110 protein-coding genes and 2 pseudogenes (2 of these 112 cut by a window edge) are annotated in these 109,466 nt (G+C 69.1%); 32 read left to right on the forward strand and 80 right to left on the reverse strand.

Annotation, left to right across the window (positions count from 1 at the left end; genetic code table 11):
* The 8 genes from ACAM58_RS27025 to ACAM58_RS27060 all read right to left on the reverse strand — a co-directional run.
* Positions 1-1,390 carry the 5' portion of an NAD-dependent succinate-semialdehyde dehydrogenase gene (locus ACAM58_RS27025; protein WP_369664945.1) on the reverse strand. 89 nt of this gene lie to the left of the window's left edge, so the window shows 1,390 of its 1,479 coding nt (coding positions 1-1,390); the start codon lies at positions 1,388-1,390; its stop codon lies beyond the left edge, outside the window.
* Between the two features lie 31 nt (positions 1,391-1,421).
* Positions 1,422-2,510: a tartrate dehydrogenase gene (locus ACAM58_RS27030; protein WP_369664946.1), complete on the reverse strand. Its 1,089-nt coding sequence runs from the start codon at positions 2,508-2,510 to the stop codon at positions 1,422-1,424.
* Complete coding sequence (locus tag ACAM58_RS27035; RefSeq protein ID WP_369664947.1) at positions 2,507-4,162, reverse strand: ABC transporter ATP-binding protein; 1,656 nt, start codon at positions 4,160-4,162, stop codon at positions 2,507-2,509. Before ACAM58_RS27035 ends, ACAM58_RS27030 begins: the two co-directional genes overlap by 4 nt.
* On the reverse strand, positions 4,162-5,067 hold the full coding sequence (locus tag ACAM58_RS27040; RefSeq protein ID WP_018904704.1) for an ABC transporter permease: 906 nt from the start codon (positions 5,065-5,067) through the stop codon (positions 4,162-4,164). The genes ACAM58_RS27035 and ACAM58_RS27040 overlap by 1 nt, the downstream gene beginning before the upstream one ends.
* A 10-nt stretch (positions 5,068-5,077) precedes the next feature.
* Positions 5,078-6,034, reverse strand: coding sequence for an ABC transporter permease (locus ACAM58_RS27045; RefSeq protein WP_369664948.1), 957 nt, complete (start codon positions 6,032-6,034; stop codon positions 5,078-5,080).
* 22 nt (positions 6,035-6,056) lie between these two features.
* Entirely contained in the window at positions 6,057-7,679 is a 1,623-nt protein-coding gene (locus ACAM58_RS27050) for an ABC transporter substrate-binding protein (RefSeq protein ID WP_369664949.1), read from the reverse strand.
* An 85-nt stretch (positions 7,680-7,764) separates the two neighbouring features.
* Entirely contained in the window at positions 7,765-9,057 is a 1,293-nt protein-coding gene (locus ACAM58_RS27055) for an NAD(P)/FAD-dependent oxidoreductase (protein ID WP_369664950.1), read from the reverse strand.
* A gap of 31 nt (positions 9,058-9,088) precedes the next feature.
* The gene (locus ACAM58_RS27060; RefSeq protein ID WP_015865685.1) at positions 9,089-9,754 is read right to left on the reverse strand and encodes a haloacid dehalogenase type II; all 666 of its coding nucleotides are present in this window, start codon (positions 9,752-9,754) and stop codon (positions 9,089-9,091) included.
* Between the two features lie 501 nt (positions 9,755-10,255).
* On the opposite strand from ACAM58_RS27060, the gene ACAM58_RS27065 reads away from it, so the two are divergent.
* Both ACAM58_RS27065 and ACAM58_RS27070 read left to right on the forward strand, forming a co-directional pair.
* Positions 10,256-11,134 (forward strand): GNAT family N-acetyltransferase, encoded by an 879-nt coding sequence (locus tag ACAM58_RS27065; RefSeq protein ID WP_015865684.1) that lies wholly within the window; start codon positions 10,256-10,258, stop codon positions 11,132-11,134.
* Positions 11,135-11,445: 311 nt separating this feature from the next.
* On the forward strand, positions 11,446-12,378 hold the full coding sequence (locus tag ACAM58_RS27070; RefSeq protein WP_369664951.1) for a 2-hydroxyacid dehydrogenase: 933 nt from the start codon (positions 11,446-11,448) through the stop codon (positions 12,376-12,378).
* Between the two features lie 6 nt (positions 12,379-12,384).
* Here ACAM58_RS27070 and ACAM58_RS27075 read toward each other — a convergent pair whose 3' ends face one another.
* Positions 12,385-13,611, reverse strand: coding sequence for an IS110 family transposase (locus ACAM58_RS27075; protein WP_015866363.1), 1,227 nt, complete (start codon positions 13,609-13,611; stop codon positions 12,385-12,387).
* A 430-nt stretch (positions 13,612-14,041) separates the two neighbouring features.
* Here ACAM58_RS27075 and ACAM58_RS27080 point away from each other — a divergent pair, with 430 nt between their 5' ends.
* Positions 14,042-15,445, forward strand: a complete 1,404-nt coding sequence (locus tag ACAM58_RS27080) for an aspartate aminotransferase family protein (protein WP_369664952.1) — start codon at positions 14,042-14,044, stop codon at positions 15,443-15,445.
* A gap of 71 nt (positions 15,446-15,516) precedes the next feature.
* Positions 15,517-16,011, forward strand: a complete 495-nt coding sequence (locus ACAM58_RS27085) for an Lrp/AsnC family transcriptional regulator (protein WP_015865681.1) — start codon at positions 15,517-15,519, stop codon at positions 16,009-16,011.
* A gap of 24 nt (positions 16,012-16,035) precedes the next feature.
* On the opposite strand, the gene ACAM58_RS27090 is transcribed toward ACAM58_RS27085, so the two are convergent.
* Positions 16,036-16,806, reverse strand: coding sequence for a helix-turn-helix domain-containing protein (locus tag ACAM58_RS27090; protein ID WP_369664953.1), 771 nt, complete (start codon positions 16,804-16,806; stop codon positions 16,036-16,038).
* A 106-nt stretch (positions 16,807-16,912) separates the two neighbouring features.
* Between ACAM58_RS27090 and ACAM58_RS27095 the strand changes: the two genes are divergently transcribed.
* A complete protein-coding gene (locus tag ACAM58_RS27095; protein WP_307594546.1) occupies positions 16,913-17,356 on the forward strand; it encodes an ester cyclase in 444 nt (147 codons plus the stop codon).
* An 18-nt stretch (positions 17,357-17,374) separates the two neighbouring features.
* On the opposite strand, the gene ACAM58_RS27100 is transcribed toward ACAM58_RS27095, so the two are convergent.
* From ACAM58_RS27100 to ACAM58_RS27110, 3 genes are read right to left on the reverse strand one after another with little or no spacing between them, the layout of a single operon-like run.
* Positions 17,375-18,823: an MFS transporter gene (locus ACAM58_RS27100; protein ID WP_369664954.1), complete on the reverse strand. Its 1,449-nt coding sequence runs from the start codon at positions 18,821-18,823 to the stop codon at positions 17,375-17,377.
* An 11-nt stretch (positions 18,824-18,834) separates the two neighbouring features.
* Entirely contained in the window at positions 18,835-19,800 is a 966-nt protein-coding gene (locus ACAM58_RS27105; protein WP_369664955.1) for a tripartite tricarboxylate transporter substrate-binding protein, read from the reverse strand.
* A gap of 39 nt (positions 19,801-19,839) precedes the next feature.
* Positions 19,840-21,291: an amidase gene (locus tag ACAM58_RS27110; RefSeq protein WP_369664956.1), complete on the reverse strand. Its 1,452-nt coding sequence runs from the start codon at positions 21,289-21,291 to the stop codon at positions 19,840-19,842.
* A gap of 69 nt (positions 21,292-21,360) precedes the next feature.
* Here ACAM58_RS27110 and ACAM58_RS27115 point away from each other — a divergent pair, with 69 nt between their 5' ends.
* Positions 21,361-22,260 carry a LysR family transcriptional regulator gene (locus ACAM58_RS27115; RefSeq protein WP_369665099.1) on the forward strand — a complete coding sequence of 300 codons (900 nt, stop codon included), beginning with the start codon at positions 21,361-21,363 and terminating at the stop codon, positions 22,258-22,260.
* Between the two features lie 69 nt (positions 22,261-22,329).
* Here the strand turns inward: ACAM58_RS27115 and ACAM58_RS27120 are convergent, their stop codons facing one another.
* The 5 genes from ACAM58_RS27120 to ACAM58_RS27140 form a co-directional block, all read right to left on the reverse strand.
* Positions 22,330-22,962, reverse strand: a complete 633-nt coding sequence (locus ACAM58_RS27120) for a DUF4337 domain-containing protein (protein ID WP_015865674.1) — start codon at positions 22,960-22,962, stop codon at positions 22,330-22,332.
* Positions 22,963-23,058: 96 nt separating this feature from the next.
* Positions 23,059-23,757: an HAD-IA family hydrolase gene (locus tag ACAM58_RS27125; RefSeq protein ID WP_062364943.1), complete on the reverse strand. Its 699-nt coding sequence runs from the start codon at positions 23,755-23,757 to the stop codon at positions 23,059-23,061.
* Between the two features lie 219 nt (positions 23,758-23,976).
* Positions 23,977-24,711, reverse strand: a complete 735-nt coding sequence (locus tag ACAM58_RS27130) for an amino acid ABC transporter ATP-binding protein (protein ID WP_369664957.1) — start codon at positions 24,709-24,711, stop codon at positions 23,977-23,979.
* Positions 24,708-25,976 (reverse strand): M20/M25/M40 family metallo-hydrolase, encoded by a 1,269-nt coding sequence (locus tag ACAM58_RS27135; protein WP_369664958.1) that lies wholly within the window; start codon positions 25,974-25,976, stop codon positions 24,708-24,710. Before ACAM58_RS27135 ends, ACAM58_RS27130 begins: the two co-directional genes overlap by 4 nt.
* 9 nt (positions 25,977-25,985) lie before the next feature.
* The gene (locus tag ACAM58_RS27140; protein WP_369664959.1) at positions 25,986-28,940 is read right to left on the reverse strand and encodes an FAD-dependent oxidoreductase; all 2,955 of its coding nucleotides are present in this window, start codon (positions 28,938-28,940) and stop codon (positions 25,986-25,988) included.
* 100 nt (positions 28,941-29,040) lie between these two features.
* Between ACAM58_RS27140 and ACAM58_RS27145 the strand changes: the two genes are divergently transcribed.
* The 5 genes from ACAM58_RS27145 to ACAM58_RS27165 all read left to right on the forward strand — a co-directional run bounded on the left by ACAM58_RS27145 (position 29,041) and on the right by ACAM58_RS27165 (position 33,820).
* Positions 29,041-29,937 (forward strand): dihydrodipicolinate synthase family protein, encoded by an 897-nt coding sequence (locus ACAM58_RS27145; RefSeq protein WP_062364939.1) that lies wholly within the window; start codon positions 29,041-29,043, stop codon positions 29,935-29,937.
* 52 nt (positions 29,938-29,989) lie between these two features.
* Entirely contained in the window at positions 29,990-30,820 is an 831-nt protein-coding gene (locus ACAM58_RS27150) for an ABC transporter substrate-binding protein (RefSeq protein WP_278875321.1), read from the forward strand.
* Positions 30,821-30,865: 45 nt separating this feature from the next.
* Complete coding sequence (locus tag ACAM58_RS27155; RefSeq protein WP_369664960.1) at positions 30,866-31,591, forward strand: amino acid ABC transporter permease; 726 nt, start codon at positions 30,866-30,868, stop codon at positions 31,589-31,591.
* 13 nt (positions 31,592-31,604) lie between these two features.
* Complete coding sequence (gene hydA / locus ACAM58_RS27160; RefSeq protein WP_369664961.1) at positions 31,605-33,059, forward strand: dihydropyrimidinase; 1,455 nt, start codon at positions 31,605-31,607, stop codon at positions 33,057-33,059.
* A 74-nt stretch (positions 33,060-33,133) separates the two neighbouring features.
* Entirely contained in the window at positions 33,134-33,820 is a 687-nt protein-coding gene (locus tag ACAM58_RS27165) for a GntR family transcriptional regulator (protein ID WP_015865653.1), read from the forward strand.
* 35 nt (positions 33,821-33,855) lie between these two features.
* Here the strand turns inward: ACAM58_RS27165 and ACAM58_RS27170 are convergent, their stop codons facing one another.
* Positions 33,856-34,542: an RraA family protein gene (locus ACAM58_RS27170; RefSeq protein ID WP_018905955.1), complete on the reverse strand. Its 687-nt coding sequence runs from the start codon at positions 34,540-34,542 to the stop codon at positions 33,856-33,858.
* Between the two features lie 91 nt (positions 34,543-34,633).
* On the opposite strand from ACAM58_RS27170, the gene ACAM58_RS27175 reads away from it, so the two are divergent.
* Positions 34,634-35,404, forward strand: a complete 771-nt coding sequence (locus ACAM58_RS27175; RefSeq protein WP_307594563.1) for a FadR/GntR family transcriptional regulator — start codon at positions 34,634-34,636, stop codon at positions 35,402-35,404.
* On the opposite strand, the gene ACAM58_RS27180 is transcribed toward ACAM58_RS27175, so the two are convergent.
* Positions 35,361-35,768, reverse strand: coding sequence for a RidA family protein (locus tag ACAM58_RS27180; RefSeq protein ID WP_018905960.1), 408 nt, complete (start codon positions 35,766-35,768; stop codon positions 35,361-35,363). The genes ACAM58_RS27175 and ACAM58_RS27180 overlap by 44 nt on opposite strands.
* 140 nt (positions 35,769-35,908) lie before the next feature.
* Between ACAM58_RS27180 and ACAM58_RS27185 the strand changes: the two genes are divergently transcribed.
* Positions 35,909-36,835: a LysR substrate-binding domain-containing protein gene (locus tag ACAM58_RS27185; RefSeq protein ID WP_369664962.1), complete on the forward strand. Its 927-nt coding sequence runs from the start codon at positions 35,909-35,911 to the stop codon at positions 36,833-36,835.
* Position 36,836: 1 nt separating this feature from the next.
* Here ACAM58_RS27185 and ACAM58_RS27190 read toward each other — a convergent pair whose 3' ends face one another.
* From ACAM58_RS27190 to ACAM58_RS27280, 19 genes are all read right to left on the reverse strand, one after another.
* Positions 36,837-37,514, reverse strand: coding sequence for an aspartate/glutamate racemase family protein (locus ACAM58_RS27190; RefSeq protein ID WP_369664963.1), 678 nt, complete (start codon positions 37,512-37,514; stop codon positions 36,837-36,839).
* Positions 37,515-37,527: 13 nt separating this feature from the next.
* Entirely contained in the window at positions 37,528-37,989 is a 462-nt protein-coding gene (locus tag ACAM58_RS27195) for an Lrp/AsnC family transcriptional regulator (protein WP_015865647.1), read from the reverse strand.
* A gap of 38 nt (positions 37,990-38,027) precedes the next feature.
* Entirely contained in the window at positions 38,028-38,414 is a 387-nt protein-coding gene (locus ACAM58_RS27200; protein WP_369664964.1) for a GFA family protein, read from the reverse strand.
* Positions 38,414-39,214, reverse strand: coding sequence for an amino acid ABC transporter ATP-binding protein (locus tag ACAM58_RS27205; protein ID WP_018905964.1), 801 nt, complete (start codon positions 39,212-39,214; stop codon positions 38,414-38,416). The genes ACAM58_RS27200 and ACAM58_RS27205 overlap by 1 nt, the downstream gene beginning before the upstream one ends.
* A 1-nt stretch (position 39,215) precedes the next feature.
* Positions 39,216-40,010 (reverse strand): amino acid ABC transporter permease, encoded by a 795-nt coding sequence (locus tag ACAM58_RS27210; protein WP_015865644.1) that lies wholly within the window; start codon positions 40,008-40,010, stop codon positions 39,216-39,218.
* Positions 40,011-40,019: 9 nt separating this feature from the next.
* Positions 40,020-40,760 (reverse strand): transporter substrate-binding domain-containing protein, encoded by a 741-nt coding sequence (locus ACAM58_RS27215; protein ID WP_369664965.1) that lies wholly within the window; start codon positions 40,758-40,760, stop codon positions 40,020-40,022.
* Positions 40,761-41,090: 330 nt separating this feature from the next.
* The gene (locus tag ACAM58_RS27220; RefSeq protein ID WP_369664966.1) at positions 41,091-42,347 is read right to left on the reverse strand and encodes an NAD(P)/FAD-dependent oxidoreductase; all 1,257 of its coding nucleotides are present in this window, start codon (positions 42,345-42,347) and stop codon (positions 41,091-41,093) included.
* Between the two features lie 61 nt (positions 42,348-42,408).
* Positions 42,409-44,160, reverse strand: coding sequence for a thiamine pyrophosphate-binding protein (locus ACAM58_RS27225; RefSeq protein WP_369664967.1), 1,752 nt, complete (start codon positions 44,158-44,160; stop codon positions 42,409-42,411).
* A gap of 97 nt (positions 44,161-44,257) precedes the next feature.
* The gene (locus ACAM58_RS27230; protein ID WP_018905968.1) at positions 44,258-45,388 is read right to left on the reverse strand and encodes a saccharopine dehydrogenase family protein; all 1,131 of its coding nucleotides are present in this window, start codon (positions 45,386-45,388) and stop codon (positions 44,258-44,260) included.
* A gap of 135 nt (positions 45,389-45,523) precedes the next feature.
* Entirely contained in the window at positions 45,524-46,450 is a 927-nt protein-coding gene (locus ACAM58_RS27235; protein ID WP_027730812.1) for an SMP-30/gluconolactonase/LRE family protein, read from the reverse strand.
* Between the two features lie 64 nt (positions 46,451-46,514).
* On the reverse strand, positions 46,515-47,402 hold the full coding sequence (locus tag ACAM58_RS27240) for an amidohydrolase family protein (RefSeq protein WP_027730813.1): 888 nt from the start codon (positions 47,400-47,402) through the stop codon (positions 46,515-46,517).
* Positions 47,403-47,409: 7 nt separating this feature from the next.
* Positions 47,410-48,366, reverse strand: a complete 957-nt coding sequence (locus ACAM58_RS27245) for a tripartite tricarboxylate transporter substrate-binding protein (RefSeq protein WP_027730814.1) — start codon at positions 48,364-48,366, stop codon at positions 47,410-47,412.
* Between the two features lie 54 nt (positions 48,367-48,420).
* Positions 48,421-49,398, reverse strand: a complete 978-nt coding sequence (locus ACAM58_RS27250) for a tripartite tricarboxylate transporter substrate-binding protein (protein ID WP_369664968.1) — start codon at positions 49,396-49,398, stop codon at positions 48,421-48,423.
* A gap of 29 nt (positions 49,399-49,427) precedes the next feature.
* Positions 49,428-50,354, reverse strand: a complete 927-nt coding sequence (locus ACAM58_RS27255; RefSeq protein WP_027730816.1) for an NAD(P)-dependent oxidoreductase — start codon at positions 50,352-50,354, stop codon at positions 49,428-49,430.
* Positions 50,351-51,040 carry a diguanylate cyclase gene (locus ACAM58_RS27260; protein WP_027730817.1) on the reverse strand — a complete coding sequence of 230 codons (690 nt, stop codon included), beginning with the start codon at positions 51,038-51,040 and terminating at the stop codon, positions 50,351-50,353. Before ACAM58_RS27260 ends, ACAM58_RS27255 begins: the two co-directional genes overlap by 4 nt.
* A gap of 48 nt (positions 51,041-51,088) precedes the next feature.
* On the reverse strand, positions 51,089-52,102 hold the full coding sequence (locus ACAM58_RS27265) for a Bug family tripartite tricarboxylate transporter substrate binding protein (protein ID WP_369664969.1): 1,014 nt from the start codon (positions 52,100-52,102) through the stop codon (positions 51,089-51,091).
* 135 nt (positions 52,103-52,237) lie between these two features.
* Positions 52,238-53,137: a LysR family transcriptional regulator gene (locus ACAM58_RS27270; RefSeq protein WP_015865636.1), complete on the reverse strand. Its 900-nt coding sequence runs from the start codon at positions 53,135-53,137 to the stop codon at positions 52,238-52,240.
* A 364-nt stretch (positions 53,138-53,501) separates the two neighbouring features.
* Positions 53,502-54,149, reverse strand: a complete 648-nt coding sequence (locus tag ACAM58_RS27275) for an AAA family ATPase (RefSeq protein ID WP_027730819.1) — start codon at positions 54,147-54,149, stop codon at positions 53,502-53,504.
* Positions 54,149-54,496: a type II toxin-antitoxin system prevent-host-death family antitoxin gene (locus ACAM58_RS27280; protein ID WP_015865634.1), complete on the reverse strand. Its 348-nt coding sequence runs from the start codon at positions 54,494-54,496 to the stop codon at positions 54,149-54,151. Before ACAM58_RS27280 ends, ACAM58_RS27275 begins: the two co-directional genes overlap by 1 nt.
* Before the next feature lie 191 nt (positions 54,497-54,687).
* Between ACAM58_RS27280 and ACAM58_RS27285 the strand changes: the two genes are divergently transcribed.
* Positions 54,688-55,512, forward strand: a complete 825-nt coding sequence (locus ACAM58_RS27285) for a universal stress protein (protein ID WP_027730820.1) — start codon at positions 54,688-54,690, stop codon at positions 55,510-55,512.
* A 41-nt stretch (positions 55,513-55,553) separates the two neighbouring features.
* Complete coding sequence (locus tag ACAM58_RS27290) at positions 55,554-56,906, forward strand: MBL fold metallo-hydrolase (RefSeq protein ID WP_018905974.1); 1,353 nt, start codon at positions 55,554-55,556, stop codon at positions 56,904-56,906.
* Positions 56,907-56,924: 18 nt separating this feature from the next.
* On the opposite strand, the gene ACAM58_RS27295 is transcribed toward ACAM58_RS27290, so the two are convergent.
* The 10 genes from ACAM58_RS27295 to ACAM58_RS27340 all read right to left on the reverse strand — a co-directional run bounded on the left by ACAM58_RS27295 (position 56,925) and on the right by ACAM58_RS27340 (position 65,295).
* A complete protein-coding gene (locus ACAM58_RS27295; protein ID WP_018905975.1) occupies positions 56,925-59,024 on the reverse strand; it encodes a PAS domain S-box protein in 2,100 nt (699 codons plus the stop codon).
* A gap of 4 nt (positions 59,025-59,028) precedes the next feature.
* Positions 59,029-59,775 carry a response regulator gene (locus ACAM58_RS27300; protein WP_018905976.1) on the reverse strand — a complete coding sequence of 249 codons (747 nt, stop codon included), beginning with the start codon at positions 59,773-59,775 and terminating at the stop codon, positions 59,029-59,031.
* 143 nt (positions 59,776-59,918) lie between these two features.
* Entirely contained in the window at positions 59,919-60,176 is a 258-nt protein-coding gene (locus tag ACAM58_RS27305) for a BON domain-containing protein (protein ID WP_018905977.1), read from the reverse strand.
* Positions 60,177-60,204: 28 nt separating this feature from the next.
* Positions 60,205-61,236, reverse strand: a complete 1,032-nt coding sequence (adhP, locus tag ACAM58_RS27310; protein ID WP_027730821.1) for an alcohol dehydrogenase AdhP — start codon at positions 61,234-61,236, stop codon at positions 60,205-60,207.
* Positions 61,237-61,247: 11 nt separating this feature from the next.
* Positions 61,248-61,901 carry a BON domain-containing protein gene (locus tag ACAM58_RS27315; RefSeq protein WP_018905979.1) on the reverse strand — a complete coding sequence of 218 codons (654 nt, stop codon included), beginning with the start codon at positions 61,899-61,901 and terminating at the stop codon, positions 61,248-61,250.
* Positions 61,902-61,942: 41 nt separating this feature from the next.
* Positions 61,943-62,395 carry a universal stress protein gene (locus ACAM58_RS27320; RefSeq protein ID WP_018905980.1) on the reverse strand — a complete coding sequence of 151 codons (453 nt, stop codon included), beginning with the start codon at positions 62,393-62,395 and terminating at the stop codon, positions 61,943-61,945.
* A gap of 152 nt (positions 62,396-62,547) precedes the next feature.
* Positions 62,548-62,733, reverse strand: a complete 186-nt coding sequence (locus ACAM58_RS27325; protein ID WP_018905981.1) for a CoA-binding protein — start codon at positions 62,731-62,733, stop codon at positions 62,548-62,550.
* Between the two features lie 158 nt (positions 62,734-62,891).
* Complete coding sequence (locus ACAM58_RS27330; RefSeq protein ID WP_018905982.1) at positions 62,892-63,266, reverse strand: TraR/DksA C4-type zinc finger protein; 375 nt, start codon at positions 63,264-63,266, stop codon at positions 62,892-62,894.
* Positions 63,263-64,771 carry a trypsin-like peptidase domain-containing protein gene (locus tag ACAM58_RS27335; protein WP_369664970.1) on the reverse strand — a complete coding sequence of 503 codons (1,509 nt, stop codon included), beginning with the start codon at positions 64,769-64,771 and terminating at the stop codon, positions 63,263-63,265. The genes ACAM58_RS27330 and ACAM58_RS27335 overlap by 4 nt, the downstream gene beginning before the upstream one ends.
* Entirely contained in the window at positions 64,768-65,295 is a 528-nt protein-coding gene (locus ACAM58_RS27340; protein ID WP_027730823.1) for a flavodoxin, read from the reverse strand. Before ACAM58_RS27340 ends, ACAM58_RS27335 begins: the two co-directional genes overlap by 4 nt.
* Before the next feature lie 137 nt (positions 65,296-65,432).
* Here ACAM58_RS27340 and ACAM58_RS27345 point away from each other — a divergent pair, with 137 nt between their 5' ends.
* Positions 65,433-65,855 (forward strand): universal stress protein, encoded by a 423-nt coding sequence (locus ACAM58_RS27345; protein WP_018905985.1) that lies wholly within the window; start codon positions 65,433-65,435, stop codon positions 65,853-65,855.
* A 16-nt stretch (positions 65,856-65,871) separates the two neighbouring features.
* Entirely contained in the window at positions 65,872-66,273 is a 402-nt protein-coding gene (locus ACAM58_RS27350; protein WP_049809368.1) for a hypothetical protein, read from the forward strand.
* 510 nt (positions 66,274-66,783) lie between these two features.
* Here ACAM58_RS27350 and ACAM58_RS27355 read toward each other — a convergent pair.
* The 4 genes from ACAM58_RS27355 to ACAM58_RS27370 form a co-directional block, all read right to left on the reverse strand.
* A complete protein-coding gene (locus ACAM58_RS27355; protein ID WP_026284166.1) occupies positions 66,784-67,773 on the reverse strand; it encodes a zinc-dependent alcohol dehydrogenase family protein in 990 nt (329 codons plus the stop codon).
* Between the two features lie 3 nt (positions 67,774-67,776).
* A complete protein-coding gene (gene phbB, locus ACAM58_RS27360) occupies positions 67,777-68,499 on the reverse strand; it encodes an acetoacetyl-CoA reductase (protein WP_018905989.1) in 723 nt (240 codons plus the stop codon).
* Positions 68,496-69,149: a BON domain-containing protein gene (locus ACAM58_RS27365; RefSeq protein ID WP_369664971.1), complete on the reverse strand. Its 654-nt coding sequence runs from the start codon at positions 69,147-69,149 to the stop codon at positions 68,496-68,498. Before ACAM58_RS27365 ends, phbB begins: the two co-directional genes overlap by 4 nt.
* Before the next feature lie 136 nt (positions 69,150-69,285).
* Positions 69,286-69,795 (reverse strand): ornithine carbamoyltransferase, encoded by a 510-nt coding sequence (locus ACAM58_RS27370; RefSeq protein WP_018905991.1) that lies wholly within the window; start codon positions 69,793-69,795, stop codon positions 69,286-69,288.
* 212 nt (positions 69,796-70,007) lie between these two features.
* On the opposite strand from ACAM58_RS27370, the gene ACAM58_RS27375 reads away from it, so the two are divergent.
* Positions 70,008-70,799, forward strand: a complete 792-nt coding sequence (locus ACAM58_RS27375; protein WP_018905992.1) for a Crp/Fnr family transcriptional regulator — start codon at positions 70,008-70,010, stop codon at positions 70,797-70,799.
* Between the two features lie 48 nt (positions 70,800-70,847).
* Here ACAM58_RS27375 and ACAM58_RS27380 read toward each other — a convergent pair whose 3' ends face one another.
* The 5 genes from ACAM58_RS27380 to ACAM58_RS27400 form a co-directional block, all read right to left on the reverse strand.
* Positions 70,848-71,729 carry a ChbG/HpnK family deacetylase gene (locus tag ACAM58_RS27380; protein WP_027730826.1) on the reverse strand — a complete coding sequence of 294 codons (882 nt, stop codon included), beginning with the start codon at positions 71,727-71,729 and terminating at the stop codon, positions 70,848-70,850.
* Complete coding sequence (locus tag ACAM58_RS27385; protein WP_018905994.1) at positions 71,722-73,335, reverse strand: glycosyltransferase family 39 protein; 1,614 nt, start codon at positions 73,333-73,335, stop codon at positions 71,722-71,724. Before ACAM58_RS27385 ends, ACAM58_RS27380 begins: the two co-directional genes overlap by 8 nt.
* Positions 73,332-74,354: a glycosyltransferase family 2 protein gene (locus ACAM58_RS27390; RefSeq protein WP_038107758.1), complete on the reverse strand. Its 1,023-nt coding sequence runs from the start codon at positions 74,352-74,354 to the stop codon at positions 73,332-73,334. The genes ACAM58_RS27385 and ACAM58_RS27390 overlap by 4 nt, the downstream gene beginning before the upstream one ends.
* Positions 74,351-74,935 (reverse strand): phosphatase PAP2 family protein, encoded by a 585-nt coding sequence (locus ACAM58_RS27395; RefSeq protein ID WP_018905996.1) that lies wholly within the window; start codon positions 74,933-74,935, stop codon positions 74,351-74,353. Before ACAM58_RS27395 ends, ACAM58_RS27390 begins: the two co-directional genes overlap by 4 nt.
* A gap of 128 nt (positions 74,936-75,063) precedes the next feature.
* Positions 75,064-75,513 carry a hypothetical protein gene (locus tag ACAM58_RS27400; RefSeq protein ID WP_018905997.1) on the reverse strand — a complete coding sequence of 150 codons (450 nt, stop codon included), beginning with the start codon at positions 75,511-75,513 and terminating at the stop codon, positions 75,064-75,066.
* A gap of 271 nt (positions 75,514-75,784) precedes the next feature.
* Here ACAM58_RS27400 and ACAM58_RS27405 point away from each other — a divergent pair, with 271 nt between their 5' ends.
* The 3 genes from ACAM58_RS27405 to ACAM58_RS27415 all read left to right on the forward strand — a co-directional run bounded on the left by ACAM58_RS27405 (position 75,785) and on the right by ACAM58_RS27415 (position 77,741).
* Positions 75,785-76,246, forward strand: coding sequence for a hypothetical protein (locus tag ACAM58_RS27405; protein ID WP_049809369.1), 462 nt, complete (start codon positions 75,785-75,787; stop codon positions 76,244-76,246).
* A gap of 209 nt (positions 76,247-76,455) precedes the next feature.
* Entirely contained in the window at positions 76,456-77,037 is a 582-nt protein-coding gene (locus tag ACAM58_RS27410) for a cytochrome b (RefSeq protein ID WP_018905999.1), read from the forward strand.
* Positions 77,034-77,741, forward strand: coding sequence for a VIT family protein (locus tag ACAM58_RS27415; protein ID WP_018906000.1), 708 nt, complete (start codon positions 77,034-77,036; stop codon positions 77,739-77,741). Before ACAM58_RS27410 ends, ACAM58_RS27415 begins: the two co-directional genes overlap by 4 nt.
* Positions 77,742-77,947: 206 nt before the next feature.
* Here the strand turns inward: ACAM58_RS27415 and ACAM58_RS27420 are convergent, their stop codons facing one another.
* From ACAM58_RS27420 to ACAM58_RS27435, 4 genes are read right to left on the reverse strand one after another with little or no spacing between them, the layout of a single operon-like run.
* Positions 77,948-78,583, reverse strand: a complete 636-nt coding sequence (locus tag ACAM58_RS27420; RefSeq protein WP_026284167.1) for a DUF599 domain-containing protein — start codon at positions 78,581-78,583, stop codon at positions 77,948-77,950.
* Positions 78,580-79,038, reverse strand: a complete 459-nt coding sequence (locus ACAM58_RS27425; RefSeq protein ID WP_018906002.1) for a DUF6691 family protein — start codon at positions 79,036-79,038, stop codon at positions 78,580-78,582. Before ACAM58_RS27425 ends, ACAM58_RS27420 begins: the two co-directional genes overlap by 4 nt.
* Positions 79,039-79,049: 11 nt before the next feature.
* Positions 79,050-79,484, reverse strand: coding sequence for a YeeE/YedE family protein (locus tag ACAM58_RS27430; protein ID WP_020610600.1), 435 nt, complete (start codon positions 79,482-79,484; stop codon positions 79,050-79,052).
* Between the two features lie 2 nt (positions 79,485-79,486).
* Positions 79,487-79,813 (reverse strand): helix-turn-helix transcriptional regulator, encoded by a 327-nt coding sequence (locus tag ACAM58_RS27435; protein WP_018906004.1) that lies wholly within the window; start codon positions 79,811-79,813, stop codon positions 79,487-79,489.
* A gap of 69 nt (positions 79,814-79,882) precedes the next feature.
* Between ACAM58_RS27435 and ACAM58_RS27440 the strand changes: the two genes are divergently transcribed.
* Both ACAM58_RS27440 and ACAM58_RS27445 read left to right on the forward strand, forming a co-directional pair.
* Positions 79,883-80,776 (forward strand): MBL fold metallo-hydrolase, encoded by an 894-nt coding sequence (locus tag ACAM58_RS27440; protein WP_018906005.1) that lies wholly within the window; start codon positions 79,883-79,885, stop codon positions 80,774-80,776.
* Positions 80,777-80,856: 80 nt separating this feature from the next.
* Positions 80,857-82,365 carry a thymidine phosphorylase family protein gene (locus tag ACAM58_RS27445; RefSeq protein WP_018906006.1) on the forward strand — a complete coding sequence of 503 codons (1,509 nt, stop codon included), beginning with the start codon at positions 80,857-80,859 and terminating at the stop codon, positions 82,363-82,365.
* A 109-nt stretch (positions 82,366-82,474) separates the two neighbouring features.
* On the opposite strand, the gene ACAM58_RS27450 is transcribed toward ACAM58_RS27445, so the two are convergent.
* From ACAM58_RS27450 to ACAM58_RS27475, 6 genes are all read right to left on the reverse strand, one after another.
* Complete coding sequence (locus tag ACAM58_RS27450; RefSeq protein ID WP_018906007.1) at positions 82,475-84,055, reverse strand: alpha/beta hydrolase; 1,581 nt, start codon at positions 84,053-84,055, stop codon at positions 82,475-82,477.
* Between the two features lie 227 nt (positions 84,056-84,282).
* The gene (locus ACAM58_RS27455) at positions 84,283-84,555 is read right to left on the reverse strand and encodes a hypothetical protein (protein WP_018906008.1); all 273 of its coding nucleotides are present in this window, start codon (positions 84,553-84,555) and stop codon (positions 84,283-84,285) included.
* Positions 84,556-84,617: 62 nt separating this feature from the next.
* Positions 84,618-84,968, reverse strand: a complete 351-nt coding sequence (locus tag ACAM58_RS27460; RefSeq protein WP_018906009.1) for a hypothetical protein — start codon at positions 84,966-84,968, stop codon at positions 84,618-84,620.
* A 148-nt stretch (positions 84,969-85,116) separates the two neighbouring features.
* The gene (locus tag ACAM58_RS27465) at positions 85,117-85,320 is read right to left on the reverse strand and encodes a DUF2892 domain-containing protein (RefSeq protein WP_018906011.1); all 204 of its coding nucleotides are present in this window, start codon (positions 85,318-85,320) and stop codon (positions 85,117-85,119) included.
* A 108-nt stretch (positions 85,321-85,428) separates the two neighbouring features.
* A complete protein-coding gene (locus ACAM58_RS27470; protein ID WP_018906012.1) occupies positions 85,429-86,325 on the reverse strand; it encodes a ribose-phosphate diphosphokinase in 897 nt (298 codons plus the stop codon).
* Positions 86,322-86,837 (reverse strand): universal stress protein, encoded by a 516-nt coding sequence (locus tag ACAM58_RS27475; protein WP_018906013.1) that lies wholly within the window; start codon positions 86,835-86,837, stop codon positions 86,322-86,324. The genes ACAM58_RS27470 and ACAM58_RS27475 overlap by 4 nt, the downstream gene beginning before the upstream one ends.
* A 140-nt stretch (positions 86,838-86,977) precedes the next feature.
* Between ACAM58_RS27475 and ACAM58_RS27480 the strand changes: the two are divergent.
* Positions 86,978-87,085: pseudogene (locus ACAM58_RS27480) on the forward strand (universal stress protein); the annotation flags it as partial.
* 47 nt (positions 87,086-87,132) lie between these two features.
* Here the strand turns inward: ACAM58_RS27480 and ACAM58_RS27485 are convergent.
* Together ACAM58_RS27485 and mgtA are read right to left on the reverse strand one after the other, a co-directional pair.
* Positions 87,133-87,213: pseudogene (locus ACAM58_RS27485) on the reverse strand (universal stress protein); the annotation flags it as partial.
* A 103-nt stretch (positions 87,214-87,316) separates the two neighbouring features.
* Entirely contained in the window at positions 87,317-89,812 is a 2,496-nt protein-coding gene (gene mgtA / locus ACAM58_RS27490) for a magnesium-translocating P-type ATPase (protein WP_369665100.1), read from the reverse strand.
* A gap of 318 nt (positions 89,813-90,130) precedes the next feature.
* Here mgtA and ACAM58_RS27495 point away from each other — a divergent pair, with 318 nt between their 5' ends.
* The 7 genes from ACAM58_RS27495 (at position 90,131) to ACAM58_RS27525 (ending at position 98,246) form a co-directional block, all read left to right on the forward strand.
* A complete protein-coding gene (locus ACAM58_RS27495; protein ID WP_018906016.1) occupies positions 90,131-90,955 on the forward strand; it encodes a universal stress protein in 825 nt (274 codons plus the stop codon).
* Positions 90,956-90,970: 15 nt separating this feature from the next.
* Positions 90,971-91,369, forward strand: coding sequence for a hypothetical protein (locus ACAM58_RS27500; RefSeq protein ID WP_018906017.1), 399 nt, complete (start codon positions 90,971-90,973; stop codon positions 91,367-91,369).
* Positions 91,366-92,202 (forward strand): universal stress protein, encoded by an 837-nt coding sequence (locus ACAM58_RS27505; RefSeq protein WP_018906018.1) that lies wholly within the window; start codon positions 91,366-91,368, stop codon positions 92,200-92,202. Before ACAM58_RS27500 ends, ACAM58_RS27505 begins: the two co-directional genes overlap by 4 nt.
* Before the next feature lie 79 nt (positions 92,203-92,281).
* Complete coding sequence (locus tag ACAM58_RS27510; protein ID WP_230537901.1) at positions 92,282-93,199, forward strand: ABC transporter permease; 918 nt, start codon at positions 92,282-92,284, stop codon at positions 93,197-93,199.
* A 118-nt stretch (positions 93,200-93,317) separates the two neighbouring features.
* Positions 93,318-94,163: a universal stress protein gene (locus ACAM58_RS27515; RefSeq protein ID WP_018906021.1), complete on the forward strand. Its 846-nt coding sequence runs from the start codon at positions 93,318-93,320 to the stop codon at positions 94,161-94,163.
* Positions 94,164-94,225: 62 nt separating this feature from the next.
* Positions 94,226-96,718, forward strand: a complete 2,493-nt coding sequence (locus tag ACAM58_RS27520) for a cation-translocating P-type ATPase (RefSeq protein ID WP_018906022.1) — start codon at positions 94,226-94,228, stop codon at positions 96,716-96,718.
* 16 nt (positions 96,719-96,734) lie between these two features.
* Positions 96,735-98,246 (forward strand): bifunctional aminoglycoside phosphotransferase/ATP-binding protein, encoded by a 1,512-nt coding sequence (locus tag ACAM58_RS27525; protein ID WP_018906023.1) that lies wholly within the window; start codon positions 96,735-96,737, stop codon positions 98,244-98,246.
* 43 nt (positions 98,247-98,289) lie between these two features.
* Here ACAM58_RS27525 and ACAM58_RS27530 read toward each other — a convergent pair whose 3' ends face one another.
* The 6 genes from ACAM58_RS27530 to ACAM58_RS27555 are packed head-to-tail and all read right to left on the reverse strand — an operon-like array spanning position 98,290 to position 104,102.
* The gene (locus ACAM58_RS27530; protein ID WP_018906024.1) at positions 98,290-99,486 is read right to left on the reverse strand and encodes an NnrS family protein; all 1,197 of its coding nucleotides are present in this window, start codon (positions 99,484-99,486) and stop codon (positions 98,290-98,292) included.
* 2 nt (positions 99,487-99,488) lie between these two features.
* Complete coding sequence (locus tag ACAM58_RS27535) at positions 99,489-100,592, reverse strand: hypothetical protein (protein ID WP_369664972.1); 1,104 nt, start codon at positions 100,590-100,592, stop codon at positions 99,489-99,491.
* 50 nt (positions 100,593-100,642) lie between these two features.
* Entirely contained in the window at positions 100,643-100,987 is a 345-nt protein-coding gene (locus tag ACAM58_RS27540; RefSeq protein ID WP_018906026.1) for a metal-sulfur cluster assembly factor, read from the reverse strand.
* Positions 100,984-101,451, reverse strand: a complete 468-nt coding sequence (locus ACAM58_RS27545) for an Rrf2 family transcriptional regulator (protein WP_018906027.1) — start codon at positions 101,449-101,451, stop codon at positions 100,984-100,986. The genes ACAM58_RS27540 and ACAM58_RS27545 overlap by 4 nt, the downstream gene beginning before the upstream one ends.
* A gap of 18 nt (positions 101,452-101,469) precedes the next feature.
* Complete coding sequence (locus ACAM58_RS27550) at positions 101,470-103,773, reverse strand: nitric-oxide reductase large subunit (protein WP_020610603.1); 2,304 nt, start codon at positions 103,771-103,773, stop codon at positions 101,470-101,472.
* A gap of 38 nt (positions 103,774-103,811) precedes the next feature.
* Complete coding sequence (locus tag ACAM58_RS27555; RefSeq protein WP_018906029.1) at positions 103,812-104,102, reverse strand: DUF2249 domain-containing protein; 291 nt, start codon at positions 104,100-104,102, stop codon at positions 103,812-103,814.
* A gap of 129 nt (positions 104,103-104,231) precedes the next feature.
* Here ACAM58_RS27555 and ACAM58_RS27560 point away from each other — a divergent pair, with 129 nt between their 5' ends.
* On the forward strand, positions 104,232-104,654 hold the full coding sequence (locus tag ACAM58_RS27560; RefSeq protein WP_026284170.1) for a hypothetical protein: 423 nt from the start codon (positions 104,232-104,234) through the stop codon (positions 104,652-104,654).
* Positions 104,655-104,666: 12 nt separating this feature from the next.
* Here the strand turns inward: ACAM58_RS27560 and ACAM58_RS27565 are convergent, their stop codons facing one another.
* The 4 genes in view from ACAM58_RS27565 to ACAM58_RS27580 are tightly spaced (each overlapping or abutting the next) and all read right to left on the reverse strand, a layout consistent with a single transcriptional unit that may run on beyond the window.
* Entirely contained in the window at positions 104,667-105,548 is an 882-nt protein-coding gene (locus ACAM58_RS27565; protein WP_369664973.1) for an acyltransferase, read from the reverse strand.
* Positions 105,539-106,177 carry a nitroreductase gene (locus tag ACAM58_RS27570; protein WP_018906032.1) on the reverse strand — a complete coding sequence of 213 codons (639 nt, stop codon included), beginning with the start codon at positions 106,175-106,177 and terminating at the stop codon, positions 105,539-105,541. The genes ACAM58_RS27565 and ACAM58_RS27570 overlap by 10 nt, the downstream gene beginning before the upstream one ends.
* A complete protein-coding gene (locus ACAM58_RS27575; protein ID WP_018906033.1) occupies positions 106,174-108,579 on the reverse strand; it encodes an adenosylcobalamin-dependent ribonucleoside-diphosphate reductase in 2,406 nt (801 codons plus the stop codon). Before ACAM58_RS27575 ends, ACAM58_RS27570 begins: the two co-directional genes overlap by 4 nt.
* A protein-coding gene (locus ACAM58_RS27580; protein ID WP_049809398.1) for a nitronate monooxygenase family protein crosses the window boundary here: on the reverse strand, positions 108,576-109,466 show its 3' portion. It continues 342 nt past the right edge of the window; only the last 891 of its 1,233 coding nucleotides appear in the window; the start codon falls outside the window, past its right edge; its stop codon occupies positions 108,576-108,578. The genes ACAM58_RS27575 and ACAM58_RS27580 overlap by 4 nt, the downstream gene beginning before the upstream one ends.

Consider the following 109,466-nt stretch of genomic DNA (forward strand, 5'->3'; position numbering starts at 1 on the left):
CGCCGCCGAAGGGCGCGGCCTCGGCGGCCAGCGCGCCTTCGTTGATGCCGACGATGCCGGATTCGAGCGCCTCGGCCACGCGCCAGATGCGGCGCACGTCGGTCGAGTAGAAGTAGGCGGCCAGGCCGAAGGGCGTGTCGTTGGCGGCGGCGATCACCTCGGCCTCGGTCTCGAAGCGCGTGACCGGCACCACGGGTCCGAAAGTCTCTTCGCAGCTGCAATCCATGCCCGCATCGGCGTTCACGAGCACGGTCGGCGCGTAGTAGTTGGGGCCGTCGCAGCGCGCGGAGCGCAGCCGTTCGCCGCCCACCACGATGCGTGCGCCGCGGGCCACGGCGTCGCGCACGTGGCGTTCGATCTTGTCGACTGCGCGTGCGTTGATCATCGGGCCGATCTGCGAGTCGGGCTCCGTCGCCGGGCCGACCTTGAGCGCACCGACCCGCGCGGCCAGCTTGTCGACGAAGGCATCGTGCACCCTGGCCTGCACGAACACGCGGTTCGGACACACGCAGGTCTGGCCGCCGTTGCGGAACTTGGCGGCCATCAAACCCTCGACCGCGGCATCGACGTCGGCATCCTCGAACACGATGAACGGCGCATTGCCGCCGAGTTCGAGCGACAGCTTCTTGAGCGTGTCGGCCGAGGCGCGCGCGAGGTGCTTGCCGACCGGCGTGGAGCCGGTGAAGCTGATCTTGCGCACCCGCGCATCGGCCAGCCACACGTCGACCACCTCGGGCGTGCGCTCGCGCGAAGCCGTCACGATGTTGAGCACGCCTGCGGGCACGCCGGCCTCCTGCGCGAGCCTGACGAGCGCGAGCGAGGTCAGCGGCGTGTCCTCGGCCGGCTTGCACACCACGGTGCAGCCCGCGGCCAGCGCGGGCGCGATCTTGCGCGCGATCATCGCGGCCGGAAAGTTCCACGGCGTGATCGCGGCGACCACGCCCACGGGTTCCTTCAGCGCGAGCATGCGGCGGCCCGTGACGGGTGCGGGAATCACGTCGCCGTTGGCGCGCGTGGCTTCCTCGCCGAACCACTCGACGTAGCTCGCCGCATAGGCCACTTCACCGCGGCCTTCGGCCAGCGGCTTGCCCTGTTCGCGCGAGATGAGGCGGCCCAGGTCTTCCTGGTGCGCGAGCATGAGGTCGTTCCAGCGCTTGAGGATCTGCGCACGCTGCTTGGCCGGCACGGCGCGCCAGGCGGGGAAGGCGGCATGCGCCGCGTTCACTGCGGCGCGCGCATCGGCGGCGGTGCCGTCGGGCACGCTCGCGAAGACGCCGTCGGTGGCGGGGTCGGTCACGTCGAGGCGGCGGCCGTCGCTGGCTTCGCGCCAGTCGGCGCCGATGAGCTGTTGGCCGGGCAGCAGGTCCTGGCGTTCAAGTGTCAGTGTCATGGTCGAAAAACGTCTTGAGTGAATTGGGAACTCAGGCAGCCGCGACATGCGCTGCGATTGCCATCCCCACTTCGGTGGTGGAGGCTGTGCCGCCCAGGTCGCGCGTGCGCGGCCCGTCGCGCAGCACCGCTTCGATGGCGCCGAGGATCGCATCGTGCGCAGCGCGGCCCGCGCCCTGGCCCTGCGTGAGAAAGTCCAGCATCAGCGCGCCCGACCAGATCATCGCGATCGGGTTGGCGATGTTCTGGCCGTAGATGTCGGGCGCCGAGCCGTGCACCGGCTCGAACAGCGACGGAAACTTGCGCTCGGGGTTGAGGTTGGCCGAAGGCGCGAGGCCGATGGTGCCGGTGGTGGCCGGGCCCAGGTCGGAAAGGATGTCGCCGAACAGGTTGCTCGCCACCACCACGTCGAAGCGCGTGGGCTGCAGCACGAAGCGCGCCGACAGGATGTCGATGTGCTGCTTGTCGATGGTCACGTCCGGAAAGTGGCGGCCGATGGCGTCGGCGCGGCCGTCCCACCACGGCATGCTGATCGCGATGCCGTTGCTCTTGGTGGCCACCGTGAGGTGCTTGCGCTTGCGCGATTGGGCGAGTTCGTAGGCGTACTTGAGCACGCGGTCGGTGCCGTGGCGCGAGAACACCGATTCCTGGATCACGATCTCGCGCTCGGTGCCCTCGTACATCACGCCGCCGAGCGAGGTGTATTCGCCTTCGGTGTTCTCGCGCACCACCAGGTAGTCGATGTCGCCGGGCTTGCGGCCGGCCAGCGGGCAGGGCACGCCTTCGAACAGGCGCACCGGGCGCAGGTTGATGTACTGGTCGAACTCGCGGCGGAACTTCAGCAGCGATCCCCAGAGCGAGACATGGTCGGGCACCGTATCGGGCCAGCCGACGGCGCCGAAGTAGAGCGCGTCCACGCCGCGCAGCTGTTCCTTCCAGTCGTCCGGCATCATCTGGCCGTGCTGTGCGTAGTAGTCGCAGCTGGCCCATTCGATGGTGCGGCTGTCGAGCTCGAAGCCGAAGCGCTCGGCCGCGGCCAGCACCACGCGCAGGCCCTCGGGCATCACTTCCTTGCCGATGCCGTCGCCGGCGATCAGCGCAATGCGGAATGTGGGGGTCATGCGAGTGCTTCCCTGGTTGATGGCGTGGCTGCCGCTGCTGCTGCTGCGTGGTCCATGTCGTCGAGCCAGCCCTGGCGCAGCTCGGGCACGGAACGCGCGAGCAGTTCGTAGTAGGGATGGTGCGGCCCGCGTTCATAGTCGGCACGCGCCACCTGCGAGAGCTTGCGGCCGTGCTGCATCACCACGATCTCGTCGCACACCGAGCGCACCGTGTGCAGGTCGTGGCTGATGAAGAGATAGGACACGCCGAGCTCGCGCCGCAGCTCGGCCATGAGGTCGAGCACCGCCGCGGCCACCACGGTGTCCAGCGCCGAGGTCACTTCGTCGCACAGGATGAGGTCGGGTTCGGCCGCCAGTGCACGCGCCAGGTTCACGCGCTGCTTCTGCCCGCCCGAGAGCCCGCCCGGCAGGCGGTCGGCCACCGTGCGCGGCAGCTTCACGAGGTCGAGCAGCTCGAAGATGCGCTGCTTGAGCGGCTCGCCGCGCAGGCCCTTGTAGAACTGCAGCGGACGCGCGAGGATGCGCCAGATGGTCTGCGAAGGGTTGAGCGCCGTGTCGGCCATCTGGAACACGATCTGGATGCGGCGCAGCTGCTCGCGATCGCGCTGCTGCAGCGTGGGCGCGAGCGCGTGGCCGTCGAAGGTGACGCTGCCATGGCAGGGCTTGAGCAGGCCGGCAACCGCGCGTGCCAGCGTGGTCTTGCCCGAGCCCGATTCGCCGATCACGCCGATGGCCTGGCCGCGGTAGAGCTTCAGGTTGATGTCCTCCAGGATGATCTTGGCCGGCTGGCCCTTGGCGTCCACCGCGCCGTAGCCGCATGAAAGCTGGTCCACGTGAAGCAGAAGCGCGGAATCGCCCGAGGCCTGTCCGGAGGCGCGCACCGCGGGCCGCGCGGCCGCCAGCAGGCACTTGGTGTAGTCGTCGGCCGGGGCGGCAAGGATCTGCCCGGTGGCGTTGAGCTCGCTCATCCGGCCGTTGCGCAGCACCAGGATGTGGTCGGCCATTTGCGCGACCACGGCCAGGTCGTGGCTCACGTACACGGCGGTGGCGCGGCGCTCGCGCACCACGCGGCGGAAGGCGCGCAGCACCTCGATCTGCGTGGTCACGTCGAGCGCGGTGGTCGGCTCGTCGAGGATCACGAGCTCGGGATCGCCGATCAGCGCCATGGCCGCCATGAGCCGCTGCAGCTGGCCGCCAGAGACCTGGTGCGGATAGCGCGCGCCGATGTTCTCCGGGTCGGGCAGCGCCAGCTCGCGGAACAGCTGCACCGCCTTGGCCTCGGCCTCGGCCCGCTTGCACAGGCCGTGGATGACGGTGGGCTCGACCACCTGGTCCATGATCGTGCGCGAAGGATTGAAGGAGGCGGCCGCGCTCTGCGCAATGTAGGAAACCGTGCGGCCGCGTAGCCCGCGCTGCCGCGCCGCATCGAGTGCCAGCACGTCGGTGTCGCCGATCTGCACCCGGCCGGCCGAGATGCGGCAGCCGCTGCGTGCATAGCCCATCAGCGCGAGCGCGGTGGTGGTCTTGCCCGAGCCCGATTCACCGATCAGTGCCAGCACTTCGCCGGGCTGCACCGAGAAGCTCAGGTTGTCGACCAGCGTGTTCGCGCCGGCCACGATGCTGAGGCCCTGGACAGTGAGTGGTGCGCCCATCAGCGTGCTCCTCGTTCCCGGGCCGCGCGGCCGGGCAGGTTGTCGATGACGAGATTGACCGCGATGGTCAGGCTCGCAATGGCCAGCGCCGGCACGATCACCGAGGCGCCGCCCATGGCGAGCGCCCCGATGTTCTCGCGCACCAGCGAGCCCCAGTCGGCCGCCGGCGGCTGGATGCCCAGGCCCAGGAAGCTCAGGCTCGCCAGCAGCAGCACGACATAGACGAAGCGCAGGCCCAGGTCGGCCAGCATCGGGCCCAGGATGTTGGGCAGGATCTCGCGCAGCATGATGTAGAGCGTGCCTTCGCCGCGCGTGCGCGCCACGGTCACGTAGTCGAGCGCGTTGATGTTGACGGCCAGCGAGCGCGCCATGCGGTAGGCGCCCGGCACGTAGATGATGGCCGCCGTGACCACCAGCATCGGCACCGAGGAGCCGAAGCCCGCCACCATGATGAGGGCGAACATCTTGCTCGGGATGGCCGTGAGCGTGTCCAGGCCGCGGCTCAGCACCGCGTCGATCCAGCGGCCGCTGGCGGCGGCCAGCAGCGCCAGCACGGTGCCGGTGCCGCTGGCCAGCAGCGTGGCCAGCAGCGCAACGCCGATCGTGTAGCGCGCGCCTTCGATGATCAGCGCCAGCATGTCGCGGCCGAGGTAGTCGGTGCCCAGCCAGTGCGCCGCGCTGATCGGCTCGAAGACGTTCGAGGTGCCCATGGCCGCCGCGCTGTGCGACAGCAGCCAGGGTCCGAGCAGCGCCGCGAGCAGCCAGAACAGCAGCACCGCGAGGCCCAGCAGGCCGGAGGCGCCGAAGCCGGCGAGCCAGCGCAGCGGACCGGCCCGGCGCTCTTGCGGCACCGGCGCCAGCAAGGCCGTGGTGCTCGCGACCGTTGAAGTGGTGGACGTTTCCATGGCGCTTCCTTCAGCGGTGCCGCAGCCGCGGGTTGGCAAGAATGCCGAAGATGTCGGCCGTCGTCACCAGGATCAGGTAGGCGCAGCAGAAGATCATGGCGCAGGTCTGCACCAGCGGCATGTCGCGCTGCGACACGCCGTCGACCATCAGCTTGGCGATGCCCGGATAGTTGAAGATGGTCTCGACGATGATCACGCCGCCCAGCAGGTACGACAGGCTCAGCGCCACGGCATTGGCGATCGGCCCCACCGCATTGGGCAGCGCATGCGCCAGCACCATGCGCATCGGCGAGGCGCCCTTGAGGCGCACCATCTCGATGTAGGGCGCCTCGAGCTGGTCGATCACCGCGGCGCGCGTCATGCGCATCATCTGCGCGACGATCACGCAGCACAGCACCAGCACCGGCATGGCGAAGGCGCGCAGCAGCTGGCCCAGCGACTCGATGTCGTTGACGAAGGACAGAGCCGGGAGCCAGTGCAGCTGCACCGCGAACACCAGCACCGCCAGCGTCGCCACCAGGAACTCCGGCACCGACACCACGCCCACCGCCGCCGTCGAGGCCGCGCGGTCGAACCACGAGCCGCGCCACACGGCCGAGGCGATGCCCAGCGCCAGCGCGATCGGCACCGAGAACAGGGCCGTGACCGCGGCCAGCAGCAGCGAGTTGGGCAGGCGGCTCGCCACCAGCTCGGACACCGGCATCTGCGTGGTCGCAGAGCGGCCGAGGTCGCCCTTCGCCATGCCGAGCAGCCACTTGGCATAGCGCGCGGGCGCCGGCACGTCCAGGCCCATCTGCGCGCGCAGCGCGGCCACCGCCTCGGGCGTGGCGTCCTGGCCGAGCTGCTCCTGCGCGGCGTCGCCCGGCAGCACCGCAGTGATCGAGAACACGACCACCGAGACCGCCAGCAGCGACACGAGCGCCAGCGCGATGCGCTGGGCCAGAAGCTTCAGGATGACATGGTTCATGAAGGATCTTCCGATGCGCGGATCAGGCCTCGAGCCAGACGTTCTCGGCGAAGTTGTAGCCCATGAGGCCACCCAGCGGAATGGGCGACAGGCCCTTGAGCTTGGAGGTGTGGCCGTCGAGGCTCGAGAGGAACAGCGGAATGCCGATGCCGGCGTCCTGGTGGATCATCGTCTGCATGTCGGCATACATCTGCTTGCGCTTGGCCAGGTCGGTCTCGGCGCGCGAGGCCACGAGCAGCTGGTCGAACTTCTCGCTCTTCCAGCGCGACTCGTTCCATGCCGCACCCGACTGGAAGAACTGCGTCAGCAGCACGTCGGCGCTCGGGCGCGGATTGACGTTGCCGAAGCCGACGTGGCTGTTGAGCCAGTGGTTCGACCAGTAGCCGTCGGCCGGCATGCGCTTGATGTCCAGCTCCAGCCCCGCGCGCTGCGCCGTCTGCTGCAGCAGCAGGGACATCTCCACCGAATAGAGCGCCGCGGGCGAGGCCACCATCGGCACCTTGCCCGTGATGCCGGACTTCTGCAGGTGGAACTTCGCCTTGTCCAGGTCGAAGGGGCGCTGCGGCAGGCCGGCAAAGTAGAAGCGGTTGGTCGGGTCGACGGGCTGGTCGTTGGCCACCACCGCGTAATCGAGCGCAATGGTCTTCTTCATCTGCTCGCGGTCGAACAGGTGCTTCATGGCGAGCACGAAGTCGGGGTTGGCGCCGGGGCCCACGTCCTTGCGCATGATGAGGTCGGAGTACTGGCCCGACTGCGTCACGAAGATGCCGAAGCCGGGCGTTCCCTTCACGCGTTCCACCGAGCGCGGATTGACCGAGCCGACCAGGTCCATGCCGCCCGAGAGCAGCGCGTTGACGCGCGCGCTCTCGTCGCCGATGCCCACGAACTCGATCTCGTCGAGGTAGGGCTTGCCGGGCTTCCAGTAGGCCTCGTTGCGCACCATCAGCGAGCGCACGCCGGGCTTGAACTCCTTGAGCTTGTAGGGGCCGGTGCCGATGCCGGCGGTGAAGTCGGTGGTGCCTTCCTTGACGATGTGGAAGTGGAAGGTGCCCAGGATCACCGGCAGGTCGGCGTTCGGTGCGCTGAGCACGAAGGTCACTTCGTTCGGGCCGGTGGCCTTGGCGCTCTCGATCTGGTCGGCCAGGATCTTGGCCTTGGAGGCGGTGGCCGGGTCCTTGTGGCGCATCACCGAGAACACCACGTCGGCGGGCGCAAGCGCCTTGCCGTCGTGGAAGGCCACGCCCTTGCGCAAGGTGAAGACCCAGGTCTTGGCGTCCCTGGTGGTGAAGGATTCGGCCAGCGCGGGCTGCGGCGTGAGGCTGCCGTCCAGCGTGGTCAGGCCGTTGTAGACCATGTTGCAGCGCGAGTAGTCGGTCTGGTTCGACTGCTTGGCCGGATCGAGCGTGTCGGTGGCGGCGGCCGTGGCGCCTGCCACGCGCAGCCGGCCGCCCTTGCGCGGCGTCTGCGCATGGGCGCTCATCGCCACGCTTGCAAGGCTGCCCGCCAGGGTGGCCTGCATGCCGCCGGCCATCAGCATCGCGAGGATGTCGCGCCGCGATGCGCCGCGCTTGAGCGAATCCATCACGCGAAGGCTTTCGCCGGGACCGACGAGGTTTTCGAACCTCTTGTTGCTGCTGTCGCTCATGGTGGGGTACTCCTGTGGGGCCGGTGACTGATGAGGGTTGAAGAACAAACAAACACGGAACGAAAACGGTGCACTCGCGGGGCGCTCAGGCCAGCTTGTCCTTGAGCGAGTAGTAGAGGCCCATGGCAGGCAGGAACCAGGGCGGGCCGAAGTGGCCGGGAATGGCGGGCCAGCCGCGGTCCTGCCAGGGGTTGGCGGCGGCGTTGCCGTCCATCACGGCGGCCATGCGCTCGCCCATGTGGACCGACATCTGCGTGCCGTGGCCGCTGTAGCCCATGGCGTAGTAGAGGCCGTCGCGCTCGCCGGCGTGGGGGAGGCGGTCCTGCGTCATGTCGACCAGTCCGCCCCAGCAATAGTCGAGCCGCACGGCGCCGAGCTGCGGAAAGGTTTCGGCGAGCCCGGCGCGCAGGATCTCGCCGCTCGCGGCATCGGCCTGCGGGCTGGAGACCGAGAAGCGTGCGCGGCCGCCGAACACCAGCCGGTGGTCGGCCGTGAGGCGGAAGTAATGGTGGATGTTGGCCACCGTCGTGTAGGTGCGCCGCGCCGCGAGCAGCGCCTGCGCGCGCTCGGCGCCGAGCGGCTCGGTCACGACGATGAAGCTGCCGATCGGCACGATGCGCCGGCGCAGCCAGCCGAAGCTGCCGTAGCCGCCATGCCGCGTGGCACCGGTGGCCAGCAGCACCTGCTGCGCAGTGACGATGCCGCCGGCGGTGTGCAGCCGGTGCGCGTGGCCCTGGCCCAGGCGCTCGATGCGATTCACGGCCGTGCCGGTGTGGATCTGCGCGCCATGGCGCTGCGCGGCCTCGGCCAGGCCGTGGGCGAAGCGGCCCATGTGCATCTGGCCGCTGCGCTTGTAGAGCAGGCCGCCGTGGAAGCGCTCGCTCTGCACCTCGCTGCGCACCTGGGCCGCATCGAGGATCTCGACGTCGGTGTCCACGCCGTCGCCGACCAGGCGCTCGGCACTGCGTTCGAGCGCGGCCATCTGGTTGGCGCGCGTGGCGAGCTTGAGCTTGCCGTGGCGCATGAAGTCGCAGTCGATCGCCTCGTCGCGCACCAGCCGCGCCACGGTGTCGACCGCGTCGTCGTAGGCGCGGTACCAGGCGCGGGCCTTGTCGATGCCGACCTTGGCGGCCACATCGGCATAGTCCACTGCGAGCCCGTTGTTCACGTGCCCGCCGTTGCGCCCCGACGCCTCGGCCGCCACGCGGCTGCCGGCCTCCAGCACCGCGACGCGGGCACCGCGCCTGGCCAGCGCCAGCGCCGCCGACAGGCCGGTGAAGCCGCCGCCGACGATCGCCACGTCGACCCGCGCGGGCAGTTCCTGCACTCGCGGCACGAACGCAGGCGCCGAATCGGTCCAGTAGGAGTCGAGCTTCATGGCGTGGGGCCTGTGCTGGATGAAAAAAAGATCAGAGGCCGACGACGCCTGGCAGGCCGCCGATGTCCTGGATCTCGGTGTAGCGGTAGGCCGGGTTGCCCGGGCCGTGGCCGCGGTTCACGAACACCTTGTTGACGATGCCGATGTCGTCGGCCGACATCAGGTCGTAGCGCAGGCTGGACGACACGTGCAGCACGTCTTCCGGATTGCAGCCGAGCGAATCGAGCATGTATTCGAAGGCCTGCAGCCGCGGCTTGTAGGCCTGTGCCTGCTGCGCGGTGTAGACGCGGTGGAAGGGCGCGCCGAGCATGGCCACGTTCTTCTGGATCTGGTCGTCCGAGGCGTTGGAGAGGATGACCAGCGGGATTTCCTTGGCCACCTTGGCCAGGCCCGCGGCCACGTCGTCATGCGGGCCCCAGGTGGGCACGGCGTCGTAGTAGGCCTGGCCGTCGCTGTCGAAGTACTGGATCTTCCATTTCTTGCACAGGCGCCGCACCGCATTCTTCAGCACCACCTCGTAGGGCTGCCAGGCGCCCAGCACTTCGTCGAAGCGGTAGGCGGTGAAATCGGTGACGAACTGCGCCATCTGCTCGGGCCGGATGCGGTCGGCGAAGAGGTCGGTGGTCAGCTCCTTCATGCGGAACCGGGTGAGGGTGCCGTAGCAGTCGAAGGTCACGTACTTGGGGCGGAAGGTCATGGTCTCGAATCCTCTGTGAAGGGTGGCAAATGCGACAAACTCATTACGAAGCGATTGCAGCACGCCATCGCTCGGTGCATGTAGGGAAAAACGGCGCCTGGCGAAACGAAGCTGCGGTTTGCGGGGGCGCCGACGGCATGCCGTGCGGCGTGCCCTGCGTGCGTGCAGCCATGCACCTTGGTGCGCCGCGGCAGGGCAGAAGAGCACGCTTTTGAAGCGCAGCCTGGCGTCGGCCAACTGGCGTTTCAGGTCCTTGCCGACGGGTGTTTCGCGGATCGAAGGCTTGCATGGCGGGGATCGTGGAAAGTGGCGGTCGATCCTAGGCAGGTTGGCACAGCATTTGTGTGCGTATGCGGCCGCACCGCCGCAGCGAATTGCGAAACCGGGGTGTGCTGCAACCGAAGCTTGCAAGTTGCGAAAGAGGCCTTTTTCGCGCTGGTGCGGCGCCGCAATGTCGTCCAAGATGGATGCGCCATTCCGCCGCAACAGAGAGTTTTCCCTATGCCTGAACCCACTTCGAACGCACCCGCCATGGATGGCGTGGTGCTCAGGCCGATGACGGCTGCCGACCTTCCACAGGCGCATGCGCTCTCGGCCGAACTGCGCTGGCCGCACCGTCCCGCGGACTGGGAGCAGGTGTTCCCGCATGCCGATGGCATCGCGGTGGAGCGCGACGGCGAGATCATCGCGACCGGCCTGCGCTGGCGCTGGGGCCAGCGCCACGCCACCATCGGCCTGGTGATCGTCACGCCCGCCTGCCAGGGCCGCCGCATCGGCCATCGCCTGATGAGCGCGCTGCTCGATGGACTCGAGGACCGCACGGTGCTTTTGCACGCCACCGCGGAAGGCCGCGGGCTTTATGAGCGGCTCGGTTTTGTGCGCGCGGGCGAGGTGCGGCAGCACCAGGGCATTGCGCAGCCCGCGCCTCTGGTTGCGCTGCAGCCCGGCTGGCGGCTGCGGCCCGCGGGTCTCAACGAGCTGCCGGCGCTGCAGGCGCTCGACGCGGCCGCGCGAGGCATGCCGCGCGATGCGCTGGTCGCCGAGCTGCTGCAAAGCGCCGATGCCTGCGTGGTGCTCGACCACGACAACGAGCCGAAGGGTTTTGCGATGCTGCGGCGCTTTGGGCGCGGCCATTCGATCGGCCCGGTGGTCGCGCCCGATGCCGAGGGTGCGAAGGCATTGATCGCGCATCTTGCAGGCTTGAACGCCGGCCATTTCACGCGCATCGACATCGACTTCGACAGCGGCCTGGCCGAATGGCTCGAGAGCATCGGCCTGCTGCGCGTGGATGCGCCGACGACGATGGTGCGGGGGGAGCCGCTTGCTGTTGCGTCGCAGGGGCCGTCGCTGTTTGCTCTCGTTACTCAGGCTGTTGGATAGGTTGTTTTCTTCGGGGTGCGCTCCCGCCGACGGGGTACCTTGCTCCGCGAATGTCCTCCGGCCTTCGGCCTCCTCCTTTATTTCGCTGCGCAAGGCACCCCATCGGCGGGAGCGTGTTCAGAGCACTGGTTGATCAGCGGTGCACAACGAGCGTGCCCCGGTGCACAGGGCATCGGGTGCTCCCCGCAGCGAAATCAAGGAGGAGGGCGAAGCCCGGGGGACATTCGCGGAGGGGAGTACCCGGTGGCCTGTGCACGCGCCCCCGAACAGAAGACCCCTGAACACAACAAGCACACCCAATACACCTCACCATGAAGACCACCTTCCTCTACAAGTCCGACCCCGTACGCGGCCGCCAATGGGCCGAAGTGTTCGGGCAGCGACGCCCCGACATCGACTTCCGCATCTGGCCCGACATCGGCGATCCGGCGCAGGTGCGCTTTCTCGCAGCCTGGGTGCCGCCGGAAGACATTGCAGAACGCTTTCCGAATCTGCAGGTGCTGTTCTCTTCGGGCGCAGGTGTGGACCAGTTCGACTTCGCGGCGCTGCCCGCCGCATTGCCGGTGGTGCGCATGGTCGAGCCCGGCATCGTGCAGGGCATGGTCGAGTATGTGACACATGCCGTGCTCGGCCTGCACCGCGACATGCCGCAGTACCGGCGTCAGCAGCTGGAAGGCCAGTGGCAGCCGCTGCCGGTGCGGCCCGCGAGCGAGCGGCGCGTGGGCGTGCTGGGGCTCGGCTCGCTCGGCCAGGCCGTGCTCGCGCAGCTGGTCTCATTGGGCTTCGACTGCGCGGGCTGGAGCCGCTCGCGGCATGAGGTCGAGCGGGTGCAATGCCACGCGGGCGCCGACGAGCTGCCCGCCTTTCTGGCGCGCAGCGACATCCTCGTGTGCCTGCTGCCGCTCACCGATTCGACGCGCGGCTTTCTCGATGCCAGGCTCTTCTCGATGCTGCCGATGGGCGCCGGCCTGGTGCACGTGGGCCGCGGGCCGCACCTGGTCGAACATGACTTCCTCGAAGCGCTCGCCAGCGGCCGCATCGGCGATGCGGTGCTCGACGTGACCGACCCCGAGCCGCTGCCGCCCGCGCACGCGTTCTGGCGCCATCCACGCATCCAGCTCACGCCGCACATCGCGAGCATGACGCAGCCGCTGAGTGCCGCCGAGGCCGTGCTCGAGAACCTGCGCCGCTTCGAGGCCGGCGAGCCGATGGTCGGCCTCGTGGACCGCGCCAGGGGCTACTAAGAAGCGCTACCCCGTATGAGCCAGTACAGGGACCTCGCAGCCGAGATCTTGAAGTCGTTTCATGAGGCGACGGATGGTTTTGGTGCGATCCTGGCGGTCGAAGTGCTCGCAGCCGAGGTCGTTGTACTCGGTGCCGTCACGAAGCATGTGGTACGCGGCGGTGAGCATCGAGGCGGCCACCGCGAGGATGGCCTTCTTGGCTCCGCGACGTGCCTTGATACGCAGGAACTGCGCTCGCAGGTAGCTGGACTTGACGCGCACCGCGGCCCAGGCGGCGGTCACCAGGGTGGTCTTGATCCAGGTGCCACTCTTGCGAACGCGGGTGGATCGGCGCTTGCCGGCGCTCTCGTCGCTGCGCGGGCACAGGCCTGCCCAGGAGATCAGATGCCCGGCAGTGGGGAAGCGCGACATGTCCACGCCGATCTCCGCCACCACGACACTGGCCGTCAGGTCACTGACCCCGGGCATCGTCGTGAGCAGGCGGGCGCGCTGCCGGATCGGCGCCAGCGCTTTTCCCACGGCCGCATCCAGTTCGGCCAACGTGTGGTGCAAGGCGTCGATCACCTGCAGGTGCAGCCGCAGCATGGTCCGGTGGTGCTCGGTGATGCGCCCGCGCAGTGCCTCGCGCAATTCGGCGCTCTTGTTGCGCGCCGTGCCCTGAGCCAGCGCAGCCAGTTGCGCCGGATCGCTCTGGCCGGCCACGATGGCATCGAGCATCGCGCGGCCGCTCTTGCCCAGCACGTCCGACAACACACTGCCCAGCTTGAGGTTAGCGTCCTCCAGCACCTTCTGGATGCGCAGCGAGTGCTGGGAGAGCTCCCGAACGAGTTGCTTGCGGGTGCGCGTGAGGTCGCGCAGCTGCTGGATCGCCTGCGGCGGCACGAAGCTGGAGCGGATCAGGCCGTGCGCCAAGAGATCGGCAATCCACATCGCGTCGTTGACGTCGCTCTTGCGGCCGGGCACGTTGCGGATGTGCGCGGCGTTGGCCAGCACCAACTCGAACTCAGCCTCCAGCACGTGCCACACCGGCTTCCAGTACACGCCGGTGGCCTCCATCGCCACATGGGTGCAGTCGTGCTCGGCCAGCCAATCGCCCAGCGCGAGCAATTCGGTGGTGGTGGTGCCGAAGCTGCGCACCTCCTGATGCATGGGCGGGGAGACGCATCGCACGCAGGCCACGATGGTGTCCTTGTGCACGTCCAGGCCCGCACAGCGCGGATAAAGCACTTGCATGAGAACCTCCTGACGGTTGAGGGGCACCGCAGGCAGTCCTCGTCGTCGAACTCTACTAAGCGTGCTTCGGGGCGTCGCCGCCCTCTGCCACATTCCGGGGTGCTCGCAGGACTGCGGGTCCAACTACTGAACGGGTTCGCAACACCAAGCAAACGCCGACCTCGTCAGCAGTGCCGAGCTCCATCCTATGACCATGCGTCATCGATCGCCAGCCACGACCCACGCTTCATGCCCCGGGGTCGGGCCTGCCCGATGACAAACTACTGACGAGAAGCAAGAGAAATGGCCCGCCGCATGATGTGCCGTGGCGGGGCGCATAACCGCAGCCTGCTTCGCGCAGCACCCCCAAAGCAGCACCATGCCATGCGGCACGCGGCCTAAGCTCGAGGCATCGAAAGCTTCCTTCGCTCTCGCTTCACTCGACACCGCCATGACGCACCCCACCGCATTGCCTCGCCACGCCACGCTCGACGCCATCGACCGTGCCCACCTCATCCACCCCGTCTCGCCCTGGCGCACGCACGAGCAGCGCGGCCCCACCGTGCTGGCCTCGGCCCGCGGCGCATGGCTGACCGATGCCAACGGGCATGAACTGCTCGACGCCTTTGCGGGCCTGTGGTGCGTGAACGTGGGCTATGGCCAGGAGAGCGTGGTGCAGGCCGCGGCCGAGCAGATGCGGCGCCTGCCGTACGCCACCGGCTACTTCCACTTCAGCAGCGAGCCGGCCATCCGCCTCGCGGAAAAGCTGGTGCAGATCGCGCCCCCATCGCTGACGCGCGTGTACCTGACGCTCGGCGGTTCGGAGGCGGTCGATGCCGCCGTGCGCTTCATCGTGCAGTACTACAACGCCATCGGCAAACCGTCGAAAAAACAGTTCATCGCACTGGAGCGCGGCTACCACGGCTCCTCGTCGACCGGCGCGGGCCTCACGGCCTTGCCCGCCTTTCATCGCGGCTTCGACCTGCCGCTGCCCACGCAGCACTACATCCCGTCGCCCAACCCGTACCGCCATGCCCATGGTGCCGATCCGCAGGCGCTGATCGCCGCGTCGGTGGCCTCGCTGCGCGCCAAGGTGGCCGAGCTCGGCGCGGACAACGTCGCCGCCTTCTTCTGCGAGCCGATCCAGGGTTCGGGCGGCGTCATCGTGCCGCCCAAGGGCTGGTTGAAAGCCATGCGCGACGCCGCGCGCGAGCTCGACATCCTGTTCGTCGTCGACGAGGTCATCACCGGATTCGGCCGCACCGGCCCCATGTTCGCCTGCGAGGCCGAAGGCGTGGAGCCCGACCTGATGACCATGGCCAAGGGCCTGACCTCGGGCTATGTGCCGATGGGCGCGACCATGATGTCCGAGAAGGTCTATGCCGGCATTGCCGACGGCGCGCCGGCGGGGGTGCCGGTCGGCCATGGCGCGACGTACTCTGCCCACCCCGTGAGCGCCGCGGTCGCACTCGAGGTGCTGCGGCTGTACGAAGAGGGCGGGGTGCTCGCCAACGGCCAGCGCGGCGCGGCGCACTTCGCGGCCGGCCTCGATGCGCTGCGCGCGCATCCGCTGGTGGGCGATGCGCGCCACCGCGGCCTGCTCGGTGCGCTGGAGCTGGTGAGCGACAAGCAAGGCAAGCGCGGCTTCGATCCGGCGCTGGGCCTCGCGGACCGCATCTTCGCCGCGGGCTACCGCAACGGCCTGGTGTTCCGCTCCTTCGGCGACCACATCCTGGGCTTTGCGCCGGCGCTCACCTTCACCGAGGACGAGTTCGCCCAGATGTTCGCGCGCCTGAAGAAAACGCTCGACGAGGTGCTGGACGCCGCCGACGTGCGCGCCGCGCTGGCGGCCTGAGCGGGAAAGCACTGCCCCGCGGCTGCGCCGGCAAAGCAGAATCGGATCCTCCTTCGTTTTTCAGGACCGCCATGTCTGAAGCTTTCAAGATCGACCGACTCGACCTGCGCATCCTGGCTCAGCTGCAGCAGAACGGGCGCATGACCAACGTCGACCTCGCGGATGCGGTTGGCCTGTCGCCCAGCCCCTGCCTGATCCGCGTCAAGCGCCTGGAGCAGGCCGGCTACATCGCCGGCTACGGCGCGCACCTGCGGCTCGAGAAGCTCGGCGACACGCTCACCGTGTTCACCGAGGTCACGCTGCAGGACCACCACCGCGAGGACTTCGTGCGCTTCGAGGCCGCGATCCGAGAGGTCGACGAGGTGCTCGAATGCCATCTGGTGAGCGGCGGCTACGACTACCTGCTGCGCTTTTTGACGCGCGGCGTCAACCACTACCAGGAAGTGATCGAGGAACTGCTCGAGCGCAACATCGGCATCTCCAAGTACTTCAGCTACATCGTCATCAAGTCGCCGTTCATCAAGACGCATTGCCCGATCGAGCGGCTGTTTCCGCATCCGCGCTGACTGGCGAATGGCTGCGAGGCCAGATCAGCAGTACTCGCCGCCTTTCAGCAGGCGCCGAGGCGCCTGGCCGGTCACGGAACGGAACTCGCGGATAAAGTGCGACTGGTCGGCATAGCCAGCCTGGACAGACAGCTGTGTGAGGCTGGATGCCTCGCCGTACAGCGACAACGCATGGCGCATGCGGATGATGGAGGCGAGTTGCTTTGGTGTCGCTCCGACAGTACGGCGGAATCGTTTTGCCAGCCAGTCGACGCTGACGCCCAGATCCGACGCAAGCGCTGCGATGCGGATCGTACCGACGCTCTTCTCGATGGCTCGCAGGGCCTCGCTCACCAACGTATCGGCGGGCCGCCTTCGTCGGGCGAGAAGAAAGCGCTCCAGGCAATTCACGCGCTGCAGATCGTCCCCGGCCGCAGTCATGGCCGAGCAAAGACCTGCCAGGTCGGCATCCGCCACCAGGGAGGCAAGATCGATCGTGGTGCCGAACAGGCCTTCTGCGGGCAGGTCGAAGAACTGCGCAGCGCCCGCAGGACGGAAAGCAGCAAGCACGATGCAACCGCCGGCCGAGGTGTGCATCGAACGTGCGGTGTCGCGCAGTCCCGTCAGCGTGGTCTGGGGCAGGCGGCGTGTCTTCGGCCCATCCAGTTGCTCGGCATAGCCGCCGTAACGAATGCCAAGCAGGATGCTTGGCTCCGGCATGAGCAGGCGAGTGGCGGCCTCGGCGGTTTCGACGATCACGAAATTCCGCACCTGGTCTGCGAGGGCGGGGGTGGTTGGCAGCAAGCGCATGCGCATTGGCCGATGGTAACGGGGCGCCTTTTTTTGTGTGACTCACTGATTTTGTTCAATTGCCGAGCCCGCGTGCTTCCTAGCATGGAGCCCCATCCATTCAGGAGAAACCATGCAAGACGATGTGAAGGCCCGAAACAGCCAACTGATCCGGGCACTCTATGAAGACTGGTTGTCGCACGGGCGCTTCGAGGAGCTGCAGGACTCGATCGCGGATGACTACGTGGGGCCCAACGGCGAAAGAGGCGCCGCAGGCTTTGCGACGACCATGAACGGCTTGCGCAGCGCCTTTCCGGACATCTGCTTCCAGGTCGAGGACCTGATCGCCGAGCCGGACAAGGTCGCAGTGCGCTGGCGCTGGCAGGCCATTCACGCAGGCGAGTTCCGCGGCCTGGAAGCGTCGCACCGCCGAGTGGAGAACACAGGCATTGCCATCTACCACTTGCGCCACGGCAAGATCGTGCGCTCCTGGCTGGAAACCGACCGGCTGGGTGCGCTGCAGCAGATTGGCGCACTTCCTGCCGGCGTGGGTGCTTCGCCTCCGCGCAGCAACTAGGGCCTGCTGCCGTGTCCTTCACGCTGATCGCAGCCGGCCGGCTTGACGCCGGGTATTCGCGATCAGGGCCGCGCCGGCAAAGCAAAGGACCGCAAGCAGCACCAGCGCAGAACTGGCCCCTTGGGTAAAGGCCGCCACATCCAGGTTCGAAAGCCCCGGGCCGCCATTTCCCAGAATCATGCGTTGCGAACCGGAAGGAAGCTGCGCCATCGCCACGCTCAGCGTCAGCGCGGTGCCGATCATGATGCCGGTGTTCTGCAGCGTCGACCGGACGCCGTTGGCGATGCCCCGGCGCCGGGGCGCCACGCTCTGGAGGATCGATGTGTTGTTCGGTGTCACGAAGCTCCCGATGCCCAGGCCGAGCAGCCAGAGGCACAGCGACAGCTGCACGGTGCCAATCGCCGGCTGCAGCAGCGCGGCCAGCAGCGCCAGGGCGCATCCTGCGAGCAGCATGCCGGCCACGCAGATGGATTCGGGCCTGAAGCGCCGCGTCAGGGCGCCTGCCAGCGGCGCAGCCATCAGCATGCCGAACGCCACCGGTGCAATGCGCAGGCCCGCCTGCGATGGCTGCAGGCCCGCGCAAGCCTGCAGGTACAGGGCCACCAGCAGCAGGGGCGCCGCCTGCGTCATCGACAGCAGCAGGATGCCCGCGTAGGCGGTCCGGCGTCCCGGGTCGCTGAACAGCGAGGGGTCGACCAGCGGGCTGGCCACGCGCATCTGAACGCCGGAGAAGAGCGCGATGGCGCACAGCCCCGCGAGCATGAGGGCCCACACCGGCGTGCTGGTCCAGCCGTGGGTGCCGGCCATCGAGAGCGCATAGGTCACGCATCCGATGCCGACGAGGGACAGCGCCGCGCCTGCGAGGTCGAAGCGTTCGGCCCCGGCGGCCGCACTGTGGGGCAGCACCTTCCAGGACCACGCCAGCACGCCAAGCCCGATCGGCACATTGAGCATGAAGAGAACGCGCCATCCCCACCACGACACGACGAAACCGCCCGCCAGCGGGCCGACGACCTGGGCCAGCGCCGCAACCATCGCGAGCACGCCCAGTGCCAGCCCCATCCTGCGGCGGCCGAAGGCATCGCCCACCAAGGCGCTGGCGTTGGCCATGACGCCGGCCGCGCCGACGGCCTGGGCGATGCGGCTCGCCAGCATCAGCTCGGCGCTGGGTGCGAGGGCGCATGCCGCGCAGGCGGCCACGAAGAGCCACAGCCCCGCGAGGAAGAGCCGGCGCCGTCCCCAGAGATCGGCCAGGCGTCCGAAGCTCAGGATGCAGACGGTGCTGACCAGCATGTAGGACAGCAGGATCCAGCTCGCCTGCGCCGGCGAAGCATGCAGGCTGCGCGCCACGGCCGGCAGCGCGACATTGAGCGCGCTGAGATTGAGAAAGCACAGCAGCGCGCCCGAACTCGCGGCAACGAGCACCGCCCAATCGGCCCTGCCGGCGTCGTGGTCCTCGTCGGCCATCGTCGGTCGATTCAGTCTTCGCTCCTGAACCCCGAGGCCTTCACGATGGGGCGCCAGTACGCGCGGTCCTCGTTCATGATCCGCGTCACTTCCGCGCCGGGGAGCCCCGTCGGCTCCAGGCCCATGCGATCGACCTGCGCGCGCACCTGCGGATTGCGCATGGCGGCGAGCAGCGCCGCCTCCAGCCTGGCGGCCACGTCCTTCGGCGTTCCTGCCGGCACGAAGGCGGCATAGGCGGCGTTGGCGCGGTCGAAGGCGTCGTAGCCCGACTCCTTGATCGTCGGAACGTCGGGCAGCCAGCTCAGCCGCCGGGTGCCCGCAACGCCCAGGATCCGCAGCTTGCCCGCGCGGTGGAGCTCGAGCTGGCTGGCGAGTGCGTCGGCGGCGAGCGGTACGTGGCCGCCGACGATGTCGGTCGCGAGCGGCGCGCCGCCCTTGTAGGTGACCGGCGCGAGCGGCACGCCGATGGCCTTGGACAGCTGCAGCACGCTGAAGTGCAGTCCGCCGCCGAGGTTGGTCAGCCCCACGCTGGCGCCGGCGGGGTTCTTCTTGATCCATGCGACGTATTCGGGAACCGTCCTGAACGGCTGGCCTGCGCCGGCGGAAAGGACGCTGGGCACGATCGCCAGGTGCGCAAGCGGGATGAAGTCCTTGTCGACGTCGTAGTTCAGCCGTGCATAGGTCATCGGAAAGAGAACGAAGGGCGGCGTCGAGCCCAGCAGGATGGTGCGGCCGTCGGGCCGCGCGGCCTTGACGGCCTCGATGGAAATGCGCGTCGAGGCGCCGGGCCGGTTCTCCACCAGCACGGGTTCCTTGAGCGTGGCGCGCAAGTCCTCGGCCAGCGAACGCGCCAGGCTGTCGAGCGCGCCACCGGGCGGAAAGCCGATGACCAGCCGGATGGGCGCATCGGCATGCGCGGCGGCACCGGCGAGGGAGATCGACGCAGCGAGAAGAAGTGTCTTGAGGAAAGAGGCCATGGTGGGTACCTGCTGGGTTGAGAACGAAACGGGGCGGACTCAGAAAGCGAGGGTCGGCAGCGCGTTCGCCGGCCGGTGCGCGGCTTCGAAGAACGACGCGGCCTGCAGCAGCTGCAGGTCCCCGCGGAACCGGCCGACAAGCTGCATGCCGATGGGCAGGCCGTCGCGGCCCGCACCGCACGGCAGGCTGATGGCGGGGTGGCCCGTGAGGTTGAAGGGCATCGTCCATGGAAACCAGTTCGCCCTGACCTCGGCATACGCCTCGCCGTCGATCTCGATGCTGCCGAACAGGTCCTGGTCGATCGGCAGCGCCGTGCGCGAGAGCGTCGGCGTGAAGATGAAGTCGTGGGTCTCCAGCTGGGCCTGGACCTTGCGAAAAAGCGCGGTCCTGGCAAACATGGCTTGCTGGAAGGCGACCCCGTCGACGTGCTCTGCGAGCGCGAGCTGCTGCAGCAGGGACGGGCTCAGCTGGTCGGCATGCGCCGCGGCCAGCGGCGCGAAGCGGCCGCGCCAGCTGGTGTGGTTGATCACCCGCCACACCGGCTCGACGTCATAGCCGTCGCCGGGCATCTCTTCGAGCTGCGCGCCCATCGAACGCAAGGTGGCCAGCGCGGCTTCGAAGGCGGCGGCGACGTCGGCGGAGATCGGGCGTCCCGCCGGTGCTGCGCAGTAAAGAATCCGCTTGCCGCGCAGATCGCCGCCGGGCTGCAGCGCGTCGAAGTAAGGCTGCGCCGGCACACCCAACGACCAGGGGTCGGACCCATGGGCGCCGGTCATGGCCTGCAGCATGAGCGCGGTGTCGGCCACGTTGCGCGTGGTGGGCGTCACATAGGTGTAGTTGCCGAAGGCATCCTGCACCTGGCTGTGGGGCACCACGCCCAGGCTCTGCTTCAGGCCGACCACGCCGTTGCAGGCGGCGGGAATGCGCGTCGAGCCGCCGCCGTCGGTGGCAATGGCCAGCGGCGCGATGCCGGCCGCAATCGATGCGGCCGCCCCGCCGCTCGAGCCGCCGCTCGTGCGCGTCGCATCCCATGCGTTGCGGGTGCTTCCGAACAGGGGCGCGTCGGTCAGGCACTTGGCGCCGAACTCGGAGGTGGTCGTCTTGCCGATGAGGATGGCGCCGGCCTGGCGCATGCGCGCCACGGCCACGGCGTCCTGCGTGGGGACGTGGTCGCGATGCAGCAGGGAACCGTAGGTCGTCCTGACGTTCGCGGTGTCGACGATGTCCTTCACCGTGAAGGGCAGGCCGTGCAGCAGGCCCAGCGGCTCGCCCCTCATCACGGCGCTTTCCGCCTCGCGGGCCTGCGCCATCGCCTGCTCGTGGCACAGCGTGATGAAGCAGTTCAGCTGCGGCTGGACGGCGTCGGCGCGGCGCAGGACTTCCTGGGTGATCTCCACCGGCGAGAGCTTTCGCTGCGCGACCAGCGTGCGCAGCGCCACGGCGGACAGCTCGCAGATTTCAGACTTCGGAAGACGCGGAAACGTTTTCATGCGCAAATGATTGATGCGCGGCAACATCGAGTCCAATACTGTTTTCTTGAAAAGGCATACGACCAGCGTATGGCAGCACCGGATTTCAGAACGCTCCGCTACTTCGTGGCCGTGGCCGAGGAACGCAGCGTGGGCAAGGCGGCACGCCGGCTCAACATGGCCCAGCCGCCGCTGTCGGTCCACATCAAGAACCTGGAGGCGGCGGTGGGCACGCCGCTGTTCCGCAGGGCGGCGCGCGGCATGGAGATCACCGATGCCGGCCATGCGCTCTTCCAGCGTGCCAAGGAGGCGCTGCTGCTTGCCAACGAAGGCTTCGATGCGGCACGGGCGATCGGCTCGGGCAGCAGGGGCCGGCTCACCGTCGGCACCATGGTCGTGCTGTCCTACCTGGTGCTTCCTCGCCTGGAAAACACGCTTCGGGCGAAGCTGCCGGACGTGGAGATCCAGTATGTGGAGCTGAACGCTGCCAACAACGTCTCGGCCCTCACTGATTCGGAGGTGTCGGTGGCGATCTGCATCCCGCCCATCGCCCACGCGGGCATTGCGACCGAACGCATCGGAACCCAGCCGCTGATGCTCGCCGTGCGCGCGGATTCGCCGCTGGCCCGCATGTCCAGCATTCCGATGGAGCGGCTGTCAGGCATGCCCCTCATCGGGCTGCCCGTGCCCGATGGCGACGTCGACAAATCGCTCATTGCCTCGATGCTTCGGCGGCACGATGTCAGCATGCCGATCGCGCAGCGAGTCGAGACCATGGTGTCGGCGTTGGCGCTCGTCCTTGCGGGCAGGGGCGTGGCCATCCTGCCCGCCTGCGCCCGGATCGGCCGGCCTCCGGGCGTGGTGTTCCGCCCCTTGCGGAACGTCGATGCAAGGATGGACATCGCTGCCTGCTGGCGCAGCGATTGGCAGAGTCCGCTCATCGAACCCTTCCTGGCCTGCGCGCGCGCCTCGCTGCGGCAAGCTGCGTAGCGAAGCGGAGGGCCGGGAAGCCGGGGCGGCAGCTGCATGCCTCGCCTCCGGCTCGCGCCGGCCTGGCTGCTAGATGTGAAACGCAGCCAGCACCCCCACCACAAGCCCCCCGGCCGCCACGCCGAACATCGCGCGCTCCAGCCATTTCTTCTTCGTCAGCAAGGCAATCGCGGCCAGCGCGATCGACACCTGCAGCACGGTCGTCGCCTGGGCCCAGCGATGGTGCTGGTGCATTTGCTCTTCCGACTGGGCGTCCCATTGGCTCGCCTCGGCTTCCAGCTTCTTCGCGGCGGCCTGGATGTCGGTCTTCTCCTGGTCGTAGCGCGCCACCTTGAGCTGCCAGTCCTGCCTGCGAGCGTCGTCGGCCGCGGTGTCGCGCGCGAACTCGGCGAGCGCCTGCTTGGTGCTTTTCGACTGGAAGTAATTCCACTGGTTCGACGCCTCGGTCTTCTTGATCGCGGCGTTGTTCTTGTAGAGGCCGGCGTTCGCCTGCGTGGCCCCGCCCATGTACGAGAAGATCGCGCCGACGGTGGCGATCACGGCGGTACACACCGCGATCTTGCTCGTCATGCTCATCCCACCGGAAGGCGAGGCCGCCCCGCCGTCCGCATGGCCATGGCTGTCGCCATGGCCGCTGCCGGATGCCGCGTGTTCAAGTTCGTGGTCGTGCGGGCCGTGCACGTGAAAGCCGTGTCCTGACATGGGATCCTTGCTGATATAGGGTTTCTCGGAGCGCGTGCGAGTATGCCTTGCCAGCAGACGAAAGCATTCATTCGCTGCGCGCGGAGACCCAAATGGTCAGCGGCCCGCCTCGACCGCATCCGCCAGTTCGGCCAGCGTGTGGAAGTGGTAGTCGGGCTCGGTGCGTTTCGACTCGATGGTGCCGCCCGACCCCTTCTGCGCATGGCGGCGCTCGATCCAGCAGGTGGTGATGCCCAACTCTTTGGAGATGCCGATGTCGTGGTATTGGCTTTGCGCCACGTGCAGGTTGTCGGCCTGCCTGAAGCCCCAGGCGCCCTCGAAGCGGCCGCGCGCGTAGGCGAAGTAGCGGGCGTCGGGCTTCTCGCACAGCGCATCGTCGCAGCTGAGCAGCATGTCGAAGGGCGAGCCCAGCGTCTTGTCGAAGTGGGCCAGCGCCCATTGCTGGGCATTGGTCATCGTCACCAGCTTGAAGCGCTTGCGCAGCCGCTTCAGTGCCTCCACCGAATCCGGGAAGGCCGGCCATTGCGCCACCGAATCGCGCAGGCCGCGGGCCAGCGCATCGCTGTCGGGCAGGCCCAGCGCGGGGGCGATGGCGTGCCAGCAGCGCTCCAGGTCGTCGGGGTACCAGCCGGCGTGGCCGTCGGCGCGGGCCTGGCGGTAGGCGCCCAGGAATTCGTCGTCGCTCACGCGCGCATCCGGCACGGCCGAGCGCAGGTAGGCGAGCATGCCGCCCTCGAAGTCGATCAACGTGCCGACCACGTCGAAGGTGAGGACCTTGAAATCTTGCAGGGACATACGAGAGAAGCTCCAGTGGGAGGGGCAGGAAATCGCCGCAGCGGCAACGGGCGAGGGGGCTGCCGGGCGTCTGTACGTCACGAGCATAGGAGCTTCGGCGGGGCGGGACAGGCCGAACTCGGCGTGCGATCCAGCACAGGATGTCGCAGTCTTGCCGAAGACGGCATCTTCTTTGGCACGGCCGCGTGTGCGGAGCGGAAGCCGGGTGCCGGACGCTGCTCAGTGCTGCAGGATCTTCGAGAGGAACTGCTGCGCGCGGTCGGAGCGCGCAGCCGCGTTGCCAAAGAACTCCTCCTTCGGGCAATCTTCGACGATGCTGCCGCGGTCCATGAAGATCACCCGGCTGGCCACCTTGCGCGCAAAGCCCATCTCGTGGGTCACGCACATCATGGTCATGCCTTCGCACGCCAGCTGAACCATCACGTCCAGCACCTCGTTGACCATCTCCGGGTCGAGCGCGGAGGTGGGCTCGTCGAACAGCATGGCGATCGGGTCCATCGCCAGCGCGCGTGCGATGGCCACGCGCTGTTGCTGGCCGCCCGAAAGCTGCGACGGAAACTTGTGCGAATGGGCTTTCATGCCGACGCGCTCGAGCAGTGCCATGGAGCGGGTGCGCGCCTCGCTCGACGAGCGCTTGAGCACCTTGACCTGCGCGATCGAGAGGTTCTGCTCGATCGAGAGATGAGGAAACAGCTCGAAGTGCTGGAACACCATGCCCACGCGCGAGCGCAGCCGGTTGAGGTCGATCTTCGGATCGCCCACCGAGGCCCCGTCGACCGTGATGCTGCCCAGCTGGAAGGGCTCCAGCGCGTTCACGCACTTGATCAAGGTGGACTTGCCGGAACCCGAGGGCCCGCAGACCACGACAACCTCGCCTTTGCGGATGCGCGTCGTGCAATCGGTCAGCACCTGGAACGTGCCGTACCACTTGCTCACCTGGTTGATGTCGATCATCGGGTTTCCTTTGGCAGGACCATGAGATGCAACAGCGTGTTCGCAACGACGAGGGTCGCCTTGCGCAGCTCGTCGAGGGGAACCCGTTCGTCGGCGCGGTGGCCGTTGGCTTCGAGCAGCGACTCGGGGCCCGCGCCATACATCACGGTCGGGATGCCAGCTTCGCTGTAGAGGCGCGCGTCCGTGTACAGCGGCACGCCGATGGGCGTCACCGGTTTGCCCATGACCGCGCTCGCCTCGCGGCACATCAAGGCGGCAAACTCAGCCGCACCGGGCGCGGGCGCGAACGGGCGGGCCAGCAGGATCTGCCGGATCTCGACGGCGATGCCCGGCAGCGTGGCGCAGGCGTCTTCGATGACCTGTCGCAGTTCCGCCTCGACCGCTTCGGGTGCTTCTTCCGGCACGATGCGGCGGTCGATGCGCAGGCTCAGCGTGTCGGCGACCACGTTGGTGTTGATGCCGCCCTGGATCAGGCCGACCACCATCGTCGGATGCGTGATGCCGCGGGTTTGCGAGGGCCGTGCGGCCAACTGGTCACGGTAGCGGTAGAGCGCGGGCAGCAATGCCGCAGCAGCCTCGATCGCGTCGGTGCCCGTGTCGGGCCGCGCGGCGTGCGCGGACTTGCCGCGCAGGATCACTTCCAGGTGCAGGCAGCCGTTGTGCGCCACGACCACGTGGTGAGAGAAGGCCGCCGAGATCACGTAGTCGGGGCGGCTCAGGCCCTGCGAAAGAATCCAGCCGGGCCCGGTCATGCCGCCGGTCTCTTCGTCATAGGTCAGGTGCAGCTCGACCGTGCCGGCCAGCGGTGTGCCGCTGGCGCGCAGCTGCTTCAGCGCACGCAGCGCGAAGGCGTAGGTGGTGAAGTCCGACTTGGAAACCGCCGCGCCGCGCCCGTACAGCCATCCGCCGCGCACCTCGCCGCTGTAGGGCGAGCCGGTCCAGCCCGAGCCCGGCGGCACCACGTCGCCGTGCGCGTTCAGGGCAATCACCGGCCCGTCGCCGAAACGCTCGCGCACGATCAGGTTGGTCACGCTGCGCATGCCGTGCTGCTGTGCGAACGCGGGCGGCACGGCATGGCGTTCGACCACCAGGTCCATGCCCTCGAGCAGGCGGGCCGCCACTTCGGCATGCGGCGCGCAATCACCGGGCGGGTTGTCGGACGGGCATTGCACCAGCTGCGCCAGGGTCTCGACCTGTTCCTGGAAGTGGCTGTCGATGAATTGGCGCAGCACGTCGCGCGCTGGGGCTTGGGAGTGGTCAGTCATGGAGCTCTGTCAAAGAAACCGGTCGATCCGGAAAGGCGTGATGTCGATGTCCGTGCGCCCGCGCACGATCAGGTCGGTGACCAGGCGCGCGGCGATGGGCGCCAGGGTGTAGCCGTTGGAGGTGACGGCGTTGTAGAAGCCGGGCACGCCGGGCACGTCGCCCAGGATCGGCGCGCCGTCGATGTTGACGTTCATGCCGGCCCAGCAGCGCACCATGTGCAGGCCGCACACGGCCGGCAGCACCTGCCGCGCAACCCACAGCCCGCCCTCGATGCTGGCGCGTTCGGCGCGGTTCAGCCGCATGCCTTCATGGAAGGCCGCGGTCCAGCCGCCGCCGATGATCAGGCCGCCAGTGGCCGCCTGCTTGAGGCTCAGGTGCCGGTCGGCATGCGCCACAAGGTGGTTGACCAGCGGCGGCGCGGGCTCGGTCACGATCATCTGCAACGGTGCGCCCTTGACGGGAATCTGCACGCCGAGCATGTCGCCCACCGTGCTGGACCATGCGCCGCTGGCGTTCACCAGGCGGCCCGCGTGGATGACGCCGCGCGAGGTGTGGACGACGAAGCCGCCGCCGTCGCCCGGACGGCGTTCGATCCGGCGTACATCGCAGCCTCGCAGGAAGCGCGCGCCCTGCTGCTGCGCGAGAGAAGCCACGGCATAGGTCGCGCGCAGCGGGTTGATCTTGCCCTCCATGGGACAGAGTTCGGCCCCCAGCAGCTGCGGCGACAGCGCGGGCGACAGGCGGCGCAGCGTGGCCGCGTCGATCACCTGCGCCTCGATGCCGTGGCTGCGCTCCAGCGCGGCCTTGGCCTCGATGAAGCGCAGGCCGGCCTCGGTGTCGGCCACCATCAGTCCGCCAGTGATCTTGATCTCCAGGTCTTCGCCGCTCTCGGCCTCGATCTCCTGCCACAGCCGCACCGACATCGGGCCCAGCGGCAGCGTGGCCGCGGCCGGACCGCCGCCTTCCTGCGCCTTGGCCCCGAAGTCGAAGGACAGCAACTGCACGTGCAGGCTGCCCGCATTGGCGCCCGAGGCCTGGAGGTTGATGTCGTCGCGGTCGACCACCGTCACGTCCTGGCCGGCCTTCGACAGATAGTGGCCGAGGCAGGAGCCGAGCACGCCGGCGCCGATGACCAGCACGTCGGTGCGCAGGGTTTCGAAGGGCGCGTGTTCGACCGGGCGCGCGAGATTCGGCGTGATGGCCGGCTTGTGCCCGCCCCATTCGGGCTTCTCGAAGCCCAGCGCGCCGGCCGGCACGGGCTTGGCCGGCGGACGCGGCGCGAAGTACTGCTCGACCTCCAGCGGCCGCCCCGTCATCTCGCTCACCAGCTTGGCGGCCGTGACCGCGCAGTAGCGCCCCTGGCAACGGCCCATGCCCAACCGCGTGTTGCGCTTGAGCGCCGCCAGCGTGTCGCGGCCTGCGCGGATCTGTTCGCGCACGGAGCCGAAGCTGATTTCTTCGCAGCGGCACAGCAGCGTGTCGTCGCCGACGGCGGCCAGTGCCACGGGCGGCGCGTTGTACAGCGACCAGAGGGCCTGCTGGAAGCACTCGGCCCGCTGGAGCTGGGCCGCCGTCCGGTCGGGTGCGGCCGTTGGCTTTGCCGGCAGTCCGAGCTTGCGCGCCGCGGACCTCCCGGCCAGCGTGCCGCGTGCCAGCGCGACGCGCGAACCGCCGAGGTCCGCACCGTCGCCGACCACGAAGACATCTTCCAGGCTGGTGGCACCGTCGCCGGCGGTCACGGTCGCGAGATAGCCGAGGTGCCGCTCGACCACGCGATGCTCGCAGCCCAGCATGCGTGCGAGTTCGGTCGAAGGGATGAAGCCGTAGCCCAGGCACAGGGTGTCGGCCTCGAAGCGCCGCATCGGCGCTCCCGTGGGCTGGCCCTGTGCGTCCAGTTCAACCACTTGCACCGCCTGCAATTCGCCGTCGCCTTCGGCCGCTGCCACCGCGTGGCGCCACAGCACAGGCACCTTGTGCGCGCGCAGTTGCCGCAGGTAGCCCCAGCCCTGGCGCACCAGGTCGGGAGCGGTGCAGGCAGTGGTCATCAGGTGGCGCCAGTCGCGCACCGAGGGGCGCGCCGCCGATTCGAGCACCGCGACCACATGCGCACCGCCAGCCAGCAATTCCGCCGCGAGCTGCAGGTTGAGCGGGCCGTTGCCCGCGACCACCACGCGCCGGCCCGGCGCCACGCGGTAAGCCCGCGCCAGCGTTTGCGCGGCGCCGGTGGTCATCACGCCGGGCAGCGTCCAGCCCGGAACGGGAACGGGCCGCTCGTAGGCGCCCGGGGCGATCACGAGCTGCCTGCATCGGATGTGGGTGGCCCGCCCGTCGATCAGCGCGCTGACTTCATGCGCCGAGAACGCAGCCCAGACCTGCGCGCCCTGCGCGATGGCCACGCCGGCCGCGCGCACGTCGCGCTCGAGCGCGAGGCCCTTTGCGAACTGGCGATCGACCGGCCGGGGCGCGTGGTGCGAGGGGGCCAGCGGCTTGTAGAACTGGCCGCCGGACTGCAGCCGCTCGTCCAGCACCAGCACGCTGGCGCCGGCCTGGCGTGCGGCCAATGCCGCCGACAGGCCGGCCGGCCCGGCGCCCACCACCAGCACGTCGACGTCCTGCGCGGCGGGCTCCGCATCGGCGGGTGGCGCGAGCGGCTGCAGGGGGTCGGCCGGCGTGCCCGCCGGCATGGCCGAGCGAATCTGCTGGCCCTCCGCCACCTTGGCCAGGCAGGCGCGCTGGCTGGCCACGCCGTCGATCGTCACCAGGCAGTCGAAGCACGCCCCCATGCCGCAATAAAGGCCGCGGCGCCCGCCACCGCGCGTGTGCCGCATCTGGCGGATGTGGCTGGCCGCCAGTGCAGCTGCCACGGTCTCGCCCTCGAGGCCGTCGATGGCCTGGCCGTCGTACCAGAAGCGGATCGTCCGGCCACCGGCGGCAATGGAGCTGTGGGTCAGTCGGGCGCTCATGAGCAGGTGCGATGAAAAACTGCTTGGATATACTGAATGTATACGTATACTAATCGTACACGATCATTCAGTCATCCGATTTTTCACCAAGGACCGACCCATGGCAGCGTTTCGAGGCACCTATACGGTGCTGATCACCCCGATGACCGCCGACGGAAAGCACGTGGACGTGCCCGCGCTCAAGAAGCTGGTCGACTGGCAGATCGAAGAGGGCATCCACGGGCTGATTCCGCTGGGCAGCACCGGGGAGTTCCTCTCGTTGACGCCCGAAGAGCGGCAGCTGGTGATCGAGACCTGTGTGCAGACGACCGCAAAACGCGTGCCTGTTCTGATCGGCACCGGCGCAGAGTGGACCGACGAGTGCGTGCGGCTGAGCCGCGAGGCCGAGGGCATGGGCGCCGACGGCGTGATGATCATTCCGCCGTTCTACAGCTCGCCCACCGACGACGAGCTGTTCGAGCACTACCGCAAGGTGGGCGAGGCGATCAACGTGCCGATCATGGTCTACAACAACCCGGCCACGGCCAATGTGGACCTCAAGCCCGAGCTGGTGGCACGCCTCTCGCGCATCGACAACTGCAGGTACATCAAGGAGTCGACGCTCGAGGTCACGCGGGTGCGCGACATCATCGAACTCTGCGGCGACCGCATGACGGTGTTCGCGGGCATCCTCGGTTACGAGTCGTTCTGGCTCGGCGCCCAGGGCTGGGTGGCGGTGTGCTCCAACCTGATTCCGAAGATGTCGGCCCGCCTGTTCGAGCTGGTGGCCGACGAGCACGACATGCCCGCCGCGCTGGCGCTCTACAAGCAGATGCTGCCGATCGTGCGCTGGGTCGGCGGCCACCGCTACGTCGCCGCATCGAAGGACGGCCTCTCGATGATGGGCCTGCCCGTGGGCAAGCCGCGCGCGCCGCGCCTGCCCCTGCCTGAAGCCGATGCCGCCGACCTGCGGCGCGCGCTCGGCCAGCTCGGCCTGCTGGACTCCATCGCGCCTTGAGCTCCCTTTTTGCCACCACGCCGCCTCGTCCAACCTCCACCAGGAAATCACCATGAAACTGCTCCCCGCTCTCGCTTCGGTCGCTGCTCTTTTCATTCTCGGGATCGGGGCCGCGAACGCCCAGGCCTGCAAGTCGCCCGTGCCCGACGCTGCGCTGGTGAAGAAGGGCACGCTGACGATGTCGATCAACCCGACCCTGCCGCCGATGCAGTTCGTCGACCAGACCGGTGCGCTCAAGGGCATGCGGGTCGAACTGGGCGAGGCCATTGCCAAGCGGCTGTGCCTCACGCCCGAGTACGTGCGCATCGAGTTCTCGGCCATGATCCCGGGCCTGCAGGCCGGCCGCTGGGATGTCATCAATACCGGCATCTTCTACACCGACGAGCGCGCCAAGCTCATGCAGATGCTGCCCTACGAAGACCAGGCCATCAGCATCAGCACCGCCAAGGGCAATCCGCTGAAGATCGGCAAGCCCGAGGACCTGTCGGGCAAGAGCATCGGCGTGGAGATCGGCGGCTTCGAGGAGCGCAAGGCGCGCGAGCTCGACAAGCAGCTGACCGACAAGGGCCTCAAGGGCATGACCATCCGCACCTTCGAGAACTTCGCGATGGCGTTCCAGGCGCTGCGCGCCGGCCAGGTCGAGGTGGCCCTGTCGATCGACTCCACCGGTGCCGAGTACCAGAAGCGCGGCGACTTCGACCGCGTGCTGCAAGGCCTGTTCCCGACGCCGGTCGCGCTGGCCGCCAAGAACAAGGAACTGTCCATTGCGGTGGCCAAGGTGCTCAACGACATGAAGGCCGACGGCTCCTTCAACAAGCTGCTCGACCAGTACGGCGTCAAGGCGACCGACGGCGCCGTCGTCGTCAAGGGACCGGCGAGCTGAGCGCCCTCGCTGCGCACCATTGACTTCGGCAACCAAGGAACTTCCATGGGACAAGGCTGGAACTGGTCGGGCTTCTTCGGCTATCTGTTCAACCCCTACATCCTGAGCGGTGCGTTCACCACCCTGTGGCTGACGCTGGCGGCCATTGCAGGCGGATTGGTCGTGGGATGCGCCCTGGCCCTGGCCAGGCTGTCGCGCCATGACTGGCTCGCCGCGCCGGCGCACTTCTACATCTGGGTGTTCCGCGGCACGCCGCTGCTGGTCCAGCTGATCATCATCTACACCGGGCTGCCGCAGCTGGGCCTCAAGCTGTCGGTGGTCGAGTCGGCGCTGCTCGGCCTGATCCTCAACGAGGCGGCCTACCTCGCCGAAGTGGTGCGCGGCGGCATCCAGTCGGTGCCGGCCGGCCAGACGAACGCGGCGCGCGCCGTCGGCTTCAGCAGCGCACAGAGCATGCGCTACATCGTGATGCCGCAGGCGATGCGGCTGATCATCCCGACGCTGGGCAACAGCATCAACGGCCTGCTCAAGACCACGTCCATCACTTCGGTGATCTCGATGGAAGAGCTGCTGCGCCGCACCCAGGTGCTGATCCAGGAGAAGTTCATGGTGCTGGAGCTGTTCATCGTGGCCGCCATCTACTACCTGCTCATGACGACGGTGTGGGACGTCATCCAGCGCCGCATCGAGCGCCACTATGGCCGCGCCTACGGCAATGCCAGCGAGCCCGTGGCGACAATCCCGGCCGATGCCGTGCTCGAGCAACGCTAGCCAGGAGCCCGTCATGCAGCACTACGACCTGATCCTTCGCAACGCCGACATCGCCACCGTGGGCGACCGCTACCGCGCCGACATCGGCGTTCGCGACGGACGCATCAGCGCCATCGCCCGGCAGCTCGACGGCAGTGCGGCACGCGAGATCGATGCGGCCGGCCGGCTCGTCACGCCCGGCGGCGTCGACGGCCATTGCCACTTCGACCAGCCCACCGGCGACGGCTCGCGCTTCTCCGACGACTTCTTCACCGGAACGCGCTCGGCGGCCTGCGGCGGCACGACCACCGTGCTGCCTTTCGCCGCGCAGCAAAAGGGCGGCAGCATCCAGGACGCGGTCGACGACTACCACCGCCGTGCCGACGGCAAGGCGGTGATCGACTACGCCTTTCACCTGATCGTCGCCGACGCCACCCGGGACGTGACGCAGCGCGAGCTCCCCGCCTTGATCGAGAAGGGCTACACCTCGTTCAAGATCTACATGACCTACGAGGACCTGAAGCTGGACGATCGCCAGATCATCGAGGTGCTGGCGGTGGCGCGCCGGCAGGGCGCGATGACGATGATCCACGCGGAGAACAGCGACTGCATCGCCTGGCTCACCGAGCAGCTGCTGGACGCGGGCCTCACCGCACCGCGCTACCACGCGAGTTCGCGGCCGATGGCCGTGGAGCGCGAAGCCACGCACCGCGCGATCGCGCTGGCGGAACTGATCGACACGCCGGTCCTCATCGTGCATGTTTCGGGCCGCGAGGCCGTCGAGCAGATCCATTGGGCGCGCGGGCGCGGGCTGCCGATCTTTGCCGAAACCTGTCCGCAGTACCTGTTCCTGAGCGCGGAAGACCTGGGCATCGATCCCGACGATCCCATGCACGGTGCGCGCTGCATCTGCAGCCCGCCGCCGCGCGACAAGGCCAACCAGCAGTTCATCTGGAACGCCCTGGCGAGCGGCCTCTTCACAGTGTTCTCGTCCGACCATGCGCCGTTCAACATCGACGGCCCCGACGGCAAGCGCGTGGCCGGCGACGACGCTTCCTTCGATCGCATTCCCAACGGCATTCCCGGCGTCGAGACGCGCATGCCGCTGCTGATGAGCGAGGGCGTGCTGGCCGGGCGCATCGACGTGCACCGCTTCGTCGAGCTCACGGCCACCAACCCGGCGCGCATGTATGGCCTGTATCCGAAGAAGGGAACGATCGCCGTGGGCGGCGATGCCGACTTCGTCGTCTGGGATGTCTTCGAAGCGGGAAGCGAGAAGGTCATCGCCAACGACATGCTCCATCACGCAGCCGATTACACGCCGTACGAAGGCATGCGGCTGCGGGCCTGGCCCGCAGTCACGGTCTCGCGCGGGCGGGTGGTGTGGCAGGACGGCGTCTTTTCGGCCGAACCCGGCTCGGGGCAGTTCCAGCCCTGCCTGCGGCCGCGCACGCCGAACGCCGGCAGTCCGCTGGACAAATGGCTGTGAGACCATTCGTCCCACGGCGGGCAGCCTGCTAAGCTTTTTCGGCACCGTCTGTGGAAACCTTTTTTTGTCGTCGCATGCCCAGTCTTCCCAGTCCGGCCCAACCCGCCACCATCACCATCGCACCGCTCGAGGTGCGCTCTGCCAGCCTGGCCGAACAGGCCTATGCGCGCCTGCGCACCTTGATCCTGGATCGCCAGATCTCGGCCGGCAGTCCCCTGCAGGAAGGCCGGCTCGCGGAAGAACTCCGGATCTCGCGCACGCCGATGCGCGAGGCGCTGGTGCGCCTGGCCGGCGAAGGGCTGCTGGTGCGCCGCGATGCGCGTTCCTATGCGGTGCGCGCACTGGGCACCAAGGAATACTTCGACTGCATGCGAGCCCGCGAGATCATCGAGGGCGAAGCCATCGTGCTCGCCATCGACAAGATCAGCGACGCGCAGATCGATGCGCTCGAGGCCGACCTGAAGTCGTTGGACGCCGGTGAGCATGACGAGACCGAGCACTGGCATTTCGATGACCGCTTCCACCTGCTCATTGCAGCGGCCAGCGGCAATGTCGTGCTGCCGAGGCTGGTCGAGGAACTGCGCGTGAATGCGCGCTTGTTCCGGCTGCACAGCCCGCTGCATCGCCAGCGCGAAAACCACGACGAGCACGGCGAGATCATCCATGCGCTGCGTGCCCGCGATCCGGCGCTGGCACGCAACGCCATGTGCGCGCATTTGCGCAGCCTTCAGGAGGACGTCAAGCGCGCGATCGTCGGTTGATGGCGCCGGTGCGGCCGATGTGCGGCCGCCCCTCCTCACATCACCCCGAAGGTCTTGAACGCCTCGACCGTGCTCATGCCGTTCTTGATGGCTTTTCTCACGCTGCTTTCCGTGTCGGCCTTCTCCAGCGCGAGGCTGATCGCCTCTTTCTCCGCCTCGCGCGGAATGATCAGCACACCGTCCTGGTCGCCGAAGACGATGTCGCCGGGGCGAACTCGAATTCCCCGGATCTCCACCGGCACGCGATAGTCGACGACCTTGCCTCGCGGGCCCTGGTCCTGGGCATAGCCGCCAAGCGAAAACACCGGGAGGCCGAGTTCGAGCACCTCCGCCGTATCGCGGGAATACCCGTCCAGAACGGCGCCGGCTGCTTTCAGATGCAGGGCGCGCGTGGTCATCAGGCCTCCCCACAGCGCGAACTCGGGAGCCGACCCCGTTGCCACGTAGACCTCGTTCGGCGCGAGATCGTCCAGCGCCTCGAAAAGCAGACCGAAAGCCTGCCGGCTCAGCGGCGACTTGCCCTCGGGTTCGGAGCGCGCAAAGCAGTGGGTCTCCAGCACGGGCATGGCGCGGCCCGCCACGACCATGGAGCGTTCGACCGGCTTGATGGCCGGGGGCAGGAACTGGTGCATGAAACCCAGGGTGTCGAGGATGTCGCCGACCACCGCAGGGAACAGGCGCGCGCGCATCAGGGCGAACAGTTCGTCATCGTCTTTCCACATTGCTTCTTGCCTCCTGAAGAAATGCGGATTGGACCCATGGCGGCACGCGTGCACAACCTGTCCACCTGTATGATAGGTAAGGAGACGACGCATGACCGCACACCCCTTCGTCCTGGGCCGACTGGAGAGAACTTCCCTTGCAGAGCAGGCCGTTCAGAGCCTTCTGCAGCGCATACAGGACGCGAAGCTCGGCCCGGGAGCATCGCTGCCTTCGGAAGCGCGCCTGGGTGAGTTGCTCGGAGTGAGCCGAACCGTCGTGCGCGAGGCGCTGAGAACCCTCAAGGGCTTGGGCGTGATCGACATTTCGAACGGCAAGAGCCCGACGATTCGCCGCGAGCTGGACGCGACTGCGCTGGCCGTCTACTTTTCGCGCGCCGTGCAGGTTCTGGACAATTCCACGGAGGACTTGATGGACGTGCGGGCAAGCCTCGAGGGCCGCGCTGCTGCATTGGCAGCGCTTCGCCGCACGCCGGAGCAACTGGCCCGGATGTCTGACCTGGTGATCCGGATGCAGGCGCAGCTTCGCCGTCCCGCGGCGTACGCGTCGCTCGATATGGAGCTGCACCTGGAAATCTCGCGGGCGAGCGGAAACCTGCTGCTGTTCCAGATCATCGGCTCGATCCGGGCCTCGCTGGAAGCGCAGGCGCGCCAGGGCATGGAACGGCGCAAGACGCAAGCAAGCCTGCAACAGGTGCAGGATGCCCACGTCGAACTCGTCGAGCGAATCGGCAACCGGGATGCAGAAGGTGCGAGCCGATGCATGCTCTCGCACATGGAGAGTGCGCTGAGGGTGCTCCCGGTCCAGGGCAGACCGTCCGTCAGCCGCCCGCGCGCTCGTCCGGAAGCTTCGCGATCACCTTGATCTCGAACTGGAAGCCATAGAGCCAGGTCACGCCGATGCCCGTCAGCGTCGGGTGCGGCGCCTCGCCCCAATATTCCCCAACCACCTTCCAGATGGTTTCGAACTTCGATTCAGGGTCGACGATGAAGACCGTCACGTCGACCACGTCGTCGAAGCTGCAGCCCGCGGCCGAGAGGATCGCGTTGAGGTTGTCGAACGCGAGCCGGACCTGCGCCTCCAGGTCGGGCTCCGGCGAGCCATCGGGCCGGCTGCCGACCTGCCCCGACACGAACAGAAAACCGTTGGAGCGGATGGCTGGCGAATACCGGTTGCGCTCATAGAGCGCCTGGCGGCCGGCGGGAAAGACAACGTTGCGTGCGGACATGGTTCGGCTTTCTTTCTTTCTTTCTTTCTTGGAAAGGGAGGTTGCGATCGATGGACTCTAGAAGCGCGCGGCCGCCAGATAAACAGGCAGGACGCACAATGACTGTTTGCTCAGCCCAAACAATCGACCGAGGCACAGAGATGGACCGATTCGATGCGCTGCAGGCCTTCGCCCGCGTGGTGGAGGCGGGCAGCTTCACCAAGGCGGCGCAGACGCTCCACATGAGCAAGACCACCGTGACGCAGCTGGTCCAGCAACTGGAGGCGCGGCTGCGCGTGAGGCTCTTCAACCGCACGACGCGCCAGGTCAGGGTCACGGCCGAGGGCGCGGCCTACTACGACCGCGTGGTGCGGCTGCTGGCCGACCTGGAGGATGCGGACGCCAGCCTGCTGGGCACCTCGGCCTCGCCGCGGGGGCGCCTGCGCGTGGACGTGCCCACCCCGTTCGCCCGCATGATCCTGGTGCCTGCGCTGCCGGCGTTCCATGCGCGCCATCCCGAGATCCAGCTCGAACTCGGCGTGAGCGACCGCATGGTCGACCTGATCGGCGACAACGTCGATTGCGTGCTGCGCGGCGGCGAGCTCACCGATTCATCGCTGACGGCGCGCCGCGTGGGCGAGCTGCGGCTCGGTGTCTTTGCGGCGCCGTGCTACCTGGAACGTGCCGGCACACCCGCGCACCCGAGCGAGCTCGAGGGCACCCACCACCGCATCGTGGGCTACCTGAGCACGCGCAGCGGCAAGGTCGCGGCGCTGCGCATGCAGCGTGGCGCCGAGCACATCGAACTGCAGGGCCGCCATGTGGTCGCGGTCGACGACGGCAATGCCTACCTCGCGGCCGGCGTGGCGGGCATGGGCGTTCTCTGGCTGCCGCACTACATGGCCGCGCCCCACGTGGCCCAGGGCGAGCTGGTGCCGCTGTTCGAGGGCTGGCACTGCGGCGCGATGCCGATGTACGTGATGTTCCCGCCGAACCGGCATGCCAGCGCGAAGCTGCGCGTGTTCATCGACTGGATCGACGAGCTGATGGCGCTGCATGCGCCGATTGCTGCGCTGGGCGAGGCGTGATTCACGCCGGCGTCTGCGCTCGCCAGGCCTCCAGGATCATCGTCTCGATGTCATGCACTTCGCGCCCGACCGCCGCAGCCACGGCCTCCCGGTAGGGCGGCATGTTCGTGCATTCGAGCACGATGCGCTCGACGGAAGGGAAGGCCTGCACCAGGCGCACCGCCGCCTCGACGACATTGCGCTGCGCTTCGGCAAGGTCGAGCACGGTGTCGTTGTCCAGGATGCGGCGATGGAATTCGCAGCCCGGGCGCACGCCCATGACGGGCGTTCCCGCGGGCACGCCGGCAGCCTGCAGGATCTGCGGCGTCAGCGATTGCGCATCGAAGGTGACGATGCCGGGACCGGCGCAGTGCCGCACCTGCAGCAGGCTCGAGGTCAGCACCGGCACCGGCACCGCCTGCGAGAGCACGTCCTGGTAGGCAGCCAGGAAACCGCAGCTGGTGGTGATCATCGACGCGCCTTCCGCGGCCAGCCGCACCGCGGCGTCGACGAAAGGCTGGACCAGTCGCGGATCGGCTTCCTCGACGATGCGCCTGGGCGACGCACCCTGCACGGTGAGAAAGCGCACCGGGATGCCGGCCCGCGCATAGGTCTGCGCGTTGCCGACATCGCCCGGCGGCCGCGGAAAGCGCGTGTCGAGCATCAGCACACCGAGAAAGCCAGGCGCAGCGGCGTTCATCTCAAACAAGAAATCAGGAGACCGAGGGAAGGGCGCTGCGCCGGTCGATCTTCCGGCTCAGGACGATGGAGGTCTGCGTCTGGTTGATGCCCTCCAACTGGCCGAGCTGGTCGAGCAGGACATCGAGCTTTTCGGGCGTGTCGCAGCGCAGGAAGACCATGTAGTCGAACTGGCCGCTCACGGCCGAGAGCTCCTCGACTTCGGGCACGCGCTCGAGTGCCCGGATCACCGCGGGCGCATTCTTGGCATTGACGCTGAGCCCGCAGATCGCGCGAACGGCCGCATGCTCGAGCTTGTGGCCCAGGCGCACGCCATAGCCCGCCACGATGCCTTCGCGCTCGAGCCGGGCGATGCGCGCGACCACGGTGGTGCGCGCGATCTTGAGCTTTCGCGCCAGGTTGGCGGCGGGCTCCCTGGCATTGGCCTGGAGCAGGCTCAGCAGGTGGCGGTCGAGGTCGTCAAGTCTTCCATCCATCGCGTTGTCTCATGAAGTTCTGGCGTTTGGCCCGCATGCTACGGCACTGCGGCCCAGCCGCGGCCGTCGTGCAGGGAAAGCTCGATGCGCACGTCCTGCAGCGCATCGACGCAATGCAGGTTGACATTGACCTCGCCGGGGGCCGATCGCGGATGGCAGTGCGTATGAATGCCGCAGGTCCTGCAGAAGAGATGGCGTGCGCGCATCGTGCCGAAGCGGTAGCTCGACAGCTGCTCCGCGCCCGCGAGCAGGCTGAAGCTGCCGGCCGGCACGCGGTGGTGCAGCGCCGCCTTGCGCACGCAATAGCTGCAGTTGCAGCTCACGCCCTTGTGCGACGCCAGCAAGAACTCGAAGCGCACCGCGCCGCAGTGGCAGCGCCCCTGCTGCCACGCGCAGGCTTCTTCGGAAGGAGCCTCGCCGCTCACTAGGCGAGGACAGCAGCGGGTTCGGCCGTGCCGGCGGACGCCTTGAAGCGGCCGAGGAACGCGCGCGTCGACTCCTGCTGCGGGTTGTCGATGACGATGCCGGGCGGCCCGCATTCCGCGACGACGCCATCGCGCATGAAGATCACCTGGTCCGCCACCTCGCGCGCAAAGCCGATCTCATGGGTGACCAGGATCATGGTCATGCCTTCCTTCGCCAGGCCCTTGATGACGGTCAGCACTTCTCCGACGAGCTCGGGATCCAGCGCCGAGGTGGCCTCGTCGAAAAGCATGACGTTCGGCTTCATGGCCAGCGCGCGGGCGATGGCCACGCGCTGCTTCTGCCCGCCCGAGAGCTTGTCGGGGTAGTAGTCGGCGCGCTCGAGCAGCCCCACCTTCTGCAGCAGTGCCCGGGCCTCGGCCGCTGCCTGGGCCTTGGGCGTCTTGAGTACGGTGACCGGGCCTTCCATGACGTTCTGCAGCGCGGTCATGTGGGGGAACAGGTTGAAGTGCTGGAACACCATGCCGGTGGAGGCGCGGAACTTGGCGAGCTTGCGCTCGTTCGGCAGCGCGGTGTCGCGTCCGCTGAACTGGATCGCCTGGTCGCCGACGGCGATGCGTCCGCCGTCCGGAACCGTCAGCAGGTTGATGCAGCGAAGCAGCGTGGATTTGCCGGAACCCGAAGGCCCGATCATCGCGACCACCTGGCCGCGTTCGATCTTCAGCGAGATGTCCTTGAGGACCACGTGGGCGCCGAAGGACTTTCGAAGGCCTGCGATCTCGATCACGGTGGGTGTCGTCATGTCAGGCTTCCTTGGCAACGCCGTATTCCATGCGCTTGGCCCAGATCGTGATGGGCAGCAGCACGGCGAAATAGGCAATGGCGATGAAGGTGTAGAGCTCCAGCGGCCGATAGGTGTCGTGCGCGATCACCTGGCCCTGGTACAGCAGGTCCGGCACGGCCAGCACCGAGAGCAGCGAGGTGTTCTTCAGCTGCATGATCGACTGGCTCATCAGCGGCGGCACCATTTTCTTGAACGCCTGCGGCAGCAGGATGCGGCGCAGCAGCTGCAGGCGCGTCATGCCCAGCGCCTTGCCGGCCTCGGTCTGGCCGGCCTCGATGGAGATGATCCCGCCGCGCACGATCTCCGAATAGAACGCGCCGCCGTAGAGCGTCAGGCACAGGGTGGCGGCGGCCGTGGCCGAGAGTTCGAGGCCGGTGAGCACGGGCAGCGCGTAGTAGAACCACACGAGCTGCACCAGCACCGGCGTGCACCGGAACACCTCGATGTAGGCGCGCAGCGGCGCGGTGATGTACGGGTTGGTGGACAGGCGCCCCAGGCCGGTGACCACGCCCACCAGCAGCCCGAGCACCACGCAGACCACCGTGAACAGCAGCGTGTAGAGCAGCCCGCTGATGAGCAGCGAGCGGTACTTCCAGAGCACCGCGAAATCCCAGTCGTAGCCCGCGGAGGCCGCGCTGGCGCCTGCGAAGTGCTTGACCAGCGCCCAGGCGCCGGCCAGCGCTAGCACCACCATCAGGGCCATGCCCAGGCGGGAGCGCGAGCGGGGCGCCCCCTGCGATTCGGCGTATTCCATGGCCCGGCCTCAGAACTTGATTTCGGACGGGAAGGCGCTGGCCGGAACGCCGGCGAGTTTTTCCATGTTCTTCAGGATCACGCTGCGGACCTCGCCCTTGGCGCGAACCTCGCCCAGCCAGGCGTTGACGGCTGTCTGCATGGCCGGATCGGCTTCCTTGCGCAGGCCGATGCTCACGGGTGCGGTGTAGATCGGCGTGGGGATCTGCATCACGCCCACGTTGGCGCGCTTGGCCAGCAGCGGCTGCGCCAGCAGGATCACCAGGATCTGGCAGTCGGCGCGGCCGGCCTGCAGCGCGAGCGTTGCGGAGCCCGAGTTCTCCAGCCGCTGGACATCGGCCTTCGGCAGGATGCGCGTGGCGAGCTGGTCGTGGCTGGAGCCCACGTCGACCACGATCTTGTTCTCGGGTGCGTTCAGCTGCTCCCAGGTCTTGGTCGGGAAGCCCTTCTTGCACACGGCGGTGTAGGTGTTGTCGAACAGGGTGTCGGAGAAGTTCACGACCTCCTTGCGCGCCGGCGTCGGCGCCATGCCGAACATCGCATCGATCTTGTTCGACTGCAGGTCGAGCACCGCGTTGCCCCAGGTGGTTTCCACGTATTCGACCTTGGCGCCGAACTTCTTCGCCAGGCTCTCGGAGAAGTCGGGCCCGAAGCCTTCCCACTTGCCCGAGACCAGGTCCTTGCTGAAGTACGGAATGGCCCCGGCGATCGCGCCCACCCGCAGGACCTTGGTCCGTTGGACGCGGGTCATCGAGCTTTCCGGCTCCTGGGCGACGCTGAGGGTGAGGGTGCATGCGCTCGTCAGCGCGAGGAGGGTGCGAAGGATCGCTCGTTTTGTAGTCATGGGGTCTCCAAGCAAAAAGCTCGCCATTTGAATAAGAAGGAAGGCTTCGACTCGCGAATGAAGTCTAGGAGCCATGATAGTCACGAGCAATGCGGCACTTCGTCAGGATCGCGCGAAGTTTTCGTCATACCGTCATCCTGGGCATGCGAAACGACCGATTCCGTTGGGCGGCGCTTGAATGTCCGGGTCGCACCATGGGCACGCCCCGGGTGCCAGATCGGTGCGCCCCGGGCGGCTTCAGCCCAGGAACCGTGAAGGCCGGAACGGCGCGGGATCGAAGGCGCAGGCTTCGCCGGCCATCATCGCGCCCAGGAGCGCGGCCGTTCCGGGAGCGGTGTTGAAGCCGATGTGCTGGTGGCCGAAGGCGAGCCAAAGGCCTGGGCGGCCCGGGCATTCGCCGATCACCGGGCGGCTGTCCGGCAGCGTGGGGCGGCTGCCGAGCCAGGCTTCCTTGTCAAGGCGCTCCTCGAGCGGAAACGCCTCGCGCGCCGCGCGCTCGGCCAGGTCGAGCTGCGCGAGGTTCCGGGGCGCCTCGCGATCGGTCAATTGCACGCCGGTGGACAGGCGCAGGCCTTGTTCCATCGGCGACAGCACATAGCCGCCGCCGGTGTCGTAGACCGGCCGCCCGAGCGAGGCGCCGCCGGCGGCCCCGTAGTGCATGTGGTAGCCGCGCTCGTACGCCATCGGCACCGACAGGCCCAAGGCTTTCTTCGCGAACTCCCGGCTCCAAGGCCCCAGCGCGAGCACGACGCGCGAGGCCTCGTGGACCGTACCGGCGTCTTCGGTCACCTGCCAGGCATCGCCTGCATCCGGTCGGCGCAGGCCGCCGATCGATGCCTGCCGGATGCGGCCTCCGCGCGCGGTGAAAAGCCTGGCATAGGCCTCGACCACCTGGCCAGGGCTGTCCACCGACGCCGTGTCCTGGATCCACAGCGCGCGCGGGAACAGCGGCTTCAGATGCGGCTCGAGCTGCGCGAGCTCTCGCGCATCGAGCACCTGCGTCGCGATGCCGAATTTCTTGAAAGTGTCCCGCGAGAGCTGGCCGCCGAGAAAGCCTTGCTCGCTGCGGTAGAGAAAGAGCCACCCGTTCGTGCGCAGGCGGTGCGCCGCGCCCGCTTCGCCCAGCAGCCGCAGGTGCTCCGACGTCGAAAGCCGGATCAGGGCATCGAGCGCCGCGGTCGTTTCATGAAAGACCGCCGCGCGCGCATTGGCCAGGAACTTCAGCGCCCATGGCAGGTTCTTCGCGAGGAGAAGCGGGTTGTAGCGAAAGCCCGCAGAGCTGTTCTTCAGCAGCCTGGGAAGCGAGGACCACAACCCCGGATGGTTGAACGGCATCAGCGAGCTGCGGGCGATCACGCCGGCATTGCCGTAGGAGGTTTCGCGGCCCGGGGCGGTGCGGTCGAAGACCGTCACGTCGAAACCCCGCCGCTGGAGCTCGAGGGCGCACGACACGCCGACGATGCCGGCGCCGAGCACGGCAACAGTGTTCTTCATTCAGGCCAATCGGTTCATTCGCCGAAAAGTCTATCGCGAACCGCCGGCGCCGCGAGCGGGTCTACAGATAGGCCACGTCTTCCGGCGCCAGCGCCAGCGGATCGAGCTTCTTTTTCGCGAGCCATGAATACACGGGCGGCACGCGGTCCGCGAGCGATTCGATGTGGATGTCGATGAGGCAGGGGCCGTCATAGGCGAAGGCTTCATCGAGCGCCTGCATCAGTTCGCCGGGCGTGGCGGCTGTCCAGGCCTTGATGTCGAAGGCCTCGGCAATGGCCTGGCCGCGCGGCGGCAGGAAATCCACGCCAAAGCATTCGTCGTGGCCCTTGAGCCGGTGCAGCCCCTTGATCCAGCCGAAGCAGCCGTTGTTGAAGAGCATCAGCAGCGCCGGCACCTTCTTGCGGACCAGCGTCTCGAGCTCGCCGACGGCCATGTTGAAAGAGCCGTCGCCGAACATGCCGATCGGCCGGCGCGTCTTGTCGGCATACCAGGCGCCGACCACCGCGGGAATCGCCGAGCCCAGGCCGCCGAAGGCACGCGGAATGACGAAGCGCGTGCGACGGTCCCCGATGCGCAGGAAGCGCGTCATGTAGGGCGTGGGCGTGCCGGCATCCGAAAGAATGTGCACGGCCTGGCCGTACTTCTCCAGCTGCTTGCCGAATTCGCGCACCACGCGCTCGGGCCGCAGCGGCACGTCGTCCAGCGAGAGCACGCCTTCGGCATGGTCCCAGAAGTTCGCGCGGTAGGTGTTGAGATGGTCGACCCAGGGCGTGTGTTTCGAGCCATCGAAATCGACGGGCGCTTCGTCCAGGATCTGCGTGAGGACCAGCTGCGCATCCGCGGCGATCGACAGCAGGTTCTCGTAGTTGTTGGCAAGGCGCTCGGGGTTGATGTCGATCTGCACCACGCGCTTGTTGAGCGTCGACTTGGGGAAGGTCCAGCCCACGGTGACGACGGAGCCCATGCGCGAGCCGACGAAGATCACCAGGTCCGATTCCTCGAGCGCGCGGTTGGCATGCGGATGAAAGCCGTTGTCGCCGATGACGCCGATCGCCAGGCGGTGGTCGTCGGGCAGCGCGCCCTGGCCAGTGATCGTGTTGACCACGGGCACGTTGAGCTTCGCGGCCACCTCGGTGAGCGCGCTGCCGGCGCAGGAGCGATTCACGCCGCCGCCCGCGACGAACAGCGGCCTCGAGGCCTTCCGCAGCAGCGCGAAAAGCTCGCCCACCTTGCCGGGCGCTGGCGCCATCGGAAAGGCCGGGAAGGTCCTGCATTCAGGCTCGGCGTGCAGCGAGATGGTGTCGGGGTCGATCTCCGCCAGCAGCATGTCTTCCGGGATCTGCAGGTGCACGGCGCCGGGCGTGCCGGAGCAGGCCACGCGGAATGCGCGGCGAACGATCTCGGGCAGCTTTTCGGGCGACTTCACCTGCACCGACATTTTGGTGACGGGCTCGAACAGCCTGGCGCAGTCGAGCTCGGTGATCATGCCGCGGCCTTCGCCGGGCAGCGGCAAGTCGATGGTCAGCAGGATGACCGGCACCGAAGAAGCATTCGATTCCGCCAACGGCGGCAGCGAGTACATCGCGCCGGCGCCCGAGGGGCATTCGAAGATGCCGGGCCTGTCGGTCAGCCGCGCATAGGCGTCGGCCATGTAGCCGGCCGAGCGCTCGTCGCGGGCCATGACGTGCTCGATGTCGCCCTGGCGGCGCTGCAGCGCCTCGTAGAACGGCACGTTGGTGTCGCCGGGCACGCCAAAAAGCACGTCGACGCCGTAGTTGATCAACATCTGCACGAGCACGTCTGCACCACGCATGGCAAAACTCCAGTCCGGATTGAAAAAGAAGAAAGAGAGACAGGGGCGGGCCGGGGCCTTGCGCTCCCCGGCCGCGGCTTGCGCGAAGCACTCAGGCTCAGGCTTCAGCGAGCTCCTGCTGCGAAGGGCTGGAGGCGCTCACGCCGAGTCCCTGGTAGTAGTGGCCCACGCGCGTGGAGAGAAAGGCCTCGAGCGGCGCTTGCTCCTGCCCGACAAAGCCGGCGCGGGGCAGCTTGCCCTGCTGCAGCAGCTCGAACACCCCGACCACGCCGGCCGCCGTGGTGAGCTCGATGGCGGTGCGGTCCTTGCCGCGAAGCCTGGCGCCGAACACGCGGCCCAGGCGGGTTTCCTGCTCGAAGCGGCCGCCGCGCATGCCCGAGGCCGACGCGAACACGATCACCACGTCTTCGCGGCTGTGCGGCACCGCATGCTCGAGCACCTGGCGCAGCAGGTCGCGACGCTCGATCAGGCGCAGGTCGTGCAAGAGGAAGTTCATCGCATCGCGGTGGCCCGGATAGCGGATGGTCTTGTAGTCGAGGTTGCGCACCTTGCCGCGCAGCGTCTCGCACAGCGTGCCCAGTCCGCCGGATGTATTGAAGGCCTCGAAGGCCTCGGCGTCGAGCGTGAAGGTCTCGTGGCCCTCGAGCGCCTGCACCGACACGAGCTGGCCGTTCACGATCGCATCGCAGGCGTTGCAGTATTCGTTGATGACGCCGTCGATGCTCCAGGTGAAGTTGTAGCGCAGGCTGTTGGTGGCATTGCGCGTGAGCGCGCCGACGCGAAGGCGCAGATCGTAGAGCTCGTCGAAGTGCCCCGCGAGGTGCCCGCCGAGCATGCCGATCACGCCGGGCGCGAGGCCGCTTTGCGGCATCAGCACCGACGTGGCTTCGTCGGAAAGCTGGCGGATCGCATGCGTGGCCGCCACGTCCTCCGTGAGGTCGAAGTAGTGCACGCCCAGCCGCGCCGCCTGCGTGGCCACGCGCGCGGCCAGGAAGAACGGCAGCGCATTGATGACCACGGTGTGCGCGGCCAGTTCGCCGGCCAGCGCTGCCTCGTCCTCCACGTTCAGCGTGATCTGCCGCACCAGTGGATCATTGGACGGCGCGCCGGCGCGCTGGTCGGCCAGCGTCACCGGGATGCGGTGGTATTCGGCGATCATGTCCGCCACCGTGCTGCCCACCTTGCCCGCACCCAGCACCAGAACATTCTTGACTTGCAGCTTCGACATTTTGTTTCTCCAGGAAAGAGCCGCGGCTCCGTAGAGAAAATGTAGAAGCGAAGGCTGGCAGGCGGTAGAGAGCAGAACGGCGAAGGCGGCAGTCTTCTCGACGTTTCGACGAAGCCGCGTGACGTTTCGGAGGACTCAGGCTCCGTGCCGCCCGCGGTGCAGCATCAATCCCGGCGCGTCCAGCTGCGCCATCAGGATGTTCCCGTGGGTGGAATCGGTCACGTAGAGGGTGCTGCGTTCCTTGCCGCCGAAGGCAAGGTTGGTCGTGGAAGCCCCCGCCGGTCCTCGAAGAACGACGATCGGCTCGGCACGCGCGTTCAGCAGCCAGACGTAGCCCAGGCCCGGGTTGGCGATGACCACGCGTCCTTTCGCATCGACCGCCAGGCCGTCAGGCCCGCTCGGGCCATACGAGGTGAAGAACTGGCTCACCTTGGCGACGCTGCCGTCGGCCAGCAGCGGCACGCGCCACACGCAGTTGCCGCGCGTCACCGCGAGATAGAGCAGCTTGCCGTCGGGCGAGAGCGCCACGCCGTTCGGGCTGGGCACGTTGCCCAGCAGCAGATCGAGCTGGCCGTCCGGCCGCAGCCGGTAGAGGCGGCCCGTGGGATCGTGCAGCCCGGTCTGGCCCTGGTCGGTGAAGTAGATGTTGCCCTGCGCGTCCAGCACCAGGTCGTTCACGCCCTTGAAGCGCTCGGTGTTGCGCCGCTGCAGGTGAGGCGTGACGGCGCCGTTGCGCACGTCGATGCGCATCAGGCCGTTCTTGTAGTCGGCGACGAGCAGCGTGTGCGCATCCAGGAACTTCATGCCGTTCGGCTCGCCGTCGTATTCGGCCACCGGGGTCCACGCGCCGGCCGGATCGATGCGGAACACGCGGCCGAACGGGATGTCCGCCACGTAGAGGTTGCCGGCCTCGTCGAACACCGGCCCCTCGAGAAACGAGTCGGTGGCCTGGCCGCCGCGGTTGGCGTCGGCCCAGGCGCTGGACTCGCGGCGGCGCAGGGCGTCGGGCATGCGCGTGAACACTTCGAGTTCTCGGATTTCGGGGGGGTGCAGAAGGAACAAGGGAGTCTCCGTCGCGGCGCCGGCGCCGCAGGGTGTGAAGGAAGGTGCGGCGCGTTCGTAGCGGTCAGGCCTCGCCGAAGCCGTAGAGCCGTGCCGGGTTGTCGACGAGGATACGGTCCATCACGCCGTCGTCGCCGCACCAGGCGCGCAGCACGTCCACCAGGCCGGCGTCGTCGACGGTGTCCGGTACCTCGGTGGTGTGGGGCCAGTCGCTGCCCCAGAGCATGCGCTCCGGCGCAGCCTGCACCAGCGCACGTCCCAGCGCATGGGCGTCGCCATAGGCCGGCGCACCCTCTCGCGAGCGCATGTAGACGCCGGACAGCTTCACCCAGGTATTGCCCTTGTCGAGCAGCCGGCGCAGTGTGGCGAAGGCCGCGCCGGCCGGCCCTTCGGCGGGATCGATGCGCGCCATGTGGTCGATCACGAGCGAGGTGGGCAAGGCCTCGAGTACCGGCGCCAGTTCGACCAGCTGCCCGGGGTGAACGAAGAGCTGGATGTGCCATCCCAGGCGCGCCACCTTGCGCGCGAGCGCCGCCAGCATTTCCGGCGTGGTGGCGCCCCAGGATTGCGGCGTCACGAAGTTCACGCGCAATCCGCACACGCGCTGCGCCGCGAGGCGCTCGAGCAGCGCATCGTCCACCTCGGTGCCGACCACCGCGACGCCGCGCGCGCTCGTTCCGAGCTGTGCCAGCGCGTCGAGCATGCAGGCGTTGTCGGTGCCATAGGTCGACGGGTTCACGACCACCGTGCGCGACGTGCCCAGCCGCTGCTGGAGTTGGTGATAGGTGGCGACCTCGGCACGGGGCGGCTGCCGCTTCCAGTGCCGCGAGGGCGCAAAGCGCGGATCGAAGATGTGCATGTGGCTGTCGCAGGCGTTGGCGGGCAGCCTGCGCGACGGGCGATCGAGCCCGACCGAATGCGGCACGGGATGCGTGAGCGGGAGATCGGCCATCGGCGCGTCAGTCGAGCTTGATGTTGCCCTTGCGGATCACCTCGGCCCACTTCGCGTCTTCCTTCTTCAGGAAGGCCGTGAACTCGGCCGGCGTGGAGCCGACGGCCTGCACGCCGACGTCGGTGAAGCGCTGCTTCACCTCGTCTTCCTTCAGCACCTCGACCAGCGCCTTGTGCAGCTTCCCGGCGACGGACTCCGGCGTGCCGGCCGGCAGCAGCAGGCCGTTCCATTCGAAGGCCTCGTAGCCCGGCACGACCGATTCGGCCACCGTCGGCACGTCCGGCAGGCGCCTTGAGCGCTCGGGCGACGAGATCGCGAGCGCCCGCAGCTTGCCCGAGGACACCAGCGGATAAGACGCCGCGATGGTGCTGAACATGAAGTCGACCTGGCCGCCGGTCACATCGACGATGGCGGGTCCGCCGCTCTTGTAGCCGACGTGCACCATGTCGAGGTCGAGCCGTTGGCGCAGCAGCTCCGCCGCCAGCCGCTGCACGGTGCCGCTGCCGCCGGAGGCGAAGTTCAGCTTGCCCGGCGCGGCCTTGGCCTTGGCGGCCAGGTCCTTCACGTCCTTGATCGGCGACTCGGCCCTGACGATGAGGATGTTCGGCGCCAGCGAGACCAGCGCCAGCGGCTGCAGCGCATTGGCCGCGTACGGCATGCGCGGGAACAGGTGCGGATTGATGGAGTAGGGCGTGGCGTCGTAGAGCACGGTGTAGCCGTCGGCCGGGGCCTTGGCGGCAAAGCTCGCGCCGATGGTCCCGCTCGCGCCGGGGCGGTTGTCGACGATCACGCTGGTGCCCAGCTTCACGCCCATGCGCACGGCGAGCACGCGCGCCAACGCATCGGCCGAGCCGCCGGGCGCGTAGGGGACGACCAAGGTGATCGGACGCTCGGGAAAGGCGGCATTCGCCGAGGCTGCAGCCAGGAAGCAGATTGCCAGCGCGCGGCGGATGAAGGTTTTCATGTGTCGTATCGATGAATGGTTGGGTAGGCAGGAGCAAGAGCGCGGCGCATCCGCTCACTCTGCTTTCAGGTCGAGGGCGCGTGCGAGCTCGCCATAGGCCTTCACTTCGTTGGCGAGCTGTGCGCCAAACGCGTCGGCGCAGGTGCTCCGCGCTTCCATTCCGAGCATCCGCAACTTCTCCATCGTTGCGGGCGCGCTGGCAAACCCGGTCGCCACGCGCCGCAGCGCGGCCAGGACCTGTGGCGGCGTTTGCGCCGGTGCCAGCAAGCCATACCAGGCGTCGGCGGAGTAGCCCTTGATGCCGGCCTCCTCGAAGGTCGGCACGCCCGGAAGCAGCGCCGAACTCTGGGGCGCGGCGACCGCGAGTGCGCGCAGCTTGCCGGCTTGCACTTGCGGAAGGACCGACCCCAGGGTTGCAAAGGAACTGTCCACCTGTTCGCCCATCAGGTCGGTTATGGCCTGGGCGGCGCCCTTGTAGGGAATGTGGTTCATCGAGGTGCCGGTCAGCCGCGTGAACTGTTCGCTCGCGAAATGGCCGGAGCTGCCGCTTCCCGGCGTGGCATACGTGCGCTTGCCGGGCGCTGCCTTCACCTCCCGCAGAAACTCGCCGACCGTATTGGCGGCCATCGTCGGCCCGACCACCAGCACCGTCGGACTCACTGCCAGCGAGCACACCGGGGCGAACGAACGGACCGCATCGAATTTCACCCGATGGCTGTAGAGCGCCGGGATCATCGTGTGGTTGGTCGCGCCCAGCAGCAAGGTGTAGCCATCCGGTGCGGCTGCGGCCACGGCTTCCGCCGCCAGGATCGTATTGGCGCCCGGCTTGTTGTCGACCACGAAAGGCTGGCCGAGCGCGCGCGCGGCATGCTCGGCGAATGCGCGCGCGACGGCGTCGGTCGGGCCGCCCGCGGAAAAGCCCACAAGGATTCGAACCGGCTTGGCGGGCCAGGCTGTCTGTGCAGCGGCGGGCAGTGCTGCGCACAGCCCCATTGAAGCGGCCAGCGACATCGTCGCCAGATGGATCTTCATAGCTTGTCTCTCGTTGTTCGAAGCGGCGTTCAGTTTGTGGCCGGCTGCCGTGCGAGCACCTGCAACACGTTCTTCGCCGCGCCGACGCCCATGTTCACATAGGCATCGCCGGTCACGCCGCCGATGTGCGGGCTCAGCACGAAGTTCTTCTCGCCCTGGAACGGGTGGCCGGCGGCCATGGGCTCCGCCGCGAAGCTGTCCAGGCCCGCCATGCCGACCTGCCCCGAGCGCACCGCGGCCAGCAGCGCCGCCTCGTCGACGAGGCCGCCGCGCGCGGTGTTCACCAGGATCACGCCCCGCTTGCACCGCGCCAGCGTCCCGGCGTTGACCATGCCGCGGTTGTCTTCCGTCAGCGGGCAGTGCAGCGAGATCGCATCGGACTCGCGCCAGATCGCCGGCAGGTCGACCGGCGTCACATGGGTCGGCAGATTCGCGGCATAGGGATCGAAGCCGATCACGCGCATGCCCAGTGCATCGGCCATGCGGGCAAAGCGCAGCCCGATCGCACCCAGGCCGACCAGCCCGATGGTGCGTCCGCCGAGTTCGAGGCTCTTGTGCGTGGCCTTGTCCCAGTGGCCGGCATGCATGCGCGCGTCCAGCGTCACGACCGACTTGGCGCAGGCCAGCAGCAGGGCCAGCGCCTGCTCGGCCACCGCGGCGGCGTTCGCGCCCACGGCCGCGGCCACCTCGATGCCGCGCGCCTGGGCCGCGGCCTTGTCGATGGTGTCGGTGCCGCTGCCGTGCTTGGAGATCACGCGCAGCGAGGGCGCCGTGTCCATCACCGCGACGCCGACCTTGCCGTAGCGCACGATGATGGCCACCGGGTCGTGCGCGCGGCACAGCGCCACCAGGTCGTCTTCGGTCGGCGCCTTGCCGGCGTAGACGATCTCGTGGCCCTCGAGCAGCGCGATGGCTTGCGGCGCGAGGTCGGCGCCGGTCACCAGGATGGTGCTCACAGGGCCTCTCCTTCCTTGAGCACGCCGGCCGTGCGCAGCGCGCTGTTCAGCCACTTGGCCGCGGTGTCGCCTTCCTTGATGGCGGCAATGCGTGCGGCCTCGTCGCTGACCTTGCGGGCCGCCGCGGGCAGCAGCTCCTCGATCCTTTCGCGCTCCACCACCACCACGCCGTCGCCGTCGGCAATCACGAAGTCGCCGGCGCGCACCGTGACGTCTCCGACCGAGACGGGATGCCCGATGCGCCCCGCGATGTTCTTGGTCGGGCCGTTCGGGTTGGTGCCCACGCAGAACACGGGAAAGTCCATCTCGTCGATCTCAAGGCTGTCGCGGCAGGCGCCGTCCATCACCACGCCCGCGATGCCCAGCTTCTGGCAGGCCGTCATCATGATGGTGCCCATGAGCGCCGAGCCCTGGTCGCCCTTGCCGTCGATCACCAGCACGTCGCCGGGCCTGGCCATCGCGATGGCGGCGTGGATCATGAGGTTGTCGCCGGGGCGCACTTCCACCGTGAAGGCGGGACCGGCCAGCTTCATGCGCGGGCGCAGCGCCTTGATGCGGCCATGCATCGCGCCCCGGCGGCCGGCCACGTCGGCCAGGATGGCGGGCTGGAATTGCGCGGCCTGCGCCACGACGTGTGCGGGCACGCGCTCGAAATTGCGAATGATGTCGGGAGGGTTGGAGGACATGGGTTTCTCTTGGAGGAATGAAGAGGGGGGTTCAGTGCGGCGTGCGCCTCAATCGACCTTGGCGCCCGAGTCCTTGACGACCTTGCCCCAGCGCACCATTTCTTCGCGGATGTAGGCGCCGAACTCCTCCGGCGTGCTGCCCTTCACCTCGGCGCCCTGGCTCGCGAGCTTGCGCTTGACCTCGGGGTCCTGCAGCGCCTTGTTGAACGCCGCGTTGAGCTTGGCCACCACGTCCTTCGGCAGGCCGGCCGGGCCCGCAACGCCGAACCATGTCGCGGCCTCGAAGCCCTTGTAGCCCGACTCGTCCACCGTTGGCGCGCCGGGAAGGTCGGCGGTGCGCTTGCGCGAGGTGACGACGATCGGGCGCATCTTGCCGCTCTTGATGTGCCCGATCAGCGTCGGCACCGAGGACATGTACATCTGGACCTGGCCGCCGATCAGGTCGGTCGATCCCTGCGCGGCGCCCTTGTAGGGCACGTGCGTGAACCTGACGCTGGCGGTCTTCTGGAAGAGCTCGGTCGCCAGGTGCGCCACGGTGCCGCTGCCCGAGCTCGCGTAGTTGAGCGCCTCGGGCCTGGCCTTGGCCGCGGCCACCACGTCGGCCAGCGTCTTGTACGGCGAGTCGGCCGCCACCACCAGCACCAGCGGCGCGCTGGCAACGAGGCCGATCGGCGTCAGATCCTTCTCGGGGTTGTAGGGCAGCCTGGCGTAGAGCGTGGGATTGATCGCCAGGTTGCTGGTCTGGCCGAGCACCAGCGTGTAGCCGTCGGGCGCTGACTTAGCGGCCGCATCGACCCCGAGGTTGCCGCCCGAGCCGGGCTTGTTGTCGATGACGATCGACCAGCCATTGCTGGTGGCGACCTTGTTGGCAACTTCACGCGCAACCAGGTCGGTGCCGCCGCCGGCCGGGAACGGCACGATCAGCCGGATCGGCCGCGACGGATACGGGGCCTGCGCAAGAGCGCCGGCAGGTGCGAGGAGGGTGGCGCCGGCCACCAGTGCTGCGGCGGCGATGGCGAGACGACGACGCGAAGCGCCGGCACGAAGCGGGAATGAGGGCATGAACTTGTCTCCTGTGGCCGAACTGCCCGGCCCTGTGAAGCGGGTCCGGTGCGTTCGATGGAGGCAAGTATTTGCGCTGCTTCGCCAGCGGTCCAATCGATAATTTCTTGGAACCGATAAATGCCGCTTGGGGTATCAGCGCGACCGGAAACGCCCGTGCCTGGCCAGCAGCACCACCAGGCGCTGCGCTGCCGGCGAGAGGTAGCCGCTCTCGCGGTAGGTGACGACCATGCGCCGGCGCATCGTCACGCCCCGGACCTTGACCTCGCGCAGCGCCGCGCCCGAGCGGCCTTCCTGCAGGTGCAGCCGCGAGATGAAGCTCAGCAGGCCGGTCTCGTCGATCAGGCTCGGCAGCATCAGCAGCATCGTGCTTTCCACCTGCACCTGGGGCCGCGGCAGGTGGCTGCGGTCGAAGGTCTGGTCCAGCCAGTCGCGCGTCGGCGCGCCGGGCGGTTGCAGCACCCAGCGGTAGCCGGCCAGGTCCTTGAGCGTCGGCTTGGCCTTCTTGAATATCTCGTGCGAGCTGGTCGCGGCAACCACGATCGGGTCTTCGGCGAGCAGCTTCGAGGTGAAGCCCGGCTCCTGCGTGCCCTCGGTGCCGACCATCAGGTCGATCTCGCCGGACCGCAGCAGCGGCGTCAGGATGTCGCCCAGCGCCACCGTCGTGCGAAGCGTGATGCCCGGCGCCTCGCCCATCAGCTCCCGCGCCGCTGGTGGAAGCAGGAACTGCGCGGCCGTGGGCACGATGCCGATGCGGATGTTGCCGGCCAGGCCGCGGCCAATGTCGCCGATCTCGCGGCGCGCGCTTTCCACATCGAAGCGCGTGCGCTGCGCCCACTTGAGCAAGGCCTTGCCGGCGGCCGTGAGGCGGATGCCGCGGCCCGTTCGCTCGAACAGGGCCGCGCCGCAGGCTTCTTCCAGGCGCTTGACGCAACTCGTCAGCGCAGGCTGGGTGCGGTGCAGCCGCTCCGAGGCGCGGCCCATGTGCTCGAGTTCGGCAATGACCTCGAAGTACTGCAGGTCGCGCAGGTCCAAAAAAAAATCTCCTGGTTTTGCTCTTGCGCGACGCGTGGCGCCGGGGCCTTCGAGCGAGTGGTCTTGTCCCGTGCACGGTGGACACGGGCTGTTCGCAATATAGCGCCCAGCATCTCGGGATCGGCGTTCCGTTCAGGGTTGGCGCCTGTCCAGCCCTCGGCTGCGGAACCAGCGGAGTTTCGATCCGTTACTCTGCCGAGCCCGGCCGCTCCCCGCCAAGTCATCTGCGCTTCACGTTCGCGAGCCACACTGCAATGGATGCTTGCCGGCGCTGGTAGAGGTGGCCTTTGGCACCCGCCTGCAGTGCGGGTCCTCGAGGCCGGCGGCATCCTCTCTTCCGCCCTCGGCTCAGTCCGGCGAGGCCTCAGCCCAGCAGCTCGATCGCCGCCTGCACGATCGGCCGCGCCCAGGCCGGCGTGGCCGCGAGCGCGGCCAGGTCGCCTGGCTGCGGAAAGACGGGCTCGCCCGCGCTCAGCTCGAGCACCAGCACCGGATCCGCAATGTCGCCGCCGGGCGGCGCCTCCGCGCTGTTGTCGAAGACCTGCAGCCGCGTGAGCTTGGGCAGCAGCTTGATGAGGTTGGCGCGCGAGGCGATCCAGCGCTCGCGGATCTTGGCCTCTGGAATGTCGTGGCCGCCGCGCGCCACGCGCGCCCGCACGCGGGCGATGTGCTGCTCGGGCGAAGAGAGTCCGCAGAAGATCATGACCACGTCGTGGCTCGACGCGGCGCGCGCGAGCAGCGCGGGAATGGTGCTCGCGCCCAGCGTGGTCTCGAAGGCGTAGTTGGAACGCTGCGCGATGGCCGCTTCCAGCCGCTCGCGGCCGAGGTTCCATGCGCGGGCGTTCGCCTCTTCGGGCGTGAGCCCGAGCTGCGCGATGAGCTCGCGCGCGCAGGTGTCGGGGTTGAACCAGGTCAGGCCGTGCTCGGCGAGCAGGGCACCACCGACCGAGCTCTTGCCCGCGCCGTTGACACCGGCCAGCACCAGGATGAAGGGGCGGGCGGCCGCCGCCATCAGAAGGTGTCGCCCGCCTTCGGGCGGCGCCCGAGCTTGCCCTTGGCGGCGAACAGCTTGCCCATCTGCGCGGCTGCTTCGGGCTGCTGCAGCACGCCCAGGCGCACGTCGAAGCGGCGCCCGAGTTCGTCGAGCACCGACTGCTCGCGCGCCTTGAGCGCCTGCGCGTCTTCCACCAGCTGGTTGTAGGTGGCTGCGGTCAGCAGCACCATCTCCACCGTCGAATGGTTGGTCACGGCCAGGCTGCCGGTCTTCTGGACCTGGCGGACCACGTCGCCCCAGCGGTTCTTGACCTGGGATGCGTTCTGACGCGGCAGTTCATCGAGGTTTGGCAGGATGGCGGCCATGGTGTGCTCCTTTGAGCGCCATTATGGCAAAAATGGCAAAAATGGACAAAAGGCACCGCGAAAGCCATTTTTGCCGCCAGCCGGACTGCAGGCGCCCCGATTGATATGGCGCAAGGCCGGCGCGGCCCGCGCGGCCTAAGGTCTGCGCATATGCCCGCAACTGGGCCCGCATTCCCGAAGGAGCTTCCGCCATGCCGACCCCCAAATCGATTCTCCTGCACCTCGACGGCTCGGCGCGCACGGCGGAGTGCATCGCCTTCGCGCGAAGCTTGGCCGAGGCTTTCGACGCGCAAGTGACGGGTGCTCCGTGCACCCTGCCCGCGCTCATGCGCTATCCGTTCGCGCTGGAGGGCGCCGCAGAGGCCGTCGCGATCATGCAGCAGAGCGACAAGGCCGCGCGGGACAGGATGTACGCGAGCTTCACGGCCCAGGCCGCCGGTTCGCCCCGCATGCACTGGACCGAGCAGGAGAGCGACGCGCCATGGGGTTTCGCCCGCCGTGCGCTGTACGCCGATCTGGTGATCCTGGGGCAGCGCCATCCCGAAGATCCCATGGCCTCCGAACTGCCCGGCGACTTCCTGCCGCGCCTGCTGGTGGAAAGCGGACGGCCCGCGCTGGTGCTGCCCTATGCGGGTGCACTGGTTGCGGCACCCGGCACCGTGCTGCTGGCATGGAAGGAAACCCCCGAGGCCGCGCGCGCGGTTTCGGCCGCGCTGCCCTGGCTGCGCGCCGCCTCGAAGGTGCATGCGGCCTGCTATGGCGAAGGCGCCGAAGCATCCCTGAAGCAACTGCAGCGCTATCTTGCCGCCCAGGGGATTGCCGATGTCTCGCCGCATGCCGACGGCACCGGAGAAGGGGATGCCGGCAACAGGCTGCTGTCCTTGGCTGCGGATCTGGGCGCGGACTTGCTTGTGATGGGCTGCTACGGCCACAGCCGGGCGCGCGAATGGATCCTGGGCGGCGCCACGCGCACGATGCTCGAGTCGATGACGCTGCCGGTGCTGATGTCGCGCTGACGACGAACCGTCCCCCAATACGCAGGAACGCAGGAGCCGCCATGCGCATCGATTTTCTAGGCGGAACCGGCACCGTGACCGGTTCCAAGTACCTGCTCACGCAGGAGGGCCGGCGGCTGCTGGTGGACTGCGGTCTGTTCCAGGGGCTCAAGCAGCTGCGGCTGCGCAATTGGGACGCGCTGCCCTTCGACGCGTCGGCCATCGACGCCGTGCTGCTGACGCACGCCCACATGGACCACAGCGGCTTCGTGCCGCGGCTCGTGAAGCTCGGCTTCAAAGGGAAGGTGTACTGCACGGCCGCCACGCGCGAACTGTGCGAACTGCTGCTGCCCGATTCGGGCCGGCTGCAAGAGGAAGAAGCCGCCTTTTCCAACCGGCACGGGTTCTCGAAGCACAAGCCGGCGCTGCCGCTCTACACCGAGCAGGAAGCGCGTGCCGCGCTGAAGCGCTTCGAATGCGTCGCCTTCGACGAAGAATGCTCGCCTTGGCCGGGCTGGTCGTGGCGGCTGGCGCGCGCCGGCCACATCCTCGGCGCGGGCAGCGTGCGCGTGGAATGGAAGGAAGGCAGCATCCTGTTCTCGGGCGACCTGGGTCGCAGCGACGACCTGGTGATGCGGCCGCCGCAGCAGGCCGCGCCGGCCGACTACGTGGTGGTGGAGTCCACCTATGGCAACCGCCGGCACCTGCAGGCGGATGCGCTCGGCGAACTGGCCGCGGTGATCAACCGCACGGCCGCGCGCGGCGGGGTGCTGGTGGTGCCGGCCTTCGCGGTGGGCCGCGCCCAGACCCTGCTGCACTGCATACAGCTGCTCAAGCGCGAAGGCCGCATTCCGGACATGCCGGTGTACCTGAACAGCCCGATGGCCGCAGATGCCACGCGGCTCTACAAGGCGCACCTGGACGAGCACCGCATGAGCGCCGAGCAATGCGCCGAGATGAGCGGGAAGACCATCATCGTCAACACGCTGGAAGAGTCCAAGCGCCTGAACACGCTGAGCTATCCGTCGATCATCGTGTCGGCCAGCGGTATGGCCACCGGCGGCCGCGTGCTGCATCACCTGAAGGCCTACGCGCCCGATGCCCGCAACACGATCCTGTTCGCGGGTTTCCAGGCCGCGGGCACCCGCGGCGCCGCGCTGGTGGGCGGCGCGGACGCGGTGAAGATCCATGGCACCTACGTGCCGGTCCGCGCCGAAGTGGCGAACCTCGAGACCCTGTCCGCCCATGCCGACCGCGAGCAGCTGCTGGCCTGGCTCTCGCCGCAGAAAGCGCCGCGGCGGGTGTTCGTGACGCACGGGGAGCCCGTGGCCGCCGATGCGCTGCGGCTGGCCGTCGAGGAGCGCTACGGCTGGCCGTGCACCGTTCCGGAATACCGCGAATCGCGGGAGCTGTGAAGGGGCTGCAGCCGTCCGCTATGGCCGTGCGGCCGCCAGCACCTTGGCCAGCGCGCGCGCGAGTTCGCCGCGCGTGTAGGGCTTGCGCAGCAGCTCCCAGCTTTGCGGCACGTCGCGGTCGGCGTCGAGCAGCTCCGACGAAAAGCCCGACATCAGGAGAATGGCGAGCTGCGGAAAGCGCTGCTGCGCCTCGGCGGCGAGCCGGGTTCCGCGCATGCCGGGCCCGAGCGCGATGTCGCTGAGCAGCACGTCGAAGGAATCCGCATCCGTTTCCATGCTCAGCAGGGCCTGCTCGGCATTGGCCGCGGTCACCACGCTGCAGCCGAGCGTCACGAGAAAGGTATGGACGACGCGGCGCACTTCGGCGTCGTCCTCGACCAGCATGACCCGCAGGCCGGCGGGAATCGCCTGCTCGCCGTCTTCTTCCTCCGCGGCCGCAGGGACCGGGTCGTACAGCTGGGGAAGGAAGAGCGTCACGGTCGTTCCCGCGCCCGGCTGCGTGGCGATGGCCACGGCGCCCTTGGACTGCTTCACGAACCCGTACACCGTGCTCAGGCCCAGGCCGGTGCCGCGACCGGCTTCCTTGGTCGTGAAGAACGGCTCGAAGGCGCGCTCCTTCACTTCCTCGGTCATGCCCGTGCCGCTGTCGGCCACCGAAATGGCAACGAAGCTGCCGTGCGCATCGTGGTCGCTGAGCTCGTTGTGCACCTCGGGCGGCAGCGCGCCGCAGGCCTCGGCGCGAAAGTGCAGCGTGCCACCCTCGGGCATGGCGTCGCGCGCGTTGATGGCAATGTTCAGCAATGCCGATTCGAGCTGTCCGGGGTCGGCGAGCACCGGCGGGCAGCCCGGCGCGGCATCGATCGCGATGGCGATGCGCTGATCGAGCGTGCGCCGCAGCATGTCGGCCAGGGAATGCAGCATCGCATGCGTGTCCACCGCATTGGGCTGCAGCATCTGCCGGCGCGAAAAGGCCAGCAGCTTGCCAGTGAGCTCGGCACCGCGCCGCGAAGCGCGCGCCGCGGCGCCCACCAGCTGCTGGGCATAGCCGTCCTGCGCAATGGCGGGCAGCTCTTCGAGCACCTGCAGGTTGCCCTGGATGATGGTGAGCAGGTTGTTGAAGTCGTGCGCGATCCCGCCCGTAAGCTGGCCGACGCTTTCGAGCCGCTGGGCGTGGCTGAGCGCCTCTTCGGTCTGCACCCGCTGCAGGCTGGTGGCCAGCAGGTTGGAGAGCGATTCAAGGAAGCGCAGCTCCTCGTCGCCGAAGCGCTTGGCCTCGCGCGATCGCACGGCCAGGACGCCGATGAAGCGGCCCCGGTCGTAGAAGGGCACGGCCAACGCGCTGACCAGCCCGGCATCGAGGTAGGCCTGCGGCACCGCGAAGCGCCGCTCTTCGCGGTAGTCGGTCACCACCACCGGCCGCCCCTCGGCAAACACGAAGCCGGGCGGCGTGTTCGCATGGCTTGGAATGCGCGCACCGATTTCTTCTCCGGGCACCAGGCCCACGCCGCTGGCCACGCGGAATTCGAGGCGGCTGTTCTCCAGCAGCAGCACCATGGCCACCTCGACCTCCAGCGCTTCCGCGGCCATGGCGGGCACGTGGTCGAGCACCACCTGCAGGTCGCGGGTGTCCACGGCCAGGCGGCCCAGCTGCGCGAGATAGTCGCTGTAGCGCGCCCGCTGCAGCGCCTGCTTCACGCGGGGATAGGCGCCGATGTCGCGAATGGCGGCCACCACGAACGGCAGGCCCTGGCTCTGTAGCGGGCTGAGTGCGATCTCGACCATCACCTCGCTGCCGTCCTTGCGCTTGGCGACCAGTTCCATCTGCGTGCCCATGGGCCTGGGGCGCGGCGCCCGGCCGTAGGCCTCGCGGTAGGAGGCATGGCGCGGGCGGATGCTGTCGGGCACCAGCGCGTCGACATTCAGCCCCACCAACTCGTCGACCGCATAACCCAGCACGCTGGCTGCCGCGGGGTTGGCCAGCACGATGCGGCCGGCCTGGTCGACCAGCAGCAGCGAGTCGGGATAGGAAATGAAGAGCGAACGGAAGACGCTGCTCTCTTCAACGCCCGAAGGCAGTCCCGGCAGGGAGGGAGCGATCGGGGAGGAGGGCGGCTTCATGAACTCAGCCCTGCGTGACGGGCGGAACCAGGATGTAGCCCGCGCCCCGCACCGACTTGACGATCTGCGGATCGTCCGGATCGGCCTCGATCTTCTTGCGCAGCCGGCCGACCTGCACGTCGATGGTGCGGTCGAATGGGGCGGCTTCGCGCCCGCGCGTCTGCTCGAGCAGGAAGTCGCGCGAGAGCACGCGCCCGGGGTGGCGCGCAAAAGCGCAGAGCAGGTCAAATTCGCCGCCGGTGAGCGGTATGTTCTGTCCCTGCGGGTTCGTCAGGCTGCGCGCCGCGAGGTCGAGCTGCCAGCCGGCGAAGCGCAGCCGATCGGAGATCCCTGGGGCGGAGGCTCCCGGCGCAGCGGCAGGGACAGCGGGGACGTCGCCCGGCGCCAGCCGCCTGAGCACGGCCTTGACCCGCGCCACCAGCTCGCGCAGGTCGAAGGGCTTCGTCACGTAGTCGTCCGCGCCCACCTCCAGGCCGACGACCTTGTCCACCGCGTCGCCGCGGCCGGTGACGATGACCAGACCGCAGCGCCAGTTCTCGCGCATGCGCCGGGCAATGGAGAAGCCGTCCTCGCCGGGCAGCCCGAGGTCGAGAAGCACGAGGTCGGCGGGGTCGCTGTCCATCAGCGCCATCAAGGAAGGGCCGTTGTGCAGCTGGGTCACGCGAAAGCCGTGGCTCTGAAGGTAGTTGGCCAGCAGCTGCGTGATGTCGATCTCGTCGTCCAGTACCGCGATGTGAGAGGCGGATTTCATCCGTAAAGCGTGGATTCGATGCCGAATGTCACAGCATTGTTAAGGGCTGCACAAGCGTAGCACGAGCGGCCTGCAGGCGACTTGCAATTCTGCTGGAGCAGGAGGGGCGATGCGACCACCGCCGGACACGATCCGCAGCACCTTCACACGCTGGGCAGCGAAGCGCTGTTGACGGAATTGTTCGCGGAACCCGCGGTCGTCAGCCTGTTCACGATGGTGGTGGCACCTTCGGCGCGGCGCACGGCCCGTTCGACCGCGGCAATCAGGTGCTTGCTGGCCAGCTGGCCCTGCAAGGTGACCACGCCGTCCTTCACGCGCACGTCCACATCGCAGCCGACCACCGCCGGATCCCAGTTCAGCTGGGCAAAGACCTCATGCCTGAGTTGGATATCGGGGTTCATTTCAAACCTTTCGAAGAAGAGCGGCTTCCTATTGGGCCTCGGCGATCCGCATCACGACGCGGCCCTCGATCCGGCCCTGCCGCATGCGGTCGAGCACGGTGTTGATGTTGTCCAGGCTGTCCTCGGTGCAGACGGTTCGCACCTTGCCCTCGCCGGCAAACTCCAGCGCCTCCTGCAGGTCCTTGCGTGTGCCCACGATCGAGCCTCGCACCGTCTTGGCGTTGAGCACCATGTCGAAGATCGGCAGCGCAAAGTCGCCGGGCGGCAGGCCCACCAGGGCCATCGTGCCGCGCTTGTGCAGCATGCCCAGCGCCTGGCCGAACGCACTGCGCGAGACCGCTGTGACCAGCACGCCGTGCGCGCCGCGCAAGCTGCGCTGCAATTCCTTCACGGGATCCTGGGTGGCGGCATTGATGACCATGTCCGCGCCGAGTTCCTTTGCCAGCTGGAGCTGGCCGTCGTGGATGTCGACGCCCACCACATGGAAGCCCATGGCTTTCGCGTACTGCACGGCCAGATGGCCGAGGCCGCCGACGCCCGAGACCACCACCCAGTCGCCCGGTTTGCAGTCGAGCATCTTCAGGCCCTTGTAGACCGTGACGCCGGCGCACAGCACGGGAGCGATCTCGGTGAAGCCCACGTTGGCGGGAAGCCGCCCGATGTAGCCCGGGTCGGCCAGCACGTATTCGGCGTAGCCGCCGTTGACGGTGTAGCCGGTCATCTGCTGCTCGTCGCACAGCGTTTCCCAGCCGGTGATGCAGTGTTCGCAGTGGCCGCAGGCCGTGTGGAGCCAGGGCACGCCCACGCGGTCGCCTTCCTTCACGCCCTTGACGCCGGCACCGATGGCCGCGACGAAGCCCACGCCCTCGTGCCCCGGAATGAAGGGCAGCGAAGGCTTCACGGGCCAGTCGCCATCGGCGGCGTGAAGATCGGTGTGGCACACGCCCGAGGCGACCACTTTCACGAGCACCTGGCCAGCTGTGACCTGCGGAATGGCAACTTCCTCGATCTGCAGGGGCTGGCCGAATTCCCGTACGACGGCAGCCTTCATGGTTTGCATGGACTTGTTCCTCAGGCCTCGACGGCCAGCTCGTTGACTACCGAAACCACTCCTGGCGCGGACCAGGCGGCGCCGCGCACCGCTTCCAGCTCCGCCCAGGAACGCACCTTGCCGCGCAGCACGACCTGCGAGCCGTGAACGTCGACCGCCACCTGCCGCGGCGCATCGTGGAACACGCGGATGAGCGCGTCCTGGACCTGGCGTTCCACGTCCGCGGAACACGTCTGCAGCTTGATCTTCACTAGGTTCGTGATGCCGGTGACGCCCAACAGGTTGCGAGCCGTCGATTCCGCGGCCTGGCGCTGGTAGTCCCACTCGACTTCGCCGGTCAGCGTGACCCATCCGCCCTCGACCATCGGCCGCACCGCGTCGCGCGGGACCTGCACGTTCCATTCGAGCGCGTGCCCGACGGCCTGTGCGATGTCGGCATCGGTGCGTTCGAGGCCGGCGGCCAGCTTCACCGAGGTTTCGATGGCCAGCGCCTTCACGCCGCTGACGCGCTGCACCGCCCGTTCCACCGCGAGTTTTTCGGCATAGCTGCCGATATGGCCCGTCAGCGTGACCACGCCGTGATCGACGATGACGCCCACATTCGCCGAAGCGATGGCCGGATCCCATTCGAGTTCGGCCTGGATGTCGGCCCTGAGCTGTGTGTCGGATTTCATTGGATTCCTGTTCCTTGGCTGGTATCGCTGCACCGCGCCGGTCAGGCGCCCGGTTCCTGTCGCACCAGCAGCACGGGCACCGGACTGCCGCGCACGACAAGATCGGCGTCGCTTCCGAGCGCAAGGCGGCTGAAGCCGCGCCGGCCATGGGTGCCCATCACGACCAGGTCGCATGCGGCGTTCTTGGCCTCTTCGATCACGACGTCGGCAATCCGTCCGCGCGTGACCTCGCGCAGGATGGTGTCGACCTCGACTTCCGACTGCGCTGCGGCGGCCTTGCCGGCCGCCAGCACGGATTCCCCGTACTCCCGCAGCTTCTGCAGGCTGGCATCGAAGCTGGAGATGGTCGACATTTCCATCAACATCGGAAAGTCGTCGATGACGTGCAGCAGGCGCAGTTTTCCTTTTTGCTCGGCCGCCAGGCGGATGGCCTCGCGCAACCCGCGTTCCGCAGTGGGGCTGCCGTCGATGGGAACAAGAATGCGATGGTACATGGCGCTGTCTTCCTTTGGGCCGGGCTGAAGGGAGGTTCGCTACCGGCCGATCGGCGAACGCTTCGATTTTTCGGCCGGGTCGCAGGCGCGGGCTTGCGCCATGTCAAACCAGCGGCAGGGAACTGTGCGGAGACTGGCAGCCACACTCCACTTCATGATGGATCCGGCATGTACCAGCGCACTCTTCCCGCGGTCACGATGACCACGGCGCGGGTGCCGAGCGCGCCGGGTTCTCCGATCAGCCCGGCCACCGTGTGCGGCGGCGTGCAGATCAGGGCCAGGTCGGGTGCGGCGGGCAACTGCGAGGCCCGGGCGAACACCGGCACGCCGTCCAGCATGGCGTGCTTCGATTTACCCCGTAGACCGGTCCGGAAAAAGCGCCGGCGCGCAGAATACGGCGACCGAGGCCGGCGACAGCAGGCGATCGAGATGGCGGATGCTCAATGGAATCTCCGGATGGTTCGGCCCTTGCCCGGCTCGGCGAGGCCGGCACCGGTCAGCGGCGGTGGCCCGCCTCCGCCAGCGCCTGGCAGGCGGCGCAGCGGATGGCCATGGGCTGCGCCAGCAGGCGGTCGCGCGGGATGTCCTCGCCGCAATCGATGCACAGGCCGTAGCGGCCTTCGGCGATGCGTTGCTGCGCCTGCTCGATCTGGCTCAATCGCAGGCGGTCGACCTCGATCTCCGCGAAGCGCACGTCGTCCTGCCGCTCGCTCTCGGCCTCGTCGGCATGGCTTCGCACCTCGTGTGCATCGTCGGCCGTGCCTGGCTGGAGGCCCGGGGTGCTTTCGCGCAGCTCCTGCAGGACCTGGCTCTTCATGAGCTCGAGTTGCCGGGCCAGCATGTCGCGGTCGGTGGCGTTCAGATGTTTCATTGCGTTCTCGTTGAAATCGGCGTTCGAAGAAAAGGTATTGCCGCGGCGGCCCGTTGTTCCGGCATGCGCACCGCGACATACGCCAGGCGCCCGTCGCGCAGCACCAGCAGTGCGATCGGCCGGCCGACCGGCATGTGCGACAGGGCCTGCCTGAACTGGTCGATGCGATCGAGGCGCATGTCATTGAGGGCCACGATGAAATCGCCGGCGCGGATGCCTTCGCTGCGTGCGAGCCCGGTGGCGTCGCGCACCAGCAGGCCGCTGTCGATGCGCAGCTGCGCCTTCTGCGCCGCGGACACTTCGCCAAGACTCAGGCCCAGGCCGTCGTTCCATTCAGGCGCGGCGGCGGGCAGCAGGGAGGTCCTGGCCACCGGCTGCTCCGAGGGCGTGATCCAGACGGTGCGCTGTGCGCCGTGCCGCCAGACCTCCATGCGGCTGCGGTCGCCCGGGACACGGTCCTCGATCTGGCGCAGCAGTGCGGTCAGGCGCGAGACCGCAAGGCCGTCGAAGGCCGTCACGATGTCTCCCTGCACGAGGCCGGCCGCATGCGCCGGGCTGTCGGCTTCGACGCGGACCACGAGTGCGCCGGCGGCTGCCGGCAGTGCGAACGACTGGGCCAGCTCGGGCGTCATCTCCTGGAACTCCGCGCCCAGGTGGGCGCGCCGGACGCTGCCGCGCGCGCGCAGCTGCGTCGCGATCCGCATCGCCAGGTTGATGGGCACCGCGAACGACAGGCCCATGTAGCCGCCGCTGCCGCTGTAGATCATCGAATTCATGCCGACGACCTCGCCGCGGCTGTCGAACAGCGGGCTGCCGGAACTGCCCGGGTTGATGGCGACGTCGGTCTGGATGAGGGGGACGTCGCCGGCGCCGCCCACGAGGCGGTCCACCGCGCTGACCACGCCCGCCGTGACGCTGCCGTGGAATCCGAACGGCGCGCTGATGGCCGCCACCCAGTCGCCCGGCGCAAGCCGCGAGGAGTCTCCGATGACGGCGGCGGACAGGCCGGTGGCGTCGATCTTCAGCAGGCCGACATCGGTGCGCTTGTCGGCGCCGACCACGCGTGCCGTGAAGTGCCGGCCGTCGTCGAGACGGACCTGGGCCTCGTCGATGTTCACGACCACGTGCGCGCTGGTGAGGATCAGGCCGTCGCTGCTGATGATCACGCCGGAGGCCAGGTCGCGGATCTGGCTGATGCGCACGCTGGCCGGCAGCGGCCAGGCGAGGCGGTCGGCAAAGTCGCGCTCGGGCGCGATCTCCAGTTCGATGTCTTCCGGATTCTGGTCGCGCCCGATGCGCAGCGTGCTGATGTCGACGACCGAAGCGCTGCGGCTTGCGACAAGCGAGGAAAAGACCGGTGCCGGGGACGGGCCCGTGCCCGATGGCGGCGCCGCGACCGGTGCGGTTGCGGGCGCGGTGGCGCAAGCTGCGAGCACCGCGAGCAGGCCGCCGCATGCGGTGGCAAGAATGATGCGCCGGATCGACCGCACGGCAGGCCCGGTCAAACCGCCTGGGGCGACAGCACGACGGGCCGGACCGCCGACTGCGTGCCCTCGGCACTGCGCACGGCCGTGCCGAAGGCCTGCAGCCGGGTGGCGAAGCTGCCGCTGTCGACTTCGCGCGTGGTGAACGCCGTGTCCAGGATTGGCGCGCGGCCGATCAGCCGGCTGATCTCTGCCACGGCATGGGGCGCGCCGCTTCCCCCCGTGACCGAGATCACCGCCACGTCGGGCAGGTGATGGCGCCGCGTGCCGACGAAGCTGCGCATCGGTCCGGCAAGGCGCTGTCCCCAGATCGGCGACACCAGCACCACGGCGTCGAAGTCCTTCGTCTTCGGACCGTCGCAGCGGATCGCCGGGTGTCGGCGAAAGAGTGAATCGAGCAGGCAACGAAAGCTGCCGAGGGCGCCGGCGCGCGGCCGGATCTCGGCGATCTCGGCCATGGGCCAGCCCTGCTGGCTGCACAGCAGCTGCGCCACCTTGCGCGACGTTCCCGTGTAGGAGTAGACGACCACGAGGATCTTGTTCATGGCTCACCCTTGGTGTGTGTTCATGGAGCAATCAATGTAGGCCGCGCGCGTCGCGACTGCCTTGATCTGGAACAAGACGCAGCTGCCGGCCGGCGGCGAACATCCGCTCATCTCCAAAGAGCCAACAAAGGAACCTCATGAAAATCCTTCTCGCCGTGGACGGCAGCGAATACACGGCTCGCATGCTCGACTACCTGGCTGCGCACAAGGAGTGGTCGAACGCAGGCCATGCCTTCACGGTCTTCAATGCGGTGCTTCCGGTGCCCCATCGCGCGGCGGCCTTCGCGGGGCCGGATCTCGCGCATACCTACTATGAAGACGAGGCACGCGTCGTCCTGGAGCCGGTGCGCGCCGCGCTCGCTCTTCACGGCATCGAGGCGGCGTTCGCCCACAAGGTCGGCCATGCCGCCGACGAGATCGCCAACTTTGCGGAGCACGGGAAGTTCGACCTCGTGGTCATGGGATCGCACGGGCAGGGTGCGCTGAAGAACTTGGTGCTGGGGTCCGTGGCAATGAAGGTACTGGCCCGCTGCACGGTGCCCGTGCTGCTGGTGCGCTGAACACAGGAGAATCGCCATGAACACACTTCGCACATTGGGATCGATTGCACTGGTCTTCCTGGCCGGCTGCACCGCGCTGACTTCGGCGGACGATCAGAAGGACAAGGATCATCTGCGGCACCATCCGCCTGCAGCGACCGCGCCCGCGGCGATGAAGTCGGAGCAGCAGATGGCGCAGATGCGCGAGATGCACCGGAAGATGATGGCCGCCAGGACCCCCCAGGAACGCCAGGCGCTGATGGCCGAACACATGAAGGCCATGCAGGGCGGGATGTCGATGATGTGCGAGATGGGCGCCGCGCCGGCCCCGCAGTCCGGCGCGCCCTCCGACGACATGATGAAGCGCTGCATGGCCATGAAGGACATGACCATGCAGATGATGCAGGACCGGGAGCGCCTCCAGCCGCCTGCGCGGTAGGCCTGCGCACCGGCGCGATCATGTCCGGCGACTTCACCTTCCCGCTGGCGCTTTGCAAGGCGCAGTGGAGTGTTGGCCTGCACACGCCCGCGATGCTCGAGACCTGCGGCGCACAGTGCCTGTCGCTGGGCGCGCACATGCTGCAGGACCGCAGCGCCCAAAGCCGCGCCGCGCCGCTTCGCGGCCTGGACCCGCTGTCCTTCGACGTGCGCCTCTCGGAAGAAGTGATGCTGCATGCCGGGGGATCCGTGCTCATCTGCCTCGCACAGGCCGCTTCGATGCGGTTGGAGACAAGGTGCTGGTGGCATGGCATGGGACGGGGGCCGCGAGGCGGCGTTCTCGGTGCGCGGCGCTGCGGTGAAGCCGAGGGCTGGCTGCGGCGGCACGGCATCGAAGCCGCGGTAGAGCATCGCGCAGGCTGCGCGAGCGTCTTCTCGGGGGCGTCTCGCGCGATGTGCTGGCCCGCGCCTGCATTCCGGTGCTTTGCGCGAGGTCACCTGCGGCGCCCGTTCAGGGCACCAGGACCGCGACCCCTTCGATCCGGCCGGCGCGCAGGTCGGCCAGTGCCTCGTTGGCCTGCAGCAATGGATAGGTCTTGACGTGCACCTGCAGCGGATGCGCCTGTGCGAAGGCCAGGAACTCGCGGGCGTCGGCACGGGTCAGATTGGCCACCGACACGATGCTGCGCTCCTCCCAGAGCCAGCGATAGGGAAAGGCCGGGATGTCGCTCATGTGGATGCCGCCGCACACTACCCGGCCACCCTTGCGCACCGCTCGCAACGCCGCCGGCACCAGCATGCCGGCGGGCGCAAAGATGATGGCCGCGTCCAGCGGCTGGGGCGGGCATGCGCTCGAGCCGCCAGCCCATCGGGCGCCGAGGCTGCGCGCGAAAGCCTGCGCCTCGTGGTCGCCGGACCGGGTGAATGCATAGACCTCGCGACGCTGGGCCACGGCCATCTGCGTCACCAGGTGCGCCGCTGCGCCAAAGCCGAAGAGTCCCAGGCGGTGCGCGCCTTCGCCGGCCGCCTTCAGGCTGCGCCAACCGATCAGGCCGGCGCACAGCAGCGGGGCAATGCGCGCGGCATCCGCTTCGGGCAGGGTCAGCGGCAGGCAGAACGCGGCCTCGGCGATCACGTGGCTCGCGAAGCCGCCATCGCGGTGGTAGCCGGTGAAGCGCGGCACATCGCACAGGTTCTCGCGGCCCGCGATGCAGAAGTCGCAGCAGCCGCAGCTGTGGCCCAGCCATGGCACACCCACGCGATCGCCGATGCGACAGCCCTCCACACCGGGGCCGAGCGCCTCCACGACGCCGACGATCTCGTGCCCGGGCACGATCGGCAGCACGGGCAGCGGCAGATCGCCGTCGGCAATGTGCAGGTCGGTGCGGCAGACCGCGCAGGCCAGAACGCGCAGGCGCAGCTCGCCCGCACCGGGAACCGGTGTCTTGCGCCGCTGCAGTTCGAGCGGCAGCAGCGCCGCGCTCAGGACCATTGCGTGCATGGTTCAGGCCATGTACTTGCCGCCGTCGATCGACAGCGTGGTGCCGGTGATGAACCCTGCGTCGTCGGAAGCAAGGAACACGACGCCGCGCGCGATCTCTGCCGGCGTGGCCAGACGGCCGGCCGGAATGCTCGCCAGGATGTGCGCCATCACCCCGGCATCGACCGCCTCGACCATGGCGGTGTCGGTGTAGCCCGGGGCCACCACGTTGGCCGTGATGTTGCGCGAAGCACCTTCGAGCGCCAGCGACTTGGTGAAGCCGATCAATCCGGCCTTGGTCGCTGCGTAGTTGGTCTGGCCCAGCTGTCCGGAAAGGCCGTTGACCGAGCCGATGTTCACGATGCGCCCGAAGCGCCGCTCGCGCATGCCGCCGATGACCGCGCGGCACATGTTGAAGCAGCCGCCGAGGTTGACGTCGAGCACCTCTTTCCATTGCTCGAAGCTCATCTTGTGCAGCATCGCATCGCGCGTGATGCCCGCATTGTTGACGAGCACCTCCACCGGGCCCAGCTCCGCCTCCACGCGCGCCACGCCGGCCGCGCAGGCCTGCGCATCGGCCACGTCCCAGGCAAAGGCGGCAATACTGGTGCGCGCGGTGAATGCCTCGGCAACCTGGGAGCGGCTGCCGTAGTTGGCCGCCACGCGATAGCCGGCAGACTGCAGCGCCTCGGCCGTGGCCGCGCCGATGCCGGAGGTTCCGCCGGTGACCAGCGCGACGCGTGTCAATTGTCCACCGCGAGATCGTTCACGACCACCGAAACGCCCGGCGCCGCCCATGCCGCACCCTGCACCGCATTGCGCTCGGCCCAGGAATGGACCTTGCCGCGCAGCGTGACCTGCGAGCCGGTCACCGTGATGGCCAGGTGCCTGGCCTCGCGTTCGGCCTGGCGCGCGAGCGCATCGTGGATATTCTTCTCGACGTCCGCGGGACTGGCCTTGGGCGTGACTGTGACCAGGTTGGACACGCCTCGCACGCCCATCAGGGTGCGCACGGCGCTTTCCGCGGCGCGGCGCTGGTAGTCCCACTCGACCTCGCCGTTGAGCGTGAGCCAGCCCTTTTCCACCATCGGGTGGATCTTGCCGTCCGGCACCAGCACATTCCATTCCAGTGCGCGCTCGGCGGCCTGTGCGACGTCGGCGTCGGTGCGCTCGTGGTCGAACGGAAGCTTGACCGTGATCTCGACGGCCACGGCCTTCACACCGTGCACGCGCTGCACCGCGCGTTCGACGGCGTACTTCTCGGCAAAGCTCGCCAGATGGCCGGTCAGCGTCACCACGCCGTCCTTGACGATCACGCCGACATCGGAAGCCTTGAACGACGGATCCCAGGCCAGCTCCGCCTGAATGTCGTCCCGCAATTGGGCATCGGTTTTCATGGGGGGTTCCTTGCAGTGAATGGAGGTTGAACGGTCCCGCGAGAAGCCGCCTGCGACCGTGGATCCACTGTAGGAAGGTTGCGCGCCCGCGGTATTGCGCTGGATCAATCCGCGTGCTGCTGAGGCCCGCGGCGCCTCAGGCGACGCTGCCCGACAGCAGCGCCTGCAGCACGAAGCGCCTGTTTTCCGCCGGCGAGGTCCGCTCGTCGAGCAGCGCGGCAAGCCGGGCGGTGGAGTGGCCCGCGCAGGCAAGGCCGTCGTAGACCGGAATGCCCGCATGCCGTCCGATCTGCCGCACCACTTCGGGCGCCATGCCCTGGCACTCGAGCGCATCGTAGAAGCGGCCGAGCACGCGCGCGGTGTGCTCGATTTCTCCGGAGTTGCCGAGGTTCGAGAGCGCGGGGCGGATGATCGCCACATGCGCGCCCAGTTCCCTGGCCGCGCGCTGGAACAGCAGTTGGCTCTCGCTTCCGTCGTTGCTCTCGTCGCACAGGATGCCGAGCTTCTTCCCCTTGAGTTGCGTCGAGGGAATGCCCCGCAGGAATGCCGCCTGCAGCAGTCGCGCACGGCTCACCAGGGCCGTCTCGTCCTGAGGCGACAGCGCATGGAAGGCCGAGAAATTGTGGTCCTCGAAGGGAAAGAGCATGGGCCCCCTGGATGTGAACGCCAAAGGCTACCTCCGGAAGGCGTGCCGGCCTTGATGCAGATCAAGGCCGGCCACGTCGGCGCTGATACACGCCGGACACAAAGCATTCACCGAGCGTTACCCACCGATTCCGGCCGTTGTCACTGTGTTGCCGGGCGCTTCCTAGCATTCGTCCATCGACCCGCGACCAGACAACACCAGGAGTTCTTCAAATGTTCAACCCGTCCCTGACCCAAGCCGCCGCACCCGCGATGAACGGATTCATCGCCGCACGCGCAGCAGTGCCGAAGACCGGCATCGCGGTCCACGAGCGGGCCAGCCGGAAGCTGGTGGAGACGCAGCAGCTGCTGAAGGAGCGCCTGGCCCCGCAGCGCCGCGTGGTGCATGCCGGCGACGTGATCTACCAGGCCGGCGAGCAGTTCGGCAATCTCTACATCCTGAACTCGGGCTTCTTCAAGATCGTGAACCTCTCCGCGGACGGGCGCGAACAGGTGGTGGGGCTGAAGTTCCGCGGCGACTGGCTCGGCTTCGACGGCATCGCCTCCAACCACTATTCCTGCGACGCCGTGGCCATGGACACGGGCGAGGTCTGGGTCGTTTCCTACGAGGCGCTGCTGGCCGCATCGCTTGCGGAGCCTGCCTTGCTGCAGGTGTTCCACACCGCGATGAGCCGCGAGATCGCCCATGACCGCGATTCGCTGATGTCGGTGTGCACGCTGCCGGCCGATGCGCGGGTGGCCGACTTCCTGCGCTACTGGGCCGAGTCGCTGGCCGAGCGCGGCATGCGCACCGACCAGATCACACTGCGCATGACGCGCGCCGAAATCGGCAACTACCTGGGCATGACGCTCGAGAGCGTGAGCCGGGCCCTGTCGCGCCTGGCGCGCGACAAGGTGATCGAGTTCGTGGAAAAGGGCCGCCGTGACGTGCAGATTCCTGATGTGGGCGCCTTGTCGGCCTTCGTGCAGCGCTGCCTGGCGCCGGCGCCCGTGATGCTGCAGTAAGGATCGGCGCTCGAGCGCTGCCGGCGGCCGGCCGGCAGGACCGCCGCGCTATTCGGCGGCCTGGGCAAAAGCGGGCTCATCGATCCGCAGCATGCGCGACAGCGGTGCGATGTCGACCTCGCCGGAGGGCGTGGACACCGGGACTTTCAGCTCCCGCAAGACGGCGTATTCGTGCAGCCGCGCGGCGCCGTGCGGGTCGCTTGGCAAGAGGCCGGCGGACGGGTGGCACATCAGCACGTCGCCGCTGCGGCTGGCGGTAATCCAGGCGGACAGGCGCCGCCGGTAGTCGGCCGCACTGCCCGAAAAATCGTAGACACCGAGCAGGCCGCGGCTCACCGGAATGCCGTGCTGCCGCGCGAGCGCGCGCAGGCTGGCGCCACCCAGCGCATGGATGATGCCGGCCTTGATGCCGCCGGCCGCAGCGCCCGGGGCCGCCGCGGCGGTGCAGCGCAGCCACGGCCGCGGCATCGGGTAGCGCCGCACGATTTCCTCGACCAGCAGCTCGCGCACCACCGGCAGCTGGTGCACATGCCGGTGTCCGTCGACGAAGGCGGGCGGGCATCCCATCGCATCCTCGAAGCGGTCCAGCTGGTCGCGGATGTCGGCGCGCAGCGCCTGGGCGTCGACGGTTCGCATGCAGGTCCTCGCGATCAGCCCCGCCAGCCCGGGCTCGGCGCCGTCGGCAACGGCCGGCCGCGTGAGGTCCAGGTGCAGGCCCACGTCCAGCCGGCTGGCATCGAAGCGTCTCAGCGTCCCCGCACCGTCCTGCCAGGCGCTGCGGCGCACCATGCCGCTGGTGGCGGAGATCTTGCCGTGCTCGGCGAGATCGAAGACGGCCGAGTTGATGCCCGCGCTCATGCCGAAATCGTCCGCGCAGATGCAGAGATGGCGCGAAGCCGCAGGCGGCTGCGTCCCCGTTGCCTCAGTCATTGCCATCCGTCTTCTTGTCCGCCGGCTTGGGCATGGCGGCTGCGGGCGCCCCGGGCGAGAGCTCCAGGCAATGCGGATCATGCGCCGTGCTGCCGGCGAATCGCCACACCGCAATGCGCTTGTTGAACGCGACCAGCTGCGCGCGCGCCAGCCAGGGGGTCGCCAGCTGCGCGTTGCTGGGCCCGACCAGCCAGCTGGTGCGCGGGCTGCAGAGCGTGCTTGCCAATCGCGACCGCTCGACAAGCGTGGCGGCCGCGCGTGCGGGATCGAAGCGCGCCGCGTCCAGCAGCTCCTTGTGCCAGTTGTCGCGGCCCTCGTCGCCGGCCGCCTTCCAGTCGGCGGAGACGAGCACCGGATTGCGCAGCCGCCAGTAGAACGGCAGTTCGTAGGTGTAGCTGTCGAGCATCACGACCTGGTCGCCGGGCGCCGCGGCCAGCTCCGCCGGAAGCCGCAGCCGGGCGCCGGGCGGCGTGGCATAGGCCACGATCGCCATCAGGCAGGCCACGCACACGGCCGCGGCCGCGAGGGTCATGGCGCGCAGCCTGGGCAGCAGCGCTCCCAGCGGCCGGCCCGCCAGCGCGCGCTGCGCGATCAGGTACGCCAGCGGCGGCAGCGCCGGCAGCACATAGCCGATCAGCTTGGAACGCGGGACGGAGAAGAAGGCCACGATGACCGCGAGCCAGATCCACATCAGCCAGTCGATCTCGGAGAGCCGGCGTCCTGCAGGCGGCGCCTCCTGGCGCCGCGGCATGAGCAGCCAGCCGAACCAGGGCAGCGTGAGGCCCGCCAGCACCGGCAGGTAGAACCAGAACGGGTGCTCGTTGTTGAAGCCCGAGGACGCGAAGCGCCGGAAATGCTGCGTGACCACGAAGTAGTCGAAGAACTCCGGATACTTCATCTGCATCGCGACGAACCACGGGCCGGCCACGGCCAGCAGCAACGCCCATCCCGGCAGCCAGGCGGCCAGGCGCAGCACGGCGCTCTTGCGCGTGACCGCGCACCAGGCCAGCAGCACCGCCGCCGGCAGCACCACGCCGATCAGCCCCTTGGCGAGCAGCCCGGCCGCAGCGAACAGGTAGGCGCACGCCAGCATCGCGCGCCAGGGTTCGCCGCGCTCCCAGGCCAGCACGGCGCCGGCGCCCAGCAGCACCGTGGCCGCGATGCAGCCGGCCACCAGCATGTCGAGGTTCGCGAACTGTGCACCCAGGAAGAAGAACGGCGTGGTCACGAGCACCACGGTGGACAACAGCGCGAGCCGCACCGTCGACCAGCGGCGCAGGAAGAGGAACAGCGCCGCCGCCGCCGCGACCGCACCCAGGATGGAAGGCAGCCGGGCCGCCCATTCGACGGGTCCCGCCAGCGCCATCGCGCCGGCGCCGATCCAGTAGAAGAGCGGGGGCTTGTGGAAAAAGGGCAGGCCGTCGAGCCGCGGCACCAGCCAGTCGCCGGAGTACAGCATCTGCAGCGCGACGCCGGCATAGCGCCCCTCGTCCGGTGCCATCAGCGGGCGGACCCAGGCGGTGGCGATGAGCCAGGCGAAAAGAGCCGCGACGAGCCACAGCGGCTGCGGCGATGTCCACCATGTGGTGCTGCCGGACCGCTTCATGGCTGGTCGGCCTCGAGGCCGACGCCGCTTTCGCGGCGGACCACGTAGAGCGGCCGGCCCTTGACCTCTTCGTAGATGCGCGCCACGTACTCGCCCACGATGCCGGTGAAGATCATCTGCACGCCGATGAAGAACATCAGGCTGACCACGATCGTGCTCCAGCCCGAGACCGGGTTGCCGAACATCAGGTGGTCGAGGACCACGTAGGCGCCGTATGACAGCGCGGGCACGGCGAACAGCAGCCCCACCACGCTGACCATGCGCAGCGGCCAGGTGGTGAAGGCGGTGAGCCCGTCGATGGCCAGGGCGAACAGCCGCCGCGCATTGAAGCTGCTGGCGCCTGCGGCGCGCGGCCTGGGCGTGTAGGGCATGGCCACGGCCCGGAAGCCGACCCATGCATACAGGCCCTTCATGAAGCGGCTGCGCTCGGGCAGGCTGGTCAGTGCATCGACCACCCGCCGGTCCATCAGCCGGAAATCGCCCGCATCCTGCGGCACCGCGAAGCGGTCCGACGCGTTCAGAAGCCGGTAGAAGATCCGGCTGCCGATCTGCTTGAGGCGGCTCTCGTCGCTGCGCTCCTGGCGCACCGCATAGACCACCTCCGCGCCGGCCTTCCAATGGTCCAGCATGGCGCGGATGAGCGACGGAGAGTGCTGCAGGTCGCCGTCGAGCACAACCACCGCGTCGCCTGCAGCGGCCGCCAGGCCTGCGGAGAGCGCCGCCTCCTTGCCGAAGTTGCGCGACAGGCAGATGCACCGGAAGCCCGTCAGTTCGCACCAGGCCTGGGCCACGGCCGCGGTGTCGTCGGTGCTGCCATCGTCCACGACGATGATCTCCCAGCGCATTCCCGTGGCCCAGAGCGTTTCTTCGAGCAGGGGCAGCAATTGCCGCAGGTTGGCCGCCTCGTTGAAGCACGGGATCACGCAGGAAATGCTGCGTTGCTGCGTCCCGGTCGCGCCCTGCGCGTGCGGGGCAACGATGGGCGCGGACGCGGGTTCGGCAGCGGTCGAGGAGATCATGAAGGCCTCCACAGCGAACCGGCCGCGTCCTTGTCGCCGGATGCGCCGCCGGTTCGTGGCAGGGCAAGATGCACGCACCATTGCACGAGGGCCAGCGCCGCGGCGATCACGCCGGCCAGCAACAGGCCCGCGATGATGTCGAGCGGGAAATGGACGCCCACGTAGATGCGTGCCCACCCGGTGGCGGCCGCCAGCGCAAGCAGCGGCACGCCAAGCGCGCGCAGGCGGGGGCGCAGCAGGAAGGCCAGCGCCACCATGAACATGACGGCCGCGTGCGCGCTGGGAAGGCTGCCGCGTCCCCCGTGTTCGATGTAGGCCGGCGACAGCGCCAGCACGAAGGGCCGCGGCATGTCCAGAGACAGTGCGATGGCATGCGCCATCGCCGATGTCGCGCCTGCGAGCGCTGCGACGATGCACAGGTAGGCGCGCTCGGCGCGATGGCGCCACAGGGCCGCGATGACGATTGCTCCGCAGAGCCAGCTGCCCCAGAGCGCGAGGGCGATTGCGAGGCCAAGGACCCACGGCGTGGGCCGGGGGCCGGCAGCGATCCATTGGAACGCGGCGAAATTGAGGGCATTCACGGGCGCCCCCACACAACCACGGCGGCGCATGACAAAAAAAACGGAAACATGGCAATCAACCTTTCGACGGAACAGGAAGGCCCGTGCGCGGCGCGCAGCGGGAGGCCCGGCGCGCGAGGCGCCGCTTCTCAGATCGCCGAAGGGGGGGCGGTGGTGGGCGGCAGCCGCCGCCACGATTGCGCGGGCGGCGGCGCGCCGCTGTGGTGTGGCACGCGTTCGGGCATGTCGCGCAAGGCGGGCGCCTTCGGCCGCGCCAGCAGCACCGCAAGAGGGGCCAGCACGAGAACCAGCGCAAGAAAGGTGTCCAGCGCGGAGCTCAGCGCATGGGGAAGGTCGATGCTGGCCGGGGCCTGGGCAAAGACCGTCGTCTCCCGGTCGGCCGCATGATCCGGCCGGTCATCGGCCTCGAACTGGGTCGTGGCGCTGGCGTTGCGCACCCTCAGCCCGGGCTCGTCTTCCAGGCCGTCGCACCGGAAATGAACCGCGATGAAGGGCTGCAGAAGAAGCAGCGCGATGCCCGCCACGCACCACAACCTGCGGTGCGCTTCGGTGAATCGGCGGATGCGTGCCAGCAGCATGCGCGGATGCTAGTTCCGCCAAGTGAACGGAACCTGAGCGGGCTCGTCAGCATCCCGCAAGGTCGCGCTGCTTCTTCCGGGGCATGCAGGCGACGGGGATCTGCGCCTTTGCGGATACACAACAAGACTGATTCCTTTTGGCATCCCAGGCCTATTGGCCGGCCTTGCTTTGTTCTTTGGTGCAACCCCCTTAGGCTTGGCGCATCGGGCCCCGTTTCGCGGCTCGGCGAGAAGCCGCCGCCGAGGCGTGCTGAAAAGAACGATCTCAGTAATGCGAGTGGAATTGTCGAACCAGCGCCAACGTCGACGCACGGGATCCGTGGCGTGGTGGTGGGTGTTCGCCCTGGTGTTGACGGCGCTGCAGCCCTTCATCGCCATTCATTTCCGCGACGACGGATGGGAGGACGAGCCGGGCTTTCGCATCCGCGCCGTGAGCTCCACTGTGCAGTTCGAACCCGACGAGCGGCCCGGTCACGCCGCCATTGCGGAAACCACCGTGTTCGTGCCGCCGGGCGCGAGCATCGAGCAGCCCGACGTATTCCGCGATGGGCTGTCCGGCTTGATGCTTCTTGTCTTGGCGCTGCTGCCGCTGATCCTGCCGCTGCTGCGGGTCCCGTGGCTCACGGCCTCGCGCGTGCCGTCCGAGCGCCTCGACGCACGCAACCGGGCACCTCCGCCGGCCACCGCCTGGCTGAGGCTCCCGCCCGGTACCGCGCCGCCCCTTGCACGTTGACTCGCGGCCTCGCCATGCGATGCCGGTCCTGCTGCGCGCGCTCGCGCCGCGCGGCGATCCTGTTCAGTTTTCAAAGGCTCTATCGTGAATTCATCGTCAAACCCTGCGTGCGCTCGCAGCGCTTCAGGCATCCTGCTGCCCACCGTCCCCGAGCCATTCGGCGCCGGTGTCCACAGCAGCCGTGTCTTTCATCTCTGAAGGCGCCCGACATGTCCTGGAAAAACTCGACATCCCGCTACGGCGCAGCGGTCATCGGCCTGCATTGGCTGATGCTGCTGCTGCTGGCCGCCGTCTACGCCTGCATGGAACTGCGCGGCTTCGCGCCCAAGGGCAGTGAATTGAGAAGCGCCATGAAGTCCCTGCATTTCCTGCTGGGCCTGGGCGTGCTCGCGCTCGTGCTGCTTCGGCTCGCCGTGCGCTGGAGCGCGGGCGCCGCGCCCGGCATCCATCCCGCGGTGCCGGACTGGCAGGACAGGCTCGCAGGGCCCGTGCACTTCGCGCTCTACGTCTTCATGATCGCCACGCCCATCCTGGGCTGGATGACGCTGAGCGCTGAAGGCCAGCCGATCGCGCTGTTCGGCCTGCCTGTGCCGTCGCTCGTCGATGCCAACGAGGCCCTGGCCGACCAGCTGCAGGACGTGCACGAAGCCCTGGCCACCGCCGGCTATTTTCTGATCGGCCTGCATGCGGCGGCCGCGCTGGCCCACCACTACCTCTTTCGCGACGACACGCTCTCGCGCATGCTGCCCCGGCGCGGTTCGCGCCAAGGAGCCCATGGCAGGGACAGATGAAATCTTTCCACTATCGCGCCCATCCCGAGCGCCACCGCACCGAACACATCGGCTGGCTTCGGGCCGCAGTGCTCGGCGCCAACGACGGCATCATCTCCACGGCCAGCCTGGTCGTGGGCGTCGCGGCGGCCCATGCCGGCCACGCCAACATCCTGACGACGGCCGTGGCGGGCCTCGTGGCCGGCGCCATGTCGATGGCCGCGGGCGAATTCGTCTCGGTGTATTCCCAGGCCGACACCGAAACCGCGGACCTGGAGCGCGAACGCCGCGAACTCGCCTCGGAGCCCGAGGCCGAGCAGCGGGAACTGACCGCGATCTATGTGCGCCGCGGGCTCGACTACAAGCTCGCCAGCGAGGTCGCCACGCAGCTGATGGCGCACGACGCGCTGGGTGCGCATGCACGCGATGAACTGGGCGTCTCGGAAGCGCTGAGCGCGCGCCCGCTGCAGGCGGCGCTGGCTTCCGCAGGCAGCTTCGCTGCGGGTGCGGCCATGCCGCTTGCCGTGGTGGTGCTGGCACCGCCGGCATCGTTGCTGGCGTGGACCATCGGAACCGCCATCGCCTTCCTGGCGCTGCTCGGTGCCATTGCCGCGAAGATCGGGGGCACACCCGTCGCGCGAAGCGTCTGGCGCGTGGCCTTCTGGGGCACGCTGGCCATGGGAATCACGGCGGGGGCAGGTGCCGTGTTCGGCGCGCCGGCCTGAACGTCACGGCGTCCTGGCCCGGGCGTCGCCGGGCAGGCCTGGAGGCATCGGGCATGAAGTCCTTGCGGGCCGCTGCGGCGTTCATTGCCCACGTAGGCTCATGTCGCGGACGCTGCGTGGGCAGCCCGCACGCTTCACATGATAGTGGCGGCAGATTCGATTTGCCTTGAGAAGCCCGCGCAACGCGCCCCGTGGATGACCCCGCCTCACTCGCCGTCGACCCGATCGAACCCCCAAAGCACGGCCGTTACCCCCAATGCCGCCACCGGTCCCGCGAGCGGATGTACCAGTGCGGCGAGAACGGGGGCCACGAGAATCAGATGACGCAGCCCCCAGCCGTACAGCGCGCCGGCGCGGCGCGCATAGCCATTGCCCATCGGATTCCACCGTTGCCGTGCCGCGCATTCCACCGGCATGCCGCTGATGAAGCCCAGGTGCGTGTAGTAGCGCACAGCCATGGCGGAGCACACGAGCGACGCAAGCAGCAGGGCAAGGAGCAGGAGTTCGGACGCGAGCCGGGGTGTGAGATGCAGCCATCCGGCGCCGCCGAGACCTTCGCGCAGCGAAGGGGCGGTCAGCGTCGCGGTGCCGACCAGTCCCAGCGCGGCGGTCGACGCCGTCATCGTCGCGGACATCAGGGAATTGCGCAGTGTCTGGACCGAGAGAATCTCCGAACCCCGTTGCTGTGATACGGCATCGAACCACTCTTCCCGCAGCAAGGCATGCGCGCTGCGCGCCACGCGGTGCGGGTCCCGGTGCTGTGCCCATGCGCGCGCGCCTTCGTAGGCGGCGAGCACCGCGACGGTCGCCAGGATCGCCAGCCAGGCCACAGCCGAGCTCATCGCGCCGTGTCCGCCGCAGCGCCCGGCATGCCCGCAGCGGCGGATCTGCGCCGCTCGACCAGCTCGTACCCCGCCATGCCCGCGAGCATCGCGGCGACGAAGACCAGTGCCTTCACCTCCCCCATGCCCGCGGCCACCAGCCCCGGGCCCGGACAGAAGCCCGCCACGCCCCAGCCGATGCCGAACAGCACGCTGCCCAGGACCAGGCGGCGATCGATCGTGCGCGAAGCCGGCAGCCGCATCGCCGCGCCGAGGAAGGAGCGTGTGCGGCGCCTCGCCACCGCGAACGCGACGGCGCCGACGGCGATCGCGCCGCCCATCACGAAGGCGAGCGACGGATCCCAGCGCCCTCCCAGGTCGAGGAAGCCGAGCACCTTGGCCGGGTTGGCCATGCCGGAGACGATCAGGCCCAGGCCGAACGCCAGGCCGGCAAGGAACGAAGTGAAGACGGTCATGGCGGTTCTCCTCAAAGACCGAGCAGATGGCGCATCAGGAACACGGTCAGGAAGCCGGCACCCATGAAGACCGCAGTCGCCGCCAGCGAGCGCGGCGACAGCCGCGAGAGGCCGCACACGCCGTGGCCGCTCGTGCACCCCGATGCATAGCGCGTGCCCACGCCGACCAGCAGGCCGGCTGCAACGAGCGCAACGTAGCCGGCATCGATCTGCGGCCTGGGCCACTGCGCGAAAGCCGCATAGGCCATGGGCGCCGCGACCAGCCCGGCCACGAACGCCAGGCGCCAGGCCACGTCGCCCCGCACGGGCCGCAGCAACCCGCCGACGATGCCGCTGATGCCGGCGATGCGGCCATTGAGCAGCACGAACATCGCGGCGGCCGCGCCAACGAGCACGCCGCCCGCCAGGGCGGTCCAAGGGGTGAATGCAGGCCAGTCGATCGTCATCGTCATTCTTCCTTCGGGCAGTAGATCCGGTAGAGCAGGGCGAGGATCTCGAGCAGCGCGGGGTCCGCCACGGCGTAGAAGACGTTCTTGCCCTGGCGGCGCGTGGTGACCACGCCCTCGTTGCGCAGCACGCCCAGCTGCTGGGACAGCGTCGGCTGGCGGATGTCGAGCTGCGCTTCGAGTTCGCTCACGCACATCTCGCCCTGGGACAGCTGGCACAGCAGCAGCATGCGGTCCTCGTTGGCCAGGACCTTCAGCACGCCGACCGCGCGGGAAGCAGCGCCGCGCAGGATCTCAGGATCGAAGACGGGGTGGCGGAGTGATTTCATGGTTGACGACATTATACAAACATATATATTATTAATCCATAGATCATTGGTCGACCCCGCGAGCTCTCCATGAACAACACCCCAGCTTCCATCCAGGCCTTCTTCGATCCCCAGACCGGCACCGTCTCCTACCTCGTGTGGGACCCGGCCAGCCTGCGCGCCGCCGTGATCGACCCGGTGCTCGACTACGACTTCAAGTCGGGCCACACCGGCACCGCGTCCATGGACCGGGTGCTGGCCTGCGTGGCCGAGCACGGGCTGCAGGTCGACTGGATCCTGGAGACCCATGCCCATGCCGACCACCTTTCGGCAGCCAGCCATCTGCAGCAACGCGTGGGCGGGCGCATTGCCATCGGCGAGCACATCCGCACGGTGCAGGCCACCTTCAAGACGCTCTTCAACCTGGAGCGCGGCTTCCTGCCCGACGGCAGCCAGTTCGACCACCTGTTCAAGGACGGCGAGACCTTCCGCATCGGCGCCATCGAGGCCACGGCCCTGCTGGTGCCCGGCCACACGCCCGCCGACATGGCCTACCTGATCGGCGGCGCGGTATTCGTCGGCGACACGCTCTTCATGCCGGACCTCGGCAGCGCGCGGGCCGACTTCCCGGGCGGCGATGCGCGCCAGCTGTACGCATCGATGCGCCGGCTGCTGGACCTGCCGCCCGAGACGCCGGTGTATGTCTGCCACGACTACCCGCCGCCATCGCGGCCGGCGCAATGGCAGACCACCGTGGCCGAGCAGCGCGCCCGCAACATCCATGTGCGCGACGGCATCGGCGAGGACGAGTTCGTGGCCATGCGGCGCGCACGCGACGCCACGCTCGAAGTGCCGACGCTGATCCTGCCGTCGATCCAGGTCAACGTGCGAGCCGGCCGGCTGCCGCCGCCCGACGGCAACGGCGTGTCCTACCTGCGCATTCCGATAAACGCGCTGCCGGTTCGCCGCACCGCCGCCGACTGAGCCCTGGAGACTGCGGGCTTGACGGGCATCAAGTCCCGGCTGTGCGGCGCATGCCAAGCTCCGTTCGGAAAAGGAGCGCCATGTCGTCACCCAACCGCCTGCTGGCCCGCCGCGCCGGCATCGACACGTACCAGCAGGCCGTGGTCTACATGCGCAGCGACTGCGCCGTGTGCCGTGCCGAGGGCTTCCAGTCGCAGGCGCAGGTCGAGGTGATCGCCAAGGGGCGCCATCTGTTCGCGATCCTGCACCAGGTGAACAGCGACTGGCTGCGCGGCGACGAGATCGCGCTGTCGGAGGCGGCCTGGGCCCTGATGGGCGCCGCCGAGGGTGAAGAACTGGTGGTGCGTCACCCGCCGATCCTCGATTCGCTGGCGCACCTGCGCAGCAAGGTGCATGGCGGCAGGCTGGACTACGCCGCGCTGCGCGCGCTGATGGAGGACGTGAGCCGCGGACGCCTTCCCGACATCCACCTGGCGTCCTTCGTGACAGTCTGCGCCGGCCGCGGCCTCGACCTGGACGAGACCGTGGCGCTGACCCGCGCCATGGTCGACGTCGGAGAGCGCATCGACTGGGGCGTTTCGCCGGTGATGGACAAGCACTGCATCGGCGGCCTGCCGGGCAACCGGACCACGCTGCTGGTGGTGCCGATCATCGCGGCCTGCGGCCTGGTGATGCCCAAGACCTCGTCGCGCGCCATCACCTCGGCAGCTGGCACGGCCGACGTGATGGAAACGCTCGCGCCGGTCGACCTGGACCTGCCGGCGATGCGCCGCGTGGTCGAGCGCGAAGGCGGCTGCATCGCATGGGGAAACGCCATGCGCATCAGTCCCGCGGACGACATGCTGATCCGCGTGGAGCGGCCGCTCGGCATCGACAGCGAAGGCCTCATGGTGGCCTCCATCCTGTCCAAGAAAGCCGCCATGGGTTCGCAGCGCGTGCTGATCGACATTCCAGTCGGCCCTCTGGCCAAGGTACGCAGCGATGCGGCCGCCGGCCAGCTCTCGCACAGCCTCGTATCGGTGGGCGCTGCGCTGGGCCTGCAGGTGCAGGCGGTGTTCACCGATGGCAGCCAGCCGGTCGGCCGCGGCGTCGGCCCTGCGCTAGAGGCGATGGACGTGATGGCGGTGCTCGAACGTGCCGCCGATGCGCCGGCGGACCTGCGCGAACGCGCGCTCTTGCTGGCTGGCCTGCTGCTCGAACTGGCGGGCAAGGCGGCGCCGGGCACCGGCAATGCGCTGGCGCGCGCGGTGCTGGACGACGGGCGCGCGCTGGCCCGCTTCATTGCCATCTGCGAAGCGCAGGGCGGGCTGCGCGTGCCGCCCAAGGCGGCCCACACGCACTGCGTGACCGCGCCTGCGGCCGGGGCGGTGGCGGGCATCGACACCCGCCTGGTGGCGCGCATGGCCAAGCTCGCCGGTGCGCCGCGTGATCCGGCGGCGGGCGCCTCGATGCACGTGCGCGTGCAGGACCGTGTCGCTCGCGGCCAGCCGCTCTTCACCTTGCACGCCGGGAGTCTCGGCGAGCTCCAGTACGCCTTGAGCTTCGTGCGCTCGCAGCTGCCCGTCGTGCGCATCGGGGCCGTTTCCTGAGGCGTGCCTGGGTGCAAGAGGGCGAGGGTGGCAGCGGCCCCGGGCCGCGAACATTCGAGGAGCTTTCCAGGCCGCCCCGAGTGGCCCGCGGGCCGGCAAGGCCGGCTGGTCAGCGTGCAAGAACGTAGGTGCCCGGCGCGTCGCCGATCGGTGGGTAGCCGCGCCGCGGCGACCCCATGGCCGGCCGCCGGCGCCGGGGTCCCGAATGGCCGGCCAGCCACTGCTGGAAACAGGGCCACCAAGAACCCGTCGTTTCCTGTGAGCGCGCGAGGAACTCGTCCGGTGCGAGGTAGGGCGCGTTTTTCGTCCGCTTGAGCACCCGGTGGCTGCGATGCGTGTGGCCCGGTTCGCTCAGGATGCCGGCGTTGTGGCCGCCCTCCGTGAGTACGAAGGTGACTTCGGCATCGCACAGCAGATGGATCTTGTACACCGATCGCCAGGGCGCGACGTGGTCGGTGCGGGTGCCGAGCGCGAACACCGGCACGTCGATGTCGTTCAGCGAGACCGGCCGTCCGTCGACCAGGTAGTGCCCTTCGGCCAGCGCATTCTCGAGGAAGAGGCTGCGCAGGTAGTCGGAATGCATGCGGTAGGGCATGCGCGTGCCGTCCGCGTTCCACGCCATCAGGTCGGTCATCGGCACGCGTTCGCCCAGCTGGTAGTTGCGCACCATCGGCGCCCAGAGCAGCTCGCCGGGGCGCAGCGCCTGGAAAGCCGCCGCCATCTGCCGCGCGTCCAGGTAGCCCTGGCGCGACATGATGTCTTCCAGGAACGCCAGCTGGCTTTCGTCGATGAAGAGGCCCAGTTCGCCGGGCTCGGTGAAGTCGGTTTGCGCGGCCAGCAGGGTGAGCGTGGCCAGGCGGTCGTCCCGGTCCCGCGCCATGGCGGCCGCGGCGATGGCCATCAGGGTCCCGCCGAGGCAGTAGCCCACGGCATGGACGCGGCGTGCGGGCAGCACGGCCTCGACCGCGTCGAGGCTCGCCATGATGCCCAGGCGCAGGTACTCGGCCATGCCGAGCCGCGCATCCGCCGCCCCGGGGTTCTTCCAGGAAATGGCGAAGACCGTATGCCCCTGGGCCACGAGATGGCGGATCAGCGAGTTGTGCGGCGAGAGGTCGAGCACGTAGTACTTCATGATCCAGGCGCTGACGACCAGGACCGGCTCGGCATGCACCGTCGGCGTGGCCGGGGCGTACTGGATGAGCTCGATCAGCTCGTTACGCAGGATGACCTTTCCCGGCGTGAGCGCGACTTCGTGCCCGGGCCGGAACGATGCGGCCTCTGCAGGCGGCGGGCCCCATGCCGCGCGGCCCGCGTCCTCGAGCCAGTGCATGGCGCCATTCGCCAGGCTGGTGCCGCCGGTGGCCGCGGCCTTGCGCAGCACCTGCGGATTGGTGATCGCGCCATTGGCGGGCGAGAGCAGCTCCAGCCATTGCCTTGCCAGGAAGGCAACCAGCTGCTCGTGGTGGCGGTCCACGCCGGGCACGCCGTGAATGAAGGTGCGCAGGCGGTGGGCGGCAGCTTCGTGGGCCTGGCGGTAGAAGCTGAACGGCCAAGCGTCCCATTCGCCGCCCGACAGGCGCGGCTCGTGCGCCGGGTCGGGTGCCTGGACGACGGCCCCGTCGATACCGGCCCGCACTGCGCGCCCGGGCTGCGTCGCCAGGTGAATGGCCCAATCCGACCACGCCAGCATCTGTGCGGCGGGCGACAGGCCCCCGCCCAGGTGCCCCCCAGAGCGCGTGCAAGGTTCTGTCTAGTTCGTCGGGCGCTTCGTTCATGGTGGTGTTCTTCGGGAAGGTTCGCGCGTCCGCGTGAAGGCCGGGACACCGCGTCGCCGGTGCGTCCGGTCTGGCCGAATGTAGGGACCGCAGGCGGCGGTGGCCTTGCGCTGAATCAATCAAGACGCGCCGCGCCCGGAGCTCAGTGCGGCCGGCTCGCCCGCACCTCGGGCCAGGAAAGCTCCAGCCCCATCACTGCGCGTGCATACAGGTAGTTGTTGAGCATCCGCTCGCTGAGCGAGTCCATGTCGACATGGCCGATCGCGTCGCAGGGAAAGGCGAAGGCGCGCTGATTGGCGAACAGAGGTTGAAACCGCAGTTCGTAGCCGCAGGATGCATGAGGTGTGTCCATCTTGGTCTCCTTGAGCGCTTGCGTTGGCACCGGCCGTTGCAAGAGGAAGAAGAACGGCGCCATCTCAATCTAGACCTCGTGCGTGGCGGCATCATCAATGCTGCGCATCAGACGGAAACAAGGTGTCAATCGTCGGTATCGGCGCGACCTGGCCTGTGCCGGAAACTGCTGAACCAGGCGGCCAGCTGCGCGAGATCCAGCGCCGCGCTGCCCGAGCGCGGGCGCCCCCGACACGGCGGCGGGAGCGGCGTGTCTTCCTCGACCACGTTCGTGCGCAGCGCTTCCCATCCGTGGGGTGTGATCTCGAGCACGGTGGCCGGGGCCTGCCGCAGACAGCGGTCGCAGCCGATGTGCGGCGATGGAATCAGCACCCTGATCAGACCGGCGGCGTCCAGCAGGCGCAACCTGTCGATCATCGCGGCATCGGCCCTGGCGCAGGGCAGCGGCGCATCGGACAGCTCCTTCAGGAGATTCATGCACATGGACGCGTTCCCGAGCGCTCAGTCGAGCGTGATCCAGAAGACGAACATGTTCAGCGCAAGCCAGGCTCCCGCTGCGAGCAGTACCGCAGCCAGCGCGACCGCGAGCCACTGGAGCGGGGGCATGGCCGGTCTCGCCACGCGTTCAGCGCCTGGCGCGAGCGCAGGTGCTGAAGCCGAAGAGCGAATAGAGCGGGCAGGTGCCGATCACCCCGGTCAGCAGCGGCACCACGCCGATGTAGCCCCACCGGCCTACGATTTCCGTGGCCGCCAGCATGATGAGCAGCGTACCGCCGCCCACACGCGCCGTGCGCTCCAGGGGACCGATGTTTTTCGACAGGAAGGACATGCGTTTCTCCTTGTGGGCAGGAGAAGATCTTGTGCGGCGCAAGCCTGTCCGGTGTTGAGGCAGATCAAGGATTCGAGGTTCCAGACTGCATCGGACGCATCCGAGCCCTCAGGCGGGCAGCAGCGTGCGGACGCCCGCGGCAATGGCCGCGGCGAGCGGGATCCGGTTGGACGGGTGGCGGATGGTGTCGCAGCTGACGATCTCGCCCGCACCGGCCGCGCGCAGGTCCTCGAATGCGGTCTGCGCGAACACCGCATGCACCGCCACGCACACAGGGGCGGCGAGCCCCGCCTGGCGCAGATGGCCGACCGTCTCGATCATGGTGCGGGCGGTCGAGACGATGTCGTCCACCAGCACCGGCGTGCGCGAGCGCCAGCGCTCGACGTCCGGCAGCGGGACCTCGACATCGCGGTCGCCTCGGCGCGTCTTGCGCAGCACGACGAAGGGGGCAAGGGCATGCTGCGCCACGGCGCCGACCCATTGGGCGCTTTCCTCGTCGGGACCGATCAGCAGGGGGTCGCGCACATGCTCTCGAATCCACTGCGCCATGCTCTGCGCGGCATGGACGGCGTGCGCCGGAACGCTGCAGACCTGGGACAGGTCGGTGATCCGGTGCAGGTGGGGATCGACCGTCAGCAGCCAGTCGGCGCACTGCGAGATCCATGCGCCCACATGGTGGGCGCTGATCGTCTCGCCGGGCTGGAAGCGACGGTCCTGCCGCATGTAGGCCAGGTACGGCGCGACCAGGCCGACCGACCGCGCGCCGGCTTCCCGCAGCGCCGCCGCCAGCAGGAACAGCGGCACGAGCTTGTCGTCAGGCCGGTCGAGCGTGCAGACGATGATCGTCCCCCGGCCATCGACCGGCGACTCGATGCGCACGTAGGACTCGCCATCGGGAAAGCGCCGCACCGTGGCGACGCCGCGTTCCAGCCCGAGGCGGATCGCCAGCTCTTCGGCGAGCTGTTCGTTCCCGGGCATCGCGATCACGACGCCGGGCGCGGTCATTCGAAGGCCAGGGCTCCCGTCGGCAGATGCACGCGCAACGGCTTCTCCGCCTCGGGCTTCGATTGGGCTTCCGGCGCACGCACGAGCAGGACCGGCACGGGCGCGTAGCGCAGGATGTGTTCCGCACAGCTGCCCATGATCGCGCGCCCGACGCCTCGGCGGCCGTGCGTGCCGAGCACGATCAGGGCCGCAGGCCACGTGGCGGCTTCCTGGGCGACCAGTTCATGAACCGGTCCGGACCGCCTGTCGCACAGCACCGTCTCGACCCCGATGCCGGCCGTCTTTGCCGAGTCCCTGGCTTCCTCAAGGAGGCGATCGCCGTTCTCGCGCAGCACCTTCAGCAAATCCCCGGCGTAGCCATAGGCATCCACGGCAAGCGCGAACGAGAGGTCGTCGATCGCATGAAACACCCGTAGCCGTCCTTGCGTCAGCTTCGCGAGGCGGATGGCCTCGTCCAGTCCGCGCCGCGCCGTCGGGCTGCCGTCGATGGGAACAAGAATTCGCTGGTACATGGCGGACTCCTCGGATTGCGGGTTGAAAAGACCGTCAGTATCCGAAGGACGGCGCCCCTCGCCTTGAGGTGGCGCAAGGCAGGTCGACAGCGCCGCGGCGAACATCAGGCCCTCCCGCATTTCGAACGGAAGGAGACGCCATGAAGATTCTGCTTGCAGTGGACGGCAGCGACTACACGCGGAGAATGCTCGGCTACCTGGCCACCCACCAGGAGACGCTGGGCTCCGGTCACGACTACACCGTGCTCCATGCGGTTCTCCCGCTGCCGCACCGGGGTTGAGGCGCCGCAGTCTGGGCGGTGAGCGCGATGGCACTCGTGACGGCCTTCTTCGAAAGCGCGGAACCGTCGGTGGCGACCAGGATGCGTTTGAACATGAGAGGTCTCCGAGCGTGTCTGCCGCGAGCTTAGGCAAGCCGCGGCCGCGCACGTTGATTCACATCAAGAAGCGCTGAAGCGGCTGCATCGCAGCGGGATGGATCAGGCCCGTGCCTTGCGGCGGGGCGGATGCCCGCGCGTCCTCGAAGGCGCGGCGGCCGCCAGCCGGGCGTAGAAGAATCGCTTGGCCATCTCCGCGAGCGCCAGGTACGCCACCAGCATGCCGGCCAGCCAGGCGAAGAAGATCGCGGGCGGCGGCTCGAAGTGGAAGAACCTGGCAAGCGGCGAAAAAGGCAGCAGCAGCGCGGCCCCCACGACGAAAAGCGATGCCAGCGAAAGCGCCGCGCCGGGCCGGCTGGCCCAGGGCTTGCCTCGCGTGCGGATCACGAAGATCACCAGCACCTGCGTGGCCAGCGACTCGACGAACCAGGCGGTACGGAACAGCGGCGCCTGTGCGTGCAGCACATGGATCAGCAGCCAGAAGGTCAGTGCATCGAAGGCCGAGCTGATCGCACCGAACAGCCACATGTAGCGCCGGATGAACTTCATGTCGAGGGTGCGGGGCCGGTGCAGGTCGGCGGCGTCCACGCGGTCGAGCGGAATGGCCGCCTGCGACAGGTCGTAGAGCACGTTGTTGAGCAGGATCTGCGCCGGCAGCATCGGCAGGAAGGGCAGCAGCAGCGAGGCGCCCGCCATGCTCAGCATGTTCCCGAAGTTGGAGCTCGTGCCCATCATGATGTACTTCATGACATTGCCGAAGGTGCGCCGCCCTTCGAGCACGCCCTCGTGCAGCACCGCAAGGTCGTGGTCGAGCATGACGATGTCGGCCACCTCCCGCGCCACGTCGACCGCGCTGTCCACGGTCAGACCCACGTCGGCCGAGCGCAGCGCAGGGGCGTCGTTGATGCCGTCGCCCAGGTAGCCGACCACATGGCCGCGCGCCCTGAGCGCCAGGATGATCCGGTTCTTCTGCGCCGGGTTGACGCGGCAGAACAGGGTGGTGCGGCCCACGCGGGCGCGCAGCGCGGTTTCGTCCATGGCCGAGATTTCCTGCCCGGTCAGCACGCCCGCCACGGGAATGCGCAGCAGGGTGCACAGGTGCTGGGTCACCAGCTCGCTGTCGCCGCTCACGATCTTCACGTGGACGCCGCTCTTGGCCAGCGCGGCCATGGCTTCGCCCGCGCCGGCCTTGGGCGGATCGATGAAGGCCGCGAAGCCGGCGAACACCAGCGCGCTCTCGTCGCGCACGTCGGCATGCGGATGGTCCGCGGGCACGTCGCGCCAGGCCACGCCCAGCACGCGCAGGCCCTGGCGTTCGAGCGCATGGCAGCGCTCGCGCAGCTGTACCAGGGCGGCCGCGTCCAGCGGCGCCAGCGACCGGCCTTCGTCGCGCTCGAAGCGGCTGCACAGGGCCAGCACGTCGTCTGGCGCGCCCTTCGCCACCAGCCAGCGCGCATCGCCCCGGTCGAGCAGCACCGAGACACGCCGGCGCTCGAAGTCGAAGGGCACCTCGTCGATCTTCTTCCAGGCCGCGGTGTCCATCGGGTGCGCCAGCACCGCCTCGTCGAGCGGGCTTTTCAGGCCGCTTTCGAAAGTGCTGTTGAGGTGGGCCAGCATCAGCACCCGTGCGCTGTCGCGGCCGTCCGCATCGGCGCATCGGGCGAGGCTGATACGCGCTTCGGTCAGGGTGCCGGTCTTGTCGGTGCACAGCACATCCATCGCGCCGAGGTTCTGGATCGAGGCCAGGCGCTTGACGATGACGCGGCGCGAGGCAAGGCGCATGGCGCCGCGCGAGAGCGTGACCGACACCACCATCGGCAGCAGCTCGGGCGTGAGCCCGACGGCGAGCGCCACCGCGAACAGAAAGGCGTCGAGCAGCGGCCGATGCAGGATCACGTTGACCAGCAGCACGAACAGCACCAGCAGCAGGGTCATCCGCATGATCATCATGCCGAAGCGGTGCATGCCGATCTCGAATGCGGTGGGCGGCGGCTCGGCCTGGAGGCTGCTCGCCACCTCGCCGAGCGCGGTGTGCGAGCCGGTGGCCATGACGCCGACGCGCGCGCTGCCGCTGATCACCGTGCTGCCCATGAACACCGCGTTGAGCGCGTCCTGCAGCTCGGCGGCGCGGCCCCCGGGTGCGCCCGGGTGCTTCTCCACGGGGTAGGACTCGCCGGTCAGCAGGCTCTGGTTGACGAAGAAGTCGCGCGCCTCCAGCACCAGGCCGTCCGCCGGCACCCGATCGCCCGCCGACAGCAGCATCAGGTCGCCCGGCATCACCTCGGTCACCGGAATCTCCCGCACGGCGCCGTCGCGCAGCACGCGCGCGCGCAGCGCCACCGAAGCGCGCAGCTTCTCGGCGGCGCTGCTGGCGCGGTGCTCCTGCACGAAGTCGAGCGTCACGCTCAGCAGCACCAGCAGCACGATGATCCCGGCGTTGGCGATGTCGCCGGTGGCCGCCGAGATCGTGCTGGCGGCCAGCAGCACGAGCACCAGCGGATTGCGCAGGCGGGCGAGGAACTGCAGTGCCAGCGAGCGCTTCGCCTGCGGCTCGAAGCTGTTCGGGCCCCAGCGCGCTCGCGCCTCGTCGGCCTGCAGCTGCGACAGGCCCCAGGTGGCGCCCGCGCCCGCGCCGCGCCACCATGGCTCGGGAACGGAGGCGTCGGGGCTGGCGTGCGAAGGGAGGGTCACTGCAACCGGATGTCGTCGCAACGCCGGGCTGGCGACGCGGAACATTCTTCCATCGAAGCTGGACAAGGCCCAAGACTAGGCATGCCTGCGCGCAACGGCCTTGCGCCCGATCAAGCATCGGGCGCCGCGGTGCGCAAGCTCGCGGGCGGTTGATCCAGCGCAAGGCCGCGCGGGCGGGGCGGCCTAAGGTCGGCCCATCGCATTGCGCAAGCTCCAGGAGCCTTCATGCAGACCCCGAAATCCATCCTGCTTCACCTCGACAGCTCGGCGCGCACGGCGGAGCGCATCAAGGTGGCCGGCGAACTGGCCGAGGCCTTCGAGGCCGAAGTCACCGGCCAGCCGTGCACCCTGTCCGCGCTCGTTCGCTATCCGTTCGCCATGGAGGCCGCGGGGGAAGCCGTCGCGATCATGCAGGAGATCGACAAGGGGGCGCGCGACAGGATGTACGCCGCCTTCATGGCGAACAGCGCGGGCTTGCGGCGCCTGCGCTGGGCCGAGCCGCAGAGCGACGGCCCCCTGGGATTCGCCCGGCGCGCGCTCTATGCCGACCTGATGATCCTGGGCCAGCGCGACAGGAACGGCCCGATGCAGGGCGAACTCCCCGGCGACTTCCTGCCCAGCCTGCTGGTGCAGAGCGGCCGGCCGGCGCTGGTGCTGCCGTATGCGGGGCCGATCGGCCCCATCGGGCGCACCGTGCTGGTGGCGTGGAAGGAAACGTGCGAGGCCGCGCGCGCGGTGAGCGCGGCGCTGCCGTGGCTGCGCACGGCGTCGCGCGTGCATGCCGTGGCCTACGGCGAGGACGCGCAGGCCTCCTTGCAGGAGCTGCAGAACTATCTGCGGGTGCAGGGGGTCCGGAACCTCGAGCTGCACCCCGGCGGCGGCGACGACGAGAGTGCCGGCAGCAGGCTGCTTTCCTTCTCGGCCGACCTGAGCGCGGACCTGCTGGTCATGGGCTGCTACGGCCACGGCCGGGCGCGCGAATGGGTGCTCGGCGGCGCCACGCAGTCGATCCTGCAGTCGATGACGCTGCCCGTGCTGATGTCGCACTGAGCGGGACCCATCGCCATGAGCACCGAATTCACCTTTCCCTTGGCGCTTTGCAAGGCGCAGTGGAGCATCTGGCTGCACACGCTCGAAATGCTGGAGACGGCGGGGGCACAGTGCCTGGCGCTCGGATCCCACGCGCTGCGCGACAGCGCGGCCGAGACCCGTGCCCAGACCGACGCGATCGCCCGGGCCGGGGGCTGGCAGTTCCGGGCCACGCTGCCGATGAATGCGTGTTGGTGCTCCGCGGCGCCACACGCCTCGGCGGCTTGTGCATTCGACCGGCCGGCGATCGGTCCGACGACGGCCGCGGCGCCGCACGTGGTCGCCGCGTCGGCGTCCCGGCGCGCCGTGGTGGCCGACGCACTGCGCACGCTGAACGCCGCGCTCGCGGCCACGCCCTCCCGAAAGAAGCCATGACGCTCTCGACCATCGCCGTGCACCTCGACCACACCGAGCGGTGCGAGGCCCGCACCTTGCTCGCGGTCCGGCTGGCAAGGCAGCACGGCAGCCATCTGCTCGGCCTCGTGCCCACGGGTGTGCCATCCGAGGCGGCGTTCGCACAAACGGGGGACGCCGTCTCCCTGGTGGCTGCGGCCGCGCTGTACCAGCGCCGGCGGGCCGAGGCCGTGGCGCACGTGTTTCGCTGCCGGCTGCGCGAGACGGGCCCGCTGCCCTGCGAAATCCGGCTGGCGGATGGCGACCCGGTGGAGGCCGTGCTGGCCCATGGCCACGCGAGCGACCTGGTCGTCGTCGGACAGGCAGACCGGCAGGCGGCGGTGGACGCCCGGGCCCGGCAGCTGCCCGAAGAGATCATGCTGCATGCGGGGCGGGCCGTTCTCATCGTGCCGCGTGCGGGGCGTTTCGAAGGTGCTTTGAGCCGGATCCTGGTGGCCTGGGATGGCGGCAGGGAGGCGGCGCTCTCGGTGTCGGGCGCGCTGCCGCTGTTGCGCGCGGCGAACACCGTCACCGTGGTGTCGATGCGGGAAGACGGCGGCGCCGACTCGGCCGGCACACCTTCTGCCGGCGAATTGGACGGCTGGCTCCTGCGGCACGGCATCCGGGCCGCTTTCGATTGCAGTGCGGTGGCCGGGAGAACCGGCGATGCCCTGCTGGCCCACGCTTCGGCGCGGAAGGCCGACCTGATCGTGATGGGGGGCTTTGGGCACGCCCGGTCGCGAGAGCGGCTCCTGGGCGGCGTCACGCACGACGTTCTTGCGCGCACTCCCATCCCCGTCCTCATGGCCCATTGAAGCGAAGCCGGCCCGCCAGATGCGGCCGAGCAGCGTGGCCTGCTTCCTGTCGGTGCCCGCGGTGCGCGGCGCATGCTTCATGGCCTCGACCGTCCGGGCGGACGCGTCCGCCGCAGCCGTGGCCGCGCTGCGCGTGGCGATGGACAGCGGCCGGCAGACCTTCGTGCTCGACATACCGCCAGGGTTCCAGGCCGACGTGCTGGCCGGCCGCGCGCCGGCGGCGCAGCTGAACGTGGACGCCACGCCCATGAGCCAAGCCTTCACCGGCAGCGCCTACATCCAGCAGATGGTGGCGGCGGAAGTCGCCGAGTTCGCGCAGCGCTTTCGCGGCGATCCCGTGCTGCCGGCGGAGCTTGCGATGCGCATGCGCTTCAATCCGAACCTCGAGGCGGCGTGGTTCGGCTCGCTTTCCGAGCTCATCAACAACGTGACCATGCTCTCGATCATCCTGACCGGCGCCGCCCTGATCCGGGAGCGCGAGCACGGGACCATCGAGCACCTGCTGGTCATGCCCGTCACACCGGCCGAGATCGTGCTGGCGAAGATCTGGTCGATGGGGCTGGTCGTGATGGTGGCGGTTGGCGTCGCGCTGGCGGTGGTGGTGCGCGGCGCGCTGCGGGTGCCCGTGGAGGGCTCGATCGCGCTGTTCATGGCGGCCACCGCCTTGCATCTGTTCGCGACGACTTCGATGGGCATCTTCATGGCCACCGTGGCCAGGTCGATGCCGCAGTTCGGAATGCTGCTGGTGCTCGTGCTGGTGCCGCTGCAGATGCTCTCCGGAGGCAGCACGCCGCGCGAGAGCATGCCCTCGTTTGTCCAGGAGGTGAGGCTCGCGGCGCCGACGACGCACTTCGTGTCGGCCGGCCAGGCCATACTTTTCCGCGGTGCAGGCATCGGTGTCGTGTGGCCGCAGTTCGCCATGCTCGCGGCCTTCGGCTGCGTGATGTTCGCAGCCGCATTGGCGCGATTTCGCAAGACCATCAGCCTGATGGCCTGAAGAATCCCCGCCGCGCTGGCTTGATCGGCATCAAGCCGCCCGAGCGGTGCGCGCCCGAAGATTCGTGCACCGCCCACATCCCGCGCCGGGGCGCGCGCATCACCGAGCAGGCTGCCTCATGAACTTCAGAACCATCCTCGTTCACCTGGACCGCTCCGGCCGCAGCGCGGCGCGTGCCGCACTGGCGGCCCAGTGGGCCAAGGCCCATGAAAGCCACCTGGTCGGACTGGTTCCCACGGGCTTGCATGGCGGCGTGGTCCCGGCCGGGACCGTCGCCGTGGGCATGACCGACTACATCGCCGATGCGGCCAGCCGCCTGCGGCTGCGGGCCGAGGCCGTCGCTCGGGAATTCAGGGAGGGCATCCACGAGTCGGGCCCGCTGTCGTACGAGGTTTGCCTGGCTGACGGAGGGGCGGTCGATGCCCTGGTCCGGCACGGCCGCGCGAGCGATCTCCTGGTGCTCGGACAGGACGGCGACGGCTCGGATGCGGCGGACGCCACGGCACGCGGCCTGGTGCCGCAGGTGCTGGTGGAAGCCGGGCGCCCGCTGCTGATCGTGCCGTGCGCCGGGAACTTCAACGCATCCGCGAAGAATGTCGCGGTCGCCTGGGACGGTTCGCGGGAATCCGCGATCGCCATCCATGCGGGCCTGCCGGCGCTGCGGCGCGCAGCGCGCGTGACGCTGATCTCCTGCAGCCATCCGGGCGGTGCGGACGACGAGCGGCGGCTCCTCGTTCCAGAAATGCTCCAGTTCCTTCTCAGGCATGGCGTGCGCGCGAGTGCGCAGCGCGAGGTAACCGAGATCGACATTGCCGATGCGCTGCTGTCGCGCACCGCGGAGCTGGGCGCCGACCTGCTCGTGATGGGGGGATATGGCCATTCGCGCTTGCGCGAGCGGGTGCTGGGCGGCGTCACGCGGCGGATCCTCGCGCGGATGGCCGTGCCGGTCCTGATGGTGCACTGAGCCGGCCGCGGGCGCGCGCCGGCACGGCAGGCCCGCTCCCACGCAACCCAAAAAAGATCCCCGTGCGCGACAACCCGCCCCCGGGCCTGGCCGACGCCGAGGCCGCACGGCGCTTGCGCCGCGACGGCCCGAATGTCCTGCCCTCCGTTTCCCGCAAGGGCCTGACCCGCATCGCCTGGGGCGCGCTGACGCAGCCGATGTTCATGCTGCTGCTGGCCGCCGCAGCGCTCTATGCCCTGCTCGGCGACTTGAGCGAGGCCGGCATGCTCGCGGTGTCCGTGCTGCTGGTGGGCGGACTGTCGATCTACCAGGAGCAGCGTACCGAGCGGGTCCTGGAAGCGCTCAAGGACCTGTCCAGTCCGCGCTGCACCGTCGTGCGGCAGGGGCGTCCCGTCCGGATCGCGAGCCGCGAACTGGTGCGCGGCGACTGCCTGCTGGTGAACGAAGGCGACCGCCTGTCCGCCGACGCGCGGCTGGTCGAGGCCGTCGGGCTGCAGGTCGACGAATCCTTGCTCACTGGCGAGTCGATGCCGCTGGCCAAGCGTGCCGGTGGCCCGGGCGGCAGCGAGGGCCGGGCGGACGTGCTCCTCGCGGGCAGCCTGGTGGTGCGCGGCGACGGCGTGGCCGAGGTGACGGGCACGGGCGCCCACACCGCGCTGGGCGCCATCCACCGGTCCATCGCGCAGCTCGCGCCGCGCGCCAGCCGGCTGCAGGACGAACTGCAGCAACTGGTGCGGCGGGTGGCTTGGCTCGCGGCCTTCACCTGCCTGGCCGCGGCCACCGTGTTCGCGCTGCGGGAGGGCTCGTGGACCCAGGGCCTGCTGGTCGGGCTGACGCTGGCGATGTCGCTGATCCCCGAGGAGTTCGCCGTCGTCTGGAGCGTGATGCTGGCGCTCGGCGGCTGGCGTCTTGCCAAGTCGAACGTGCTCACCCGCCAGCCCCAGGCCATCGAGGCGCTCGGCACCATCACCGTGCTGTGCGTGGACAAGACCGGCACGCTGACGCGAAACCGCATGGCGCTGGCGGCCCTGCACGACGGTGCCGGCGAATGCGAGTTGCACGAAGCGGGCGAGGCGGCGGCGCAGCGCTTCCATCGCCTGCTGCAGGCCGCGGTCCGCGCCAGCAACGCGGAGGGCGTCGAACCGATGGACCGGGCGGTGCGCGCGGCCGCCGAGGCTGCGGGCCTGCGCCCCGATCCGGCCTGGGCGCCCGGCGTGCGCCGGGGGATCCGCGAGGGCTCGCCCTACGTGGTGCATTGCTGGCACGCGCCCGGCGTGCCCGGCGAGGCCGTGGCGGTCAAGGGCGCGGCGGAGGCCGTGCTCGGTCTTTGCGGCGCCGATCCGGCGCTGGCGCAACGGTTGCGCGAGGCGGCCGACCGCTGGAGCGCCGCCGGCCTGCGTGTGCTCGCGGTGGCCGAGGGCCGCGCTGCCGCGCCCGGCGACGACGCCGCGCTGCCCGAGGGCCTTCGGCTCACGCCGCTGGGCCTGCTCGGCTTCATGGATCCCTTGCGCGACGAAGTGCCCGCTGCCGTGCAGGCGTGCCGGCACGCGGGCGTGCGCGTGGTGATGATCACCGGCGATGCCGCCCTCACGGCGCGTTCGATCGCGCGGCAGGCCGGGCTCGTCGATGGCGCCGCGGCGCATGTGATGACCGGTGCGGCGCTCGCCGCCATGGACGACGAAGCGCTGCGGGATTGCGTGCGCGAGGTGCAGGTGTTCGCGCGGGTCGACCCGGCGCAGAAGCTGCGCATCGTGCAGGCCCTGCAGCAGTGCGGCGAGGTCGTCGCGATGACGGGCGACGGCGTCAACGACGCGCCCGCGCTCAAGGCGGCCGACATCGGCGTCGCGATGGGCCAGCGCGGCACGGACGTGGCGCGCGAGGCCGCCTCGCTGGTGCTGACGGACGACAACTTCACCTCGCTGGTCGACGCTGTGCGCGCCGGCCGGCGCATCTTCACCAACCTGCGCAAGGCCCTGGGCTATCTCTTCGCGGTGCACGTGCCCATCGTCGGCGTGGCGCTGATCCCGGTCGTGCTGGGCGGGCCGGTGCTGCTGCTGCCGCTGCACGTGGTGCTGCTCGAGCTGCTGATCGACCCGGCCTGTTCCCTGGTCTTCGAGGCCGAGCCCGCGCCGGACGACAGCATGGACGTGCCGCCGCGCCGCAAGGAGGACACGCTGTTCTCGCTGGGCTCGGCCGGCCACGCGCTGGCGCTCGGCGGGCTTGCGTTTGCCGGCGTGGCGCTGGTGCAATGGGTGTGCCGCGAGCGCGGCGCTTCGCCGGAGGTGCTGCGCCTGGCGAGCCTGGGCTCGATCGTGCTCGGCAACCTGTTGCTGCTGGTGTGGTTCCGGGGGGCAGGCTTCGGGCGCACGCACGCCAACGCGGTGTTCCATGCGCTGCTGGTGGGCGTCTGCGTGGTCTGGGTCCTGCTGACCGGTGTGCCGGGCGTCGGCGCACGGTTCGGCCTGGCGACCCTGCCGCCGCACTGGGCCCTGTGGGCCGCGCTGCCGGCCAGTTGGGCGGCGTGGCGCCTTTTCGTTGATTCTCATCGCCATTGAATCGGAAACAGGACAGATGGACACGACACTGGTGCAGGCGCTGCGCGAATCACTGCAGCGGGAAACCGGCGCGCGCGTCGAGCTGGTCGAGACGCACATCTCGTGGGTGCTGCTGACGGCAACGCACGCCTACAAGCTCAAGAAGCCCGTGCGCTTTCCCTTCGTCGACTTCGCAAGCATCGCGGCGCGCAAGCATTTCTGCGAGGAAGAACTGCGCCTCAACCGGCGCTTCGCGCCCTCGCTGTACCTGGACGTGGTGCCGGTGTGCGGCGCGCGCGAGGCGCCGCGGCTCGGCGGCGACGGCGTGCCGATCGACCACGTGGTCCGCATGCGGCGCTTTCCGGAGTCGTCGCTCTTGCGCAACCTGCTGATGGCAGGCCGGTTGGAGCCGGCCTGGCTCGACGGCTTCGCGTGGCGGGTGGCGGCGCTGCAGGGTGCGGCCGAGCGCGTGGTGCCGCCGTCCGCATTCGGCGCGCCGGACGCCATCGTTCGTGCGGCCGTCGATGTCGTGAGCCAGCTGCTCGTGCAACGCAGCGACAGCTGTCTCGCGACCCTGTCCGCATGGATCCGCGAACGCGCGCAGGCGCTGCACATGGCCTGGATCGCGCGCCAGCAGAGTGGCGCGGTGCGCGAATGCCACGGCGACCTGCACATGGCCAATGTCGTCCTGGTGGACGGCGAACTCACCGCCTTCGATTGCATCGAGTTCGACCCCATGATGCGCCGGATCGACGTGATGAGCGACATCGCATTCCTCACCATGGACCTGAAGGCCCACGGCCGCGCCGACCTCGCGTTCCGCTTCCTGGATGCGTGGCTGCAGCACAGCGGCGACCATGCGGGCCTGCAGGTGCTCGGCTTCTACGAGGTGTACCGGGCGCTGGTGCGGGCCATGGCCGCGGGCCTGGGGCCGCAGGCCGCATCGAAGCCCGACTACCTGGCCTGCGCCGCGCAATTGGCGCACGGCCCGCGGGGGCGCGCTCGCCTGCTGATCACGCACGGGTTCTCGGGCTCCGGCAAATCGAGCATCGCCTCGCTGCTGCTGTGCGCTGCGGGCGCGGTGCGCATCCGTTCCGACGTGGAGCGCAAGCGCCTGTTCGGCCTCGATCCGCTCGCCCGCTCCGCCGAGCGGGGCCTGGCCATCTACGGCGCGGAGGCCACGCGGCGGACCTTCGAGCGCTTGCGGGCCTGCGCGCGCGACGCGTTGCTGGCAGGGTATCCGGTGATCGTGGATGCGGCCTTCCTGCGCAGCGCCGAGCGGCGCAGCTTCCAGGTGCTGGCGGCCGAGCTCGGCCTGCCTTTCGCGATCCTGGACTGCCGTGCCGCCGAAGCGGTGCTGCGCCGCCGCGTGGCCGAACGCGGAGCCGCGGGCACGGACGCGTCGGAGGCCAGCCTGGAGGTGCTGGCGCGCCAGCTCGCAGTGCACGAGCCCCTGGAAGCCGACGAGCGCACGCTGGCTATCGAGGTCTTCACCGAGGACGCAGTGGACATCGCGGCGCTCGAGGCGCGCTGGCGCGCGAAGACTTGATCTCCGCTGGCCGAAGCGCAAGGCTCCTGCGTGCAGGGGGCGCTCAGCCGGGCTTGCCGTCCGCCCGGGCCCGCGTCAGCACCGGCCAATAGCGCACCGCGTAGAGGCCGAAGCCCAGGCTCCAGAATGCGGCGGAACAAAGCACCGCGGCGACCGTGTGCGCCGGTGTGGCCAGCGGCACGAGAATCCGCACTAGCGCAGCGAGCAGCACCAGCACGAAGCAGGCCGTGTCGACCTGGTCGGCGCGCAGCACCCGGCCGGTGTGGCCGCGCGCCGTGCGCACCATCATGCCGATGATGAGTCCGCCCGCGGCGCCCACGGTCAGCGCATGGGTGGCGAGCGATGCCGGCACCGCGCCGTGCAGCGCGAGCGCCCGCAGCGCGAGGTGCACCGGAATCCATGCGTAGGCCACGTGCAGCACCAGCACCAGCGTGTTGGCCGGCGCCTTCCAGGGCCGCCAGAGCAGCCAGCGCACCAGATGCGCGAGCGCCGCCGCCAAGGCGAGCGCCGCTCCGGCGACCGGTGGCAGGCCCGTGGCATCAGCCAGCAGCAGCGCGAGCACCAGCCCCAGCGCGGCCTTCTCGACCAGGGCGTTTCGCGTGGCGCCCGCGCCCGAGATGCCGTTGTTGGTGAACATCGGCACCACCCGGCCCGCCATCACGGCCATGATGAACAGCAGCACGTCCAGCGCCACCTGGATGCCCAGCCACGCCGGCACCTCGATCACGCCGAGCGCCGACAGGTGAAAGGCGAATGCGGCGCCCGAGAGCAGCAGCAGCAAGCCGACGAAGAAGTAGTTGCGCCGGTTGCGCGCGGCCACCAGCGGGCGCGCCAGCGCCAGCGCGCAGGCGAGCGGAAACGCCGCGTTGGCCACGGCGGCTGTCCACGCAAAAGGCGTGAGCACGAGCACGCGGCCCGCCACCCAGAGCAGTGCCAGCGCCGCCAGCGGCAGCCCCGTGGGCGTGGGCTGCCCCGACCAGTTGCGCCCCGCGGTGAAAAGGAATCCGACGATCACCGCCAGCGCGAAGCCGAACAGCATCTCGTGCGCATGCCACATCGGCCCCTGCAGGTAGGCGCCGGGCAGCCAGCCCGCGAACTGCATCGCCCACAGCGCGATGGACAGCGCCGCGAAGCCGCTGGCCAGCAGGTAGAAGGGCCGGAAGCCGAGCTGCCACAGCGCAAAGGCCGGCGCCCGGGTGGAAGGGGGCTGTGCAGGTTCGAGCGGAATGAAGGATGCCACGGTCAGGCCTTTCGGGCGCCCTCGGCGCCATGTTGGATGCGCCACGCGATGGCCGCGCCGGCCACGGTGACGGCAAAGAAAACGATCGCGGCCGCATTGAGCGAAGCGCCGGCGGCGCGCAGCGGATCGCTGAAGCTCCCCAGCACCAGCCGCACGACAAGCGACAGGTGCAGCGCGGCCAGCGGCAGGTAGAAGAAGGCGCCGAAGCGCAGCTTGATGCGTGCGATGGCCGGCAGCACGACCGGCGCATGCCCCATCACCATGCTGACGACGAAGCCCAGGCCCAGCGCGTGCAGCGCGATGTCGCGCGTGGGCCCTCCGAGCGCGGCCGCGGCCCAGGCCGCGCCGGCGACGCCGAGCCAGGCATAGCCGCCCAGCAGGCAGACCGCCATGTAGCGGCTGATGCCGTGCATGGCCACCGTGCGCCGCGCGATGTCGAACACCGCAAGCCACACGGCCAGCAGCGCGAGCGCCGTGCCGTAGGCGAGTCCGCCGGCGCGCGGGGCCGTGCCCGACCATGCGGCGCCGGCCAGCAGCAGCACCAGCACCGCCTGCAGCGTCAGGCTGGCCGCGGGACGCCGGCGCATGAGCCGCGTCATCTCGAGCCGTTCGGCCGCGATCGTCATGACCAGGAAGGCGAACCACCACGGGAACACGGCGCCGCCGTCGCGGCCGAGTGCGAACAACAGGTTGCCGGCCACCCACGCCGCCGCGCCGGCCGCGAGCAGCAGCGTGTGCGCCGCGCGCTGGCGCCGCACCACCACCGCGCTGGCCGCCAGGAAGAACACCGCTGCCGCCACTTCGAGCCACGCGCCGGCGGCCTGCTGCCCGAAGGCCAGGCACAGCGCGCCGGTGCCCGATGCCAGCGGCGCCGCGAATGCCCAGCGATGCTTGACGGCCACGGCGCGCTCGATGCCGACCACGGTGCCCAGGAAGCCGCAGATCATCAGTGCGGCATGCACCAGCAGCACCTGGCCGGTCCAGGCGAAGGAATGCGGGTCCGGCACCGCGACGCCGAGCCGCCAGAGCCCGCCCGCAATGCCACCCGCCAGCGACGCGCCCGCCAGCGCGCCGAACAGCGCACGCGCAAGAACCCGGCCGTGCACCGGCGATGTCCTTGCTGGCCGTCCCGTGCGGGCGGCGGGGCTTGCAGCGCCTACCATCCCATGAACCGCCTGGCGCCGGCACTCATGCGCTCCGGGCCCCAGGGCGGCTCCCACACCAGCTCGACGCGGATCTGGAGCTCGGGTGGCACCACCTTGTCGAGCTCGGCTTCCGCCTCGTCCATGATGAGATCGATCACCGGGCAGGCCGCGGAGGTCATCGTGAGCCGCACATGCGCCACGGTGGCATCCACCGTGACGCCGTAGACCAGGCCCACGTCGACGATGTTCATCGAGATTTCCGGATCGACCACGCGCGCGAGCGCTGCTGCGAGCGGCTCGCGCAGCGGCTCGGGCCCGTCGTACGGGAAGGCGGCCGTGTCCGCCGGCGAACTCACGCTGCCTCCCGTTCGGCGTGCGCCGCGCCGATGCGGCCTGCCAGGAACACCGTGGCCAGCGCCTCGCGGTTGCGCACGAGGTCGGCCAGCGTGTAGCGCTGCAGCACCGCATGGAACGCCGCCACCGCTTCGCCCAGGATGCCCTGCAGGCGGCACAGGCCCGTGATGCGGCAGGCGCCGCCGCCTTCTCCAAAGCACTCCACGAGGGCGCCGCCCTCGGTGCGCTGTACCACGTCGCCGATGTTGATCGCCTCGGGCGGCTTTGCGAGCGCCAGGCCGCCGCCCTTGCCGCGGACGTTGGCCAGCCATCCCTCCTTGCCCAGGAAGTGCACCACCTTCGTCAGGTGATGCTCGGACACCGCAAAGGAGGCGGCGATCTCGCTGATGGTGGCGCGGCGCCCGGGCTGCGCGGCCAGGTAGATCAGCACGCGCAGGCTGTAGTCGGTGAAGGCGGTGAGCTTCATGGCTTCGATCGCGCCGCGTCACTGCTCGGCCACATGGCCCGCCTGGACGGCAAGGCCCTTGGCGTGCGGCCGGGCCTGCGGCGCAGCCTGCACCGCCGGACGGCGCAGCAGCCGCAGCGCATAGGCCGCGAGCAGCACCGCGCCCACGGCAAAGACGATGTCGCCAGGCACCCGCATCCACACCAGCGCCTCCATCACGCGGGAGTGCACGAGCTCGGCCGAGCGCGCGAACCACAGCCCCTGCGTGACGCTGGCCCAGGCCTGGTAGATGCCCGCGGGCAGCAGCGACAGGAACACCATCATCGCCAGGCCGATGTTGAGGCTCCAGAACGCCGGCCTGAGCAGCCGGTCGGCATGCAGCTGGCGGTCGTACAGACCGCGCAAACAGAACAGCATCAGCCCGATGCCCAGCATGCCGTAGACGCCGAAGAGCGCGGCATGGCCGTGCGCGGCCGTCATGTTGAGCCCCTGCACGTAGTAGAGCGAGGCCGGCGGATTGATCGCGAAGCCGAGAACGCCGGCGCCAATCGTGTTCCAGAAGCCGACGGCCACGAAGCACATGACGATCCACTTGTAGGCGCCGAGCCAGGGCATGGCTTGCGAACGGCGCCATGTCTGCAGGGCCTCCAGGCCGATCAGCGTCAGCGGCACCACTTCGAGCGCCGAGAACACCGCGCCCACGGCGATCACCGAGGTCGGCGTGCCGGTGAAGTAGAGGTGGTGCAGCGTGCCCAGGATGCCGCCGAACAGGAACACGATGGTCTCGGCGATGATGGCGCGGTTGGCGCTCTCGGTGCGCACCAGGCCCAGGCGCGTGAAGATCAGCGCGACCACGGCGGTGGCGAACACCTCGAAGAAGCCCTCCACCCAGAGGTGCACCAGCCACCAGCGCCAGTACTCGATCATCGAGTAGTGCGTGTGCTGTCCCCACACCAGCGAGGTCGAATAGAAGCCGCCGATGCAGGTGGCCGACAGGAACACCATCGCGATCAGCCCGCGCGATGCCGAAGGCTTGACCAGCGCGGGCCAGAGCGCACGGCCCAGCAGGAACACCCAGAACAGCAGGCCCACGAACAGCAGCACCTGCCAGACGCGGCCCATGCTGGTGTATTCGAGGCCCTGGTTGCCGAGCCAGAAGCTGAAGTCGACGCCGCGGTGCTGCAGCGTGCCGAGCCAGCCCGTCAGCGTCGAGCCGACCACGATGGCGATCAGTGCCCAGAACAGCACGTCGACCCCGAGCTTCTGCAGCCTGGGCTCGCGGCCGGACAGCAGCGGCGCGATGTACAGGCCCGTGGCCAGCCACGCGGTGGCGATCCAGAAGATGCCGATCTGCGTGTGCACCGTGCGGCTCACCACGTAGGGCAGCAGCTTGGCCAGCGGAAGGCCGAAGAACGAATCGCCCTCGACCGCGTAGTGCGCCGTGACGATGCCCATCGCGATCTGCAGCAGCATGAGGCCGATCACCGCGAAGAAGTACTTGCGCGTGGCCTTCATCGAGGGCGTGGCCACGGCGCCCAGCAGCGGGTCCGCCTGGGGCGGCTGCGCCTCGGCCTCGTGCCGCTGGCTGCCGTGCAGCCACAGCATGGCCGCAATGGCCGCCAGCAGCAGGCAGATGCTGACCATCGACCAGACCGCGGCCGAGCTGGTCATGGTGTTGCCCACCAGCGGCTCGTGCGGCCAGTTGCTGGTGTAGCTCAGGCCCGTTTCTCCGGGCCGGTCGGTGGCCGCGGCCCAGGAGGTCCAGAAGAAGAAGGCGGTGAGCGCCTGGCGGTCGGCGCGGTCGGGCAGCGTGCCCGGCGTCATCGCGTACTGGCTGCGCAGCGTGGCGAGCGAGCTGTCGTCGCCGAACAGCGCGTCGTAGTGCGCCGCCACCTCGCGGATCGCTTGCGCCCGGTCGGCCGGCACGGTGATCACGCCGCTGGCTGCGTCATAGGTGTTGCGCCGCATCTGCTCGACCACCGTGGCCGCGAGCGCGCCGCGGTCCGCCGGGCTCAGCGAGTCGAAGTCCTTGCGAAAGGCCTGGGCGTGGCGGTTGCGCAGCGCCACGGCCTCGCGGTGCAGCCAGTCGGCGGACCAGTCGGGCGCGACGTAGCTGCCGTGCCCCCACACCGAGCCCAGCTGCTGCCCGCCGGCCGACAGCCAGACCTGCTGGCCACGCCGGATCTGCTCGCCGGTGAAGATCGGTTCGCCGTCGGAGCTGGTGACCGCGCTCGGGATCGGTGGCGCGGTCAGGTAGATCTGCACGCCCAGGTAGCCGAGCGCACCGAACGACAGCACGAAGATGAAAGCGAGCCAGCGCCACAGCCGGTTGTTGTTGCTCATGATGTTTCCTTCTTGGGAATCCGGATCGGTGGAGGTGCTCAGGCGCCGCCGCATCCACCGCAGCAGCCGCCGCTCGCGTGCGCGTCGAAAGCCGGCACCTTGGTGATGGCCACGCGCCAGACCCAAGGGCCCTGCTCGAGGTAGTTCCATGCGAACCGGTCGGGCCACTGCGACTGGAACTGCGCATACAGCGGCCGGGGATCGTGGTCGTTCACCAGTTCGATGGCGCTGCCGACGTCGAGCGCGGCAAAGGTGGAGAAGATGTGCGCGTGGCGAAAGCGCGGCTCGAGCCTGCGGACATCGACGATGGAGGAGGGTGCGGATTTCATGGGTTTTCCTCGGTGGAAGCGAAGGGATCTGAAAGGTGTATTTCGGATGCACCTATGCTAGGAACGCGCGTGCGGCGCCCCTTGATCTGCATCAACAACAAGAGCGAAGGCAGCGGCGACGCTCGCGGCATGCCTTCTTCTTCTTCTTCTTCTTCCTCTCTTTTCGATCAGCTGCTGCAGGCCGCGGCGGCCCAACCCGAGCCCCAGCGCCTGCTGTTCGTGTTCGCCGAAGCCGAATTGCCCGGCGACGCCGATGCCGCGCAGCGCGCACGTTTCGAGGCGGGGCAGGGCGGCGCGCTGACGCCCGTGGCCTGCGTGGAGAAAAGCCTGCCGGAGCTCAGCACCTTTGCTGCGCTGGTGGCCGAATCGCGCCGCGTGAGCCTGCCCTGGCGCGTGGTGTTCGCGGCCGGGCTGTCCGGCGCGAACGGCCTGCCGCCCTCGCCCGAACGCATCGACAGCGCGCTCGAAGCCATGGTCGAGGGCGTGCGAAGCGGGGCCTTCGGCGGCTATCTCGCGCTCGACGCCGAAGGCCGGGCGGTGCGGTTCGGCTGAGGCGCGCCCCGGCTACTTTCGAACGCCGCGGCGCGCCGCCAGCCGCTCCTGGATCAGGCGGTCCTTGTCCTGCCACTGGGCTTCAATCCACTTGCGGGTGTGCGCGCGGCGGGCCTTGTCGCCCGACGGGCTCGTGCCCAGCAGATGAGGCGGAATGGCGCGCTGGCGCACATCGACTGTCACGGCCTGCACGTTGCCGCACAGCAGCGCCCAGAAGCTCGGCGTTCCTTCGGGGTAGACGATGGTCACGTCGAGCATCGCCTCGAACTGCCCGCCCATGGTGGCCAGCGCCACGCCCAGGCCGCCCGCGCGGGGCTCGAGCAGATGGCGGTAGCTGCTGTTCTGCGCAGCATGCTTGGCCGCGGTGAAGCGCGTGCCCTCGACAAAGTTGATGACGGCCGTCGGCACGCGCTTGAACTTCTCGCACGAGCGCCGCGTGGTCGCAAGGTCGCCGCGACCGGTGCCGCGGCCGCGCTTCATGAACGGAAAGTCGAGCGCCCACCACGCCAGCCCGATGACCGGAACCCAGATCAGCTCGCGCTTGAGAAAGAACTTGAGGAAGGGAATGAGCCCGTGGAAGATGCGCTGCAGCACCAGGATGTCGACCCAGCTCTGGTGGTTGCTCGACACCAGGTACCAGCCGCGCGGGTTCAGGCCCTCGACGCCGCGGACCTGCCATGGCGTGGGGCATGCGCCGGCGATCCATGCGTTGTTGACGGCGACCCAGCCGCCGGCCAGCACGTTCAGCGCCCGGTCGCAACCGGCACGCACGCGGTCGGCTGGCACCAGCAGCTTCACCAGCGCCGGCGGCACCATCAACGTGAACGCGAGCAGCGTGTTCAGGCCGAGCAGCAGCCCGTTGAGCGCACCGCGCACGGAAGGCATCAGTCGCATGGCGAAAGCTCCGGCGCGCCGCCCAGTTCGCGCGTGTAGCGGCTGGGCGCGGGCCGCGCAGGACCGGCCTTCGGCGCCGTCACCGAACCCACGCTGACGAAGCACAGCGGCTCGTCGTGCCGACCGAGCGCGAACAGGGCGCGCAGTTCGTCCGACTGCAGCGCCTTGCCGCTGGTCAGCGCCGAGCCGTAGTCCAGCGCGGTCGCGGCCAGCAGCATGTTCTGGATGGCGCATCCGGCCGACAGGATGCGCTCGGCGGCCGGGATCTCCGCGTTGCCGGGGCCCATGCGCACGACCGCGAGCATCAGCAGCGGCGCGCGGAAGGCCTTCTCGCGCGCCTGGCCCTGCTGCTCGGGCGTGGCGGCGTCGTCGCGCTGCAGCAGCGCCTGCGCGAACACGTCGGCAAGCCGCCCGCGCTGCGGTGGCGGCACGACGACGAAGCGCCAGGGCACCAGGCCGCCGTGGTCCGGCGCCGAGGCCGCGGCGCCGAGGATCTGCGCGAACTCGGGATGGCCGGGGCCGGGTGCGCCGAGCCGTTTGGGCAGCACGGTGCGGCGCGCCTCCATCAGCGCGGCCAGCTGCCGCGCGCTCGCGGGCGGCTCGGCCACAGCATGGGCCACCGCATTCATCCGCAGCTCCCGAGGTGGCCGCACTGCGTGCAGTAGTCGCAGCCGTCCTTGCGGATCATGGCGTGGGCGCCGCATTCGGGGCACTTGGCGCCCGCCATCGGGGCGGCGGCAGCAACCAGTGACACCGGCACGTCCGGTGCCGCGGGCGCCTGGCCCGCGCGGCGCGCGATCAGCTGCTGGATCGCATAGGCGATGGCGCCCGCTTCGGAGTCGTGCCACATCGGCACCTGGGTGCCGTCGGCCTTCAGGTGGTGGCCCAGGCGCACCGGCCCGCGGTCCCAGGCGACCTTGCGCATGTCGGCGAGTGCGCGTTCGAGAAAACCGCCGCGCGCGGCCAGCGACAGCAGCCGCATGCTCGCGGTGATCCATTGCTGCGACTCGCCGCTCTGGCCCACCGGCATGAAGAATTCCACGGCCCGCTCGCGGCCGTCGGCCAATGGCAGGAACGAAACCACCAGGTAGAGCGTCTGCCGCCCCTGCTGCGTCCAGTACTCGATCTTCTCGGCGACGGCATCCAGCGCGCCCTTCGGCCGGCTCTCGATCATTGCGCGCATCGGATCGGCGGCGGCACTGTCGACGGCGGGGCGGGCCTCCGGCTGCGCTGCTGGCGCGACCTCCAGCACGGCGCCCAGGATGCTGTTGGGCCGGTAGGTGGCCAGGCCCTTGAGGCGGGCATTCCATGCCTGCTGGTAGAGCTCCTTGAAGTCCTCGTAGGGATAGTCGGCGGGCACGTTCACCGTCTTGGAGATGGCGGTGTCGACGAAGGGCTGCACCGCTTCCATCATCGCCAGGTGGCCGGCTGCGGGCATCGACAGGGCCGAGACGAAGTACGGCGGCAGCCGGTCGGTGTCGCCGCCGAGGAAGCGGTACAGGCGCCAGGCGTGGTCCTCCACGTCGTACTCGGTGGTGCTGCCGTCGGCCTCGCGCTTCTTGCGCCGGTAGCTCCACGAGAACGCCGGCTCGATGCCGTTGGAGGCGTTGTCGGCGAACGCCAGGCTCACGGTGCCCGTCGGCGCGATCGAGACCAGGTGGCTGTTGCGGATGCCGTGCATGCGGATCTGCTCCTGCAGCGCCGGGTCCAGGCGGCTCGCGAAGGTGCCGCACGCCAGGTAGCGCTCGGCGTCGAACAGCGGGAAGGCGCCTTTCTCGCGCGCCAGCGCCACCGAGGCAGCATAGGCCGCATCCCGCAGGCAGCGCGCGATGCGCACCGCCATGGCCCGGCCCTCGGGCTGGTCATAGCGCAGGCACAGCATCGCGAGCGCGTCGCCCAGGCCCGTGAAGCCCACGCCGATGCGGCGCTTGGCCATGGCCTCGGCGCGCTGCTGCGGCAGCGGCCAGAAGGTGAGGTCCAGCACGTTGTCGAGCGCGCGCACCTGCAGCGCCACGGCTTCGCCGAAGCGCGCGAGATCGAAGTGCGCCGCACCGCCGATGCCGAACGGATGGTCCACGAAGCGCGTCAGCACGATCGGCCCGAGGTCGCAGCATCCGTACGGCGGCAGCGGCTGCTCGCCGCAGGGGTTGGTCGCCTCGATGTGCTCGCAGTAGCGCAGGTTGTTGTCGTTGTTGATGGTGTCGGTGAACAGGATGCCGGGCTCGGCGAAGTCGTAGGTCGAGCGCATCACCAGGTCCCACAGCTCGCGCGCCGGCAGGCTCCGGTAGACCCAGCTGCCGTCGGCGGTCTGCGCTGCGCCGCGCGCGATCAGCTCGGCGCCGGGCCTGGCGCTGTGCACCAGCGGCCATTCCTCGTCATCCGCCAGCGCACGCATGAACTTGTCGCTCACCGCCACCGATACGTTGAAGTTGTTCCAGCGCCCCGGCGTGCGCTTGGCCGTGATGAAGTCCAGCACGTCGGGGTGGTCGATGCGCAGCACGCCCATCTGCGCGCCGCGGCGCGCGCCCGCGCTCTCCACCGTGGCGCAGGAGCGGTCGAACACGTCGATGTAGCTGCACGGGCCCGAGGCGGTGGAGGCGGTGGTGCGCACCTGCGCGCCGCGCGGGCGGATGCGCGAGAAATCGTAGCCGACGCCGCCGCCGCGGCGCATGGTCTCGGCGGCTTCGCGCAGCGCCTCGTAGATGCCGGCGTAGCCACCGGCGTCCTGGCCCTGGATGCAGTCGCCCACCGGCTGCACGAAGCAGTTGATCAGCGTGGCCTCCAGCTCGGTGCCCGCGGCGCTCATGATGCGGCCGGCGCCGATTGCGCCGGCGCGCAGGTTGGCGAGGAAGCGCGCCTCCCATGGCGCACGTTCTTCCTCGGCTTCGACCGAGGCCAGCGCACGCGCGACGCGCGCGAACAGGGCCTCGGCATCGGCTTCGCCGGGCTTCAGGTATTTTTCGCGCAGCACGTCGCGGCTGATGGGCTGCACGGGCAGCGGCTCCATGTTGCTGGCGTCTTCGCGCTTCATGCCGCGGCCTCCCCGGCGAGGCCGGCCGGGCGGATGCCGCCGAGCAGCCAACGCATCAGGTCGCGCACGGGGCGGATCTCGCTGCCGAAGGGCAGCGTCCCTGCGCCGCGGAAGAACAGGCCGCGGTCGAGGTGGCCTTCCAGTGCGTGCCCCAGTGTCTTGTCGATGCAGAACTGGCCCCAGCTCGGGGTGCCGTCGCGCAGGCCGCAGTGCGCCAGGCAGTCGAAGCGCATGGTGCAGCTCTCCTTCTTGTGCGCCTTGTGCTGCAGCCGCTCCTCCAGCCGCAGGTACTTGTCGAGCCACGGCGTGCGCACCGCGCGCGCGGGCAGGCCCGCCGTGCTGACGAACTCGACGATGTCGGCGGGCTGGGCGTCGGCCAGCACCTGCTTGAAGGCCGGGTGCGCATCGCATTCGGCGGTCACCGCGAACGCGGTGCCCAGCTGCACCGCCGCGGCGCCGATGCCCTGCAGGCGCCGGATGTCCTCGAGGCTGCCAATGCCGCCGGCCGCAATCAGCGGAATGCGCCCCTCGATGCCGGCCGTCTTGAAGAATTCGAGCACCTGCGGAATGGCGACGTCGAAGTCGAAGCGCGGGTCCTGCAGGTCGGCGACCTTGGAGGCGCCCAGGTGGCCGCCCGCGAGCCGGGGATGCTCGATCACGATGGCGTCGGGCAGGCGCCCCTTCTTCTCCCATTTGCGCACCACCAGCTGCACGCCGCGCGCATCCGAAAGGATGGGGATCAGCGCCACCTCGGGATGGTCGCGCGCGAGCTCGGGCAGGTCCAGCGGCAGGCCCGCGCCCACCACCAATGCGTCGATGCCGCAGGCCATGGCGTGGCGCAGGTAGGCCTCGTAGGCGGTCAGCGCCTTCATCACGTTCACGGCGAC

This window comes from Variovorax sp. V116, assembly GCF_041154435.1.
Taxonomy (GTDB): domain Bacteria; phylum Pseudomonadota; class Gammaproteobacteria; order Burkholderiales; family Burkholderiaceae_C; genus Variovorax; species Variovorax paradoxus.

What these genes read in the sequence shown, in the direction of transcription:
- ACAM58_RS27030 (WP_369664946.1), bottom strand. Translation starts at nt 2,510, where the DNA reads ATGACCCCCACATTCCGCATTGCGCTGATCGCCGGCGACGGCATCGGC.
- ACAM58_RS27035 (WP_369664947.1), bottom strand. Translation starts at nt 4,162, where the DNA reads ATGGGCGCACCACTCACTGTCCAGGGCCTCAGCATCGTGGCCGGCGCG.
- ACAM58_RS27040 (WP_018904704.1), bottom strand. Translation starts at nt 5,067, where the DNA reads ATGGAAACGTCCACCACTTCAACGGTCGCGAGCACCACGGCCTTGCTG.
- ACAM58_RS27045 (WP_369664948.1), bottom strand. Translation starts at nt 6,034, where the DNA reads ATGAACCATGTCATCCTGAAGCTTCTGGCCCAGCGCATCGCGCTGGCG.
- ACAM58_RS27050 (WP_369664949.1), bottom strand. Translation starts at nt 7,679, where the DNA reads ATGAGCGACAGCAGCAACAAGAGGTTCGAAAACCTCGTCGGTCCCGGC.
- ACAM58_RS27055 (WP_369664950.1), bottom strand. Translation starts at nt 9,057, where the DNA reads ATGAAGCTCGACTCCTACTGGACCGATTCGGCGCCTGCGTTCGTGCCG.
- ACAM58_RS27060 (WP_015865685.1), bottom strand. Translation starts at nt 9,754, where the DNA reads ATGACCTTCCGCCCCAAGTACGTGACCTTCGACTGCTACGGCACCCTC.
- ACAM58_RS27065 (WP_015865684.1), top strand. Translation starts at nt 10,256, where the DNA reads ATGCCTGAACCCACTTCGAACGCACCCGCCATGGATGGCGTGGTGCTC.
- ACAM58_RS27070 (WP_369664951.1), top strand. Translation starts at nt 11,446, where the DNA reads ATGAAGACCACCTTCCTCTACAAGTCCGACCCCGTACGCGGCCGCCAA.
- ACAM58_RS27075 (WP_015866363.1), bottom strand. Translation starts at nt 13,611, where the DNA reads ATGCAAGTGCTTTATCCGCGCTGTGCGGGCCTGGACGTGCACAAGGAC.
- ACAM58_RS27080 (WP_369664952.1), top strand. Translation starts at nt 14,042, where the DNA reads ATGACGCACCCCACCGCATTGCCTCGCCACGCCACGCTCGACGCCATC.
- ACAM58_RS27085 (WP_015865681.1), top strand. Translation starts at nt 15,517, where the DNA reads ATGTCTGAAGCTTTCAAGATCGACCGACTCGACCTGCGCATCCTGGCT.
- ACAM58_RS27090 (WP_369664953.1), bottom strand. Translation starts at nt 16,806, where the DNA reads ATGCGCATGCGCTTGCTGCCAACCACCCCCGCCCTCGCAGACCAGGTG.
- ACAM58_RS27095 (WP_307594546.1), top strand. Translation starts at nt 16,913, where the DNA reads ATGCAAGACGATGTGAAGGCCCGAAACAGCCAACTGATCCGGGCACTC.
- ACAM58_RS27100 (WP_369664954.1), bottom strand. Translation starts at nt 18,823, where the DNA reads ATGGCCGACGAGGACCACGACGCCGGCAGGGCCGATTGGGCGGTGCTC.
- ACAM58_RS27105 (WP_369664955.1), bottom strand. Translation starts at nt 19,800, where the DNA reads ATGGCCTCTTTCCTCAAGACACTTCTTCTCGCTGCGTCGATCTCCCTC.
- ACAM58_RS27110 (WP_369664956.1), bottom strand. Translation starts at nt 21,291, where the DNA reads ATGAAAACGTTTCCGCGTCTTCCGAAGTCTGAAATCTGCGAGCTGTCC.
- ACAM58_RS27115 (WP_369665099.1), top strand. Translation starts at nt 21,361, where the DNA reads ATGGCAGCACCGGATTTCAGAACGCTCCGCTACTTCGTGGCCGTGGCC.
- ACAM58_RS27120 (WP_015865674.1), bottom strand. Translation starts at nt 22,962, where the DNA reads ATGTCAGGACACGGCTTTCACGTGCACGGCCCGCACGACCACGAACTT.
- ACAM58_RS27125 (WP_062364943.1), bottom strand. Translation starts at nt 23,757, where the DNA reads ATGTCCCTGCAAGATTTCAAGGTCCTCACCTTCGACGTGGTCGGCACG.
- ACAM58_RS27130 (WP_369664957.1), bottom strand. Translation starts at nt 24,711, where the DNA reads ATGATCGACATCAACCAGGTGAGCAAGTGGTACGGCACGTTCCAGGTG.
- ACAM58_RS27135 (WP_369664958.1), bottom strand. Translation starts at nt 25,976, where the DNA reads ATGACTGACCACTCCCAAGCCCCAGCGCGCGACGTGCTGCGCCAATTC.
- ACAM58_RS27140 (WP_369664959.1), bottom strand. Translation starts at nt 28,940, where the DNA reads ATGAGCGCCCGACTGACCCACAGCTCCATTGCCGCCGGTGGCCGGACG.
- ACAM58_RS27145 (WP_062364939.1), top strand. Translation starts at nt 29,041, where the DNA reads ATGGCAGCGTTTCGAGGCACCTATACGGTGCTGATCACCCCGATGACC.
- ACAM58_RS27150 (WP_278875321.1), top strand. Translation starts at nt 29,990, where the DNA reads ATGAAACTGCTCCCCGCTCTCGCTTCGGTCGCTGCTCTTTTCATTCTC.
- ACAM58_RS27155 (WP_369664960.1), top strand. Translation starts at nt 30,866, where the DNA reads ATGGGACAAGGCTGGAACTGGTCGGGCTTCTTCGGCTATCTGTTCAAC.
- hydA (WP_369664961.1), top strand. Translation starts at nt 31,605, where the DNA reads ATGCAGCACTACGACCTGATCCTTCGCAACGCCGACATCGCCACCGTG.
- ACAM58_RS27165 (WP_015865653.1), top strand. Translation starts at nt 33,134, where the DNA reads ATGCCCAGTCTTCCCAGTCCGGCCCAACCCGCCACCATCACCATCGCA.
- ACAM58_RS27170 (WP_018905955.1), bottom strand. Translation starts at nt 34,542, where the DNA reads ATGTGGAAAGACGATGACGAACTGTTCGCCCTGATGCGCGCGCGCCTG.
- ACAM58_RS27175 (WP_307594563.1), top strand. Translation starts at nt 34,634, where the DNA reads ATGACCGCACACCCCTTCGTCCTGGGCCGACTGGAGAGAACTTCCCTT.
- ACAM58_RS27180 (WP_018905960.1), bottom strand. Translation starts at nt 35,768, where the DNA reads ATGTCCGCACGCAACGTTGTCTTTCCCGCCGGCCGCCAGGCGCTCTAT.
- ACAM58_RS27185 (WP_369664962.1), top strand. Translation starts at nt 35,909, where the DNA reads ATGGACCGATTCGATGCGCTGCAGGCCTTCGCCCGCGTGGTGGAGGCG.
- ACAM58_RS27190 (WP_369664963.1), bottom strand. Translation starts at nt 37,514, where the DNA reads ATGAACGCCGCTGCGCCTGGCTTTCTCGGTGTGCTGATGCTCGACACG.
- ACAM58_RS27195 (WP_015865647.1), bottom strand. Translation starts at nt 37,989, where the DNA reads ATGGATGGAAGACTTGACGACCTCGACCGCCACCTGCTGAGCCTGCTC.
- ACAM58_RS27205 (WP_018905964.1), bottom strand. Translation starts at nt 39,214, where the DNA reads ATGACGACACCCACCGTGATCGAGATCGCAGGCCTTCGAAAGTCCTTC.
- ACAM58_RS27210 (WP_015865644.1), bottom strand. Translation starts at nt 40,010, where the DNA reads ATGGAATACGCCGAATCGCAGGGGGCGCCCCGCTCGCGCTCCCGCCTG.
- ACAM58_RS27215 (WP_369664965.1), bottom strand. Translation starts at nt 40,760, where the DNA reads ATGACCCGCGTCCAACGGACCAAGGTCCTGCGGGTGGGCGCGATCGCC.
- ACAM58_RS27220 (WP_369664966.1), bottom strand. Translation starts at nt 42,347, where the DNA reads ATGAAGAACACTGTTGCCGTGCTCGGCGCCGGCATCGTCGGCGTGTCG.
- ACAM58_RS27225 (WP_369664967.1), bottom strand. Translation starts at nt 44,160, where the DNA reads ATGCGTGGTGCAGACGTGCTCGTGCAGATGTTGATCAACTACGGCGTC.
- ACAM58_RS27230 (WP_018905968.1), bottom strand. Translation starts at nt 45,388, where the DNA reads ATGTCGAAGCTGCAAGTCAAGAATGTTCTGGTGCTGGGTGCGGGCAAG.
- ACAM58_RS27240 (WP_027730813.1), bottom strand. Translation starts at nt 47,402, where the DNA reads ATGGCCGATCTCCCGCTCACGCATCCCGTGCCGCATTCGGTCGGGCTC.
- ACAM58_RS27245 (WP_027730814.1), bottom strand. Translation starts at nt 48,366, where the DNA reads ATGAAAACCTTCATCCGCCGCGCGCTGGCAATCTGCTTCCTGGCTGCA.
- ACAM58_RS27250 (WP_369664968.1), bottom strand. Translation starts at nt 49,398, where the DNA reads ATGAAGATCCATCTGGCGACGATGTCGCTGGCCGCTTCAATGGGGCTG.
- ACAM58_RS27260 (WP_027730817.1), bottom strand. Translation starts at nt 51,040, where the DNA reads ATGTCCTCCAACCCTCCCGACATCATTCGCAATTTCGAGCGCGTGCCC.
- ACAM58_RS27265 (WP_369664969.1), bottom strand. Translation starts at nt 52,102, where the DNA reads ATGCCCTCATTCCCGCTTCGTGCCGGCGCTTCGCGTCGTCGTCTCGCC.
- ACAM58_RS27275 (WP_027730819.1), bottom strand. Translation starts at nt 54,149, where the DNA reads ATGGCGGCGGCCGCCCGCCCCTTCATCCTGGTGCTGGCCGGTGTCAAC.
- ACAM58_RS27280 (WP_015865634.1), bottom strand. Translation starts at nt 54,496, where the DNA reads ATGGCCGCCATCCTGCCAAACCTCGATGAACTGCCGCGTCAGAACGCA.
- ACAM58_RS27285 (WP_027730820.1), top strand. Translation starts at nt 54,688, where the DNA reads ATGCCGACCCCCAAATCGATTCTCCTGCACCTCGACGGCTCGGCGCGC.
- ACAM58_RS27290 (WP_018905974.1), top strand. Translation starts at nt 55,554, where the DNA reads ATGCGCATCGATTTTCTAGGCGGAACCGGCACCGTGACCGGTTCCAAG.
- ACAM58_RS27295 (WP_018905975.1), bottom strand. Translation starts at nt 59,024, where the DNA reads ATGAAGCCGCCCTCCTCCCCGATCGCTCCCTCCCTGCCGGGACTGCCT.
- ACAM58_RS27300 (WP_018905976.1), bottom strand. Translation starts at nt 59,775, where the DNA reads ATGAAATCCGCCTCTCACATCGCGGTACTGGACGACGAGATCGACATC.
- ACAM58_RS27305 (WP_018905977.1), bottom strand. Translation starts at nt 60,176, where the DNA reads ATGAACCCCGATATCCAACTCAGGCATGAGGTCTTTGCCCAGCTGAAC.
- adhP (WP_027730821.1), bottom strand. Translation starts at nt 61,236, where the DNA reads ATGCAAACCATGAAGGCTGCCGTCGTACGGGAATTCGGCCAGCCCCTG.
- ACAM58_RS27315 (WP_018905979.1), bottom strand. Translation starts at nt 61,901, where the DNA reads ATGAAATCCGACACACAGCTCAGGGCCGACATCCAGGCCGAACTCGAA.
- ACAM58_RS27320 (WP_018905980.1), bottom strand. Translation starts at nt 62,395, where the DNA reads ATGTACCATCGCATTCTTGTTCCCATCGACGGCAGCCCCACTGCGGAA.
- ACAM58_RS27325 (WP_018905981.1), bottom strand. Translation starts at nt 62,733, where the DNA reads ATGCTGGACGGCGTGCCGGTGTTCGCCCGGGCCTCGCAGTTGCCCGCC.
- ACAM58_RS27330 (WP_018905982.1), bottom strand. Translation starts at nt 63,266, where the DNA reads ATGAAACATCTGAACGCCACCGACCGCGACATGCTGGCCCGGCAACTC.
- ACAM58_RS27340 (WP_027730823.1), bottom strand. Translation starts at nt 65,295, where the DNA reads ATGAACAAGATCCTCGTGGTCGTCTACTCCTACACGGGAACGTCGCGC.
- ACAM58_RS27345 (WP_018905985.1), top strand. Translation starts at nt 65,433, where the DNA reads ATGAAAATCCTTCTCGCCGTGGACGGCAGCGAATACACGGCTCGCATG.
- ACAM58_RS27350 (WP_049809368.1), top strand. Translation starts at nt 65,872, where the DNA reads ATGAACACACTTCGCACATTGGGATCGATTGCACTGGTCTTCCTGGCC.
- ACAM58_RS27355 (WP_026284166.1), bottom strand. Translation starts at nt 67,773, where the DNA reads ATGCACGCAATGGTCCTGAGCGCGGCGCTGCTGCCGCTCGAACTGCAG.
- ACAM58_RS27365 (WP_369664971.1), bottom strand. Translation starts at nt 69,149, where the DNA reads ATGAAAACCGATGCCCAATTGCGGGACGACATTCAGGCGGAGCTGGCC.
- ACAM58_RS27370 (WP_018905991.1), bottom strand. Translation starts at nt 69,795, where the DNA reads ATGCTCTTTCCCTTCGAGGACCACAATTTCTCGGCCTTCCATGCGCTG.
- ACAM58_RS27375 (WP_018905992.1), top strand. Translation starts at nt 70,008, where the DNA reads ATGTTCAACCCGTCCCTGACCCAAGCCGCCGCACCCGCGATGAACGGA.
- ACAM58_RS27380 (WP_027730826.1), bottom strand. Translation starts at nt 71,729, where the DNA reads ATGACTGAGGCAACGGGGACGCAGCCGCCTGCGGCTTCGCGCCATCTC.
- ACAM58_RS27385 (WP_018905994.1), bottom strand. Translation starts at nt 73,335, where the DNA reads ATGAAGCGGTCCGGCAGCACCACATGGTGGACATCGCCGCAGCCGCTG.
- ACAM58_RS27390 (WP_038107758.1), bottom strand. Translation starts at nt 74,354, where the DNA reads ATGATCTCCTCGACCGCTGCCGAACCCGCGTCCGCGCCCATCGTTGCC.
- ACAM58_RS27400 (WP_018905997.1), bottom strand. Translation starts at nt 75,513, where the DNA reads ATGCTGCTGGCACGCATCCGCCGATTCACCGAAGCGCACCGCAGGTTG.
- ACAM58_RS27405 (WP_049809369.1), top strand. Translation starts at nt 75,785, where the DNA reads ATGCGAGTGGAATTGTCGAACCAGCGCCAACGTCGACGCACGGGATCC.
- ACAM58_RS27410 (WP_018905999.1), top strand. Translation starts at nt 76,456, where the DNA reads ATGTCCTGGAAAAACTCGACATCCCGCTACGGCGCAGCGGTCATCGGC.
- ACAM58_RS27415 (WP_018906000.1), top strand. Translation starts at nt 77,034, where the DNA reads ATGAAATCTTTCCACTATCGCGCCCATCCCGAGCGCCACCGCACCGAA.
- ACAM58_RS27420 (WP_026284167.1), bottom strand. Translation starts at nt 78,583, where the DNA reads ATGAGCTCGGCTGTGGCCTGGCTGGCGATCCTGGCGACCGTCGCGGTG.
- ACAM58_RS27425 (WP_018906002.1), bottom strand. Translation starts at nt 79,038, where the DNA reads ATGACCGTCTTCACTTCGTTCCTTGCCGGCCTGGCGTTCGGCCTGGGC.
- ACAM58_RS27430 (WP_020610600.1), bottom strand. Translation starts at nt 79,484, where the DNA reads ATGACGATCGACTGGCCTGCATTCACCCCTTGGACCGCCCTGGCGGGC.
- ACAM58_RS27435 (WP_018906004.1), bottom strand. Translation starts at nt 79,813, where the DNA reads ATGAAATCACTCCGCCACCCCGTCTTCGATCCTGAGATCCTGCGCGGC.
- ACAM58_RS27440 (WP_018906005.1), top strand. Translation starts at nt 79,883, where the DNA reads ATGAACAACACCCCAGCTTCCATCCAGGCCTTCTTCGATCCCCAGACC.
- ACAM58_RS27445 (WP_018906006.1), top strand. Translation starts at nt 80,857, where the DNA reads ATGTCGTCACCCAACCGCCTGCTGGCCCGCCGCGCCGGCATCGACACG.
- ACAM58_RS27450 (WP_018906007.1), bottom strand. Translation starts at nt 84,055, where the DNA reads ATGCTGGCGTGGTCGGATTGGGCCATTCACCTGGCGACGCAGCCCGGG.
- ACAM58_RS27455 (WP_018906008.1), bottom strand. Translation starts at nt 84,555, where the DNA reads ATGGCGCCGTTCTTCTTCCTCTTGCAACGGCCGGTGCCAACGCAAGCG.
- ACAM58_RS27460 (WP_018906009.1), bottom strand. Translation starts at nt 84,968, where the DNA reads ATGAATCTCCTGAAGGAGCTGTCCGATGCGCCGCTGCCCTGCGCCAGG.
- ACAM58_RS27465 (WP_018906011.1), bottom strand. Translation starts at nt 85,320, where the DNA reads ATGTCCTTCCTGTCGAAAAACATCGGTCCCCTGGAGCGCACGGCGCGT.
- ACAM58_RS27470 (WP_018906012.1), bottom strand. Translation starts at nt 86,325, where the DNA reads ATGACCGCGCCCGGCGTCGTGATCGCGATGCCCGGGAACGAACAGCTC.
- ACAM58_RS27475 (WP_018906013.1), bottom strand. Translation starts at nt 86,837, where the DNA reads ATGTACCAGCGAATTCTTGTTCCCATCGACGGCAGCCCGACGGCGCGG.
- ACAM58_RS27495 (WP_018906016.1), top strand. Translation starts at nt 90,131, where the DNA reads ATGCAGACCCCGAAATCCATCCTGCTTCACCTCGACAGCTCGGCGCGC.
- ACAM58_RS27500 (WP_018906017.1), top strand. Translation starts at nt 90,971, where the DNA reads ATGAGCACCGAATTCACCTTTCCCTTGGCGCTTTGCAAGGCGCAGTGG.
- ACAM58_RS27505 (WP_018906018.1), top strand. Translation starts at nt 91,366, where the DNA reads ATGACGCTCTCGACCATCGCCGTGCACCTCGACCACACCGAGCGGTGC.
- ACAM58_RS27510 (WP_230537901.1), top strand. Translation starts at nt 92,282, where the DNA reads ATGGCCTCGACCGTCCGGGCGGACGCGTCCGCCGCAGCCGTGGCCGCG.
- ACAM58_RS27515 (WP_018906021.1), top strand. Translation starts at nt 93,318, where the DNA reads ATGAACTTCAGAACCATCCTCGTTCACCTGGACCGCTCCGGCCGCAGC.
- ACAM58_RS27525 (WP_018906023.1), top strand. Translation starts at nt 96,735, where the DNA reads ATGGACACGACACTGGTGCAGGCGCTGCGCGAATCACTGCAGCGGGAA.
- ACAM58_RS27545 (WP_018906027.1), bottom strand. Translation starts at nt 101,451, where the DNA reads ATGAAGCTCACCGCCTTCACCGACTACAGCCTGCGCGTGCTGATCTAC.
- ACAM58_RS27550 (WP_020610603.1), bottom strand. Translation starts at nt 103,773, where the DNA reads ATGAGCAACAACAACCGGCTGTGGCGCTGGCTCGCTTTCATCTTCGTG.
- ACAM58_RS27555 (WP_018906029.1), bottom strand. Translation starts at nt 104,102, where the DNA reads ATGAAATCCGCACCCTCCTCCATCGTCGATGTCCGCAGGCTCGAGCCG.
- ACAM58_RS27560 (WP_026284170.1), top strand. Translation starts at nt 104,232, where the DNA reads ATGCCTTCTTCTTCTTCTTCTTCTTCCTCTCTTTTCGATCAGCTGCTG.
- ACAM58_RS27565 (WP_369664973.1), bottom strand. Translation starts at nt 105,548, where the DNA reads ATGCGACTGATGCCTTCCGTGCGCGGTGCGCTCAACGGGCTGCTGCTC.
- ACAM58_RS27570 (WP_018906032.1), bottom strand. Translation starts at nt 106,177, where the DNA reads ATGAATGCGGTGGCCCATGCTGTGGCCGAGCCGCCCGCGAGCGCGCGG.
- ACAM58_RS27575 (WP_018906033.1), bottom strand. Translation starts at nt 108,579, where the DNA reads ATGAAGCGCGAAGACGCCAGCAACATGGAGCCGCTGCCCGTGCAGCCC.